Consider the following 115,343-nt stretch of genomic DNA (forward strand, 5'->3'; position numbering starts at 1 on the left):
TCCATGGCTGCCGACGCACGCAGCCATGGATGAGAGCAGGGCATCCACCATGCCGAACGTCAAACGCTGCGGGATGCCCGGCGCGATTCCGCCGACCGGCGCCAAGCGAACAGACCGAGCATGCCTGCGCCGAACAGCCATATCGAGTCCGGCTCCGGCACGCTCGCCGTGACGCCGGCGAACTGGCTGGGGCCTTCCGCATAGCCACCGCCCGCTGCGGCGGTGAACAGGGAAAGCCCGTAGGTCACGCCCGCTTCCCCCGGCGTCCCGGGGCCAAACGCATTCGCCGGCACCAGCCCGTCGCTCCAAAGCCCCAGGACGTCGCCGTTGTCCAGCGCGAACATCACGCCGAAGATGTCCAGGAAGCCGCCGTAGAACGTGTAGGGAGTGGGGCCGACCGGCGGGCATACCAGGGGCGAGCCATTCGCGTAGAACAGGTCGTCGTAGGAATGCGGATTGCCGTCGGCAACCAGCCAGCTGAAGCTTTTCGGGAGCAATTCACCGGGAGGCGCGACGCCCGGACTGGTCGCAATGATCCCGGTGATCGCCACATCGCCCCCGCCGCTGGAGAACATGCCGCTGGCTCCGGTGATGTGCTGGGCGCCCGCGGGATCGTAAGGGGAAAGCGGCGGGGAGATGTTGCTGGCCGCGTCGCTTTCGCTGTACGTCGGCTGATAGTTGCTGCTGGCGTCGGGATCGGGCGCCAACGTCAGGTCGACATAACCGCTGCCGAACGCCGCGCTGAAGTTGATTCTTACCGGGCTGGCGTTGGCATGCGAGCCAAACGCAAGCATCACCAGCATCGCACCGCTCGTCAAAATGCCTGTTTTCATCGTGATTCCTCTTATCGCGTTCAAACGCGGCGGTCTGCGTGTACGGCGTGCGCAAGGCGCATTGCAGACCCGTTCTTTTCGGAATCCCCCGACGGAGGCGAAGCATTGGATATGCCAGTCGTGCAGGCGGTTGTTTTTGCTGCAATCGGTTTTGGCAAGCCGTCTTCGATCGGCCGTTTTTTGTAAGAGGCTTCGACACTTTCCCCAAGCACCGCCGGTGCCTCGGCGCGGCGGGCTCTGATCCCCTTCTACGGCAGCGTGCTTCGCGCCTCGGCCCGCTTGAGGCTGTCATCGACGATTTGCGCGGTGACGATGTCGCTGCCCACGTTCACCGTGGTGCGCGCCATGTCCAGGAGGCGGTCCACGCCGATGATGATGCCGATGCCTTCCGGCGGTATCCCGAACGTGGCCAGCAAGCCCGCGATCATCGGCAACGAACCGCCCGGGATGCCGGAGACGGCCACGGCGCTGAGCACCGCCAGCAACAGCATGATGACCTGGGTGGCCAGGCTCATCTCGACGCCGAACACCTGCGCGACGAACAGCACCACGCAACCCTCGAACAGCGCCGTGCCGCTCATGTTCATGGTCGCGCCCAGGGGCAGCACGAAGCCCGAGGTGGTGGGGCGCAGCTTGAGTTCTTCCTGGGCGATGGCCAGCGAGGTGGGCAAGGTGGCATTGCTGGAGCTGGTACTGAAAGCGGTGACCAGCACCGGGCGGATGTTGCCGAAGAATGCCCACGGCGATTTGCGCGCCAGCAAGGCGATCCACAACGACATGGTGCCGAACAGGTGCAGCGCCATGGCCAGCAGGCAGCCGACCACGAACACGGACAGCGCCCACACCACGTCCAGCCCCACTTTCACGATCACGCTGTAGATCATTGCCGGCACGGCATACGGCGCCAGCCGCAGCGCAAAGTCGACGATCTTCGTCATCAGTTCGCTGATGAGATCCAGGCCATCCTGCAGGCGCTGGCGCTTGTCGGGCGCAAGCTGCGTGCCCGCGGCGCCGACCAGGATGGCAAACAGGATCAGCGGCAGCACGTCGCCGATCACCCCGCGGTTGTTGCCCACTACCGCGCCGAACAGGTTGCGCGGCATGAACATCTCCACCAGCAGCCCAAGGCTGAGGCCGGGTTGCTCGGCGTGCGTACGCACGCTTTGCGCGGCCGAGCCGCCGTACTCGGCCATGAGTTTCCTGGCGGTGAGCGGATCGATGTGGTGGCCCGGCTGCAGCAGGTTCATCAGAACCAGGCCAATGGCCACGCCGATCACCATGTTGGCCACGAACAAGGCGAAGGTGCGTCCGGCCAGCGGACCGAGCCTGTTCAGCTGCCCCAGCTGCACGATGCCCGAGGCCAGCGACGCGAATACCAGCGGGATGACCACGAAAAAAAGCATCCGCAGGAACACCTGCCCGAACGGGTCGAACACCGCCGAGGACACACGTTGCATGAAGGCCAGCGTCGGCGCGTGCCACTGGCCGATGCCCAGTGTCGCCAGCGCGGCCACGATGCCGATGACCAGACCCCAGAGAATGCGTGTCGCCAGCGATGTCTTGTGATTTGCCATGCGGCAACGGTACGCGATGGGGTTGCCGGCGTCACCTTGAAGCGAAAAAGCGCGACGAGCCGGTCGCGAGGGCCGGCTTGTTCGGGCTCGTGGGTCTGTCTGCGGCGGCATGCCCACCGCAGGTGTGGCGCAAGCGGCGACCCTGCCAATCTGCACTGGACCTGATCGGCCTATGGCCCCAGACTCGTCGAACGTCCGCCTTGGGCCGTGCCTGCTCCATCGCAATCGAATGCAGGCCGCGCGCAGCATTGCGAAAGACCAGGGCGTTGAATCCTGCTGCCTTCGATGCAGCCTGCAAGGTGGCAAAGCGTTGATGGACCTTTTTTGTGTGGCCTATACCAGCACGGCGCGTCCCGGGCTGAACGCGGAAGACGTCGACCAGTTGTTGGCGTCGGCACGCTCGACCAACTCCCTGCTCGGGGTCACCGGGGTGCTGCTGTACGGGGCAGGTCGCTTCTTCCAGTATTTCGAGGGGCCGAAGGAAGGCGTCGATGAAGTCTACGCGCGGATACTTCGCTCCCAGCGCCACACCGACGTGGTGGAACTCGAATTCCAGCCCATACCGCGGCGCCGGTTCAACCGCTGGTTCATGGGTTTTCGCGAGGCGCCGGCCAGCGTGTTGCAGGGCCTGGCGCAACAGCAGTGGGCCCGCGAATTGCCATGGATCGAGGGCGACCACCCGGACTCGCCGGGCATGCGTCATCTGCTTGGCCTGGTTTCACCGAACTCGTCGGAACACGGCGTGCTGGCGCCGGCCTGAGGACGCGCCGGACGGCACGTTCTTCAGCGACCACGCCTACGGGTTGGGATACGGCAGCGTTCGCGGCACCACCTTCAGCGAGAAGTCGACGTAGCGATGCTCGGCCGGCAGCGAGTTGTGGCCGATCCATTCGCCGTTGCGCGTCCACACCGATTCGTCCGCGCTGATCGTCATGCCCTGGGCGGGCAAGTCCTGCGGTATGGGATCGGGCCGGTTGCGCGGGCCATCGCAGAGCGTCAGCGAGTTGTTGATGAACTCGGACTCGCCCTCGGCGTATGTTCGCACGGCGAAGGCCGAATAGGTGCCTTCCTGCAGCGAGTCCGGTGGCGACTCCTCGTGCTTGTGGTTGCCATCGGTGCTCGTGACGTCGAGCACATGACGGCCGGACATGGGGGCGTCGAACGCGACCTGGATGCACGTGCCGTTCCCGAGGGTTTCGTCGCGGGTGGGAATCGACAAGGTGAGCCCGCGGAGCTTGCCGTTGGCCTGCACGGTTTCCTTCGAGCTGATGGTTTCGCCGTGCACCAGGGCGCGCCCGGTCCTCTCGCCGGTCAGGCTCGCGCTGCCGGAGGCGGTATTGGGAAAGGGCGGCAGCTCGTCTTCGCTCGCGGGGTGGAACATGTACTGCTTGCGGCCGAACTCCTCCCATGTGCAGGCAAGCAGGTCGGCGGTACCCTCGACCAGCGCGTGCATTTCCGTCCGGTCGCTGGCGCTGCCGTCATCGGCGTTGAACTCATGCAGGTAATCGGTGCGGTAGCGCAATTCCATATGCAGCTGGATCAGGCGCGCAAAGGGAACCAGTTCACCGGTCTCGGCGTCGACGGAGCTGCAGGCCTGCGACAGCTTCTGGCCATGGGCGGATTTTGCCGATGGCGCGTCCTCCGCCTCCGGAGCCGGGCTGCATCCGGCGAGTGAAAAGGCGAGCAGGCTTGCCAGCGTGCCGAGCGTGGTGCGTTTCATCAGGACTCCATGCGTGTCGTGTCGAACGCCGGGTAGCGGCGCGCCACCCGGATGTGCGGGAAGGTTTCAGTAGTGGTTTGTCGCGGCGCGGCCTGCGCCCCAGCCGCCTGCCGTTTTTCGGGGAGGATCATACGGGAGTAAGCCGCTTCCGCGATCCACTACCCGGCAACTGGCTGCGGGAGCGGCGGTTGATTCACTGCCCCGCGCCGCCATCGAGGAACGCCAATGCGCGTTCGAAGTCATCCGCGCCGGGATACTGGTGCGCGAAATGCGGCAGGTCGAGCAGCAAGGTCTGTGCTACGCCCCGCTCCTGATAACGCCGGTGGACACGCCGCATTTCGCGCCGATTGAAATCCCTGTCACCGGTCAGGAACACGTAGCGATTCGCGGCGATGGCGGCGAGCCGCGCCGGCTCGGCCTTGCCGAAATCGTCGGCGCCCACGATGTAAAGCGCTCCGTCGAACCGGTGCGGAAACGTCGAGATCGCCGTGCTGGCCACGCGTCCGCCGCCCGACATGCCGCCGATGTAGCGGCGCGCACCGGCGCCCAGGTAATCGCGTTGTGCCAGCGCCAGCCCCATCAGCGCGGCCAGCACGCGCTGATTGCTCGGCGCGCGGTTGCCGAAGTCGCGGGCGGCGATCCACACCACCGCATGCCGATCCAGCACCGCAGCCCAGCCGGGTGGCGGATCGGCACTGGCGTCGGGGCTGACGAAGACCAGCACGCTGCGCGGCGTGGTCGACGGCAGGCGCAAGGTCCAGGTCACTCGCTCGTCGGCCGGCAACACCGACCGCAGCGCCCGCGCCTGGTCCACCGGAAACAGCTCCGCCGCCGTGGCCGAACGCTCGATCGACAGCGGCTCGCCAGCGCCGGCGCACGCCGTTGCGCACAGCCACACCAACAGCGCCGCGGTTGCATGTCGCAGAGTCATGCGGAAAGCGTAACAAGCCGCGGCGAGTGAAATAGCCGCTTCGATGCGGATGTTGCTGGCGTGCCGAACACAACCGTAAACGGCTCGTGGTCGAGTCGGCTCCCGATTGGCGCAAGCGGGATCAGGCCATCCCGGACGCCCCATCGTCCAGCCGCTGCGGCGAGCGGTGAAGCACCGTGACAAGCGCCGTCACCCGCGCGGCGGGGGCGAGTGCGGCCAGCGCCAGCGATGCAGGCGACCTGGCCGATGCCGAAGGCGACGGTCAGCACGCCGATCAGGCGGGTCGGGTGGCGCCAGGCGACGCGGTTGGCCTCGCGCTGGGCGGTGCCAGCGCGCATCACCCGATCATGGCCGGCCTGCTCGCGTGGCAGATGTCACGCGACGCGGCGCTGGCGCGGGGACATCCGCCCGCCCGGTCAGGCGCTGACCGGCACGGGAAACGCCCAGACTTTCTGCCGGTCGGCTACGACGCCAGCTTCGCGGCCGCCTTGCGCTGCCGCAACATCACCAGCGAGATCAGCCCCAGGCCCAGCAGGAACACGTCGGCGGTCTCGGGTTCCGGAACGGTCACCGGGTCCAGCCCTTCGATGACGTCGTTGCCGCAATACATCGTCCAGTGGAAGCCGAAGCTGTTGGGGTTCAGATCCAGGTCGGACGTATCGAAGCTGAAGCTCAGGAACCCGTTGCCGACGGTCCAGGTGCCGGTGGTGTTGGTGGCGACGGCGCGCGATGTATCCACGGCGACTTCCTGGCCGTTGCGATAGACGCAGCGACCGGCGCAGTTCATGAAGTGATCCGAGAGCAGGGCGTCGGGATTGTGGTTGCCGGCGCTGCCGGCGCCCAGCGCGTAGATGGTGCCGACGCCGCCGGTGGTGCTGAAGGCGTCGTCCAGTGTGAAGGCGTACGTCCAGTGGTTGCCGTTGGCCGCATTGTCCGTGGCGTAGACGCCCGAACCGTGCGGGTTCCAGTCCGAGGAGAGGAACAGGTCGCCGTAGCCGATGCCGGTGCCGTTCCTCGTCCACTGCGACTCGGTGCCCGCGTTGCCGGCGAAATTCGTGTAGATGGTGACCGTGAGCACGCTGCCCGACCGGCTCGCGTCCATGCCGTGCACGTCGTAGATGTGTACCCCGGCGCCAGCGATGACATCGCCGTAGCCGTGCGCGTCGCCGCCATGGTAGGTGTCGGTCAGCGCCGTGGCTGACGCATTCGAGAATGCGGCCATCAGGCCGAGCATTGCGACACACATCGGAAATTTGATCTTCATGGCGTTCCCCTGTCGACGGCACGATGTCCGGAGCACGTCTGTTCCGATGTCGCCTGCGCGGCCGATCGGCAAAACGCCTCCTGATGCGATGCGACTGCACCAACCTGCTTGTGCAGCCGCCCACCCGCTCGTGAGCAAGCTCCGTGCCGATGGGGAATTGCCTTTTGATTCAGTGATCTGCCGGTGGCGCCCTCGGCAGCACGAGGTCTTTCTGTAAACCCTGCCGACGGTTGCGGCTGAACCCGAGCGGTTCGTGCGGGATGGACAACGCCGCACACCGGCTGGTTTTCGGCGATCCGATCCCGGATTTTGCGCTACAGCTGAGGTATGCCCAGGCTGGCCAGCAAGCCGAACGCCGGGTCGTAATAGCCGGGCTTGCGGCTTGGGTCATCGATGCTGCCTTCCGGAACCACGATGACCATTCCCTGTCTTGCGCGCGTAAGCAGCACCCGATAGGCGTTGAGCAGGTAGCGTTGTCGAATGCCGCTGCGAACGTGTTCCCAGCGTTTTCCCTTGAAGCTGAAGTGGTCCCATTGGTTGGCGTTCAGGCGCAGGTCGCCGTCCCACACCACGCATGTCCAGTCGAGCTCGAGCCCTTGCACCTGGAACTCCGTCGCCACGTCTTCGAGGTAATAGGACGACCGCACATCCTGCCTGTTCTCCAGGAACCAGCGGACGGGATCGACCTTGACGCGAACGTCGATCGCGTGCGGCTTGAGCCGCTGGGCCTGGGAGGACACGACGATGCCGTATCGCTCGCTGCCACGGGCCTGCTGGCGCAACCATGTTTTCGCGCGGTCGAGGCTGCGGGTCAGGCGAATGGGAAAATGGGGCAGGACTTGCGCGAGGACGTTGCGTGCAGGTTCCGTTTCCAGCGCCAGCAACAGATTGACGAACTCGGACACGCGCGCGGCGCGGAAGGATCGCATGGACGTTGCCAGGTGCAATGCATCGTCCCAATGCGCCTGGCGACGGGTTTGCAGCGCTTCCAGCTCATCGCGGGCGTGGTATTCGATTTCGTGCAACCGCGGTGACAGGTAAACCTGCCAACGGTCGAAGCGCCGACGAAGCGCGGCAAGCCATTCGCTGATGCCGGCTTCGCCGGTGTTGATTTCCTGCCCGCTGCCGACGAGGCAAACCATGACAGCCCAGTCGTCGTGACGATCCAGGCAGGAGATCAGGAATTCGGGTTCGGACTGGTCGAAGCCCTCGACGCCCTTCTTGCGGCTCATGAAACTTGCGGTCTGGTTCAGGTCCCACGCGCGCTGCGCCTCATCGAACAGCGCAATGTGTTCGATGGGCGCGTCGCCACTGGCCAGGCAGTCATCGCGGAAATGGTGCACGTTCTGGATGAACTGCTTGACTGCGCTTCGGGCCTCGCCAATGCGCAGGGCATTGCCCGATCGCTTTGCGCGCTGCACCTGGTCGCGAGCCAGCGCTTCATGCAGCACGCTTACCAGCGGGCCATTGCCGGACAGGTACACGCTGTAGAGGCTGTCTCCCCTGTCCGTGTGCCGATTGGCGATATCCAGCCCGACCAGCGTCTTGCCTGCGCCCGGGACACCGGTAACGAAGAATATCGCCTTGTCGCCACGTTGCCTCACGCCGGCAATCAGTTCGGCCAGACGGTTCGCCGTCACGTTTAGGTTCCCGGCGTCGGCCCCGCGGCGGGAAATCTCCTCCACCGTATGGCCTGCGTAAAGGGCGCGGGCGGCCTCCACGATGGTTGGGGTGGGATGGTAGCGGCCGCGCTGCCAGAGTTCCGGTTCGATGCGCCCCGGCGGAAAGTGACCCAGGCCAAGTTGAATGGCATCTGCCAGAGTCGTCGCGTTGCAATGCAATGGCCGCGGGACGCCATCGCCATGTTGCCCGGTCTCGATCTGAAGCTTTGTCGCGCCGGCCTTGGTGGCGACGACTATCGGGATGATGGGCGCATCGTGGCTGGCATCGTGGAAGTTCTTCAGGTCGAGGGCGTAATCCCAGACCTGATCGTCGGCATCGCGTGCATGGTCGCTGGCGCCCACCTTGAATTCGAGCACGAACAGGACGTGCTCGAGCACGACCACCGTATCGATGCGCGAGCCGAGGCGTGGGATGTCGTACTCGAAAAACACGGCGCCGGTGGAGGTGGCCCACGAGTGAAGCAGGTTCTTGAGGATGGCAATCTGTTCGAGCCACGCCACCTTCTGCGACAGGTCCACGGCAAAGCTGTGCCAGGTGGTCAATGCGCCGATGACGGCCTGCGGGTCCTGCGCAAGGAACCCGGCGATGGGTGCGCCGTAGCCCCAGCGCTGCCGCCGTGGTTCGATGGTATGGCTTGCCTGCGTCCCCATGATGACCAGGTTACTCGATGCGGCAGGCGCGGTGGCAAGCCACGGCGGCTCGATCGGGCTGCCCCGTCAACCGCCAACAACGGCCTGGGAAGTCGCGCTGACGTCACGCGTTTGGCCATTTAAACGGCTCATTAATGCAGCGCTTGAAACCGTTATCGGCGGCCCTACATGGAAGACGCCAGCCTGTCTGGCTGGCGCGCCGGGCCACTTGGCCGGCGGATCGTCCCATGTTGCTTGAATGAGGATATGGCCATGCGCAACAGCCTTTTTGATCTTGCCCCGCTGCATCGGTCGAGCGTTGGTTTCGATCGGATCTTCGACCTGCTGGAAAACGCCACCCGCGCCCAGGCCGTCGACAGCTGGCCGCCGTACGACACGGTTAAGCTCAGCGATGACCGTTACCGCATCACCATGGCGGTAGCCGGCTTCAATCGCGAGGAACTGGATATCTCCGTGCAGCCGAACCTGCTGGTGGTATCCGGCGAGCGCAAGAGCGCCGAGCAGGAAGGCGAGTTCCTGTATCGCGGTATCGCCAGCCGCGCGTTCACGCGACGCTTCGAGCTTGCCGACCACGTCAAGGTGACGGGCGCCAACCTGGCCGACGGCCTGCTGACCATCGAGCTGCAGCGGGAGGTGCCCGAATCGCTGCGGCCGCGCCGCATCGCGATCACCTCGACGCCGGCGGGCGTCACGCTGGAACAGAGCTCGCAGCGGCAGATCGAGAACCAGGCGGCGTAAGGCCGCATGCCGGCGATGCCGGCGTTTGACGACTACGGTAGTGCCTTGCGGCCCGCCCCACGGCGGGCCGCTTTCTTTGGGCTGCACGGACGAAATCGATCTCGCTGCGAACGTGGCGCCAGCGGTGGAGCTGGCCAGCGCGGCTGCGGTACCACGGCGAGAGCACGAAATCGGACGGGAACGGTTCGATAGGCACCGAAGCGATGCCGGAACGACGCGATGCATGATGGGCCCGCCACGATCCGCGGCATCGCCGTGCAGGGCTACCGCGACGAGGATCACGGCTGCGCAGGCGCGCCACCGACAATCACCAAGGAGCTTCCATGAAGGACGTGAGCATTCGCCTGGACCACCAGCCCGGCGCATTGGCCAGCCTGGGTCAAGCGCTTGGCCATGCCGGCGTCAGTGTGGAGGGCGGCGGCGCCTGGGTCGTGGGCGGATCGGGTCACGCGCATTTTCTGGTGCATGACGCTGACGCGCCTCGGGCCGAAGCAGCGTTGGCGAAGGCGGGTATCCGGGTAGCGGCGGTGAGCGACGTCGTGGTGCAGCGCCTGCGCCAGGATGTGCCCGGCCAGTTGGGCGCGCTTTGCGAGCGCATGGCGGCCGCTGGCGTGAACATCGAAGTGCTCTACAGCGACCACCAGCATCAGTTGATCCTGGTGGTGGACGACGTGACCCGCGGTCGCGAGGTGTCCGCTGCATGGACGCGCGACAACCGCGGCGACGTCAGCCGGGGGTCACCAGCCAGATGATGGCCTGGGCTGCGATGACGGATTCGCCGTTGAACGTGATCGACGGCGAGCCCTGCAGCGCGTAGCCCAGGGCCAGGCCTTCGGACACGCGCTTGCAGAACGCGGCATCGTCAGGCCCGTGAGCAAACGATAGATCGGCAGGTTGCCGGGTGGCGGTGCAGGCAAGCGATGCTCGTTTCGGCGGCAATCGACGGGCTTCAACGAGCTTTGGCGGCGGGTTTGTTGATCGCCCATTGATCGGCGAAGGCCCGCTGGTAGGCAGGCCGGGCTTCACCACGGGCGACGTAGGCCGCGAGATTGGGGAACTCGTCGAGCAGGCCCGAAAGGCGCAACCTGAGCAGCACGTGCACCATCATCAGGTCGCCCGCACTGAATGACCCGTCGAGCCAATCGGCATCACCCAGGCGGGTGGAGAGCTGGCGCAACCGGTTGCGGATGCGATCGTGCACCAGGGGCAGGCGCTCCTTGCTCCATGGTTTGTCGCCTTCGAATATCCTGGCCGTCACCAGCTCGAGAATCGGCGGCTCCACCGTATTGACGGCGGCGAACATCCAAGTGATCGCGCGCGCCCGGGCATGGGCATCGTTCGGCAACAAGCCCGCATGGTGTTCCGCGATATGCAGGATGATCGCGCCGGTCTCGAACAGCACAAGATCGCCTTCCTGGTAGGTCGGAATCTGGCCGAAAGGCTGCATGCCCAGATGCGCACGCTGTTTCATGGCGCGAAAGGAAACCAGGCGCACCTCGTAAGGCAGGCCCGCTTCTTCAAGCGCCCAACGGACACGCGTGTCGCGCGCCAGCCCCATGCCTTGGTCGGGCGATTTGCTGAAGGCGGTGATGGTGATGGTCATGGTGAGGTCCGTCGGTCTTGTTGTGCCGGCGCATCTGCGCATGGTGAGTCACTTTGCGGGCGTCCGTATGGACGTCCATTTCATGCGCCGTTGCCCGCGGCCGGACGGTTGCAGTTGACCATCCACCTGGCGCCGAAACGGTCGGTGAGCATGCCGAAACGCAAGGCCCATGATGTTTCGGCGATCGGCATGGTCACCTGGCCGCCTTCGCCGAGGGCCTGGAAAACGCGCTCCGCTTCGCCCGGATCGTCCACGCCAAGCGACACCGCGCTTCCATGGATGCCCGGATACGGCTCGGGCGTCGGGCCGCACCAGTCCGAGCCCATCAACACGGCGTCACCGACTTCCAGCCGTACGTGAGCGATCAGGTGGCGGGCTTCGGCGGGCAGTGCCTCGGTGCCGGGCATGTCGCCCATGGTCATCTTCATCGTGACCTTGCCGCCAAGGGCGCGGGCGTAGAAATCGAACGCCTCCGCGGCGGCGTCCTTGAAGAACAGATAGCTGACGATATTCATGGCATGTCCTCTTGCAAGGGAATGGGCGCAGCGGTCGCTGCGAAGGGTATCGATAGCCGCGGTCAGGCAGCGACGGCGATATCGGGAAACGGCTCGCGCCACGCATCGATTTCGCACAACGTCTGGTGCCAGCGCCGGACAGCCGGAAACTCCTTGAGCGGAATGTGTGCGACGTCGGCGTAGGGCAGGGTAATGGCGACCGCGAAATCCGCCACCGTGAGCGTCTTGCCCACCAGCCAGCGACGGTCCCGCAGATGGCTTTCGAGGATGGCCGCCTGCCGTCGGAAGCCATCCTGCGCGCGCGCCGCCGCCTCGGCATCGGGCTCGCCGATGCTGAAGCGCGGCTTGATGACGTATTGGAAGTAGAGCTGGCTGGCGACCGGATTGAATTCCTGGCCGGCCCAGCTCAGCCAACGCAGGGCATCGATCTGGCGATCGTCCTGTGGCCACAGGTCCGAGTCCGAACGCGCCGCCAGGTGGCACGTGATCGCGTCGGCTTCCCACAGTACGCGCGCGCCGTCGACCAGCGTCGGCACCTTGCCGTTGGGGTTGAGCGCCAGGTAATCGGGCGTCTTGTGTTCGCCGCGGGCCAGGTCGACATACGCGTAATCGACCGGGGACTGCAGGTATTTCGCGACCGCGCAGACCTTGCGCGGGCAAAGCACATCGGACCAGTAGAGCTTCATGGGACGTCTCCTTGGAGTGCGGCGGAAGGGGGTTCCGGATTTCCGACAAGGCGTGGGCATGGCGGGTGCTGCGGTGCTTCGACTTTCTCCTTCGTCATCCCGCCGTTCACCGGGATGGCGGCTTGTTCGTCTCTTCCATGGGTGGCAACGGCATGACACACGGGCCGCCTGCGAGGCGATGCAGGCTGGCCGCGGCGGATTCGCCCACGTCCTGCAGCAGTCGCTGCTGGGTGGCGTTCCAGCTGGGCATCGCCGCCAGAAGCGTGCGCGAGCCCTTGGCCGTGATGGCCGCCAGGCGCGAACGCGCGTCGGCCGGATCGCTGCGCAGGCTCACCCAGCCGCGTTGTTCGGCAACGGCGAGGTTGCGCGTCAGCGTGGTGCGGTCGGCGGAAAGCATCTCGGCCAGCTCTCCAATGGACTTCGAACCGGCCAGGTGCAGCGCCGCCAGCAAGGTGAACTGCGTGGCACGCAGGCCATGCGGGCGCAAGGCCTGGTCGAACTCGCGCGTGATCGTGCGCGCCGCGCGCCGCGCCGCGAGGCACAGGCAGCGGGTGGTGGCGAACACGGAAAGATCGGGTGTCATGGGATATATGTGTATATGCACGTAAATGGTCTGTCAAGCGTGGACAGCTGAAACCGGCGGTTGTTGGCATGGTTCCGAGGCCTGGCTTTCGACCCGGCGCGGGGCGTTGGATCGACGGCGTGCCAGGCTTGAAGCTCGCTTGATCGCTGCAGCTGGATCTATAGCGGTTGACCGATACCACTTTTACGAGTAATTGATCGTCTTGCGATCACGCTCGATTCGAACAATTTGATCGCGAGTCCTCTGTCATCCCGCTTTTTGGCTTTCGGTTTAGTCGAAATTTTTTTGAAACAGGTTCGGCCATGCGGAAGCATGTTTTCCACCATTGAACTCTCGCCGTACACGGAGGCAATCGATGAAAGTCTCAATCTCCAAAACCACCCTCGTTGCGATAGGCGTCCTCGGTCTTGCGGCAACCACGATGGCATCGGCAATGGATGATGTTGCGGCCCCGAGTTCCGCGGTGGCGCAACCTGCATTCAGCAGCTTGGACGTGAACCGCGATGGCGTGCTCGTACGCTCGGAAATCCCCAAGCAATTGCGAGCCTTGCGGGCGCATTTCAATCAATACGATGTGGCGGGCGATCATCGGCTCACGGAGGCCGAATACGCCAGTTATCTGGATCGATCCAACGCCCAAAGAGCAGGATGTGTGGATGGCCGCACCGTCAACTCGGCCCCTTGCATTGAGGCACTGTCGCGGGCGGGGCAGCTGAGCACCGGATGGAGCCAGTCATATTCCACCAAAGGTAGGTGATGCAAAAAATAGCGCGCCGCGCGGCGTTCAACGACTATGGCGATGACCGGTCGCATGGATACAGGACGAAGAGGTCCTCCGAGGTATCCGTGTCGGCGCGCAGATGGATGCCCATGCAGGAACGAACGCTTATCACCTTTCCGATCAGAGCCTGGTTCTTGAAGATGTCGATAACGCGCATGTCATGAGCCTGCGACGCCTTCGCCGACATCATCGTTCCGATCTGTGCTGCAACGGCCAGATCCCGATATTTCACGCTTGTTCTCTCGTGAACGAACGTGCGAGTTGTCGTTGGCGATAGGCGATCGGTAGGCCGACACCGTGGTTTTGGGAAAGACGCAGCTCGCGGCTTTTCATTCTTTTGGTTTGTCGGCGACAGCCGATGCAAGGCACTCCGCTGTCTGAAATCGAATCGCTTCGGCACGCGATCCTTCCGATGGCAAAGTGATGCCGCGCACTAGGTACGGGCACGTTTCGCGCACGTCGCCGTCACTTTCGTTTAACGAGTATTCGTCGCACCCGATCATCGAGGAAGGCAGCGATGAATACGACTTTCCATGTGCTGAAGAAGGGCCTGTTGGCGAGCCTGATCGCCGGCTCGGTCGCCACGTTGGCTGCTGGCCCGGGCGTGGTGTGGGCACAAAGCGCCAACGCCACCCTGCGCGGCACCGGCCCGGCCAATACCGAGGTCACCGCGCGCAACGTGGCGACGGGTGCGACGCGGCGCACCCGCACCGGCGCGGATGGCAGCTATGCCTTGCCGGGCCTGCCGCCGGGCACTTACCAGGTGGATGCGGGGCCGGGCACGGAGCGCACCGTCACCCTGACGGTGGCGTCCACCGCCACGTTGGATCTGCAGCCAACGGCGGCTGCCGCGGCGCCGTCCACCGCCAGCGCCACCACGCTGGGCGGCGTGTCGGTGAGCGCGACCACGCTGACCGAGGTGAAGACGCCGGAAGTGGGCAACACGATTTCGCTGCGGCAGATCCAGACCATCCCGCAGATCTCGCGCAACTTCCTGGAGTTTGCCGATACGGTGCCGGGCATGGTGTTCAGCGTCGACGCCAACGGCAACACCTCGTTGCGCGGTGGTGCGATGAACAACAGTTCGGTGAACGTCTACATCGATGGCGTGGGCCAGAAGAGCTATGTCAAGGAAGGTGGCATCAGCGGCCAGAGCGGCAGCCAGGGCAACCCGTTCCCGCAGCTGGCGATCGGCGAGTACAAGGTCATCACCTCCAACTACAAGGCCGAGTACGACCAGATTTCCTCGGCCGCGGTGACGGCGCAGACCAAGTCCGGCACCAACGAATTCCACGGGGAGACGTATTACCGCTACACCAACGACGCATTCCGCGAACGAACGCCTTCGGAAAGGGAAGACCACAGCAAGACCCCGTCGAAGGAGAAGGAATACGGCTTCGCGCTGGGTGGCCCGATCATCCAGGACAAGATGCATTTCTTCGTGACGTACGAGGCCAAGCGCTTCGACACGCCCAGGACGGTGGTACCCAGCGCGGACGCCATCCCTGGCGTGGCATACCTGCCGGCCACCGTCGCCGACGAGTTCGGGCCGGCGAACCTGCCATTCGAGGAAGACCTGTATTTCGGCAAGATCGACTGGGAGCCGACCGACCGCGACCGCTTCGAGGCCAGCGCGCAAATCCGCAAGGAGAACCAGTACGGCGGCATCGGCGACCAGAACGCGCCCAGCGCCGGCTACTCCACCAGGAACGACGACAAGCGCTATACGTTGCGCTGGCAGCACAGCGGCGATGCCTATCTCAACGAGCTGCTCTTTACCTACGAGGACGCGCGCAACGCACCCACCGCGTTGAACTACGGCAACGGTTACATCTACACATGGCAACGCGCCACCGACGACCCGGCGCTCATCAACACCGGGGCGGCCTCGCCGCTGGCCACGCAGAACAAGGGCCAGAAGGGGCCCGCGCTGCAGGACGACCTGACCTTCTACGACCTGGACTGGCACGGCAACCACGTGATCAAGATGGGCTTCAAGAAGAAGATGGTGACGCTGCGCGCGGCCGATGCAGCCGACGTCAACCCGCAGTTCACCTACAGCGTGACGCCCGACGGCGCCGCCGCCACTCCCTACAAGGCGTTCTTCACCAAGCCGGTCAGCGGGCTGGGCCTGGCGCCTACGGTGTCCACCAGGAGCCATCAGTTCGGCGCCTACATCCAGGACGATTGGGACATCACCGACAAGTTCACGCTGAACCTGGGCGTGCGCTGGGATTACGAGCGCACGCCCTCGTACACCGATTTCGTCACGCCGGCGAACGTGGTGGCGGCGCTCAACGGGCCCAATCCCGATCCCGAGGCACCGGCGGGCCAGACCTACGCCCAGGCGCTGGCGCTGGGCGGCATCGACGTCAACGACTACATCAGCACCGGCCGCAACCGCTCGGCCTATCGCGGCGAATGGCAGCCACGGCTGGGCTTCTCGTACGACCTGTTCGGTGACGAGGCGCACGTGATCTTCGGCGGCGCCGGTCGCGCCTACGATCGCGACCTGTACGACTACCTGCAACTGGAGACGACCAAGTCCGCGCTGCCGCAGTACACGATCTATTTCCGCGACCCGGCCACCGGCTTGTGCCACCGTGACAACACGCCGTGCTACGACTGGGACCCGGCCTACCTCAACGGCCTGGGCAACCTGCAGGCGCTGCTCGGGCCCAGCAGCAACACGGGCACCGAGGTCGACCTGCTCAACAACCATCTGAAGGCGCCGTACTCCGACCAGTTCAGCTTAGGCATGCGCAACGCGATCGGCGAGTGGAACACCAGCGCCACCGTGTCGCGCATCCTCAGCCACGATGGCTTCGCCTTCACCCTGGGCAACCGCCGCCCGGACGGCTCGTTCTGGCGCGACAACGGCCAGCCGTGGGGCAACGGCGTGCCGGGTTTCGGCAGCCTGATCGTGGGCAACAACGGCATCGAGACGCGCACCACGCAACTGCTGCTGTCGGCGGAGAAGCCGTATACCAGGGAGTCCCACTGGGGCGCGACCCTTGCCTACACCTACACGCACGCCAAGCAGAACCGCGACATCAACGAGCACTACGCGTTCGACGAGGCGACCATCGGCGACTACCCGTTCATCACCTCGAACGCGGCAGCCAAGCACCGCTTCGTGGCCACCGGCAACATGGACGGCCCGTGGGGCATCACGCTGTCGGCCAAGCTGACCCTGGCCACGCCGCTGCCGTTCAACGGCATCGGCACGTTTCCGGGCATGGTGTTTACGGGTGGACATGACAGCAGGCCGGTCGCCGGCGTGCCGTCGGGCTCGAAGTTCCTGGTGGGCGGCAAGATCTGGGGTTACCGCGACATCGATTTCCAGGCCACCAAGAACTTCGACCTGGGCCATGGCGTGACGCTGTTCGGGCGTTTCGACGTACTCAACGTGTTCAACTGGGACAACTACGTCAACTACATCCCCGTCTATGCGGACGGCGGCGTCAACGTCAGCTACAACCGCACCGGCAACATCACCTTCGTGCCGCGCACGTTCAAGTTCGAGGTGGGTTTGAACTTCTGAGCCTGGCAGGGAACGGGGCGCATTCCGCGCTCCGCTTCCGCGCGCCATGCGGTCACGGCTGGCCGGACGGTGGAGCTGATTGTCCATCCAGGGATGTTCCGACCCGTCTTTGCCGTCATTCCAGCGAACGCTGGAATCCAGTGCCTTCATGCGGCAATCGAGGCGCTGGATCCCGGCGTTCGCCGGGATGACGGCTGATTCGGGCCAGCCGGCTGTTCATCGCTCGATCGGCGTCCATCCTTAGAGAGGTTGTTATCGCTCATGAAAAACCGAGCTTTCCGCACCATCGCGTCAGCGTTCTTGCTGGCGCTTACGCTGGTTGCACCGGCGATTCCCGCCACTGCACCGACGAACCCTATCGCGACGTCCGATCGCCAGGCGTTCGTCAACGACCTGGAGCGGCGCACCTTCGACTGGTTCTGGGACAGCGCGAACCCGGTCACCGGCCTGGTGCCGGATCACTATCCGGGCGAGTCCTTTTCCAGCATCGCCACGGTGGGTTTCGCCTTGACCGCCTACGGCGTGGGCGCGGAGCGCGGCTATATCACGCGTGCGCAGGCGGCCGAACGCACGCTGGCCACGCTGCGTTTCTTCGACCGCGCGCCGCAGAACGCCAGCGAGGACGACGCGGCGGGCTACCACGGCTTTTTCTACCATTTCCTCGACATGAAGACGGGCAAGCGCTTCGACCGCGCGATCGAGCTGTCCAGTGTCGACACCACGCTGCTGCTGGGCGGCGTGCTGTTTGCGCAGACCTATTACGACGGCAACACCCCGGCCGAGCGCGAGATCCGCGTACTGGCCGACCGCATCTACCGGCGCGTGGACTGGCCGTGGATGCAGGTGCGCGCGCCGCTGATCAGCATGGGCTGGACGCCGGGCGGCAAATTCATCCCCAGCGACTGGAAGGGTTACGACGAGGGCATGCTGGTCTACATTCTGGCGCTGGGTTCACCGACCCATCCGGTGAAGCCGGACGCGTGGCAGGCATGGCTGTCGACCAACGACAGGACCTGGGGCACGTTCCACGGGCAGACGTTCCTGAATTTCGCGCCGCTGTTCGGGCACCAGTACAGCCACGTGTGGGTGGATTTCCGCAGCATCCGCGACGACTGGAACCGCCGGCACGGCCTGGACTATTTCGAGAACAGCCGCCGCGCCGCCTACAGCCAGCGCAACTATGCCATTGCCAATCCCGGCCGCTGGACCGGCTACGGCGCCGACGTGTGGGGACTGACCGCCAGCAACGGGCCCGGCGACATCGTCGTGGAGCAAGGCGACAGGAGACTGAAGTTCAACGGCTACACGGCGCGCGGCGCCGGCCTGGACTACATCGCCGACGATGGCACCATCGCGCCTACGGCCGCCGGCGGCTCCATCGCGTTCGCCCCGGAGATCGTGATTCCGGCGCTTGCGGCGATGAAGCTGCGCTACGGCAAGTGGATCTACAACCGCTACGGCTTCGTCGATGCGTTCAACCCGAGCTTCCATGCCCGCACCGCGCTGCGCACCGGGCGACTGGTGCCGGAGCTGGGCTGGGTCGACACCGTGCAACTGGGCATCGACCAGGGCCCGATCGTGCTGATGATCGAAAACTGGCGCAGCGACTTCGTGTGGAAGGTGATGCGGCGCAATCCGTATATCCGCAAGGGTTTGGAGAAAGCTGGCTTCACTGGCGGCTGGCTGGAGGGCTCGGTGCCTCATGCACGCAAGCGATCGCTGTGTGCCTGCCCCTGAGGTCCTGGGAATGACTCCCTCCCCTGCTCGCAGGGGAGGGGCGGGGAGGGGGCTCTTCGCTCCGTACGAACAACCCCCTCCCAACCTCCCCCTGCAAGCAGGGGGAGGAGTGGTGATGTCGGAGGGAAGCTCTGAATCTTTTCACACCTGCCGGTGTACACCTCGTCACTTGCAAGCGGGCGCTCCGCTCGCATTCGGTACCGCCATGAAACGATCAACGACTTCGATCTTGCACTCCGCCATGTGGCTGTTCGCCGCTGCGCTTCTCGTAGGCGCCCAAGCTCATGCGCAGGTCGTCCGCGCGCTGCCGCACGCCACGGCGCCGTCGAACGCGCAACTGGCGTCGCCCGATATCGAACGCCGGGTCGACGCGCTGCTCAAGCGGATGACGCTGGAGGAGAAGATCGGCCAGCTCGTGCAGTACAACGACCAGGGCTTCAGCGCGCCGACCACCGCCAACGGCGACAAGGTGCTGGCCGCCAACCCGGAGACCAGGACCCAGGTCGACGCCATGGCGCTGGCCAGGCAGGGCCGGCTGGGCTCGATGCTCAACGTGATCGGCGCGGAAAAGACGCGCGCCTTCCAGCAGGCCGCGATGAACAGCCGCCTGCACATCCCGATCCTGTTCGGCGCCGACGTGATCCACGGCTATCGCACGATCTATCCGGTGCCGCTGGGCCTGGCCGCGTCGTGGGATACCGCACTGGTGCAGCAGCTTTCCCACATGGCCGCCACCGAAGCCACCACCGCCGGCGTGAAGTGGTTCTACTCGCCGATGGTGGATATCTCGCGCGATGCGCGCTGGGGTCGCTCCACCGAAGGGGCGGGCGAGGACCCGTACCTGGGCTCGGCGATGGCGCGCGCCTATGTGCGCGGCTACCAGGGTAGCGACCTGTCGCAACCCGACAGTGTCGCCGCCTCGGTCAAGCACTTCGCCGCCTATGGCGCCGCCGAGGCCGGCCGCGAGTACAACACCACCGACATGTCCGACATCCGGTTGCGCCAGGTCTACCTGCCACCCTACAAGGCGGCGGTGGAGGCGGGCGCGGCCACGATGATGAGCTCGTTCAACGCGCTCAACGGCGTGCCCGCCACGGCCGATCCGTACCTGATGGACGAGATCCTGCGCAAGGAATGGGGCTTCGACGGCTTCGTGGTCAGCGACTACACGGCGGTGATGGAACTGACCCATCACGGCATCGCGCTGGACGCCGCCACGGCAACGAAAAAAGCGCTGGAAGCGGGCGTGGACGTGGACATGATGTCCCACTTCTACGACACCCAGATCCCCCGGCTGCTGGCCGAACACAAGTTGTCGATGGCGACCGTGGACGAGGCCGTGCGCCGGGTGCTGCGGGTGAAGTTCGCGCTGGGGCTGTTCGAGCATCCCTACGCGCAGGGTGCGGAGGTGACGCACGCGGTGGACGCGCATCGCCCGCTGGTGCGCCGCGCCGCGGAGGAATCGTTCGTGTTGCTGCGCAATGCCCCGGTCGCAGGGCAACCGGTGTTGCCGCTGGGCGACAAGGTGCGGTCGGTGGCGCTGATCGGCCCGCTGGCCGATGCCGCCAACGAGATGCAGGGCGCCTGGGGTGGTGCCACGCAGGCGTCCGACGTGGTGACGCTGCGCCAGGCCTTGGAGCGGCGGATGCAGCAGCGCGGCGGTCGCCTGCTGTTCGCGCACGGCACCGACGTCCTGAGCGATTCCAGCGCGGGCTTCGACGCCGCCGTGCAGGCGGTGCGTCAGGCCGACGTGGTGGTGATGGCGCTGGGCGAGTCGGCGGAAATGAGCGGCGAGGCCGGCTCGCGCGCCCACCTCGACCTGCCGGGCAATCAGCAGCAACTGCTGCAGAACGTGGTGGCGACGGGCAAGCCGGTGGTGCTGCTGGTGTTCTCCGGCCGGCCGCTGGTGCTGGACTGGGCCGCGCAGCATGTGCCGGCGATCATGGCGGTGTGGTTTCCCGGCACCGAGGCGGGCAACGCGCTGGCCAACGTGCTGTTCGGCGATGTGGCGCCCAGCGGCAAGCTGCCGATGAGCTTTCCGCGCGCGGTGGGGCAGGAGCCGCTGTATTACGCGCAGTTCCCCACCGGTCGTCCGGCCGGCGACGCCGACCTGAGCAAGCCGCCCGGCGGCGCCACGCGCTTCATCTCGCGCTACATCGACGTGCCCAACGACGCGCTGTTCCCGTTCGGCTACGGGCTGAGCTACACGGACTTCGCGTATTCCAACGTACGCGTATCGCGTCGCACGCTGCCGCTGGCCGAGGCCAACCGGCCGGAGGCGAGGTCGCTGCTGACGGTCACCGCCACGCTGACCAACACCGGCACGTGTGAAGGCACGGAAGTCGCGCAGCTCTACGTGCGCAACCTCGGTGCAAGCGTCGAGCAACCGGTGCGCCGCTTGAAGGGTTTCCAACGCGTCACCTTGAAGCCGGGCGAGTCACGGCAGCTACGCTTCGAGCTGGGTTTTCCGGAACTTTCTTTCTACAACGTGCACAGCCGCCAGGTTGTGGAGCCCACGCATTACACGGCATGGGTGGGCGGCAGCTCGCAGGCGACAGCGCAGGCGGCATTCGACATTGAGCCATGAGGTGGCAGCGGTCCGCCGTGCGGGGTCACGCCGCACGGACTTGCCGGCCGGCCCTCCTGCCCGAGACTGTCACCTTTCCTGCGCGGTGCGCGTGCCAGGCTGATCGATATCCACCACCGGAGTCGCCATGAATTCAGCACTACGTCGATTCATCACCGATGCCCGCGGCCGCGTCGTCGTGGCACAGCCACCCAACGGGTCGATACTCGCGTGGAGTGCGCTGGCCGTGGCGGCGCGCACCTCGGCAGGGCCGGCGAAACCTTTCCTGCGCACGGCGCGCAACGCGGCGCTGGCCTGGTGGGCCGGTCGGGAATTGCTGGACGGTGACAGCCCGTTCCGGCGCGTGCTGGGTGGCGCTGCCTTGCTGGCGATGGCGGCAACCGGGCGGCACCGTGCGCACGCGCGCCATCGGTAACCTGCGTTGTCCGCTGGTGGAACGGGCGACGGCCCGCGCGGTGCTGGCTGCCGATGCGCGGTCCAGGGCCCATGACGGCATGAGCGCCGTGGTGCCGACATGAGTGGCGCCATGGATTCGCAGCCGCGTCGACCACGCATCGTGCTGGCCACCTTCGGCACCCATGGCGATCTCCATCCCTTCCTGGCGCTGGCGCTGGCGCTGCGCCAGCGCGGCGCCGATCCGGTGCTGGCGGCCGGCGAGGGGTTTCGTGACAAGGTCGTGGCCGAGGGCATCGACTTTTTCCCCATGCGGCCCGATGTGGAGGCCGTGGCCGGGCGGTTGGCGTTGGCGCCGCAGCAGCTGGCGCGCGCTGTGGCGGCGCGGCCACAGTTCCTCCTTCAGCGCATCATCCTGCCCTCGCTGCACGAGGCCTATGACGACGCGCTGATGGCCCTTGCCGGCGCCGATCTGGTGGTCACCCATTCCGTTGCCTACGGCGCGCGGCTGGCGGCGGAAAAATGCGGCTTGCCGCAGGTCGGCATCGTGTTGCAACCGATGCTGTTCGCCTCCGTTTACGACCCGCCCGTCGTGGCGGACATGCCGCGGTTGTCGCGCTGGATCTATCGTCGAGGGCCGGCGTGGACGCGCGCGTTCGTGCGGCTGGGCCGGCGCGTCGCGCGTCGCTGGGCACGGCCAATCGACCGCTTCCGCCGGCAGGTCGGCCTGCCGCCGGCCAGCGCGCACCCCTTGTTCGAAGGCCAGTTCGGCAGCGCCGGTGCGATCGGCCTGTACTCGCCGCTGCTGGGACCGGCGCAGGCGGATCATCCGCCGCATACCACCATCGCGGGCTTCGCCTTCTACGACAGTGAAAAGGGTGGGCCGCCAACGCTGTCGTCCGCCCTGCAGGCCTTCCTCGACGCCGGCGCGCCGCCGGTGGTGTTCATGCAGGGAACGTCGGCCATCCACGATGCCGACGATTTCATCCGCGAGAGCCTTGCCGCCATCGACCTGCTTGGCCTGCGCGCGGTGCTGGTGCTGGACGATGAAAGGGCACGGCGCTGGTCATCGCGTGGCTCGGGCACGATCCACGTGACGGGTTATGCGCCGTATTCGGTGCTGTTCCCGCGCGCGTCCGTCATCGTCCACCACGGAGGTATCGGCACCACCGCCCAGGCGCTGCGCGCCGGCCGCCCGCAACTGGTCACGCCCTACTTGGTCGACCAGCCCGACAATGCCGCGCGGGTGGTGCGGCTTGGCGTGGGGCGGGAGTTGCCCCGGCGGCGCTGGCGCCGCGCAGGTATCGCGGCCGAGCTGCGCGCGCTGCTGCACGCGCCCGGCTACGCGTCGGCGGCGGCACGCGTCGGGCGGCAGATAGCGAGGGAGGACGGCGCCGCGGTCGCGGCCGATACGATCGTGTCCGCGCTGGCGCAACGCCGCGCTTGAAGCGGTGCCGCGGGCACCGCGACACACCTTGCCGATGGATAGCCGTTCTTGCGTGACCGCATCGGACCGGCGTGAGCCAGTGTGGGCAGCAGCAGCTGCCGCCGATCAGTTCAGGCTGGCAAGCAGCGCCTGGAAGCGGGGCTTGTCGCGCAACGAGGCCAGGTCGCTGTCGTTCGCCATCCAGGCGCGGTCGCCCCAGCCCAGTTGCACCGCGCGTTCGAGCAGGTCGACCGCGCGGTCGTGTTCGTCCAGCACCGCGAACGTGCACGCCGCGTTGTAGTACACCATCGGCTCGTCCGCGCTCGATCGCAGCGCCAGGTTCGCCCACTCGATCGCCTTGGCCTTTTCGCCCATCGCCGCGAAATTCGCGGCGCCCATGTAGCGGGCGCGGGCGTCGTGCGGGTTCACGCCGAGCGCGCGCTCGATCAGCTCGATCGCGCGATGGCGGCTCTTGCGTTCGTCCTCCTTGCGGCCCATCTCGCTGTACGCCTGGCTCAGGTAGACCAGCGGCAGGTAGTCGGCGGGGCTGACTTCGGCGGCGCGCAAATACAGCCAGGCCGCCTTCTGGAAATTGCCCAGCGAGCTGCAGATCATGCCGTACAGGAAATAGGCTTCGAGCAGGTTGGGGTTGAGCATCATCGCCGTCTCGAACTCGCGCTCGGCCTGCTCGAACTGCTTGCTGATGTACAGCGCCAGGCCGCGCGAGGCATGCGCCTCGGCCGAGTCGGGGTCCATTTGCAAGGCACGCTCGCTGGCCTCCATCGCATGGGCGATGTGCTCGGGGTTGCGGTCGAGGAAGCGATGCCGCATCACGTACGCATCCGACAGGCCTGCCCACGCGGCGGCATATTTCGGGTCGCGTGCGATGGCACGCTCGTACATGGCGATGGCGTGCAGCGAGTCGCGCCGGTTCCATGCGTAGAAGTACCTGCGGCCGCGCAGGTAATCGTCGTAGGCCTGCACGTCGGCCGTGGCCACGTACTGGATCGCGCGGCGCTCCTTCGGCGACAGCGTGACTTTCAGCGCATCGACGATGCTCTGGGCAATGTCGTCCTGGATGGCGAACACGTCGCGCAATTCGCGGTCGTACGTCTCTCCCCACAGGGTGGAGTCGGATGCCACGTCGATCAGCTGCGCGGTGATGCGCACGCGGTTGCCGGCGCGGCGCACGCTGCCCTCGAGCACGGTGCCCACGCCGAGCTTGGCGGCGATCATCTGCAGGTCGGCCTCCTTGCCCTTGAAGAAGAACGAGGAGGTTCGCGAGGACACTTTCAGCTGCGGCAGCTTGGTCAGCAGGCTGAGGATTTCCTCGGCGATGCCGTCGCTGAAGTATTCGTTTTCCATCTCGCCGCTCATGTTGACGAACGGCAGCACGGCGATGGCGTGGCGGTCTGCGTCGCGATGGTTCGATGGCGGCGGCGGGGTGTCGATCCTGGCGGGCGCAACATCCGCGGGGTCGCTCGCGGTGACCGGTGCAATCAATCGGTAGCCCAGGCCATGCACGGTCTGGATGTAGCGCGGCTCGGCCGCATCGTCGCCCAGCTTCTGGCGCAGCTGCGAGATGACCCGGCTCAGCGTGGCGGCGGTGACGAACTTGTGTCCCCACACGCGTTCCAGCAGGTCGTCATGCTTGACCAGTTCGCCCGGATGGCTCACGAACTGCAGCAACACCGCGTGGGCCTTGGGTTCCAGTTCGAGCTCGTGGCCATCGCGCGACACGCGGTGGGCCATCGGCTCGACGGTGATGTCGCCGAACGCGTAGATGGTCCGCGGACTGTTCGGTGCCATGGCCACGGGGACGGCAATATCACAGCGGCGGGAGAGAGGCAATCGAACCTCCGGGAGCTTCGCGCAAGGGCGAGAGTGCAGGGTGCGGGGGCGGGTTGGTCATGGCGAAATCACCGCTTCATGAGCCACGCCGCGCGGGCGGTATCGCCGCGTGCGCGGGAGCGGCGATGCGTTCATCGCGCAGGTGGGATGGTCGCGTCTGGAAGGACATGGCCGTGCCTGTTGTTCGCTTGCCCTGCCGTTGGAGTGTGTGCCCGACGGTCGCAGGGGACACCTGCCAGACGTAACGCCTGCCGCGTGTGGCCATGGCAGCGGCGGTGCTGTCATGGGGATCGACTGAAGATCCTCAGACAACCCACGCGATTTGCGCGGGAATTCCTCAAGCAAGGGCGCTGGCCCGCGCCGAGAATCTCTCCACGGACATCGGTGTCCGTCGGGAGGAACCCCATGAAACCGCTTATCGCCACCACCGCGCTCGCTCTAATCCTCGCCAGCGGCGCCAGCATCGCCCAGACCCAGTCCCCGCCCACCGAAATGCAGAATGTCACGGTCAGCGGCGTACCCGTTGCCTATGAAACCTATGCGGCTGACTTGCCGGCGGGCTTCACCCTGCAGGCGCTGGTCGGCAACGCGCACACGCACTACATGCAGGCGAGGCGCGCGGCAGAGCAGGCCGAAGCCCGCAGGAAGCAGGGTTTCGCGTCGCAGCCGATCGTCTCCGTGGCGATCGACAATTCGGCCGGCGTCGGCGTCGCCAAGCAGATCCAGCTCGTCGACGCGGCGCGGCAAACCATCGCCATCGTGAACATGTACTGCAAGCGCTCGGTGCCGTCCGGCGGGCCGCGCTGCAAGCTGGTGCCCCGGCAAATGGGGGGCGACATGGATGGCCAGCGCCTGGCGTCCATACGGAACGGAACGCTGAATATCGCGCAAGTGCAGCTGCGTGATTAGGCAGGCGTGCAGAGGATTGCCAGGCCGCGCGGATCATCCCGCAAGGAGGATCGCGAGGCCTGGCGCGTTTCGGTCAGGGTCGCCAGTCACGCATCAGGCCAACCCGGAAACGATCCGGCCGGTAGCCTCAGTGCGACGTGCCGCGCGAGTCCACCGCGATCACCGGCAGCCGCGTGATCGGCTCGACCGTGATGCGGCGGAAGAAGGTCTCCGCGCCCTCGGACTGGAGCTGGATATGCCCGTGCGTCAGCGGCTGGCACGCGCCTGCCGCGTCCGGTTCGCAGATGTCGCGCACTTCCATCACGGGCACGCCGTTGACGACGTGGATGGCATGGTTGCCGACCACGTACAGGTCCAGCACGTTCCATTCGCCATCGGGTGCATCGGCGTTGTAGTTGTTTTCCACGTTCCACGTGGCGGTGTTGCCGATGGCGCTGGCGGCCACGCCGCCGACCATGAAGCGCAGCTTCGGATCGATGATGGAGGCATCGTGCGCGGCGGTGGTCGTCACGCGCAGGCCATCGCCCACCGGCACCACCATGCCGACGCTGCCGGACATGATCTCGAACTCGACCGAGCGCGCCCATGTGCCCCACACCGCGCCCGGTGCGCCGTGCGTGTGGTAGAGCAGGCCGTTGTTCGGCGGCATCGTCTGCCGCGGCGCGTAGCGCGCCTTGCCCCACTTGTATTCCAGCCGCAGGTGGTAGTTGGCGTAATCGCCGCGATGGACCAGGCTGCCCCACGTGGGGCCGTTGACGTGGATCGCCGGTTCGCCGTCCTCGCTGGTCACGGTGAAGATGCTGCCCTTGCCGCCCACGCCGACGGGAGTGTCGTGCTTGGCCAGGTACGTCTGGCCGGGGTCGGCATAGCCCAGCCAGGCATCCCACTGGTCCAGGTTGCTGCCGTTGAACAGTGCAATCGCCGGCCCTGCGGCGGCCGGAATGTCTTTCAGCACCAGCTTCTGTGGCGCGAATGCGGGCATGTCAGCCGACACGGCCGGTGAAACGACGAACGCCAGCGCGATGGCTGCAAGGATTCTCATGCTCGACCTTTCTTCAGGTGGGTGGAGGTTGGCGCTTGCCCATCATCGGTCGACGATGGGGCAGCAATGCGCACTTCGCGGCAGACGCCGAAATTCGTCTCGTTGTGGTCGCTGGTGGTCAGCGCCAGCTTCACGACGTAGGTTTCGCGGTCGAGCAGCGGCAGGCTGACCGGGCCGGCATGGGTTATCGGGCCGATCAACTGGCCATTCAGATAGAGATGGATATGCCCCGTGCCCGGCACCGCCGCGCCGCCATACTGCTTCGGCGCAAACCGGAGATTGGTCTGCGGCGTGAGGGTCCACGCGTTCGCGCTTCGGGCGACGGTGGCGTCGAGCCAGTAACCGCCGGCTTCCGCCCGTCCATCCTGCGCGCAAGCCGAGGCGGCCGGGTCATGCTGCGCGTTCGCGAACACCGCGGGTGCCGCGTACAGGTTCAGCAGAAGCACTGCGGCCGCAAGCGTCTTGAATGCCATTTCTTCCCCTCGTTCCAAGGCGAAGGGAAAGCATATAGGAGGTGGCCTGGGGTGTCGTGCATCGGGGACTTTCGCCGCGCAACGTGCCGCGGGAAAGCGGCGGCCCTGGCGCATAATCACCGGACAGACCGGAGGTGGGCATGCGCAGCGTCGAAGGCAAGATCGTTCTCATCACCGGGGCCGCCATGGGCATGGGGCGCCTGTATGCCGAGCGCGCGGTGGCCGAACGCGCCGCCGCCGTGGTGTTGTGGGACAGGGACGCCGCGGCATTGCAGGCGACCTGCACCGAACTCTCCGCCGACGGTGCCAGGGTGCTGGCCCATGTGGTGGACGTGTCGTCGGCGCAGGAGGTCGCAGACATGGCGGTGCGGGTAACGGCCGAAGCCGGCACGCCGGACATCGTGATCAACAACGCCGGCGTGGTTCGCGGCAAACCGTTCTCGGAGCACGATCCGATCACCGACACCGAGTTCGTCATCGGCGTCAACGTGCTGGGGCCCATGCACGTCACCCGGGCTTTCCTGCCCGCCATGATCGCCGCCGGCAACGACGCGCGGGTGTTGAACGTGGCGTCCGCGTCGGGACTGGTATCCGTGCCGCGGATGACCGTGTACACCGCATCGAAATGGGCGCTGATCGGCTGGAGCGATTCGCTGCGGCTGGAGCTCAAGCGCGAGGGCCATGGCCATGTGCGCGTCACCACGCTGATCCCCAGCTACATCAAGACCGGCATGTTCGCCGGCGCCCGCGCCCCGCTGCTGACGCCGCTGCTCGAGCCGGCGCATGTTGTCGACAAGGCCTGGGCCGCGATGAAGGCCGGCAAGCCGCGGTTGATGATGCCGTGGACCGTCACGCTGAGCGCCGTGTTGCGCGGGCTGCTGCCATTGCCCCTGTGGGACTGGCTCGCCGGCAGCGTGTTCAAGGTGTATTCGTCGATGGACGCGTTCACCGGGCGCAAGCCGGGTTGATCGCGACGGCGTCTGCGCCTGCTTCACGCACGGCGGTATCGACCGTACCGGTGCAGGCGGCTAGATGTTCCTGCGCAGCACGAGCGCGCCGTCCTTTTCGGTTTTCTGGCGGCAGGCCCAGTTCACCTTCCGGCGTATGCCCTTCACTTCGATTTCCGCGTACATCCTCAGGCCTTCGAGCGACGTCCCCTTGGGCAGGTTGAACAGGGCCTGGCGAATCTTTCCCGGTAGCGGGTAGCCGGGGTCCAGGCTTCCCTCGCTCAGGGTCTGGCCGCGTTCGCTCCGGATCACAATGCGCAAGGCGCCCGGCACGCCGGCAACGCCGTCGTTTGCCAGGCCCAGCACGAGGCCGGGGTAGCCATCCTTTTCGAAGGCCCATATCCACGAGGGGCGCACGCGATAGCCGATGCGCCTGCCCAACCCGTCGATGGCGTCGGGATAGCGGTCGTAGTAGCTCATCAGCCGCTCGGCCTGGATCTTGTGCCAGTTCCACAACGAGAAATAGTTCGGGCCGACGTCGCGGGCATGCGCGATGATGTTGTCGTTGCGGGTGACGCCTTCGGATATTTTCAGGTTTTCTGGGGAGCCGTCCGACAGCGCGTTCTCGACAAACCCCGCTACCCATGGCGGCCGGTTGCTCAGGCTCTCGATCTGCATGTTCTCGATGAAGATGGTGTCGGTGCGCAACCAGTTGTGCGAGCGGATGGTCCTGTCGACGAGCTCGGCGTTGCCCACGCGGTTGTAGTCGGGCTGCGTGTTCGTGGCCAGTGGCGTCCTGCGCCAATGCGCCGACTGCATGTCGAAGATGCTGTTGAAGGTGGCGGCGGCCGTGGCGTAATCGGGGAAGGGGTTGCGGTCCTCGAACGGCCAGGTATGTCCCTCGCCCCAAAAGCCGTACATGTAGGTGTCCATGAACTCCACCTGGGCCGAGCCATCATGGGCATCGGCCAGCAGGCCGTCCATCTCCTTCAACGCCGCCATGAACGCCGGGTGGTTGTATTGCGGCGCGTAATGCACCTTGCCGGGAAGGTTCTCGCCGACTTCGCTGGTGGTGCCCAGCGCGTAGAGCGGAACCTTGCCCAGCAGAAAATCGGGCATCGACTGCGGCTTGATCACCGGGCTCATCAGCTGGATGCGAAAGCCGATGCGCTTGCCGTATTGCCTGGCCAGGTCGAAGGCGATTTTCCAGTGCTCGCAGGGATCGAGCCTCCCCGGCCGGCTCTGCATGTCACGCCAGTCCAGGCGCACATAAAGGACGTCGGTGAGTGGCAGCGCGACGAGTTTTTCGAGCGACTTTTCCAGCGATTCGTTTTTCCTGTACGCCGGACCCGCTTCGTCGCAAAGGTAGGTGGCCAGGCCCATGCCGTAGTTCGGCACCCGCTCTCGCGAAGGCGTCGTCGCCATGATGACGTCCGCGCCCGGCACCACCTGTTCCGGCTTGTAGGTGGGGAAAGGCCCCTGGTTCAGGCGGTCGGTGATCGCCGGGCCGCTGCCGAAGTTGTAGCCGTCCCAGTTGTGGGCCGGGACAAACGCCTGCGCCCTGCCGAGGTTGGCCGACCCTGCCGCGGCGGCGACCGAGGCCAGCAGGCTTTTCTGGATGAAGTCTCTCCGGTCCATGTGGGTCCCGTGCCCGTGCGACGGATTCGATACTAGAGCATCCCGTCGCGCGGACCGGGTGGTCCTGCTCCGCGCCGGGCGTCAGCTATCGTCGGAACAGCGAACCGCGGTCAGCGGCAGAGCGCATCCAGGTCGAGACCGGGACCGGGTGCCGGAGGCAGCGGCAGCCCGCGCGCGGTCATCGCCGCTTCCAGCGAATCGGGTGACGAGGGCAGGCCCGGGTCGATAGCGTTCCTGTAGAAGGGCGCGCTCTCGGCCTCCTCCAGCGTGACGAAACGGAAGCCGCGTTCGCGATAGAGCGCCAGCAGGCGCGGCAGCATGCGGGCATCGAAAGCGCCGACGTGCATCAGCAGCACATAGGGAATGTCGTGGCCGTAGAGCGCTTTCGACAGGGAGCGGCTGTAGACGATCGCGGCATCGGCGGCAGCGAAGTAACTGCTTTCCAGCCTGGCAATGGCGGCGCTGTCCTTTTTCGCGACGCAGCGCGCGTACGGCTCGTTGTAGAGGTAGTCGCCAAAACCCATGGTGACAGTGGCGACCTTGTAGCCGCGGCCGGCCAGGAAGCGGCGCCCGGCCGCGCGCGTCGCCGCGGTGTCGCCCTCGGCCAGGTACGGATAGCGCAGCCAGCGCCAATCGGCATCGCCCATGTACTTCTGCAGCATCGCCTCGTTCCGGGTCACGTCCTGCTCCCAGTCCGCGAGCGGGTTCGTGTTGAGGTTCATGTGCGACCAAGTGTGGTTGCCCAGCGGCAATCCGGCGTCGCGCCACAGTTGCAGCACGGGCGTGGAGGCCGGTTCGTTCTGCGTTTGCACGCCGTTGACGAACCCGTAGGCCGGCGGCAGCTTCGCCTGCTGCATGGCGGTGATGATCTTCTGCGCGATCTCCACCCGCGTTTCGCCGGGCGGCAGCGGGCCGTGTGCGGGCAGGTCATCCCAGGTGATCGCCAGTTGCTGCGCGGTGGCGGGCAGGGCGGGCGCGGCAGCCAGGGCAGCGAGGAGGGCAAGGGCAGGGCGTGAATGCAGGATGCTCAAAAGAATCTCCAGGGTCGCTGGGCGGCGGATCGAGGGGCGGGCGACGCCGGCAACCGATGTCGTTTGCGCAAGTCGCGCTGAGCGAGGCGTCGCGGCGGTGCCGTCCATTGTAGGCAGGGCGATCCCGGGCGCCACGGCGTTTCGCCCTGCAACGACGCGGCCGGGATGGCGACGGCCCTACTTCAGCATGCCGGCAAAATGTCGGCCGGCTTTACAAAAGCGACCGCGGCGACTCCGCGTGACGGAACGGTGATGAAGCAAAAACAAGGGCTTGGCCGATGGTACAAAACATGCTTGCCATTCCACGCAATCGGCGGCCGCGAAGGTTCGCCAAGACCACCTGTGCCCGTATAACCGTCTTCATGGAGATCACCAATGAACAGCAAAACCCCAGGCAAGTCGCACGGCCCGCGTTTCCTCCGGTCGCTGCTCGGTGCGGCGGTGCTGACCGCGGGCATGGGCTTGGCGGCCACGACCGCCAGCGCCACGGCCGTCCTTTCCGGTTCGGTCGGCGGCGTGCCCACGGGCGCGGATCATTACGAGACCTTTGACAGCCTCGCGCCGGGCACATCGACCACCACCGTGCTTGGCGGCGGACTCACCGTGAGCTTCTCGCCGGACGGCAAGGCGGTGCAGGGCGCACAAAGCGGCTTGTACGCGGCGCCGGTCCTCTCCGGCGGCAATGGCGCCAACTTCGGTGGCCAGGCCGACGGCATCGACGCCACCACGTATCTCACCAGCGGCGGCCCCAACGGTTCGACCACGTTGACCTTCAACACGCAGCAGAAATACCTGGGCCTGCTGTGGGGCTCGGTGGATGCGTACAACACGCTGGAGTTCTTCAGCGGTGGCGCGTCGGTGGCGACCTTTACCGGCGCCGACGTGGGTGCATCGGCCGGAACGGGCAACTGCATCGGCGGCCTGCAGAACGCGCTGGGCACCTGCTACGTGAACATCAATTTCCTGACCCAGTCATTCGACAAGGTCGTTGCCACCAGCAGCTCCTACGCGTTCGAATTCGACAACGTGGCGTTCAGCACGGCGCCCGTCGGCGTGCCGGAGCCGGAAACCCTTGCCATGTTCGGCCTGGGCCTGCTCCTGGTGGGCTCGGCCTACCGTTTCAAGGCGCGCAAGTCCGCCTGAAGCCGTCCGGCACGATACGAAGAACGCCCCGGTGACGGGGCGTTTTTTTTGGCGCGGACATGATGGATTTGCGCGGTTCTTGCACCGGTGGGGCCGGGCCGGCTGCCGTAGACGCAACCGGTCGCGCCTCGACGCGCTTCACTCGTGGCTGGCGGGATCGCCCATCCCCGTGGCGGCGGTCAGCAACCGTGGCCCTTCCACCACCCGCGTTTTGCCCGGTTCAAGCGTTACCGCCAGGGCTTGGTCGCGGTAGCGAATGCGTACCGATGTGGCGACCTTGCTCGATAGGCGCACTTCGGCGGGAATGCCGTTGCGCCAGGTGATGCCGACCCGCACGCCGCCGCGGGCGCGCAAGCCGTCGACCTCGCCCTCGTGCCAGCGGGCCGGCAGGGCCGGGAGCACGGTGACTTCGCCGATGCGGCTTTGCAGCAGCATCTCCGCGATGGCCGCCGTGCCGCCGAAGTTGCCGTCGATCTGGAACGGTGGATGGTCGTCGAACATGTTGGGCAGCGTGTTCTCGGCGATCAGGTCGTGCAGCAGCGTTGAGGCGTGGTCGCCGTCGCCGAGGCGTGCCCACAGCGCGATCTTCCATGCGCGCGCCCAGCCGGTACCGCCGTCACCGCGCAACTGCAGCGATCGTTTCGCGGCGCTGGCCAGCGCCGGGGTCCTGTCCGGCGAAATCGCGTTGCCCGGATAGAGCGCGTAGAGGTGCGAAACGTGGCGGTGATCCGGCTCGGTTTCGGCGTAGTCCTCGATCCATTCCTGCAGTTGTCCCTTGTGGCCGATCTGCAGCGGGGGCAGGCGTGACTGAGCGGCATCGATGCGCGCTACGAGCGCCGTGTCGACGCCAAGATGCCCGGCGGCGGCGCGCACGTGGTCGAAGAGATCGTTGATCAACTCGATGTCCATCGTGGGGGCGTAGGTGAGGCCAGCCGGTTTGCCGTCGAGCAGGTAGCGGTTTTCCGGCGACGTGGAGGGGTTGGTCACCAGCTTGCCGGCGACCGGAGAACCTTTGGGTGCTTCCACCAGGAAATCCAGCACGAATTGCGCCGCACCCTTCATGGCGGGGTAGGCGCGATCGCGCAGGAAAACCTCGTCGCCGCTGAAGGCGTAGTGGTCCCACATCTGGTTGGACAGCCAGACGCCACCCATGGGCCAAAGGCCCCATGGCCCGTCGACCGGCGTGGTGGCGCGCCACAGGTCGGTGTTGTGATGGAGCACCCAGCCGCGCGCGCCGTAGTAGCGCCGGGCCGTTTTCGCGCCGGCCACCTGCAGGTCGTCGATGAGATCCCACAGCGGTGTCTGGGTTTCCCCCAGGTCGCCCGTTTCGGCGGGCCAGTAGTTCATCTCCAGATTGATGTTGGTAGTCCATTTGCTGCCCCAGGCCGGCAGCAGGTCGGGGTTCCAGATGCCCTGCAGGTTGGCCGGCTGGCCGCCGGCGCGCGACGAGGCGATCAGGAGATAGCGTCCGTACTGGTAATAGAGCGCCACCAGGGACGGATCGTCGTGGGTCTTGAAGTCGCGGATGCGCTGGTCCGTCGCGACGTTGTCGCTGGAAGCGTCGTTGCCGAGCCTCAGATGCACGCGGTCGAAGAGCGCGCGATAGTCGGCCAGGTGGGCGTGCTTCAGCGCGTCGTAGCCTTTTCGCGCGGCCTTGGCCAAGGCCACGCCAGCGGCGGCCACGGCATCGCCGCCGATATCGCGGTACGACCTGAAGCTGGTAGCCCCGCTGAAAACGAGGGTGACGGCATCGGCGCCGCTTATCTCCAGGTGGTCCCCCGCTTTATGGATGCTGCCGCCTTCGGTCTTGATGACGAGCTTTCCCGCATAGCTTATCCCGGGCTGCGACCACGAACCGGTCCACGACGATGCCGGATTGGCGCGCGGCTGGATCTGTCCGCTCAGCTCGATGGTGTTCGCGCCCACCAGCGCGACCTTGGCGCCGGGCTGGGGCGAGGCCAGCGCCACGGTGACGTTCTGCGCGGCCGGTCGGTCGGCGCCGAGGCGCATCACCAGGACGCGGTCCGGATAGGAGATGAAGGCCTCGCGGCGAAAATGCACATCGCCGACGGTGTAGGAGACGGTGCTGATCGCATCGTCCAGGCGCAGTTCCCTTCGGTAGTCGCTGACCTTGCCTTGGTCCGGGAAGTGCAGGCGCAGATCGGCAAACGGCTGGAACGGCATGAGCAACGCCGGGTCGCCCATGAATCCTGCGCTGAGCGCTTCGGCCTGCGCCACCTGGCCCGAGAAAACCAGCTGCTGCATCTGCCGCAAGCGGGTGGCGGCGCCGGGCGCGATATAGTCGTTTGGCGCACCGCCCCACAGCGTGCCCAGATTCAGCTGCAAGCGCTCGTCGGGCACGCCACCGAACACCATCGCGCCCATCAGCCCATTGCCCAGCGGAAGCGCCTCATTCCATTGGCTGGCCGGCTTGTCGTACACGAGGGTGGTGCGGCTGGCATGTGCCGGCGAACCCAGGAGCAGGGCAGCCAGCGCGATGAGCAGGCCCCAGCCCGTGCGACGCGCCGTGTCTTTGTGGTGGGAGGTTTGCGTGGGCTTGGGTGAGGGGTGCAATGCGTCGTTCTCGTCGGAGGCGGGGTAACGGAGGGAATGCCGTGGGCTGGGCGACGCGCAGCTATCGGTGTTCCCGGTGCGCGGTCGGTTTCCGGGCATTCAACCACAGAGCTTCCGGCTGGGCACACGCACGTGCGGATGCACATGCCGTCGTGCCTGTTCGTCCATCAGGCCGGTGCCACACTGTCGATACGAACGGCGATGAGGCAAGCTTGCGCGGTGTGGCCGTTTACCGTTTACGATGGACCCGACCTGGCGCGGTCGCTGTGCTCGATCTGCAGGATGCATCGGTTCGCGTTCGCCACGTGGATGACGGGGACAAGTTCATGGTCGCACTGAAGTCGTTTGTCCGGGCAGGTTCGTCGACGGCGGACACGCTGGCGGAACTGGATCGTGCCATCGACGATTCGGGCATGGCTCCCTCGCTTGTCTACGTGTTTTACGACGGCGTGCACGACGACGAGGCGATCTTCGACTACGTTCGCACCCGCTTTCCCCAGGCGGCGATGCTCGGTGGCACATCCTGCAATGGCGTGATGAGCGAATCCGGCCTGGGCGGCGGAGGTTCGATCGGCATGTTGCTGATCGAGGATGCGGAGGGTGACTACGGAGCGGCGGCCGTGCGTCTGGGCACCGACCCGGCAGCCTGCGCCGAGCAGGCCATACACGCGGCGCTGGCAGCGGCCGACTGCGCCGGCGAGCTGCCGGAGCTGATCTGGATCTACCAGGCGCCGGGCCAGGAGGAGGCCGTCATCGAGGGCCTGCGGCGTGTGGTCGGCGACCGTTGTCCGATCATCGGCGGCAGTTCCGCAGACAACGACGTCCGTGGCGCATGGCGCCAACTGGGACCGGATGGGCCGATGAGCGATGGCCTGGTGGTGGCGGTACTGTTTTCTTCCAGGGGCATCGGGTTTGCCTTCCAGGGCGGCTACGAGCCCAGCGGCCACAGCGGCATCGTGACCCGAGTGGGCTACGACCGGTCGGGCGAAAGCGGCGTGGCCACCAGGGTGAGGGGGCGACAGATCCTGACCATCGACAACGAGCCGGCGGCCGAGGTGTACAACCGCTGGATCGGCGGCGACCTGGCAGAAAAGCTCGATGCGGGCGGCAGCATTCTCGCCAACACCACGATGTATCCCCTGGGCATCGATGCGGGAAAGATCGAGGGTGTCACGTACTACCTGCTCATCCACCCCGACAAGATCCTGGATGGCCGGGCGCTCTCGACGTTTGCATGCATCGAGGAGGGCACCCGCCTGTACAGCATGCGCGGCAAGCGGGAGCGCCTGATCGAGCGTGCCGGCAGGGTTGCCGCCGCGGCGACGGCCAACCTCGCCGGTGGCAGCAAGAGCCTGGCGGGCGGCCTGGTGGTCTACTGCGCCGGTTGCATGCTCGCGGTGGGGGAGCAGATGCCCGAGGTGTCCGACGCCGTTTCCGCGAGCTTCGAGGGCCTGCCTTTCCTTGGCTGTTTCACGGTCGGCGAACAAGGCTCCATGCTGGAGAAAAACGCGCACGGCAACCTGATGATCTCAGCCATCGCTTTCGCGCGTTAGCAGGCATCCGCCATGGAGGGCTCCGAAGAACTGCGCGAAACACTGGTGGCGATGCGGCGGGAGATCAGTGTCCTGCGGGTCGAGGCCACACACGCCAACCTGCTGCTCGACGCGCTGGATGCGATGCTGGACGTGGGCGCCGAGCATGATCCGTTCATCGGCGTGTTCGCGGCGCTGTTGCCGGTGTTCGAGTGTTCCGGTGCCATTGTCCTGATCGAGAATCCGGCCGATCCACGATACCTGGAGTGCATCGCGTCGAACGACCCGGCGCTGGTCGGCTCGTTCCGGGAACGCAACCGCAAGCTGGACAAGGTGCTCGCCGGCCGCACGGTCACGACGGTTTCGACGGCAGCCGGCGACGCGTCGGCACCGGCCACCGAGGACGACGCGCGCCCCGCGCTTTACCTGCCGCTGGGCGTGCGTGACCGGCGCGGGCTCATGATCTTGCTGCGCGATCGCGGGTGCCCCGGCTTTGACCGGCACCACGTGAGGCTGGCCGGAAAATTTTCCGTGCTGGCCTCGCATGCCTTTGCCGTCACGCATGCAAGCCGGACCGAGGCGGAGAGCCAGCGCCTGCAGCAGATGACCTTGCAGTTGAAGGCCAGCCAGGAGGCGCTGACCCATCGGGCGAACCACGACCAGCTCACCGGGCTGCCCAACCGGTTGCATGTCCAGGAGCTGGTTGGCCTGCTCGTCGCGGAGAAGGGCGCCAGCCAGAAGTTTGCCCTGGCCTTTCTTGATATCGACGACTTCAAGCGGGTCAACGATTTCCACGGGCATGCCGCGGGGGACGCGCTCCTGGTCGGCATTGCCGACAGGCTGCGCGCCGAACTGCGCCAGAGCGACATCATCGGCCGGATCAGCGGCGACGAGTTTGTCATCGTCTTCGACGCGTTCGACCAGACCGAGGAGCTCGTGGTTGCGGTGGACCGGATCAGCAGGCGGTTGCATGCGCCGTTCCGGATAGGCGGCCACGACATCACCATTTCGGGCTCGATCGGTGTCGCCCTGTGGCCCGAGCATGGGCACGACTACGAGACCTTGCGCGGCTATGCGGACACGGCGATGTATCGGGCCAAGGCCACCCACAAGGGCGGGGTGACCTTCTTCCATCCGTCGATGGGGCGCGAGATGTCGGAGCGGATGTCGCTGGAGCAGCAGTTGCGCGAAGCACTGGCGAAGCGGGAATTCCAGTGTGCCCTGCAGCAGAAGGTCGATCTTCGCACGCGCCGGGTCGTGGGTTTCGAGGCGCTGGTGCGCTGGGTGGACAGCCACGGCACCATTCACCCGCCTGCCCGGTTCCTCAAGCTGGCCAGCGAACTGGACATGCTCGACGACATCACCGCCATCGTGCTGGACAACCTGTGCGAGGCGCTGCCCTGGCTCGACCGCGGGTTTGGTGCGGACGTCAGCTACAGCATCAACGTATCCCCGGTGCAGGCGACCCGTTCGTCGTTCGTGCGGCAACTGGTGCGGCGCATCGCCGATACGGGGCGCGCTAGGAATTTCCTGCTCGAACTGACCGAGGAAACCTTCCTCGCCACCGACGTGTTCCAGTTGCAATGCCTGCCGCTGATCCGCGCGGCGGGCATCGGCTTGTCGATCGACGATTTCGGCACCGGTTATTCCTCACTGGCCATCCTCGCCGACATCACCGCCGACGAACTCAAGGTGGATCGCTCGCTGGTCGCGTCGATAGGCCAGCGCCCGCGCAACCAGGGCATCCTGCGGGCGATCGAATCGCTGGGTACGAACCTGGGCATGACGGTGGTGGCCGAGGGTATCGAGACCGCCGAGGAAAAGGATTATCTGCTCGGCTCGACCGGCCTGGCCATCGGGCAGGGCTACCTGTTCCATCGGCCGCAGTTGATAAGCGAGATGGTCGGCGGCGTGCCCGAGTAATTGCGCGTCGTCGTCCCTTCCGTTGATGGTTGCCCCGCCTTGGGCTGGGCGTCGTTGCAGTATTCCGGATTCAAGGCGGAAGCGTCGCGATGGGCGGCCCAACGTGTGCCGCTCAGCGTTCCAGCCGATACAACTCGAAGCCGTCGTCGTCCGCGTCCATGATCATCAGCACGATGTCCGGCGCAATGCGCAGCAACCGGCCTGCCGAATGGGTCGGGCCATCCGGGGTCCATCGGCTGCTGCCGGCGCAAGCCGGTGATGCACGGCCAGATGGCCAGACGCTCAAGTGGACAGCGGTGAAACGTCGAGTTTACGGGCGTCGGGTTCCGCCGCCGGGGATGGCGGTCGGGGCTCGCGATGGTCGCGGCTGTCCCCTGCCGTCAGAAACGGTGGCAGCGGGCAGTGCAGGCAGGCGCAGATCAGCCTCAGCAATTCGGATTCCTCAACGGTCACCCGCTGGTCGGCGAGTACCACCGTGGCCAGGCCCTCGACGGCCAGTTCCTTGTCGACCGGACGCAGCGCATCGAGCCGCTGCAGCAGTGCGTCCAGCGAGGACTGCCACGCCGGCGGCACGGTATGGACGAGGCCGTGACCGGGCAGGGTGCTATCCATGGCCTGTTGCCAGATGCGACGTGCGGCATCGCCGTCGACACCGCCTCGACCGGCGAGAATCGCGCACAACGTGGCGAAATCGGCGCGCCGGTCGAACAGTCGGGCCGGACCGGCGAAGCGGGCGCGCGCCGGGTGGGCGGTCTCGGCCAGATGCAGCCGAACCAGCCGAACCAGACAGAACTCGTAAAGGTCGATGCGGCCATCGGCGTGGACCAGTGCCTCCAGCGCCTGCACGAGGGTTTGCCCCTGCGCGCGCGACATGCGGCGCAGGCGCGGCAGGGCCAGCTGCAGCAGGGGCAGGCGCGCCATCGGCGCCAGCCGGGTGCTGGCGTCGAGCAGGGCTTCGACCTGGGTGCGGGTGGCGGTGCCCATATGCTGCTCGATGCCATCGAGCTGGGCGGCGCGCCATCCCCGCTCGATGCCGACGGCGAGGCTCAGTATCAGGGCCTGGGCGCCGGTGGCGGTGGTCGCCGCGTCGAGGAGCCTTGCGGGTACGGATGAAATGAGTCGTTTGGCTGTCTGGACGGCTGTTTCGGTGGCATGCCCGATGCTGGCGATTACTGTTTGTGGCGTTGCCGCACGCGGTGTCTCGACGGTGCGGATGGTGTCGAAGGCGTGTCCGCCCATTGTCGGCGAGGAAGGGACGAGCCCCGCGATCGAGGCGTGGCGGGCGTTCACGTCGGCAGCCGGCACGGTGGTCTTCCATGCGTTGGCGATGCGCGCGATATCCTGCTCCCTGTAGGGCATGCCGAGCGCGCGAATGCGCACGGGGACGGCCGGGTGCGTCGCCAGCAGGCGCGACCAGCGGTCGCCCTCGCCGAACAGCATGTGGGCCACCTCGCTGCTGTCGAAACCATGCAGCGCGGAGCCGGTGCTGAGTGCCTGGATCTTGCGCAGCGCGCCCACGAGGCCCAGCGTCTGGCGGGTGAACTGCACCGCCGCCGCGCCCGCCAGGAACTCGCGCGAACGCGAGACCGCTGCCTGCACCACACGGCCGGCAAGATGGCCAATGGATCCCACGCACAGCAGGATGAGGCCGATGCTGTATTGCCCCAGCATGTAGAACGTCGGGTCCTTTTTTCCGCTGCTGAAATCGCCGTAGATCAGCGATCGCCCCGTGGTCGCCAGGAACATCACCCCGGCCAGCAGGCCGATCAGGCGGATATTGAGCCGCATGTCGCCATGCACGATGTGGCTGAACTCGTGGGCGATCACGCCTTGCAGTTCGTCACGCGTGAGCTTTTCCAGGCAGCCACGGGTGACGCAGATGGCGGCGTCGGTCGTGCCGTGGCCGGCCACAAAGGCATTGATGCCGTGCTCGTGCGCAAGCAGGTAGACGTCGGGCGGTGGGATCGAGCTGGCGATCGCCATTTCCTGCACGATGTTGTTGAGCCGCCGGTGCACCAGGTCGGTGGTATCCGGTGCGATTTCGCGGGCGCCGATCCATTCCATGACGACGGCGCCGCCCTGGCCCAGCTCGCGTATGCGCATCCATGACACCCATGCCATGGCGACGGTGGCGGTGATCGCGATGCCGACCATCGTGGATGTCGCCGGCCATGGCGAATAGCCGGCGTAGGCCAGGCCGAAGTAATGCATGAACGCGTATTTGCCCAGCGCCAGTGCGCCCACCAGCGCGACGAGCACCGACACCACGGCCAGCGCGAACAATACCAGCATGCGTCGCGTAGCACGCCGTGCATCGTCCTGGCGGCCAAAGAAATCGGTGGAAAGACGACCATTGCCAGGCCTTTCGCTTGATTCGCGCATGCCGTATTCCCCTGCGGAAGGCGCTCCGCCCGGTGAGTCTAGCGTGGCCCAAGCGTCGACCGGAGGCGGATAACTTGCTCGCGAAAAATGGGACTGCTGCGGTTGCTTGCCGTGGACCGGATGCGTGGGCTAGTTTCTGGCGTTCAATCACGGCGAGGCCCAAGCGGACCGGCGCCCAGGGGATAGCTGATGAAACACATGCTTTCGATCACCATCGGCCTGCTGGCAATACTGTCGGCGGCGGGCACTGCCGCGGCGCGGGCCGAGCCGCAGCTGAAGCTCAACGACAAGGGTTATTTCGAGGCGCCGGGGCTGAACGTCACGGTGTTTGCCGACATCTATCCCGATGGGCACCAGACCGGCGTGACGGTGATCCAGCACGGCACGCGCGTGGCGGCCAACGGTGACCTGCGGCTGGAGCCGTCGCCGGGACAGTGGTCGCCGATGCCGGCGGGCGACGGCAAGCCGGTGGTCGACGCGGCGACGCAGACGGTCACGCAGACCTTGCACTACCCCGACGAGACGAAGAACCGCAAGGGCTTCAACCCGATCGATTACCCCGACCTGCATTTCAGCTACCGCGTCAGCGTGACGCCGCTGGACGGCGATGCGTTCAAGGTCAGCGTGGACCTGGACAAGCCGCTGCCCGCCGACTGGGAAGGCAAGGTGGGTTTCAACTTCGAGCTGTTTCCCACCGACCTGTTCGGCAAGAGCTGGTTGATGGACGGTACGACGGGCACGTTTCCACGCCAGGCCAACGGCCCGGTCAGTGACGACCACGGCCAGCTCATCACCGCCCCGATGGCCGAAGGCAAGACCCTGGTGGTGGCGCCGGAAAGCAGGCTGCAGCGCATGAAGATCGAGAGCCGCACGGGCCGGCTCGAACTGCTCGACGGACGCGGCAACCAGAACAACGGCTGGTACATCGTGCGCGAGATCACGCGTCCGGGCGCCACGAAGCATGCGGTATCGTGGATCATCACGCCGAACGTCGATCCGGCCTGGCGCGCCGCGCCGGTGGTGCAGGTGTCCCAGGTGGGCTATCGCCCGGGCCAGGCCAAGACCGTGGTGATCGAGCAGGACAAGCGCGACACCCGGGCCGACGCGCTGACGCTGTACCGGATGACGGCGGATGGCCCGAAGCAGGTGGCCGTCTATACGCCCAAACCGTGGGGCCACTTCCTGCGCTACAACTACCTCACCGCCGACCTGGATGCGGTGACCACCCCGGGCATGTACCAGCTGTCCTACCGCGGGCAGAAGACGCACGTGTTCCGCATTGCCGACGATGTCTACGATCGCGGCGTCTGGCAGCCCACGCTGGAATATTTCCTGCCGGTGCAGATGTGCCACATGCTGGTGAAGGAGAACTTCCGCACCTGGCACGGGCTCGACCATCAGGACGATGCGCGCATGGCGCAGGTGGGCGTGCACTTCGACGGCTATGCGCAGGGGCCCGACACGCTGACCCGCTACAAGCCCGGCGACCGCGTGCCGGGCCTCACTTCCGGCGGTTGGCATGATGCCGGCGACTACGACCTGCGCGTCGAGAGCCAGATGGGCACGGTATGGCTGCTGGCCAAGATGGTGGAGGAGTTCGGCCTCGACTACGACGCCACCAGCATCGACGAGACGAACAAGGTGGCGCACATCCACCAGCCCGACGGCATCAACGACGCGATCCAGCAGATGGAGCACGGCCTGCTCAGCGTGCTGGGCGGCTACCAGGCGCTGGGCCGCACCTATCGCGGCATCATCGAGCCGACGCTGGATCAGTACGTGCTGCTGGGCGACGTCTCCACCCAAACCGACGGGCTCGATTACGACAGCGCGCTGAAGCCGGGCCAGAAGACCGCGACCACCTCGTCCATCGCCGACGACCGCTGGGTGTTCACCGAGGACAATCCCGATCGCGAACTGGGCACGGCCGCGCAGCTGGCCACCGCCGCACGGGTGCTGAAGACGGCCAATCCGGCGATGGCCAGGCAATCGCTGGACGCCGCGCTCGACCTCTACCGCCACGCCATCGACCGCGCCGACGACCTTGGTGCCAAGGTGTTCGCGCTGGCGGAGCTGGCGAAGACCACCAACGACGCGGCCTATGTGCAGCGCCTGGTTGCGATGAAGCCGCAGATCGTGGCGCATATCGACAAGACCGGCGCCAAGCTGGCCGAGGCGATGCCGCTGATCCACGACCAGGCGTTCATCGACGAGGTCGGCGCGGCGGTGAAGGCCTACCAGGCCAGGCTTACGGCGGACGCCAGCAAGACACCGTATGGCGTGCCGTACGTGCCGTACATCTGGGGTGCCGGCTGGGACATCCAGAAGTTCGGCGTCGACCAGTACTTCTTCCGCAAGGCATGGCCGCAGTTCACGCCGGACACGCTGCAAATGGAGGCCCTCAACTTCGTGCTCGGCGTGCATCCGGGCGACAACCCCGAGTCGTTCGCCTCCGGCGTGGGGGCGATGTCCGCCACCGTGGCCTACGGCGCCAATCGCGCCGACTGGAGCTACATCCCCGGCGGCGTGATCTCCGGCACGGCGCTGATCCGGCCCGATCTGCCCGAGCTGAAAATCTGGCCGTACTTCTGGCAGCAGCGCGAATACGTGCTGGGCGGTGGCGCCACCAACTTCATGTTCCTGGCGCTGGCGGCACAGCATGAGGGGAGGGCGGCGCCGGGCAGGTAGCCGCCGGGTCGCGTTCGCCGCTCACGCCGATACCACGTTGCCGCCCTGCTTCTTGGCGCGGTAGAGCGCTTCATCCACCCGCTGCAGCAGGGCGTCGGCGGTGTCGCCATCGATCATCCGTGCGATGCCCACCGACGCGCTCACCAGCGATACCGGCTCGATGGACAGTTCGGCGATGGATGTCCGCAGTCGCTCGGCCAAGGCAGGCAGGGCGGTGGCATCGACGTCCGGCACGACGACGAGGAATTCCTCGCCGCCCCAGCGCGCCAGGCATTCGTTCTTGCGCAGCAGCTCCTGGCACCGCTGCGCCACGCGCTGCAGCACGCGATCGCCCACCGGATGGCCGTAGGTGTCGTTGATCGCCTTGAAGCGATCGAGGTCGAACATGATCACGCCCGCGGGAATCTTCCGGGTGAGCAGGTCCTGCAGCACCAGCTGGCAGAAGCGGCGGTTGTAGATGCGGGTCAGCGGATCGCGGTTGACCATCGCCTCCATCTGCACCTGCTCCGAGACCAGGTGCTGGATCCGGGCGGTCAGTTTGCGCTGCACCGGCAGCAGCACCAGGAACAGCACGAAGACCGGTCCATACGTCATCAACAGGTCGGCGCCACGCGGCGTGCGCATTTCCTGGGGGTGGGCAAACAGGTAGACCAGCACCGGCAGGGCCACCAGCAGCCAGCCGGCCACCACGATCGCCACGCCCTCCCGGGTCGGCAGGTAGATCATCGCCGTCACCATCAGGATCAGCAGCAGCGATGCCACCGGCGGGTAGATGTCGACCAGCCGCAGGCCAGGGGTCACGCTGGCCTGCCAGGTGTAGAACCACGCCGGCGCGACCAGCGCTGCCAGCGCAGCGGCCAGCGCCACGCGCATGATGAGCCCGACGCGATGCGGCCAGCGCAGGAGCATGGCCAGCAGGACGAGAAACAGGGCGGTCATCACCGGCGGGATGACCATGTCCAGCGGCCGGTGCACCGGCCCGATCCACGCAAGCACGGTCGCCGAAGCGCCGGCCAGCGACGTCAGCGACAAGGTGATGGTGCTTGCGCCCAGCAGGAGGCGTTCGCGGGATACGGTTGGCGCCATGGGAGGAAACCTTCGGCCAGCGCTGGAGTGTAGCCGAGGGCGGTTGGCGCGCGGGCCGGTGAGGTGCGGCGAAAGTGGAGCGATGCGTGGGTCAATCCACGGCCGCTTCAGCCATGGCATACGGCAGCGTGGCGCGTGTCCGCTGTGCCTGGCGGGCCGTGATGCTGTCGGCGTGGTCGCGGTGATAGACGTAGCTGCGATGCGTCAGCCAGGCGGTTCGCGTGCCCATGATCCGCAGTTGCGTCATCAGCGCGGCGTCCTCGGCGTAGCGGATCTCGGGAAAGCCGCCGGCACGCAGGATCGTCTCGCGCCGCACGGTGAGCATGCCCACGCCGATGCAGCGATCGACGTGGATCATCTCGCCCGGATGCAGGCAGCTGGGCACGAAGGGATTGCCCACGATGTGCATCGGCGACAACCACAGATCCGTGCCCGGTTGCGCGGCGATGGCGGCGCGGCGCAGCGCAAGATGGTCGGGTCGCAGCTCGTCGTCGCTGTCGAGGAAGGTGATCCACTCGCCACGCGCGTGCCCGAGCAGCGCATTGCGGCTCGCGGCGGGGCCGCGGTTGGCATGTCTCCAACAGCGCAGGCGCGGGTCGTGGCGTTTCCAGTCGCACAGCGATGCCCACGTGCCATCCGACGAGCCGTCGTCGGCGATCAGCAACTCCCATGACGGCTCGCGCTGCGCCAGCACCGACGTCAGTGCGCGGTCAAGCGATGCAACGCGGTTCCAGGTGGGCATGACGATGGAAAAGAACGGTGTCGGCATCGAACTCGGCGATTTTTGTGGAAGCGGCTCGCGGGCGAGCCCGCTGGCCACGCGCTTGTCCGCGCGGATGCGCAGCACCGTGGCTGCGAATCGGATGAGGCCGGTGCGCAAAAGGTTCCCGCCGGACCGCGCCACAAGGGGCCGTCATGCCGCCGTGGCGATGCCGCGTGGCGTGGTGCTAGCGCGGGTCGCCACCGACGCGGCTGGCGATCGTTGGCCGGTCCGCCGATCGGCGGCCCGCCGCGCCATGCCATTCCGGGTGCGTTTCCGGCATCGTCAGGAAAGCCGGAAGCACGACCAGGGCCACCACCGCGATCATCGCGCCGGGCACGGCATGCCAACCGGTCTGCCTGAGCAGGAGCTCGGCGAGGAAGGGCGTCAGGCCGCCGAAGATGGCGGTGGCCACGGTGACGCCCAGAGCCAGTCCGCTGAGCCGGCCTTCGCCCGGAAACTGCTCGGCGGTGGCCGGCGCGCCCACGGCACTCACGCCACCGGCGAGGCAGGCCAGCACGATCGCGCCGCCTGCTATCGCAACGTCACCGCCGCCACCCATCAAGCCGAACATCGCCAGCGGCAACAGCATGCTGGCGACGGCGAACCCCACCAGCACCGGCTTTCGTCCCACGCGATCGGACAGCGCGCCGGCCAATGGCGTGACCAGGATGACCGCCACGGCGGCAGCGCTGGACAGCCCCAGCGAACGGCCCTCGGCAACGGTGCCCGACGAGGTCAGGAACGCCGGAACGTAGGTGATGCCCACGTAGTAGGTGATCGAGCCCAGCGCCGAGATGGCGAAGGTGCGCAGCAGGGCGGGCTTGTGGTGGGCGAGCGTGTGGCGCAGCGGCGCGGAGGGCACGGTGCGTTGCCACACCTGGCGCAGGAAATCCGGCGACTCCTGCATGGTCGATCGCGCCAGCCACACACAGGCGGCCAGTGCCGCGCCCACGAAAAAAGGAAGGCGCCAGCCCCAGCTGTCGAGATGGGCGGCACTCATCAGCGCCACCGTCAGCGCGGACAGCGCCACCGCCAGCAATGCGCCGACTTCGCTGGCGGCCGATGCCAGCGAGGTGATCAGGCCGCGGCGATTCGCCGGCGCGCCCTCCAGCAGATAGGCCACCACGCCGGTGTATTCGCCGCCCACCGAGAACGCCATGAGACAACGCAGCCCGATCAGCAGCACGCCTGCCGCCGGCCCGATCGCGGCGTAGTCGGGCAGCAAGGCCGTGGCCAGCATCGCCAGCGTCATCAGCATCATCGACAACAGCAGGGTGTGCCGCCGCCCGAGCCGGTCGCCGATATGGCCGAACACCATCGCGCCCAGCGGCCGCATCGCATAGGAAATGGCAAACCCGCCCAGCGTCGCCAGCAGCGCGTTTTCGCCGCCCCCGAAAAACACCCGCGACAGCACCGTGGCGAAATACAGGTACAGCGTGAAGTCGTACCACTCCACCACCGTCGACAGCGCCGCCACGATCATGGAGCGGCGCGAAACCGGGGATGTGTTGTGCTTTTCGGGCCACGTCATGCGGGTGGGGGCGAACGGCCAGGCAGAAGTCCAATGGCCAGTCTATTGCGCATTGGACGGCGAGACGCGCCCGCAAGCCCATCGCTTCAAGTCGCTTCGGGCATCTTCTGGTGTTCGAGCACCAGCGTCGTCTCCTCGAGGCGCGCGAAGCGCCCGTCCGGATCGCGCGTCGCAAACACGTAGACCTCTTGCCGGATCCGCCCGCCGTCGCGCTGGAGCAGGTCGATGACATGCCGCTCGGCGTAGCGGTCGGCATCACCAAGCTCGTCGAGAACGGTGACCGTGGCGTGTGCGACCACGTCGCGGATATGGTCGATCCGGGCGAGGAACGTGGCGCGGTCGTCCCATGTCCCGTTCGTGCGCTGGCGGAAGTCGGAACTAAAGTGCCGGTCGGCCGCTTCGGCGGCGGTCAGCCGCCGGTTGTTGAGCAGGTCTTCGATGGCCGCTTTGAGGGTGGTCATGACAAGGCTCCATCAGCGGACCGTGAGCACGATCTTTCCCTGGATGTGTCCGTGGGCCGCCCGCTCGTGGGCCTCGCGCGCGTCCGCCAGGGCGAACGTGCTATCGACCGCGACGCGTACCGTTCCGCTATCGAGCAGTTTGCCGAGTTCCGCCAGTTGGGCGCCGCTTGAGCGTACCTGCGTTGCGGACACGGTGACGCCCAGCCTGCCGGCCTCATCCGCACCGGCGAAACCCAGCGGAAAGATCGGGAACAACGCGCCACCACGCTTGAGCGTGCGCAGGAAGCGCGCCGCGCCCGGACCACCCACCGCGTCAACGACCAGATCGATGTCGCGAACCACCTGCTCGGGCGCCGTCTTCGTGTAATCGATGAATTCATCCGCGCCCAGGTCGCGCAGAAACGCCTCGTGCTTGCCGGACGCCACCGCGATCACCCGTGCGCCCTTCCACCTGGCCAGCTGCACGGCGAAATGACCCACGCCGCCGGCTGCGCCGTTGACCAGCACGGTCTTGCCCGCCAGCGGCACCGGCGCGTGCGCGTGTGGCTGGAGCGGGTTGGGGGCGTCGTGGCCCAGTTCGATCATGAACTGCCAGGCGGTAAGCAGGGACATGGGTGCACCGGCGGCGTGCACGTGGTCCATGCCGGCAGGCTTGGTTGCCACTTCCGCCGCGGGCACCGCGACATACTCGGCGTAGGCCTTGCTGTCCCCGGCAAGGCCTTCGGGGAAGCGGGCCATCGAATACACCTCGTCACCGATGGCGAAACCGGCGACGTCATCGGCGACCGCGGCGACCACGCCCGACACATCCGTCCCCGGAATGATGGGCAAGGACATCGGCGGCCGCCATTCCGGCGGCAAGCTGGCGTACCCCTCGCGCAGATACCAGTCCGGTGGATTGACGCCCACCGCGTGCACGCGAATGAGCACTTCGCCGGGTTTCAGTGCGGGCAGCGGCGCGTCTTCGTAACGCAATACGTCGGGGCCGCCGAAGGCGTGCAACCGGATCGCTTTCATCGTGTTTGTCGGCATCAGCCTTGTCCTTCTATAATTAACGGAGCAGTGTTCCGATTATGCGGAGCAATGCTCCGCTTATCAAGAGGCCAGCATGCGATCCGATGCCAGGAAGAACTACGAGGACCTGCTCACCGTGGCGCGCACTGTCGTCGTCGAGCAGGGCGCCGGCGCGTCGCTGCGCGACGTGGCGCGAAGGGCCGGCGTCGGGCTCGGCACGCTTTACCGGCACTTCCCCACGCGCGAGTCGTTGCTCGAGGCCTTGTTGCGCGAAAGCTTCGATGGATTGACAACGGAGGCGATCGAACGCGAAACGTCAGCTTCGCCGGGCGACGCACTGGTGACGTGGCTGCGCGACGTGGTCACGCTGGCGAACGATTACCGCGACGTGGTGGCGTCGATGGTCGCTGCCATCGACGACGAGGACTCGGCACTCCATGCCTCGTGCGTCAGCATGAAGGCCGCCGGCGCAAGACTGCTCACCCGTGCGCAGCAAGCGGGCCTGGCGCGCACCGATATCGATGGCGCCGACCTGTTTGCGCTGGTGGCGGCGCTGGCATGGTTGGGCGACCAGCCGGCGCTGGCGTCGCGCGCCGATCACCTGTTTGGCGTCATTGCCGGATCGTTGCTGGTGAATGGCGCTGGCGCTGATCCAAAGGCGCGGAGCAAGGCGCGGGGCGTGGGCGGCAAGAGCCGCCGCTGAAACCCAGGCCGCAGGACTTGCGCTCTTACATCCGCTCGGCGATCAACCTGCCCAGCGTGGCGATGCCGTGGCGTATGCGCTCTGGCGGCACGGTCACGAACGACAGGCGCAGCGTGTTGGTTTCCGGCGCGTTCGCATAGAACGGGGCGCCGGGCACGAAGGCCACGTTCTCCTGGATCGCCGCTTCCAGCAGCTCCATCGCGACGATGTGCGGCGGCAGGGTGACCCAGATGAACATGCCGCCTTCGGGCCGCGTCCAGCTGGCGCTGGCGGGGAAGTGCTCGGCCATCGCGTCCAGCATCACCTGGCACTGGTTGCCGTACAGCTCGCGGATGGTGGGGATGTGGCGGTCGAGAAAGCCGTCCTTCACCACCTCGTGCACCACCATCTGGGTGAGCTGGGCCGTGTGCAGGTCGGCGGCCTGCTTGGCCCGCTCCAGGCTGCGCACCAGTGGCAGCGGCGCTACCACGTAACCGAGCCGGATGCCGGGCGTGAGCACCTTCGAGAACGAGCCCATGTAGATCACGCCGGCCGGGTTCATCGCCACCATCTTCGGCAGCGGCTCACCCTTGTACGACAGCGCGCCGTAGGGGTCGTCCTCGATCAGCGGCAGGCCCAGGCGGGCGCAGGTTTCCACCAGCTCGATGCGGCGCGCGACGGACAGCGTGCGGCCGGTGGGGTTCTGGAAATTGGGCAGCGCGTAGAGCAGGCGCGCGCCCTCGGCCACGGCGGGGATGGACGAGGGCACCAGGCCGTGCTCGTCCGTCAGCACGGAGGTGAATTCGGGGCGGTACACGGAGAACGCCTGCAAGGCACCCAGATAGCTCGGCGTTTCGACCAGCACACGGCTGCCCTCGTCGATCAGCACCTTGCCCAGCAGATCCAGCGCCTGCTGCGAGCCGGACACCATCAGCACCTGCTCCGGCACGATGGTCGCGCCGTCCTGCGAGAGCCGCTCGGCGATCCACTGGCGCAGCGGCGGATAGCCGTCCGTGGGGCCATACTGCAACGCCGTTCTGCCGGTGCTGGAAAGCACCTTGTCGAATGCCGCCCTCATCGCCTCCACCGGAAACGTGGCCGGCGAGGGCAGGCCGCCGGCAAAGGAGATGATCTGCGGCTGCTGGGTGACCTTCAGGATTTCGCGGATGAACGATCCTTGCAGTTGTCCGGCGCGCTCGGAAAAGCGCCACGCGATGGGGCTGGACGTTTCGCTGTTCATGCAAGGCTCTTCGGCAAGGTGGCGTCGGGCGATTATCCAACAAGCGCGCAACGGCGCGCTCGTGGTCGGGGCCCTTCTTGCCGACCTCCCGCCCGTGCACGCCCACCGATCGCCGCGCGTGTCCCCACATTGGCCACAATCGCCCGTTACTATCCGCACCAGCGCACACGCCCGCCCTGGCGGACGGCGCCTTCTGCTCAACGGGGAAGATCATGGATCTGCTGAAATGGCTGCTGATGCTGCCCTGGCGCGTAGTGCGCTGGCTGACCCGCCTGCTTGGCGCCGGCCTGCGGCCCGTGCTGGGCGACGTGAGCTGGGGCGCGCCGGGCTGGATGCATGTGGTGCGGCGCCATCCGCGCCGTTCCGGCGGCGCCGTGCTCGCCCTCGTCGGGCTGGCGCTGGCGGGCTGGTTTGGCTGGCAGTGGTACCAGCACCGGCCACGTCCGCAGCAGATGACGTTCGAGGTGACGGCACCGGCTGTCACCGACTACAGCCAGGACACGCCGGTCATCCAGCCGCTGGTGGTGACGTTCTCCGGTTCGGCCGCGCCGATCGAGCAGGTCGACAAGGCGGTCACCGAAGGGATCGCCAGCAGTCCCGCGGTGAAGGGGCAATGGAAGTGGACCGACGATCGCAGGCTCGTGTTCACGCCCGCGGCCGACTGGCCGGTGGGGCAGAAGTACACGGTGCGCCTGGACCCGCGCAAGCTGCTGGCGCCCCAGGTGCACCTGGCCGAGGATCATTTCGACTTTGCCACCGAGGCGTTCACCGCCACGCTGGGCGAGGGCGAGTTCTACCAGGACCCGCAGAACGCCAGTGCCAAGCAGGTGATCCAGAAGCTGGATTTCAACTATCCGGTGGACCCGGCACAACTGGAAAAACGCATCAGCCTGTCCAACGCCGATGCCGAGGGCAAGGCCACCACGCCGGTCAAGTTCAGCGTCACCTACGACAAGAACAAGCTGCATGCGTGGATCCACTCGCAGCAGCTGGCGCTGCCGCACGATCCGGGCCTGCTGCTGGTCAACGTGGATGACGGCGTCACCAGTTCGCGCGGCGGCGACGGCACGCGCGATGCGCTGCACGCGCGGGTGCGCATTCCCGGCCTCTACAGCCTCACGGTGGACGACATCAGGCCGACCCTGGTCGATGACGACAGGAACGAACCGCAGCAGGTGCTGGTGCTGAATTTCAACGGCGCGGTGCGCACCGACGAGGTTGCGCCGCTGGTCCATGCGTGGGTGCTGCCCAACCGCAAACCCGGCCAGCCCGATAGCGGTGACGATCGCCCATATCCGTGGAGCGTGTCCCAGGTCGGCGCCGACGTGCTGCGGCAATCGCAGGTGCTGCCGCTCACCGCCACGCCGACCGAGGAGAACTACCAGGCACTGCAGAGTTTCGGTTTCCACGCGCAACCGGGCCAGCGCATCTACGTGCGGATCGACAAGGGGCTGAAATCCTTTGGCGGCTACGTGCAGGGCCAGCCGGTGGCGCGGGTGATCACCGTGCCGGACTACCCGCAATTGCTGCGTTTCGTCGGCTCCGGCTCGCTGCTGTCGATGAGCGGCAGCAAGCGCATTTCGGTGGTGTCGCGCAACCTGCCGGGCATGCGCCTGGTGGTGGGTCGCGTGCTGCCCGAGCAGTTGCAGCATCTGGTCAGCCTGAACCAGGGCGACTACAGCCATCCGGAGTTGATGTACGGCTTCAGCGAGGACCAGATCGTTGAGCGCCAGGTGATCAAGCAGGGCCTGCCCGACGCCAGCCCGGCAAAGGCCAGCTACACCGGCGTGGACCTGGGCAAGTACCTGGCCGACGGCAAGCGCGGCGTGTTCCTGCTGCACCTGGGTGGCTACGATCCAGCGATCGAGCAGCGCGCCACGCGCGATGCGGCGCGCCGCTGCACGGCGGCGAAGCAACGGCTGGCGCCGGCAGCCGGCAGGTCGACGAACACCGCGGCATCCGCGGGCATTCCGGCCTGCGACCCCGTCGATGAAAGCGCCGGCAGCATGGACGACGCGCCCACCGACAGCCGCCTGATCGTGGTCACCGACCTGGGCATGCTGGTGAAGAAGGCCGACGACGGCAGCCAGGATGTGTTCGTGCAATCCATCCACGGCGGCGAGCCGGTGGCCGGTGCCACGGTGGCGGTGGTGGCGGTGAACGGCAAGACCCTGCTGTCGCGCACGACCGGCGCGGACGGCATGGCGAGTTTCCCCAGCCTGTCGGGCTTCGATCACGACCGGCGGCCGGTGATGCACCTGGTCACCCGCGGCGCGGACATGTCGTTCCTGCCGATTGGCGCCAGCGGGCGGGAGCTGGACTACTCGCGCTTCGACGTGGGCGGTGCGGACAACGCGCCGAACCCCGGCCGGCTGTCCGCCCACCTGTTCTCCGACCGCGGCCTGTACCGGCCGGGCGAGTTGATCCATGTCGGCCTGATCGTGCGGGCCGCCAGCTGGACGCGCAGCGTCGCCGGCATGCCGCTGCAGGCCGAGATCGTCGATCCGCGCGGCAACACGGTAAAGCAGTTTCCGCTGACGCTGGACCGCTCCGGTTTCGGCGAACTGGGCTACACCACGGCCGACACCGCGGCCACGGGGGCGTGGACGGTGAATCTCTACATCGTGCGCGATGGCCGCGCCGATACGCAGATCGGCAGCACCACGGTGCAGGTGAAGGAGTTCCTGCCCGATCGCATGAAGGTACGCGCCAGCCTGTCGCAAACCGTCGCCGAAGGCTGGGTGAAGCCGGCGCAGCTGCAGGGTGTGGTGGACGCGCAGAACCTGTTCGGCACGCCGGCGGCCAACCGCCGCGTGGCGGTGTCGATGAGCCTGCAGCCGGCGTTCCCCGCGTTCAAGAGCTGGGCCGGCTGGCACTTCTACGACATCCGCCGCGCCAGGCAGGGTTACCAGCAGGAGCTGCAGGATCAGCAGACGGACGCCCAGGGACACGCCGTGTTTCCGCTGGATCTGTCGCGTTACGAGGACGCCACCTATCAGCTGCACCTGCTGGCCAGGGTCTACGAGGCGGACGGAGGCCGCGCCGTGGCGGCGGCCACCGAATCGATGGTGTCCAACGACGATTGGCTGGTCGGTTACAAAAGTACGGGCAACCTCGACTACATCGACCGCGACGCGGTGCGCCGCGTGCGTCTGGTGGCGATCGACCCGCAGGCCAAGTCGATCGCGCTGCCGGGGCTCACCGCGCAAGTGGTCGAGCGCAAATACGTGTCGGTGCTGACCAAACAGCATTCCGGTGTGTACAAGTACGAGTCGCGGCTCAAGGAAATCCCGCTGCAGAAAAAGCCGCTGACGATTGCCGCCGGCGGCATGGATTACGCGCTGCCGACGGACAAGCCGGGCAATTACGCGCTGCTGATCCTGCGCGCCAGCGACGGCAAGGAGGTCAACCGGGTCGAGTATTCGGTGGCCGGCGCGGCCAACCTGTCGCGCTCGCTGGAGCGCAATGCCGAGCTGCAGCTCACCCTGGACAAGCGCACCTACCAGCCAGGCGACACCATCGAGGTGGCCATCCACGCGCCCTACGTGGGCAGCGGCCTGATCACGCTGGAGCGTGACAAGGTCTACGCGCACAGCTGGTTCCGCACCGACACCAACAGCTCGGTGCAGCACATCACGATCCCCGCGGATTTCGAGGGCAACGGCTACGTCAACGTGCAGTTCGTGCGCGACCCGTCCTCCGACGCGATCTTCATGAGCCCGCTCAGCTACGGCGTGGCACCGTTCCGCCTCAGCCTCGCCGCGCATCGCGACAATCTGGACGTGGATGTGCCGAAGCTGGTCAAGCCCGGCACCACCGCCACGTTCAAGCTGCATGCGGAGCAGCCGGCGAAAGTGGTGCTGTTTGCGGTGAACGAGGGCATCCTGCAGGTGGCGCGCTACGAGCTGGCCGACCCGCTGGAGTACTTCTTCCGCAAGCGCATGCTGGGCGTGTCGACCGCGCAGATCCTCGACCTGATCCTGCCCGACTTCGAGAAATTGATGTCGCTGACAGCGTCCACCGGTGGCGACTCCGACGCGGCGATCGGGCGGCAGCTGAACCCGTTCAGCCGCAAGAAGAAGGCGCCGGTGGCGTACTGGTCCGGCATCGTCGACGTCGATGGCGAGAAGGATTTCCACTACGCCGTACCGGACGATTTCAACGGCACGCTGCGGGTGATGGCCGTGGCGGTGTCGCCCGACCGCATCGGCACTTGGCAGGGCACCACCACCGTGCGTGGCGATTTCGTGTTGTCGCCGAACGTGCCGACCACGCTGGCGCCGGGCGACGAGGCCGAGGTCAGCGTGGGCGTGGCCAACAACCTCACCGACATCGGCAAGCAGGCGGTACCGGTGGCGGTCACGCTGAAGACGGGCGCGGGGCTCACCGTGGTGGGCGCGGCCACGCAGAGCATCGACCTGGCGTCGATGCGCGAAGGCGTGCTGCTGTTCAAGGTCAAGGCCACCGACACGCTGGGATCGGCGGATCTCGCCTTCAGCGCCAGCCACGGTGCGCATTCGGCGCGGCAGACGGTCGACCTGTCGGTGCGGCCGAACGTGCCGTATCGCACCTCGATCTCCACCACCCGGATCAAGCCGGGCAGCCAGGCGGACGATGCCACGCTGCGCGCGATGTATGCGCCGTATGCGCGGCGCGATGCGGTGCTGTCGTCCTCGCCGGTGGTGCTGGCGCGCGGGCTCACCAGCTACCTCATCAACTATCCCAACTACTGCACCGAGCAGATCATCAGCGCGGCCATGCCGCGGTTGATCGTGGCCAACTGGGACGCGGCCCCCGCGTTCGCGCAGGCCTTGCAGCCGGCGTTCGAGGGCAAGCCGGTCAGCAACGCCAGGGCGCTGGCCGATTTCATCGGCACGCTGGAAACGCGCCAGAACGATGCCGGTGGCTTCGGCCTGTGGTCGGCCACGCCGACCTCGCTGCCGTTCGTGTCCGCCTACGCGATGAACTTCCTGCTGGAGGCGCGCGAGCGCGGCGTGGCGGTACCGCAGAACGTGCTGGACAACGGCAACGCCTACCTGCGCGAGCTGGCGGCGGACGACAGCCTCACCTCGCTGGCGCAGCTGCGCGACCGCGCGTATGCGATCTACCTGCTGACCGTGCAGGGCAACGTCACCACCAACCAGATCGCCGCCGTGCAGCAGCGCCTGGAAGCGCTGTACGCGAAACAGTGGCGCAGCGACCTGGTCGCCGCGTGGCTGGCGGCCTCGTACAAGTTGCTGCAGCAGGACGATGAGGCCGGCAAGCTGATTGCCGGGCCGATCAAGGTACTCGAACGCGGCAAGCCGGACAGCGACAGCTTCGACTTCGCCGAGTACTACAGCCCCGCGGTGCGCGATGCCAGCGTGCTGTACATCGTGTCGCGGCAATTCCCGGCGCAGGCCAAGGCACTGCCGCCGCAGGTGTTCGAGAACATCGCCTGGCCGCTGCAGCAGAACGACTACAACACGCTGTCGTCGGCGATGACGATCCTGGCGCTGGACAGCTATGCCGGCATGGAGCCGGGCAACCTGGCCAAGCTTTCCATCGAGGCGGTGGACGCGGGTGGCGCGGCGACGTCCATCGGCAAGGCGCAAGGCCACCTGCTGCAGGCGCAGGCATGGGCTGCGGCGACGGCCAGGCTGCGCTTCGTCAATCAAAGCACGCAAAGTGCATGGGGCGTGCTGACCCAGAGCGGCTACGACCGCCAGGCGTCCGCCAAGGCGATCAAGCAGGGCCTGGAGATCGTGCGCGACTACACCGACGACAAGGGCCGGCCGCTGGACAAGGTCACGGTGGGGCAGGAGATCGACGTGCACGTGAAGGTTCGCGCCATCGGCGACCAGGCGCTGGACAACATCGCGGTGGTGGATCTGCTGCCTGGCGGCTTCGATCCCGTGCTGCGCACGCCGCCACCGGCAACTGCCGACACCTCGGATGACGACGAGTACGCCGATGGCGACGACGACGCCCAGGCGCAATGGACCTCGCCGCTGGGCCTGGACAGTTCCAGCTGGCACGCCGACCACGCCGATGTGCGCGAGGATCGGGTGGTGATCTACGGCTCGGTCTCGTCCGACGTGCGCGAGTTCGTGTACCGGATCCGCGCCACCAATGCGGGCCGTTTCCGCATTCCGCCGGCCTATGCCTCGGCCATGTACCGTCCCGATGTGCAGGCCGAAGCGCCCGCCGCCGGCGTGCTGACCGTGGTGCGACCGAAGTGAGCTGAGGGCGCGTGCGCACGGCGTGGGCAAGCGCGGCGCGCACCGCGGCAGGGCGCTGGGTGCGCCGCTGGCAGAACGTGCTGGCGGCGCTGGGGCTGGTCGCGGTGATCCTGGTCGGCTGCCGGCTGTGGCCGCATCCGTCGTTGCGCGATGCCTTGCCACGATCGACCGCCATCCATGACGATGCCGGCCGCCTGTTGCGCCTCACGCTGGCCAGCGACGAGCAGTATCGGCTGTGGACGCCGCTGGCGGAGATTTCGCCAGCGCTGATCGACGCCACGCTGATGCACGAGGACCAGTGGTACCGCTGGCACCCGGGTTTCAACCCGTGGGGGCTGCTGCGCGGGGCGTGGGTCACCTATGTGCGCCATGGGCATCCGCAAGGCGGTTCCACCCTCACCATGCAGCTGGCGCGGCTGCTGTACCGGCTGGACACGCGCACGCCGCTGGGCAAGCTGCGCCAGGTGGCGCTGGCGGTGCGGCTGGAGTTGTCCTACTCGAAGCACGACATTCTCGAGGCCTACCTCAACAGCGCGCCGTATGGCGGCAATATCCAGGGCGTGGGCGCCGCCAGCCTGGTGTATTTCGGCAAGCCCGCCGCGCGTCTGACCCTGCCCGAGGCGTTGACCCTGGCGGTGATCCCGCAGGACCCCTCGCGCCGGCTCGACAGCCGCCACGGCCCCGACGCCAGCGTGGTGGCGCCGCGCCTTGCCGCCGCGCGCGACCGGCTGTTCCGGCGCTGGCTGCGCAAGCATCCCGAGGATGCCCGATGGCGCGCGGTCTTCCGCATGCCGCTGGCGCTGCGCACCGTGGCGCAACTGCCGTTTGCGGCGCCGCACGCGGTCGACCAGTTGATCGCCGCCGCGAACGCGCGCGGCGATCCGCTGCCGTCGCAGGTGCGCAGCAGCATCGATCTCGGCCTGCAGCAGTTGCTGGAACGGCAGGTGCGCGGTTACGTGCGGCACATGGCCGGCGTGGGCGTGCGCAACGCCAGCGCGATCCTGGTCGATACGCGCGACATGGGCGTCAAGGCGCTGGTCGGTTCGGTCGACTATTTCAACGAGGACATCCACGGCCAGGTCAACGGCACGCTGGCGCCGCGCTCGCCCGGTTCCACCCTGAAACCCTTCATCTACGGGCTGGGGCTGGACCAGGGCGTGCTGGGGCCGCAGACCGTGCTGCGCGACGTGCCCAGTTCGTTCGGGCCGTACACGCCGGAGAATTTCGACGGGCGTTTCCTGGGGCCGGTGACGGCCACCCAGGCGCTGATCCACAGCCGCAACATTCCGGCCGTGTGGGTCGATGCGCAATTGCGCGATCCGGACCTGTACGGCTTTCTGCGCCAGGCCGGCGTGCGGAACCTGGCCAGCAGGCAGCACTACGGCCTGGCGCTGGTGCTGGGTGGCGGCGACGTGACCATGCAGGACCTGGCGCGCCTGTATGCGCTGCTGGCCAATCGCGGCGTGCTGAAACCGCTGCGCCTGCGCCAGGACGCGCCACCGGTGCCGGGCAGGCGGCTGCTGAGCGAGGCGGCCAGCTTCATCGTCACCGATATGCTGGAGCAGAACCCGCGCCCGGGCACCACCTTCGGCAGCCGTCCCAGTACCGCGCCGGTGTTCTGGAAAACCGGCACCTCATGGGCGTTCCACGACGCCTGGACGGCGGGCGGTTTCGGCCCGTACGTGCTGGTGGTCTGGGTGGGCAATTTCGACAGCACGCCCAACCCGGCGTTCGTCGGCATCGACGCGGCCGCGCCGCTGTTCTTCCGCATCCACGACGCGCTGCTGGCCGGCCATCCCGATCTGAAACCGCCATCGCGTCCGTTGCCCGATGGGGTCAAGCGCGTGCGCGTATGCCTGGCCACCGGCATGCTGCCCAGCCGCTGGTGCCCGGCCACGGGCTGGAGCTGGTTCATTCCCGGCGTCTCCCCGATCAAGGCGGGCAACGTGTACCGCCCGCTGGTGATCGACAACGCCAGCGGCCTGCCGGCGTGCCCGCCGTACGCCGCCGGCTCGACCCGCACCGAGGTGTTCCAGTACTGGCCGTCGGATCTTGCCGCCGTGTTCGCCCGCGCCGGCATCCCGATCCGCAAGCCGCCGCACAACCCGGCCTGCGCCGATGCCGGCCGGGCGCAGGGCGATCCGCCGGCGATCACCTCGCCCTTGCGCGGCGCGTCGTACGCGTTGCGGCTGGACCGCCCCGAGGGCAACGCCGTGATGCTTGCCGCCACCAGCGACGCCGACGTGCGCGCGCTGTACTGGTTCGTCAACGATGCCTACGTTGGCCGTGCCACGCCGGGGCAGGCATTGACGTGGCAGCCCGTGCGGGCCGGCACGTATCAACTGCGCGTGGTGGACGATCACGGCCGCAGCGACGCGCGCCGGCTGGACGTCGGCGTGGTGCAGTGAGGGTGGCGGCGAAAGCCTGCCGGTGGTCTACGCCGCCAGGATGTCGTCGATCTTTTGCCGCAGCACGTCCAGCGAGAACGGCTTGGTGAGCAGGTGCATCCCCGGTTCCAGGTGGCCATCGCCCACCACGGACTGCGCGGCGTAGCCCGTCACGAACAGCACTTTCAGATCGGGGCGCGCGGTGCGGGCGGCGTCGGCCATCTGCCGGCCGTTCATGAGGCCGGGCAGGCCGACGTCGGTGACGAGCAGGTCGATGGCCACGGCCGACTGCAGGATGCGCAGGCCGGCGCTGCCGTCGGCGGCGTGCAAGGTGTGGAAGCCCGCCTCCCTCAGCAGCTCGCAGACCAGTTCGCGGATCGACGATTCGTCCTCCACCACCAGGATCGTGCCGCGTTGCCGGGTGGCCTGCGGTATGCGGGCGGGCGGCGTGGCCGGCGTCTCCTGCGGCGCCTCGTGGTGGCGCGGCAGGTAGATGGTGAACACCGAGCCCTTGCCGGGTTCGGAGTGGATCCGCACCTGGCCGCCGGATTGCCGCGCGAAGCCGTAGATCATCGACAGGCCCAGGCCGGTGCCCTGGCCGATCGGCTTGGTGGTGAAGAAGGGATCGAAGGCGCGCGCGATCACGTCGGGGCTCATGCCGCTGCCGGTGTCGGCGACCGACAGCGAGACGTAGCGCCCCGGTTGAAGGTCGAACGCCGCCGCCGCGGCCGCATCGTCGAGCGCGCGGTTGGCCGTCTCGATGGTGAGCTGCCCGCCATCGGGCATCGCGTCGCGCGCGTTGATGCACAGGTTGAGCAGTGCGTTCTCCAGTTGCGGCGGGTCGACCCGGCAAGGCCACAGCGCGTCGGCTTCGATCACCTCCAGTTGCACCGACGGGCCGATGGTGCGGCGGATCAGTTCCTCCATGCCCGCCACCAGCCGGTTGATGTCGGTGGAGCGCGGGTCGAGTGTCTGCCGCCGCGAGAACGCCAGCAGCCGCTGGGTGAGCGAGGCGGCGCGGTTCACCGCGGCTTCGCCCAGCGAGAGCAGGCGCGGCACATCCTCCACCTTGCCTTGCTCCAGCTTCATCCGCGCCACTTCCAATGCGCCCATGATGCCGCCGAGCAGGTTGTTGAAATCGTGCGCGAGCCCGCCGGTGAGCTGGCCGACGGCCTCCATTTTCTGCGCCTGGCGCAGGGCGGCCTCGGTGCGCGCCAGCGATTCGGCGGCTTCCTTGTCGGCGGTGATGTCGCGCGCGCTGCAGTAGATCTTGCCGTCCTCGGGAATCGCCACCCACGACAGCCAGCGGTAGCCGCCCGCGGCATGGCGATAGCGGTTCTCGAAGCTGAGCGCGGGCTCGCCCAGTTCGATGCCGCGGGCGTACGCCAGCCGCGTGCGCTCCAGGTCGTCCGGATGCACGAAGTTGAAGAACGGCGTGGACGCGATGATCTGCTCGGGCCAGCCCAGGACGCGCTGCCAGGCCGGGTTGGACAGCTCGAAGATGCCCTCGGCATTGAGCACGCCCATGATGTCGGTGCTGAGTTGCCAGGTGCGCGCGCGCCCCTGCATGCGCTGCACCACCTGCTGCTCCAGGTCGCTGTTGATCGCGCGCAGCCGGGTTTCGCTGGCGCGCAAGGCCTTCTCCGCCAGCGCCCGTTCGGTGACGTCGGTGCCCTCGACGAAGATGCCGGTGACCTTGCCGGCGTCGTCCCTGATCGGCTGGTAGACGAAATCCAGATAGCGCTGGCGGGCCGGCACCCCCGGCGCCGGCTGCATGGCGAACGGCGTGGCCGAGGCCACGTACGGCTGGCCGCTGGCGTAGACGAGATCGAGCAGGCCCACGAAACCCTGGCTGGCGGCCTCGGGCAGGGCGTCGGCCACCGTGCGCCCGAGCAGCGGACGGCCACCGACCAGCTGCAGGTAGCTGGGGTTGGCCAGCTCGAACACGTGCTCGGGACCGCGCAGCATGGCCATGAACGAGGGCGTCTGCTCGAACAGCTCGGCCAGCCGCTGGCGTTCCTCCATCGCGCGCCGGGACACCAGTACCTGCTCGGTGGTTTCCGTGCACACCACCAGCACGCCGCCGACGCCGCTGGCAACGCTCTCGTCGTCGATCGGGCTGTAGCTGTAGGTCCAGTAGGTGTCTTCGTCGCGACCGTCGCGCTGCATCACCAGATGCTGGTTTTCGTGCCAGGTGGCGCTGCCGCCGCGCATCACCTGCGCGATCTGCGCACCGATGTCGCCCCAGATCTCGGCCCACACCTGCCGCCCCGGCTTGCCCAGCGACGAGGGGTGGCGCTCGGCCGTGAGTGTTTGCCGGTAGGCGTCGTTGTAGAACCAGAACGCCTCGCTGCCCCACAGCACGCACATCTGGTGGCGCGAGTTGAGCATCAGCCGCAGCGAGGTGCGCAAGGTCTGCGGCCAGCTTCCGGGCATGCCCAGCGGGTGCCGCGACCAGTCATGGGCGCGCATCAGCGCACCCATTTCGCCGCCACCCGACAGGAAGGACATGTCCGCCATGAACCCAGCCAGCGCCTGGATCAGCCCAACGAGTACCGATCGTGCCGACTTCCGCCGGCGCTGGCAATGAGGTGGCGGGGGCAGGGCGTGGCGCGCAGCATCACGCTGCCGGCTTGCGCGGCCGCCGTTCCGTCGCCGCGGTGCGCAGCGCGGCAATGAAATTGTCGGCCAGCGGGCTGGCCGCGTTGCGCAGGCGCAGGATGCCCAGCTCGATGAAGGCCGGCTTGCCGCGCAGCGGCCGATAGCGCACGCCCGGACGCTGCAAGTTGCGCACCGACGAGGGCACCAGCGCGATGCCCATGCCGCTGGACACCAGCCCGATCACCGTCTGCATCTGGCGCGCGTGCTGGGTGATCTGCGGCGCGAAGCCGGATGCATGGCAATGGCTGATGGTGAGGTCGTACAGGCCGGAGGCCACCTCGCGCGGGGGCACGATGAAGCTGGCCTTCGACAGGCTGCGCAGGCTGATCGGCCCGTCGCCTTTCGCGGCCGGGTCGCCGGCGGGCGCGGCCAGCACCAGTTCCTCGCGCATCACGCCCTTGAACGCCAGGTCCGGCTCGTCGACCGGCGCCAGCGCGATGCCCAGGTCGAGCCGCGCCGCGCGCAATTCGCGGATCTGCGCATCGGTGGTCAGCTCGTGCAACTGCACCTCGACCCGCGGAAAGCGGGCGCGGAAGCTTTTCAGCGCCGGCGGCAGGATGCCGTAATCGGCGATCGAGACGAAGCCGATCGAGAGCATGCCGATGTCGCCCCGGTCGGTCTGCTGCACCTTCTGCCGGGCGTGCTCCAGCCGCGCCAGCACCGCCTGCGCCTCGTCGTAGAACACGGTGCCGGCCGTGGTCAGCGCCACGCCGCGGTTGCTGCGCTCCAGCAGTTGCACGCCCAGTTCGGTTTCCAGGTTGCGGATCTGGGTGGACAGTGGCGGCTGCGAGACGTGCAGGCGTTCGGCCGCGCGCGAGAAGCCGCCTTCCTCGACGATGGCGGCAAAGTAGCGAAGCTGGCGCAATTCCACTATTCGTACTCCGTATGGCTGGGTCGCAGGTATCGTATTGGACGGTATGGAAAGCGCCAAGCAGAATGGGCGTTCGCCCGCCAACCACCAGGGGAATCCCGCATGCCCGCCTATCGCTCCCGCACCAGCACTGCCGGCCGCAACATGGCCGGTGCCCGCGCGCTCTGGCGTGCCACCGGCATGAAGGATGGCGATTTCCAGAAACCCATCATCGCGGTGGCCAACTCGTTCACCCAGTTCGTGCCCGGCCACGTGCACCTGAAGGACATGGGCCAGCTGGTGATCGAGGAGATCGAGAAGGCCGGCGGCGTGGGCAAGGAGTTCAACACCATCGCGGTGGACGACGGCATCGCCATGGGTCACGACGGCATGCTCTACAGCCTGCCGTCGCGCGACATCATCGCCGACAGCGTGGAGTACATGTGCAACGCGCACACCGCCGACGCGCTGGTGTGCATCTCCAACTGCGACAAGATCACGCCGGGCATGCTGATGGCGGCGCTGCGGCTGAACATCCCGGTGGTGTTCGTGTCCGGCGGTCCGATGGAGGCGGGCAAGACCAGGCTGGCCGGCAAGGAGGTGGCGCTGGACCTGATCGACGCGATGGTGGCCGCGGCCGACGACAACGTCTCCGATGCCGAGGTGCAGTCGATCGAGCGCTCGGCCTGTCCCACCTGCGGTTCGTGCTCGGGCATGTTCACCGCCAACTCGATGAACTGCCTCACCGAGGCGCTGGGCCTGTCGCTGCCGGGCAACGGTTCGCTGGTGGCCACGCATGCCGATCGCGAGCAGTTGTTCCGCAGGGCGGGACGCACCGTGGTCGAGCTGGCCCGGCGCTGGTACGAAGGCGACGATGCGCGGGCGTTGCCGCGCAGCATTGCCAGCAAGGCCGCGTTCGTCAATGCGATGTCGCTGGATATCGCCATGGGCGGCTCCACCAACACCGTGCTGCATCTGCTCGCGGCGGCGCAGGAGGGCGGTGTCGACTTCACCATGGCCGACATCGACCGGCTTTCGCGCAAGGTGCCCAACCTGTGCAAGGTGGCGCCATCGAGCAGCTACCACCTGGAGGACGTGCATCGCGCCGGTGGCGTGATGGCGATCCTGGGCGAGATGGATCGCGCCGGCCTGCTCGATACGTCCGTGCCCACGGTGCACAGCGCCACGTTGGCCGAGGCACTGGATACCTGGGATGTGGCGCGCACGCAGGACGCCGCCGTGCGCGAGTTCTACCGCGCCGGCCCGGCCGGCATCCGCACCCAGACCGCGTTCTCGCAAAGCTGCCGCTACGACACGCTGGACACCGACCGCGAAGCCGGCTGCATCCGCTCGCGCGAATTCGCCTACAGCCAGGACGGCGGCCTGGCCGTGCTCTACGGCAACCTGGCCGAGCGCGGCTGCATCGTGAAAACGGCGGGCGTGGACAAGAGCATCCTCACCTTCAGCGGCCCGGCCGTGGTGCTGGAAAGCCAGGACGCGGCAGTGGCGGCCATCCTCAGCGGCATGGTGAAAGCCGGCGACGTGGTGGTCATCCGCTACGAAGGCCCGCGCGGCGGACCGGGCATGCAGGAGATGCTGTACCCCACCAGCTACCTGAAATCCAAGGGGCTGGGCAAGGCCTGCGCGCTGATCACCGACGGCCGTTTCTCCGGCGGCACCGCCGGGCTGTCGATTGGCCACGCGTCGCCGGAGGCGGCCGAGGGCGGCAACATCGCGCTGGTGCAGACCGGCGACACCATCACCATCGACATCCCCAACCGCGTCGTGCGTTTCGAGGTCAGCGACGAGGAGCTGGAGCGTCGCCGCGTGGCGCAGGCCGCCAAGGGCTGGCGCCCCGCGCTGCCGCGCAAGCGCAAGGTCAGCGCGGCGCTGAAGGCCTACGCCAAGCTGGTGACCAGTGCCGACAAGGGCGCCGTGCGCGATCTGGGTCTGCTGGAGGGTTGAGCGGCGGCCGCAGCTTCCCTTCCCCCGCTTGCGGGGGAAGGTGCCCAGCGGGCGGAAGGGGGGGCGCGGCAAGCCGCGCTGCTGTCGCTTTTTACGCCGACCGAAGAACGCCCCCTTCAGCCCTTCGGGCAGCTTCCCCGTGAACGGGGGAAGCGAAAGCAGGCCATTCGCAGCCTCTGGAACCCGGGCGACACTTCGACTTCGCCTGCTGCGCCGGCTACGCTCAAGGGAATGGCCGCCGGCACTGGGCCATTGCCGACTTTTCAAGCCCGTGCGCCTTGCCGCACTGACTCCAAGGGGAGATCTCCAACATGTCACAAAAACCCGCACGACACTGGCGCCGCTTTACGTTGTCGATCCTGATGACGCTGGGCATGGGGCAGGCCGTGGCCGCCGACGTACCCGTGCACGGCACGCTGGATGCCGGCAAGCCCGGCGCGCTGGTTTCGCGCCACCTGTTCGGCCAGTTCGCCGAACACCTGGGCACCGGCATCTACGGCGGGCTCTGGGTCGGGCCCGATTCCTCCATCCCCAATACGGACGGCTATCGCAACGACGTGGTGGCGGCGCTGAAGGCGCTGCACGTGCCCAACGTGCGCTGGCCCGGCGGTTGTTTCGCCGATGAGTACCACTGGCGCGACGGCGTGGGCCCGAAGGACAAGCGCCCGACCAGCGTCAACACCAACTGGGGTGGCGTGACCGAATCGAACGCATTTGGCACGCACGAGTTCATGAACTTTGTCGAGCTGATCGGCAGCGAGGCCTATGTGGCCGGCAACGTGGGCAACGCGCCGCCGGAGGAAATGGCGCAGTGGGCCGAGTACATGACCGCCACGGGCAAATCCACGCTGGCGCAGGAGCGTGTCGCCAACGGCCGCGAAAAGCCGTGGAAGCTGCCGCTGTTCGGCATCGGCAACGAGTTGTGGGGCTGCGGCGGCAACATGCGCGCGGAGTACGCCGCGGACCTGTATCGCCGCTATCAGACCTTCGTGAAAGTGCCCGCCGGCCAGACCATGCTGAAGATCGCGCCGGGCGCCAACGGCGACGACTACCACTGGACCGAGGTGATGATGCGCGAGGCCGGCAAGCTGATGGACGGCCTGAGCATGCACTTCTACACCGTGGCCGGTGGCTGGCCGCCGAGCCAGTCCTCGACCGATTTCGACAACAAGGGCTGGATCCAGACCTTGTCCGAAGCCCTGCGGATGGATGACCTGATCACCCGCCACAGCGCCGTGATGGACAAGTACGACCCGGAAAAGAAAGTGGCCCTGGTGGTGGACGAGTGGGGCACCTGGTACGCGCCGCTGCCTGGCAGCAACCCCGGCTTCCTGCAGCAGCAGAACACCTTGCGCGATGCACTGGTGGCCTCGCTGACGCTGGACATCTTCACCCGCCACGCCGACCGCGTGCGCATGGCCAACATCGCGCAGATGATCAACGTGCTGCAGGCGATGATCCTCACCGACGGCCCGAAGATGGTGCTGACGCCCACTTACCACGTGTTCGCCATGTACCTGCCGTACCAGGACGCCACCGAACTGCCGTTGCGGCTCGACACGCCGAAGTACACGCTCGACGGTATCTCGGTGCCCGAGGTGCACGGTTCCGCGGTGCGCGCAAAGGACGGCCATGTCTACGTGGCGCTGACCAACCTGGACCCGGCGCGTGCCGCGCAGGTGCAGGTGAAGGTGCAGGGCCTGCAGGCCAGGGGCGTCAGCGGGCAGATCCTCACCGCGCCGAAGGTCACCTCGCGCAACACCTTCGACCAGCCCGATGCGGTGAAGCCGGCGGCGTTCGACGGCGCGCGCGTGCAGGGCGACCAGCTGAAGGTCGCGCTGCCGGCCAAGTCGATCGTGATGCTCAAACTGCGCTGAGGCCTACGACCGGCACGCTGCGAAACCGTGGCAGCCGTTCGACCTGATGCAGGAAAGCCCGGCGTGCTGCGCCGGGCTTTCTTTTTGGGGGCAACGCGACGTCAGTCGCGCGATTTGGCCACCACGCTGCCATCGCTCGGGTCGACCAGCAGGTCGACGGCGGTGCCGTGGCGGGTGGTGGCATCGGCGCTCCACAGGCCGTGTTCGTATTCCACGTCGTGGATCTTCTCGTAGCCCGCGGTGGCCAGCTTGGCCTTCACCTCATCCTCGTTGAGCTTGGACGGCGCATCGCTGACGTAGACCCTGCCGGTTTCCGGCCCCACCGCAATCTTCACCCATTGCTTGTTGCCGCCGCGCGCTTCGCTGCGCCAGACGCCGTCCTTGAATTTCAGGTCCTTCACTTCCTTGTAGCCGGCGTTGGCGATCGCGGTCTTGATCGCCTCCTCGCTCAGCGCGCCTTCGGGCGGCGTGGTGCTCCAGGTCGATGCGGTCGTGGTGGTCTGGGTGGTCGTTGTCTGCGACTGGGTCGTGACAGGTGGATCCTGTGCCAGGGCCACACTGCAAACCGACAGTCCAATCAGCAGGGGAAGCGTGTGCTTGATCATCGATAGCTCCTTTTTCGGGTTGGCACCAAGATGGCGTGCCGGCTCACCGGCATCGCCCAAGCCATGAGGCGCTGCCAGCGCCCGGCAAGGCCCTGATCGAACCATGTCGTGCGCAATGCAGCGTGAAGGCCGTCGCGGCAACGTCGTCGCGGCGTGAAGCCGGAAACCTTCCTGCGCCGGCCTATGGCCGCCTGGTTCCGTTGTTCAGCGCTTCGAGATAGGCGCAGAACATGTCGGACATCGCCCTGGCGTAGGCGTCGATTTCCGCCGGAGTCCGCGGGCTTTCGGAGAAGTCCTTTCCCACCGTGCTGAGCGTCGTGGTAATCAGGCTGCCCGCCAGTGCGCGGGTTTTCCCGGTCGCCCTGGGCAGCGCCTCGACCATGAACGACTGGAACATGCGGCGGCCCGCCGCCTTGGCTTCCTGCGCTTCCGGCACGTCGCGGTAGAGCGGGGCGGCGTCGTTGAGTGCCACGCGCATCGCCGCCTCCTCGCACTCGGAGCGCAGGAAGGCGCGCACCAACCTGCGCAACCGGTCCGCTGGCGGCCGCCGGACATCGCCGAGGATGCTGCCGAGCAGGTCGGTGGTCTGCCGCCATTCGTCGCTCTGCAGGCGGAACAGGATCGCCGCCTTGTTCGGAAAATACTGATACAGCGATCCGATGCTGACGCCGGCGCGCTCGGCCACGCGCGCCGTGGTGAAACGCTGCGCGCCTTCCTTCGCCAAAACCTGAGCCGCCGCCTCCAGGACGACGGCGATCAGCTCGGTCGAGCGTGCCTGCTTGGGCTGTTTTCGCAGGGAAATTCCGGGCTTTCGGCGTTCGGTCATGGGGCGCGGCGCAATGCGAATGGTCAACCTGACGAATTAGTCGCATTCTGATTCCACGTCAAGACCGACGCATTCCCACCCGGAGAAACCTGCATGACCTCGATCACCAAAGCTCCCCTCGCGCCGCTGCTGGATCGCCTTTTCCAGGAGGCCGATGAGGCATCGCCGGCCACGGCGCCGGCCCTGGCCGCGCTTTCGGAAGCAGACCGCGAACGGCTGATGCGCAGCAAGACCGATTACGTCGATCTCTACGCGCAGCTGAAGGACCTGCCGCTGGCCGTCTCGCGCGAAACCGGCACATTGCTCTACATGCTGGCGCGCAGCGGCAAGGCGCGCACGATCGTGGAGTTCGGCACCTCGTTCGGCATCTCCACCCTGTACCTCGCCGCGGCCCTGCGCGACAACGGCGGCGGCCGCATGATCACCAGCGAATTCGAGCCTTCCAAGGTGGCGCGGGCACGGCAAAACCTGACCGCCGGCGGCCTCGTCCACCTGGTGGACATCCGCGAGGGCGACGCGCTGCAGACCTTGCGCAGCGATCTTCCCGACAGCGTCGACCTGTTGCTGCTCGACGGCGCCAAGTCGCTCTACCCGGAGATATTGGGTCTGGTGGAGAGTCGGCTCAGGCCGGGCGCCTTCGTCATTGCGGACAATGCCGACTACAGTCCCGAATACCTGGCGCACGTGCGCTCGCCCGACCACGGCTATTTGTCCACGCCATTCGGCGGCGACGTGGAGTTGTCGATGCGCATCTGCTGAAGGCCGGCGGCGTCCCGCACCCGCGATCCCCGCGGTGCCGGCCGGTAAAATGGCGGTTCCCGTCATCACCCGGCCGCACTGCCATGTACCGCGCCACCCGCCTGCTCGCCGCTGTCCTTTGCCTGATCGCGCTGCCATCGGCCGCGGCCGCGCCGGCGGCTCCCACCATCGGCCAGCAACGCGAGCAGGTGCTGTTCTGGCCGCAGGCACAGCGCGAGGCGCAATTCCGCCAGATGGCCAGGCGGTTTCCCAGCGACCTCGCATCGCGCGGCACGCATGTCCACGAACTGCCGCCAGGCAGGCCTCTGGCGCTCCCATCCATGTCGCTGGCGAACTACATGCAGCAGCACCATCTTGCGGGCGTGATGGTGTTGCAGCGCGGACGCGTTCGCATGGAGCGATATGGCCTGGGCTTCGGGCCGCAACAGCGCTGGGAGTCGTTCTCGGTGGCCAAGTCGGTCACCTCCACCTTGCTGGGGATCGCACTGCAGCGCGGCGACATCCACAGCCTGCACGACACGCTGGGTGCCTATATTCCCGAATTGCGCGACAGCGCCTACGCCGACGTCACCGTGCAGCAGTTGCTGACGATGACCTCCGGCGTGCAGTGGAACGAGGATTACGCCGATCCCAAATCGGATGTGGCGCAGATGTACCTGGGCGCCTGCGTCGACGGTCAGGCGCATGTGCTCTCGTACCTGCGCAAGCAGCCGCGGCAGTGGCCCGCCGGCACGCATTGGAACTACAACACCGCCGAGACCGACCTGCTCGGTATCCTGGTGCAGCGGGCCACGCGCCGCTCGCTGGCGGCGTACCTGTCGCAGACGATCTGGAAGCCGTACGGCATGGCCAGCGACGCCACCTGGATCAGGGACGAATGCGATGGCAGCGACACCGGCGGCAGCGGCCTCTCGGCCACCCTGGGCGATTACGCGCGTCTGGGCCAGTTCATGCTCGATGGCGGCCGCATCGACGGCAAGCCGGTGATCGCGGCGGCCTGGCTGGAAGGCGCGCTGCAACGCCAGGCCAGCGTCGACGCGCCGGACCGTGGCTACGGTTATCTGTGGTGGACCGATACCGACGGCAGCTATGCCGCGATCGGCATCTTCGGCCAGATGATCTACGTCGACCCTGCGCGCCAGTTGGTGATCGCCCAGGTGGGTGCGTGGCCGCAGGCCACCTCCGATGCGTTGGTGGCCGCGCGGCGTGCCTTTGTGGTGGCGGTGAAGCGTGCCGTGGATGCGCAGCCGTTGTGAGTGTGATGATGCGGTGGGGTTTTTTCGTTGGCGGGCGGTGAGCCGCGGCGTGGTCTTTGGCGTGTCGCTCGATTCCGTCATCCCGGCGAAAGCTCGCGGTTGCCCGGAATGATTCATGTCGCCCGACAGGCCCCTCCCCCTGCTTGCAGGGGGAGGTTGGGAGGGGGCACGCGTTGACCGTAAAGTCAAAAGCATCCCACCCCAGCCCTCCCCTGCAAGCAGGGGAGGGAGCCTTGCAACGCCCCGTCGGAGCGGGGCGGGCTGCAGCGAGCCACCACCGCGCGATGCACGCACTCAATCCATCGCCAGCCGCCGCAGGTCGTCGAGCTTGTCGGCATCGCGAATGGCCAGGTCCGTGCGCCAGCGCAGGATGCGCGGGAAGCGCACGGCCACGCCGGACTTGTGGCGCGACGAGCGCTGGATCGCCTCGTACGCCAGCTCGAACACGTGCACCTGCTCCACCGAGCGCACCGGACCGAAGCGCTCCAGCGTGTGGCTGCGTATCCACTGGTCCAGCGTGGCGATCTCGGCGTCGTCCAGCCCCGAATAGGCCTTGGCCACGGGCACCAGGTGGCCGCGATCCCACACGCCGAAGGTGTAATCGGTATACAGGCCGGCGCGGCGGCCGTGGCCGAGCTGGGCGTAGATGAGCACGGCGTCCAGCGTGTACGGCTCCACTTTCCATTTCCACCAGTCGCCGCGCTTGCGGCCCACGCGGTAGGGCGAATCCAGCTTCTTCAGCATCAGGCCTTCGGTCTGTCGCGCCCGCGATTGCTCGCGCTCGTCGGCCAGTGCCGGCCAGTCGGTGGCGGGCAGGGCAGGCGAGAGCATCAGCGCGGGCGACACCTCGCGCAGCAGGTCGGCAAGGCGTTCGCGGCGGGCGTGCAGCGGCTGCTGGCGCAGATCCTCGCCGTCGTGTTCCAGCAGGTCGTAGGCCATGAAGCGTACCGGCGTATCGGCCAGCAGCTTCGCGCCGGGCTTGAGTTTGCCGATGCGTTTCTGCAGCGCGGTGAACGCGCGCGGCAGATGGCCGGCGGCATTCCACGCCAGGATTTCGCCATCCAGCACGCCGTCGAACGGCAGCGCGGCCGCGGCGCTTTCCAGTTCGGGGAAACGGCCGTCCAGACGTTCCTCGCCGCGTGACCACAGCCGCGCTTCGCCGCCGCGACGCATCAGCTGGGCGCGGATGCCATCCCACTTCCATTCCGCCAGCCACTCGGCGCGCTCGCCCAGCGTTTCCACCGCCTGCTCCAGCGGCGAGGCCAGGAAGAACGGGTAGGGGCGGTCGGACAGATGCTCGTCATCGGTGGGCGGTTCGGCCAGCGTGGCCAGCGCCGCGGCATGCGGCTGCCAGTCGCCGCTGAGGCGGTGGGCGACCAGGTCGGTGGGCAATTGCGACCATTGCGCCAGCGCCTGCACCACCAGCCGTCGCGACACGCCCACGCGCAGCGCGCCGGTCAGCAGCTTGTTGAGCAGGAATGTCTGTTCCACCGACAGCGCCTGCCACCACGCCTGCAGCTGCGTCAGCCGCGCTGGCGGATCGAGCTTGCCCAGCGCGGGCAGCCAATCGTCCATCCACACATGCAGTGGCGTGTCGGCCAGGCTGGCGTCGCCGGGCGGCAACAGCAGCGCCACCGCCTCGGCCAGATCGCCCACGTGCTGGTAGCTGGCGTCGATCAGCCAGTCGGCAAAGCCCGTAGCCTGCTGCGCGGCTGTGCGCATCTCGGTGGTCGTGGCCAATCGGCGCAGCTTGCCGCCACCCAGCACGTAGACGGCCCACGCGGCATCGGCGGGCGGCGCGTCATGCAGATAGGTGGCAATGGCCTCGCGCTTGGCCAGCGTGGAAGCGGTGCGGTCGAGTTGCGCATAGAGCGCGGCGAAGCGACGCATCAGGCTTCTCCCAGTGCATCCAGCGCCATCGCATCGTGACCCAGTTCGCGCAGATGGCGAGTCAGCACATCGCCATCGCCATGGGTGACGTAGATGCGCGAAGCGCCGCTGTCCGCCACGCTGCGCAGCAGGCCCGGCCAGTCCGCGTGGTCGGAGACCACGAAGCCGCGATCGAAACCGCGCCGGCGCCGGTTGCCGCGTACCTGCATCCAGCCCGAGGCAAACGCGGTGGACGCCGTGACAAAGCGGCGCATCCAGGGCGAGTTGGCGGCCGAAGGCGGCGCCATGACCAGTTCGCCGGCCATGGCGCCGCCGCCCACCTTCTCCTCCAGCGGTGCGGTGGGCAGCAGGGTGATGCCGGCATCGCGATAGTGCTGCACCGGTTGCAGCAAGGCGCCGTGCAGGTGCGCCACACGGTCGGGGCAACGCAGCGCCAGTTCGGCCAGCAGCCGTTGCGCCTTGCCCAATGCGTAGCAGAACAGCAGCGCCGGCACGCCGCGCCGCGCGCAGTCGTCCCACCACGCCAGCAGGTCGGCGATCACGTCATCCATCGGCGGCCAGCGGTACACCGGCCAGCCAAAGGTGGACTCGGTCACGAACACGTCGCACGGCACCGGCTCGAACGGCTCGCAGGTGGGGTCGGCCTCGCGCTTGTAGTCGCCCGACACCACCACCACGCGACCGTCATGTTCCATGCGGATCTGCGCCGCGCCCAGCATGTGGCCGGACGGATGCATCGACACGCGCACGTCGCCCAGCACGAAGGCGGCGCCGTAATCATGGGTTTCGATGACCGCATCCTCGCCGAGCCGCTGCCGCATCAGGGCCGCGCCAGCCGCAGCGACGTGGTATCCGGCGTTGCCGATGCGTGCGTGATCACCATGCGCGTGGGTCACCACCGCGCGCTCGACCGGCCAGCGCGGGTCGATGAAGAAATCGCCGGCAGGGCAGTAGAGCCCCTCGGAACGCCGTTGCAGCAGGTCGTCGCGCATGGTCGCCCACGCTAGGCTTTGCGGCGTCAAGGCGACGGCAACAGCGCGGCTGCGAGGGCTTGCTCATCCCCGCTTGCGGAAGTGGCGGGCATGGCCTTGGGACGGATCGCCAGCGGCTGTTCCGTCTGCGCTCGCAAGGCCGACGTGGCGATGAACGGGAAGGTGCGGGGCCGGGTGCGCCAAGCGCCGCGGCGGCTCGTCCCCGCGCCTGGCCATTCAATGGCCAGGCGCGGCTTGAGCGGTTTGTGGGTCGTGACGCTTGCCGGGGTCAGAGGCAGGTCTTTTCGGCGCCGGTGTACGAACACAGCATGGTGCTGGGGTGGTTTTTGCCACTGGAGTCCGTTTCGGAGAAGAACTTCTTCTCCTGTCTCTTCTGCTTTATTTTCTGGGCAAACCGCTCGTCCTTTTCGATGCCGGGCGCATCGGGCCGCTTCACCGTGTACTCGGTCTCACCCTCGGACGAAATCTTCAGCCGCGCGGGATACGCCGCATTGGCGCCGCTCGTCCACCTGGCGCTGCAGCCGCTGGCATCGATAAAGCCGGGATTCTTCGGGTCCTTGTAGAGATTGATGGTCACCGGCGTATTGCCTTGCTTGGTCCCGGCGCACACGACCGAGGCCCCTTGCGGCGACGAATCCAGCTTCACTTGATACTTGGGCGAGCAGCCCGCGGTCATGGAGAGCGCGACGAGCATTACCGAGATTTTGGTCTTGGACACGATATAACCCCCGTTATATGGACATGGTCTTGCTATTTCGCAAAGCAAAACGACTGATCTGAGCATCCGTTTTCGTATCAGCAGACAAGACAGACCAGACCGCAACCAGAAGGTTGGCTGGGCGTTCCAACTGTACACGGATGCGGCGCCGGGTGTCGCATCGGGCCCCGCCGGTGCCACATGGACGGAAAAAGCACGCATGGCTCCGCGCGGGAACGCCGATGAAGATGCCGGCGCGAGACGGCGCGATGCCGCGGCAATGACGCGCCTTGCGCCCAGCCTGGACGTCTAACCGCGCCAGTTGGCGTGCACGTTCCAGAACGCCACCGCCCGTCGGTAGGCGTCGCGATCCAGCGGCACGCCCGAGCCGCCTTCGGCCACGCCCAGCGCATTGCGCAACATGGTGATCGGCACCATCGGTATTTCCTCCGGCTCGGTGGTGTAGAGGCAACCGACCACGCCCCAGTCCGCATCGATCGGCGCGCCTTCCTTCGCCAGTTGCTCGCGGCTGTAGAGGATCGGCAGCAGGTAGTTCGCCACCGGCGGATCGATGCCCTCGAACCAGCGCACCAGCACCGGCAGCTCGTCGCTGCTGCGCGCCTCGTAGGCCGAGCGCAGCAGGTGCCGGTTGGCCTCGGTGATGGGCGTGGCGGTGCAGCGCGTGGACGTCCAGTTGCGGTGCACGTGCAGCTTGCAGAACGGCGCATAGCCGTCCAGCACTTTCAGCGGCGCCTCGGTATTGAGGCGCTGCTCGAACGCCTCGGCGCTGCAATCGCGGATGGCGCTGGGGCGGCGGTCGCGGGGAAACAGCCGGGTGCGGGCGAACGTGGTGAGGATGATCGACATGGCGCTGGCAGATGGTGGGTCAGCACACGAGGATATCGCGTGCCGCGTCGGCTGCTGTCACAGGCCGAGGAACCCGCTGGCGATTCGCGCGGCGCAAGTGGCACACTGCGGCGCTTCAGTGCCAACAGGACCGGCCATGTTTCTGCTCGACCATGTCTCCATCACGGTCACGGATCTGGCGCGTTGCTGTCCGTTCTACGACGCCATCATGGGCGCGCTGGGCGCCGCCAAAGTCTACGATCGCGAGGATGCGCTGGGGTTCGGCGTGCGCTGCAGCGCTGCCGAAGATCTGCACACCTGCCTGGCGGTCTACGCCTCGGACAGCGCGGCGAGCGACCCTCGCCGTCACTGGTGCTTCAAGGCGACCAGCCACGCGCAGGTGCACGCCTTCCACGAGGCCGGCCTTCGCCATGGCGGCACGGATGACGGAGCGCCGGGGATTCGTGCGCACTACCACGAGCACTACTTCGGGGCTTTTCTGCTGGACCCGGATGGAAACAGGGTCGAGGCGGTGTGCCATCGGGCCGAGGATCGCTGAAGGCCGTCATTCCCGCGAAACGGGAATCCATTGCGGGCACGCTCACGCCACGAACTGCAACCGCGCCAGCTCCGCATACAAGCCACCTTCGGCCAGCAGGCTCTCGTGCGTGCCCTGCGCCACGATGCGGCCGCCGTCCATCACCACGATGCGGTCGGCGCGCTGCACGGTGGCCAGGCGATGGGCGATGACGAGGGTGGTGCGGTCTTTTTCCAGGCGCTCCAGCGCCTGCTGGATCGCTGCCTCCGATTGCGCGTCCAGTGCGGAGGTGGCTTCGTCCAGCAGCAGCAACGGCGCGTCGCGCAGGATCGCGCGGGCGATGGCCACGCGCTGGCGCTGGCCGCCGGAGAGGCGCACGCCGCGCTCGCCCATCTCGGCGTCGTAGCCGTTGTCCAGCGCGCCGATGAACTCGTGCGCTTCGGCGGCCCTGGCCGCTTCGACGACTTCCGCGTCGCTGGCGTCCTGGCGACCGAAGCGGATATTGTCGGCGGCGCTGCCGCTGAAGATGATGGTTTCCTGCGGCACCAGCGCGATGGCGCCGCGCAGGTCGGGCAGGGCCAGCGCGCGCAGGTCCACGCCGTCGAGCTTCACGGTGCCCGATTGCGGGTCGTAGAAGCGCAGCAGCATGGCGAACACGGTGCTCTTGCCAGCGCCGGAGGGGCCGACCAGGGCGACCGTTTCGCCGGGCTCGACATGCAGCGTGAAATTTTCCAGCGCCGCGGTCGTGGGGCGCGACGGGTAATGGAAGGTGACCTGGTCGAACTGCAGTGCGCCGCGCATGGGCGAGGGCAGCGCCAGCGGCTGGGCTGGCGCGGTGATCCCGGGACGCTCGGCCAGCAGTTCGCCGATGCGCTCCATCGCGCCGGCAGCGCGCAACACGTCGCCCCACACTTCGGACAGGCCGGCCACCGAGCCGGCGGCGAAGATCGCGTACAGCACGAACTGGCCCAGCACGCCCGCGTCCAGCGTACCGGCCAGCACGTGGCGGGCGCCGGCCCACAGCACCAGGGTGATGGCACCGAACACCAGCACGATCACCGACAGCGTCAGCAGCGCACGCATGCCGATGCGTCGCCGCGCCGTGGCCAGCGCGCGATAGATGGCGCTGGAATAGCGGCGGCTCTCGATGGCCTCGCGCGCGTACGCCTTCACCGCGGTGGAGGCATTCAGTGTTTCATTGGCAATGGCCGCGGCGTCGGCGAGGCGGTCCTGGCTGGCCCGCGACAGCTTCTGCACGCGACGACCGAACACCAGGATCGGCAGCATCACCGCGGGAATCACCAGCGCGGTGAGCCCGGCCAGCGACGGCGCCGTCCACACCATCGCCACCGCCGCGCCCACCAGCATCACCGCGCTGCGCAGCGCCACCGACACGCCCGAGCCCACCAGCGCCTGCACCACCTCGGTGTCGGCGCTGAGGCGCGAGGTGAGCTCGCCCACACGACTCTTCTCGAAGAAGCTCACGTCCAGGCGGATCACGTGGGCGTAGAGCGCATCGCGCAACGAGGCCAGCGCGCGCTCGCTGAGCAAGGTGATGCAGAAGTAGCGCGCCGCCGTGGCAAAGGCCAGCACCAGCGCCACGCCGAACATGGCCAGGAAGGTCTCGTTGATCACCGCCAGGCTGGCGTTGCCGAAACCCTGGTCGATGATGTGGCGAAACGCCATCGGCAACACCAGCGAAGCGCCCGAGGACAGCGTCAGGAACAGCAGCCAGCCGAACGCCAGCGCCTTGTGCGGCTTGAGGAAGGGCCACAACTCGCGCAACGCACCGATGCGGCGGCTGGGTTTGGACGTCTGGTCGGTGGCGCTCATGGAATCTCGCAGTGGCTGGAGGAGAGCGTGCGCGGCACGCCGCCATTGAAGTGGGGGGCGTGGTGGGGGATTCAATTGTTGGGGTAGGGATTCGGGAGTCGGGATTCGCATGGACCACGGGCTCCTCCCCCTGCCTGCAGGGGGAGGCCGGGAGGGGGTTGCGTGGGCTGGCCGAAAATCAAGAGCGACCCCTCCGCAGCCCTCCCCTGCGAGCAGGGGAGGGAGCAGCGAGGCCGCTTTCAGTCGATGCGCCTGGCCAAGACGCGGCCACGGCTGATGTCGTTGATGCGTGCCTGCGCCTCGGCGACGCGGCCCTCGGGCAGGCGCAGTTGCAGGGCCACGCCATCGGCGGCGAAGGTTTCCTGTTCGACCTCGGCTTGCAGCTCCTTCAACCGTGCCTTCAGCAACGCCAGTTCGGCGAAATCGCAATGCAGGCCCAGCCGCGCCATCGCCACGATCGGTTCGCGCGGCGCCAGCCGCAGGCATTCGGCCGCGGTACCGCCGTAGGCACGCACCAGGCCGCCCGCACCCAGCTTGATGCCGCCGAACCAGCGCGTGACCACAACCACCACGTTGTCGATGCCTTGCCCCTCGATCGCCTGCAGGATCGGCCGGCCCGCGGTGCCGCCCGGCTCGCCGTCGTCGTTGAAGCGATAGGCCTGCCCGATACGGTAGGCCCAGCAGTTGTGCGTGGCGGTGGGGTCGCTCGCCTCGCGCAGGAAATCCAGTGCCTGCGCGGCCGTGGCGACGGGCGCGGCCTGGGCCAGGAAGCGGCTCTTCCTGATTTCTTCGCTGTGGTGGAAGCGTTCGGTGAGGGCGTGCAGGGCTTCGCTCATCCATGCATTGTCGCGCATGCATCCTGTGTCATGGATGGCGGCCGTGCGCGCGGCTTCCCTGCAATCGCACGTCCGTCGCCTCGCAGCGTGGGGTGCGTTTCAGCGGTCGGCGGGATGGGCCAGCACCCGTTGGCGTTGGCGCCCCAGGCCTTGCACGCCCAGCTCGATCACGTCGCCGGCGCGCAGGTAGGTGGGCGGCTTCAGGCCCAGGCCGACGCCGGCCGGGGTGCCCGAGCTGATCACGTCGCCGGGCATCAAGGTCATGTAGCGGCTGATGTAGCTCACCAGGTGCGCCACGCCAAATATCATGGTGCGCGTGCTGGCGTCCTGGTAGCGATGACCGTTGACCTCCAGCCACAGCGCCAGGTTCTGCGGGTCCGGCACTTCGTCGACGGTGACCAGCCAGGGGCCGATCGGGCCGAAGGTGTCGCAGCTCTTGCCCTTCACCCACTGGCCGCCGTGTTCGAGCTGGAACTCGCGCTCGGACAAGTCGTTGACCACCGTGTAGCCCGCCACGTGTGTCAGCGCGTCGTCGATGGACACGTCGCGGGCCGTGTCGCCGATCACGATGCCCAGCTCCACTTCCCAGTCGGTCTTGACCGAGCCGCGTGGAAGGATCACGTCATCGTTCGGACCGATGATGGCGCTGGTGGCCTTCATGAAAAGCACGGGCTGCTCCGGCACCCTGGCGCCGCTTTCGGCGGCGTGGTCGGCGTAGTTGAGGCCCACGCAAATCATCTTGCCCACCTGCGCCACCGGCGTGCCGTAGCGCGACGATCCGTCCACCAGGGGCAACCGTTCGGGGTCCAGCGCGGCGAGCTGGCGCAGCCCGTGGCGGCTCAGTACGGAGGCATCGATATCGGCCACGGCGGCGGAGAGATCGCGCAGGCGGCCTTCGGCATCCAGCATGCCGGGCTTTTCGCGGCCGGGGTTTCCATAACGCACGAGTTTCATCGGCAATGTCCCATCGGTGGTTCATCGATCATCGTGCATTTGCTGTGTCGTGTATGCATGGGCTCAAGCGAATTCGATGGCCTTTTGGGCGGCCGGATGGTTGGCAGGTCCACGCCGATCCCGGTCGCGGTAGCATGGCGTCCCCGCAAAACCCGACGATTCCATGATCAACAACGACATACTTCGCGCCATCCGCTACATGCTCGACCTCAGCGACGCGAAAGTGGCGCAATTGGTGAACCTGGCCGACCCGGCGGTGGAGCTGGACCGGGAGCAGGTGCAGGCCTACCTGAAGAAAGAGGGCGAACCGGGCCACGAGGCGTGCAGCAACAAGCTGCTGGTGCTGTTCCTGGATGGCCTGGTCGTGGACCGCCGCGGCCGCGACGAAAGCCAGCCGCCGCGCCCGCCGGAAAAGCGCGTCACCAACAACGTGGTGCTGAAGAAACTGCGCGTCGCCTTCGAGCTGAAGGACGTGGACATGCACCAGATTCTCGAGAGCGTCGGCTTTCCGGTTTCCAAGCCGGAGCTGAGTGCCTTGTTCCGCCAACCCGACCACAAGAACTTCAAGCTGTGCGGCGACCAGTTGCTGCGCAATTTCCTGAAGGGCTTGACGATGCGGCTGCGCGGCTGAGGCGCCCCCACAGGCAATGGGCCGTGCGGTGAGGGATCAGTGGTTTGCGGCCTCCGCGGCGTTCACCGTCGCCTTGCGCTCCTGTCGGCCCCAGCCCACCGATGGTCCGCGGATGGCCGTCCATACCGAGCGCACCACCACGTAGTACATCAGCTGGCGGTAGCCGAAGCGTTGCAGTACCAGCCACCACAGCAGGCTCCACTTTTCCTTCTTTTCCATCGCGAAGGCGAGGGCCGAGGCGGCGAGATCCACGGCCATGAAGGCGGCGTAGAACACCAGCATCTTGATCAGGTTGGTGTCGTCGAACTGGCCGCGGTGCTGCAGGTAATCCAGCGTGGTGGCGACGATCTGCCAGACCAGCACCAGGTCGACCAGCGGCGAAACCACCGAGAACAGGATCTGGAACAGCCACACCTGCGGCAGCGCCACCGTGCCCAGCGCGCCGTGGCGCGGGTTGAACGTGGCGTCGCGGTGCTTCCACAGGCATTGCAGTGTGCCGTACGACCAGCGGAAGCGCTGGCGCGCGAGGCCGCGTGCGGTGTCGGGTGCTTCGGTCCAGGCAATGGCGTCGGCGTCGAACAAGGTGGTGAAGCCGGCCTTCTGCACCGCGAGGGTCAGGTCCTGATCTTCGGCCAGGGTGTCGGCGGGGAAGCCGCCAAGCTGTTCCAGCGCCTCGCGACGCCACGCGCCGACCGCGCCGGGTACCACGGTGATCGCGCCCAGTGCGGCCAGCGCGCGGCGCTCCAGGTTCTGCGCGGTGATGTACTCCAGCGCCTGCCACAGGGTGATCAGGTTGATCCGGTTGCCGACCTTGGCGTTGCCGGCCACGGCGCCGACCTTCGGGTCGGCAAACCAGCGCACCAGGTGCGGGATGGTGTCCGGTTCGAACTGGGTGTCCGCATCCAGTGCCACCACCACCGCGCCGCGGGATTCGCGCAAGGCGGTGTTGACCGCGTGCGCCTTGCCGCCGTTGGGGGTGGTGATCAACCGCACGCGCGGCTCGTCGGCGTAGTGCTGGCGCACCACGGCGGAGGTGGCGTCGATCGAGCCGTCGTCGACCACGATCACTTCGAGGTTGGCGTAGTGGCTCTTGAGGATCTGCCGGATCGCGCTGGCGATCACCTTTGCCTCGTTGTAGGCCGGGATCAATACCGACACCAACGGCGGCGCGTCGCCGAGCACCGGCACGATGCGCCGCTTTTCGCGACGGCGGTTGAGCAGGGCGAGACCGCCCAGCACCAGCAGCCGTGCCACGCCGAGCGTGATGGCTACCGTCAGCAGCCAGCGGATGAAGTGGCCGAAAAAGCCCAGCCCCAGGAACACCATGCGGTCGGCCCATTGCGATACCGAGCCAGGCTGGATCGCGGGCATGGTCTGCGCCTGGGTCAGCCCGGCCAGCGCGGAGACGGTGACAAATTGGTAACCCTGCGCGCGCAGACCGTCGATGATGCGCGGCAGCGCGGCCACGGTTTGCGAGCGTTCGCCGCCGCCGTCGTGCAGCAGCACGACCTGGCCCTTGCGATCGACGTTGGTGGTTTCGATGCCGGCGACGACGTTCTTCACGATCGCATCGACGCCGGGCCGTTGCCAGTCTTCGGCGTCCACGTGCAGGCCCACCGAGAGGTAGCCCATTTTCTGCGCGATCTGGATCGGCACCAGCTCGTCGGCGGTGGTCGGTTCGGCATCGCCGAAGTAGGGCGCACGGAACAGGCGCATCGAGTGCCCGGTCAAGGCCTCGAACAATCGCTGGGTGGCGTTGAGCTCCAGCGACACGATGCCGTCGGGGCTTTCGCCCAAGTTGGGGTGGGTGAAGGTGTGGTTGCCCACGTCGTGGCCTTCGGCGACCTCGCGCTGCACCAGCTTCGGCGACATCTCGGCGTTCTCGCCGATGATGAAGAACGTGGCCGGCACATGCCTGGCCTTGAGGATGTCGAGGATCTGCGGCGTCCACTCCGGGTCGGGGCCGTCGTCGAAGGTCAGCGCGATCTTGCGCGGCAGTGTGCCGGCGCGCTGGATCACGTACGAGCCGGGCAGGCTGGTGTAGCTTTCGTCGTCGATGCTGCCGTCGTCCTTGTCGAGCTCGATCGTGCGCGCGCCGGGCGAGGGCTGCGAGGCGACTTCCAGCACTTCGCCCTGGCCTTCGATGTCGATGTCCTCGCCCGCGCCGATCGAGCGCAGCAGGTCGGGCGCCGCGGCGCCGTAGGGGCGGCCGAGCACCGACCACACCGACGGATCTTCCGAACCGAGCCGCCACAGCGCGTAGCCGTAGGGCTTGTACTCGTCGGCGGCGTGGATCTGGTTGTACGCGGTGACGCCGTCGAGAAACCAGACCTGGTGCGTGCTGCCGTCGTCCTCGTCGTAGGAGAAGTGCGGGTTCTGCGTGTCCGGGTCGAAGCTGATATCGGCCTGCGCGTCGGACGCGCGGTCCATCGCATCCTGGAAGGTCAGCGCCTCGGCGTTGTTGCCGTGCGACCAGTCATAACCGTAGCTGCCGATCGCCACGATGGTCTGCGCGGGGTCCAGGTCCTTCATGCGCTTTTCGAGCGTGTCCTCGAACCACGACTGGCCGGCGATGCTGCCCGGGGTCTTGCCGGCCCAGTGTTCGTCGTAGGCCATCAGCACCACGAAATCGACGATGTCGGCGTAGCCGGCGTAATCCCAGTTGGCGTCGTCGAACGGCACCGACAGCACGATGCCCCAGCCGTGCGGGTCGAATGCGGCGTTGAGTTCGCCGAGGAAGTTCTTCAGGTCGCCTTGCGCGGTATCGGGCACCTCCTCGAAATCGACCGTCACGCCCTGGAAATGGTGGGCCGCGATGAACGCCACGATCTGCGCGATGCGCGCCTGCCGCACCGCCGGGTCGGCCAGCATGCGGGCCAGGCCAGGGCCATCCCAGTTGGCGTCCACCGCGTTCTGCAGCAGCGGCAGGATCGGCGTGGACGGTTTCTGTTTGCGGATCAGGTCGATCGCCTTGGCATCGATGCTGGTATGCAGCGCCATGTCCTTGCCGCTCAGGCTCATCCACGAAGGGATCACCCAGTCCAGCTGCGGCAGGCTGCGCTTCAGCGAGGCGTAGCTGCTGTCGTCCCAGTTGACGTAGAAGCCGATCGCCAGCGGCCGGCCGGCGGGCTTGTCCAGCGACAGCGGCGGCACGTGGGTGGCCGGCGCCTTGCTGGCGTGGACGTGCGGCGCATGCAGCTGCTTCTGGCGGGCACGCACTTCGGCGGCCAGCTTCGCGGCGGGCTTGAGCAGTTCCGGCGCGGCCGCCTTGACGTTGGCCAGCGCGTGGCGCGTGCGGGCGTGCTCGCCGATGTGTAGGCCGCCCATGGTAGGCCCCACGAACAGGCTGGCGGCACAGGCCACCACGAACAGCGTGCTGATGACGCCGGCCAGCAGGACCAGCAGCGAAACCCGGCCGGCGCGACGGCCGGTGGGGTCGAAGAAGACGGGTTTCATGGGCATGAGCGTGGTCGGTGTGGCCGCCGGCGGGCCGCGTGCGGAGCACGTCCGGACCGGGCGGAGCGAGCGCGATCATAGGCCACAAACCCCAACGGCAGCTGAGGCTGATCAGCTGATGAGCGGGCCGGGTTCGGGCTTGCGGAAATCGTGCGGCGCAAGGTCCTTCGTCAGGCGGAACACGCCCTCGTGGACGTGCCGCGGCAGCACCACGTCCAGCACCGTGGTCTGGTGCGCGCCCAGCATGTTGAACAGGTCGTCGGCCGGCGCGCTTTGCGCCAGCGCATGGTGCACCAGCCCGGCGAGATCGGCCGGCTGCACGCGTGCCCCGTACGGGCGATGGCTGGGCACGGCCGCGCGCAAGGTCTTGCGGGTGTTGCGCGGGTCGGCCACGCGATCGTCGCCGGCCAGCAGGCTGTGGTTGAGGTAGAGCGATACCGCGCGGCTTTTCGCATTCGCCTGGCGATCCACCAGGAAGCCGTCGGGCATCAGGTCGGGGCTGGCCTGCACCCCCGCGGTCAGCAGGAAGCCGGCCTCGGGCAGCGGCTCGCCCGCCTCGTCGGACAGGCGCACGATCAGCAGGCTGCGCGGGTCGTGGATGTGCACGCGCGGGGCGAACGGGCCGGCCGGTTCCAGCTCCACCTTGTCGGCGTCGCGCGCCGCGATTTCCTGTTCGAACGCGGTGCACAGCGCGGCATACGCGGCGGCGCTGCGCACCTGCAGGCAGCGCAGAATGGCATCCACGGTGGCGGGCGCGGCGCTGGCCATGATCCCGTGGGCGTCGCCGGAGTGCGATGCGCCGGCGATGAGCTTGAACGCGCAACGGGGGCCGCGCTGCAGGTTCAGCGCCAGGGTGTCCACCGTCGCGGCCTTGCCGTCGGACACCAGCACCGCGTGGCGCGCGTTGAGGTTGGCGGCGGCGATGCGCACCACGCCGTCGGAGCCGTCCTCGCCGGTGTAGCTGTTGAGGTGATCGTAGAACGCGCGGTCGGGCCGGTCGCCGGTCAACACGAACAGGTACTGGCCGGCGCTGGTGGGGTCGGCGCCATGGATGTAGTCGAGATTCAGCGACAGCGACGCGTCGCTGCCCAGCGCCAGCCAGTCCAGGATGCGCTGGCCGGGCTCCACCCCGTTCCACCACGACTTCAGCTTGCCCAGCGCGCCTTTGCCCAACTGCGCCAGCGCCGAGCCGTAGTTGGCGGGCGCCAGCATCACCAGATGGCTCAGCTTGATGGTGCTGTGGCTGCCGGGCTTGTCGCGCTGCGCACGCAGCCACTCACGCACCACCGGGCCGCCGGTGGAGTGGGTGATGCAGGCGATGCCCGCGTCCAGCAGGTGCAGGTCGCGCAGCGCGTGGTCGAATGCGCGCACCAGGTCGGCCATCGTCACCGCGTCGTCGAAACTCACGTACTCCGAGAGCCAGATGTCCGCCAGCGTCAACGGCATCCCCGCCGCGGCGGCCTGCTGCTGCAACTGCCGCGGCAGTTGCCCGTAGGTGGAGGTGTTGGTGACGCTCCAGCCGTGGACGAATACAAGCGTGGTCATGGCACCGCTCCGCGAGGAGATGCCGGCGATGATGGCGCAACACGCGGCACGGCGGTACCGGCCGATGGCTGTAGGAAGGGCTGCGGGGACGACTGTAGGGGCGACTGTAGGAGCGACTTCAGTCGCGATGCTCTCCGCGCGCCGTACCAAAAGCGGTCGCGACTGAAGTCGCTCCTACAGGTTGTGCGGGCCCGATCAGCCTTCGCGCATCACCATCAGGCGGATCTCGGTCATGTCCTCGATCGCGTAGCGGATGCCTTCGCGGCCGAAGCCGGACAGCTTGCCGCCGCCGTAGGGCATGCTGTCCACGCGGAAGCTGGGGATGTCGTTGACGATCACGCCGCCCTGGTCCAGCTCGTTCCAGGCGCGCATGGCGTGGTCCAGGCTGTCGGTGAAGATGCCGGCCTGCAGGCCGTAGTCCGAATCGTTGACCAGCGCGATGGCCTCGTCAAAGCTGCTGTAGCGCTGCAGCAGGGCGAACGGGCCGAAGGCTTCCATGCGGTTGGCCTTGGTATCGGCCGGCACGTTTTCCATCAGCGTGGCCTCAAGCATGTTGCCCTCGCGCTTGCCGCCGCACAGCAGCTTGCCCCCGGCCTCGCGCGCTTCCTCGATCCAGCCGTGCAGGCGCTTGGCGGCTGCCTCGTCGATCATCGGGCCGAGGAAGGTGTCGTCTTTTTTCGGGTCGCCGCTTTTGAGTTTTTTCGTGGCCGCCACCAGCCGTTTCTTCAAGGCGTCGTAGATGTCGTCGTGGGCATAGATGCGCTGCACGCCGATGCAGCTCTGGCCGGACTGGTAGAACGCGCCGAAGATCAGCCGATCAACCACGCGCTTCAGGTGCGGGCCCTGGTCAGCGTCGACGATGCACGCGGCATTGCCGCCCAGCTCCAGCACCACTTTCTTGCGGCCGGCGCGCGCTTTCAGGTCCCAGCCGATCTGGCTGCCGGTGAACGAGAGCAGCTTGAAGCGTTCGTCCTCCACCAGCGGCGAGGCGTGCTCGCCGTCGATGGGGAGGATCGAGAACGCGCCCCTGGGCAGATCCGTCTCGGCCAGGATCTCGCCGATGATCAGCGCGCCGATCGGCGTTTTCTCCGCCGGCTTCAGCACGAACGGGCAGCCGGCGGCGATCGCGGGGGCGACCTTGTGCGCCACCAGGTTCAGCGGGAAATTGAATGGCGTGATGAACGACACCGGCCCCAGCGGCACGCGTTTGGTGTAGCCGTGATAGCCGTCCAGACGGCTGGCCAGTTCCAGGTTCAGCGTCTCGCCGTTGATGCGTACGGCTTCCTCGGCGGCGATCTGGAACGTCTCGATCAGCCGCGTCACCTCGCCGGCGGCATCGCGGATCGGCTTGCCCGCCTCGATGCACAGCGCCTCGGCCAGCTCGTCGCGGCGCTCGTCGAAGCGCTGCACGCAATGGCGCAGCACCGCCTGGCGCGCCCAGGGCTTGAAGCTGCGCATCGGCGTGGTGGCTTTCACCGCGGCGACGATGGCTTTCTCCACCGTCTTCGCATCCGGCACGGCGACACGGGTGGCGATGCGGCCGCTGTACTTGTCGCGCACTACGAGGTCGGTGTTCGGCTGCTGTGGCTGGTTGGCGAGGTAGTAGGGATAGCTCTTGTTCAACATGGTGCCTGCCCGCGGTTGCGATCGGGCAAGCATAGGACGTCGTGATGTTCAGTGGCCGTGAGCCTTGCCGACGACCACCGTTCAACGCCGCTCGATCACGACCTCCAGGTATTCGGCCGGCAGCACCATGCTGCCGTCGTCCGCGCGATTGCCGCGGGCGATCAGGGCGAGGATGTCGCGCGTGAGCTCGTCCTGCTTCGTGGCATCAAGCACGGCATAGACCTTGTTCACCGGCCCGTACCAGGCACGAAACGCCTCCACCCAGTGCTCGGGCGAGCGGTAGCGGAAGGTGAAGTGCCGCGGCTCGGCGCGGATCGCCTTCGCCGACCGGCCGAACAGCGCCTCCAGCCGCGCGCGCGTGCCCCACAGCAGCGGCGACGGCAGGCCGGCGACAGGCGGCGCGTAGCGGCCGATGATCCTGAACAGCTGGCCGATGAAGCCCTCCGGCGTCCAGTTCGCCAGGCCGATCCGGCCGCCCGGCCGGCATACCCGCGCAAGCTCGGCGGCCGCCCGTTCCTGGTTCGGGGTGAACATCACGCCGAAGGTGGACAGCACGGCATCGAACGAAGCGTCGGCAAACGGCAGATCCTCCGCGTCGGCTTCCTGGAAGCGGACGGACAGGCCTTCGGCCTGGGCGCGGGCGCGCCCGGCGGCGAGCCACGTGGCGACGTAGTCGGTCGACACCACGTCGCCGAAGCGCCGCGCCGCCGCGAGGGTGGCGTTGCCGTTGCCGGCGGCGACGTCGAGCACGCGGCTGCCCGCGCGCAGGTCGAGGGCTTCGCAGAGGTTCTCGCCCACGATCTGCAGCGTGGTGCCGATGGCGGCGTAATCCCCGCTCGACCACACCGCCTGCTGGCGGGTCTTGATGGCGGCAAGGTCGGGCGCGGGCACGGGGGAAGGTACGGCGGACATGATGAGGACTCCTGGCGGCGGACGATGTGGGGGGAAAACGCGGGAGTAGTATTTGCCGCACCCGCGCCGTCGCGCTTTGCCGATCCGCCGGCTTTCTTGATGGACGCTCTTTCCGACCTGCTGCAGGTGGTCAAGTTGAACGGGGCGCTGTTCCTGGACTCGCGCTTCACGGCGCCGTGGTGCGTGGAATCCCGCCCCGCGCGCGAATCCGGCGGCATCTTCGCCGGCCTCGGCCACATCATCTTTTTCCACGCGATCACCCGCGGCCAATGCCGCGTGCGACTGCGCAGCGGCGGCGACACCTTGCAGGTGCAGGCAGGCGACCTGCTGCTGTTGCCGCACGACGACGCGCATTGCCTGGGCAGCGACCTGCAGCTGGCGGCGGTGATGTCCGACACCCTGGTGCAGCCGGCGCCGCCGGGCGGGCTGATGCGCATCGACCACGGTGGTGGCGGCAAGGAGACGCGCTTCATCTGCGGCTTCCTGGCCTGCGAGCCGCGCCTGTGCCAACCGCTGCTCGATGCCTTGCCGCACATCCTGCGCGTGCCGCTCGCCGGCGCCGCGGGCGGCGGCTGGCTGCTGGACTTGCTCTACCACGCGGCGCATGCGGACAACGCGCCCGGGCCGGGCGCGGCGAGCGTCAAGGCGAAGCTCGCGGAACTGCTGTTCCTGGAGGCCATCCGCCGCCACATCGATGCCTTGCCGGCGCACGAGACCGGCTGGCTGGCCGGCCTGCGCGATCCCTATGTCGGCCGCGCGCTCAATGCGCTGCACGAACGCCCCATGCATGCCTGGAATGTGGAGGAACTGGGCGCGCATGCGGGCCTGTCACGCTCCGCGCTCGCGCAGCGTTTCAACGAACTGATCGGCATGCCGCCGATGCATTACCTCACGCGCTGGCGCCTGCGCCGCGCGGCCGCCGCCCTGCAGGACACCCGGCGTCCCGTCGCCGCGCTGGCCGGCGACTGCGGCTACGAATCCGAAGCTGCGTTCAACCGCGCCTTCAAGCGCGAGTTCGGCATGCCGCCGGCCGCATGGCGGCGCAAGGGGCGACGCCCGGTGGCGGGGCCGTAGCGCCGGAGCCGTTACGCCGTCAGCAAGGCCAGCTCTTCGACGGCGTCGAACAGGTGGGCCGGCTGCAACCGTTGCAGCGAAGCGCGCGTGGCATAGCCCCACGCGACGGCGCCGAAAGCCACGCCGGCGGCGCGGGCCGCCTCGGCATCGGTGATCTGGTCGCCGACGTAGATGGCGCGGGTCGGTTCGATGCCGGTGGCCCGCAGCACGCGCGCGATGCGCCGGCGCTTGCCGAGGATCGACGCGCCGCACTCGACATGCACCAGCCGCTGCCAATGGGCATCGCCGAGGATGCGCCGGCAGTTGTCCGCGGCGTTGGACGACACCAGCGCCAGGGCGGCGCCGCTGCGCTCCAGCTGCTGCAGCATCGGCCCGACGCCCGCGAACAACGGGATGTCCGCCGCGCGCATCAGGCGCACGAAGCTGCGCGCCACCCACGGCAGCTTCCAGCGCGGCAGCCGCACGTGACGCATGACCTCGCGCGCCGAACGGCCGCGCAGCGCGTCGATTTCCGCCGGTGCGATGTGGCGGAAACCATGGCGGTCGGCGAGCTGGTTGTGCACGCTGACGAAGAACGCGAAGGAATCGGCAAGCGTGCCGTCCAGGTCGAAGATGATCAGGTCGTAGGACATGGGAAAGTTCCGGGCGGCGCGCGTGTGACGCGCCGCCCTTGGAATGGCTCGCTCAGGCGTCCGTCCCGCCGCAACGGCAGGGCTGGCCGGTGCCGCAACCGCAGCCGCAACCGGACTGGCTGGCGGGTGCGCCCTGGCAGCCGCAGGTGCAGGTGGCGCCGGCGCAGTCGGAGCAACGGCAGGCGACGGTGTCGATGGTGTTCATGGTGGTGTCCTCGTCAAGTTGGCAAAAGAGAATACGGAGGTTCGCTCCGTGGCGACATTGTCGGCATCGCCTCTTCCGGCGGCTTGAACCAAGGGGCTAACCTTCGCACCTCCTGCCTCGATGCGATGCGCCGTCATGTCTCTGTCCACGCCCGCCGCAGAACCCCGACGCGCCGTCATCGGCATCGGCCGCGTGGCCATGTGGAAGGGCGGCAGCGTGTGGGTCGGGCGCGATACCGGCCAGGCGCGGGCGCACAGTCACCACGCTATCCAGATCACGCTGGCGGCGGCGCAACCGTTCCGCATCCGGGGCGCGGCGGCGGAGGCCTGGCATCAGACCTCGGCCGCCATCGTCATGCCGGACCGGCCGCACCTGTTCGACGGGTGCGGCCACACGGTGGCGCTGGTGTTCGTCGAGCCGGAGACACTGGCCGGTCGCGAACTGGTCGTGCGCCATCGGCAGCACGACGTGGACCTGCTGGGCGACGAAGGGCTGGCGGCGCGCACGGCGGCGCTGCTTTCCGTGTTCGAGACGCGAGGGACCGACGCTGCGCTGGTGCAGGCCGCGCAACGCATCGTCGAGCATCTGTCGGCCCACCCCGCGGGACCGCAGGCCGTCGATCCGCGCATCGCACGCGTGCTGGATCGCATCCGCGAGCATCCCGACGCCGAACTCCCCCTGGCCCAGGCTGCCGCCATCGCCCATCTTTCGCCGAGCCGCTTCCGCCATCTGTTCGTGGCGCAGACAGGGATCTCGTTCCGCGCCTACCTGCTGTGGGCGCGCGTGGGGCTGGCCGTGGCGCGCGGCATGGCGGGCGGCTCGTGGACGGACGCGGCGCAGCAGGCCGGCTTTGCCGACTCGGCGCACCTCAGCCGCACCTGCCGCCGCATGTTCGGCATCGCGCCGACGATGCTGGCGCGAGGGCGGGGCCTGAAGCGGCTGCAAACCGCAGGGCAGGGCTTGCGCTGATATCCCTCGCGTCCGGTCCATGCAGCCGGGGCGTCTACTCGCGTCGTTCGGCCGGGGTGTTCTGCTCCACCCGCAATCCCAGCTCCCCATCCGCCAGTCGTGCGCGCAAAACGCTGCCGGGTGGGGCGGATTGGACCGAGCGCAGCACCTTGCCGTTGCTGTCGAACAGGATGGCGTAGCCGCGATCCAGCGTGGCCAGCGGGCTGATCGCGTGCAGGGCGCGGCCGGCATGGCGCAGGGCGGTTTGCCGGCGTTCGAGCGCTTGCGCGATGGCGCGGCGCAGGCGCTGGTCCTGCTCGGCCAGCCGGCGGGTGAGCAGGGGCAGGCGCACGCGCGGGTGCTGGGCCAGCAGGCCGCTGTGCAGGCGCTGGAGGCGGGCCTTGCGCAGGTGCTGCTGTTCGCGCAGCAACGTGGCGAGGCGCAGACGCAGATGCTGCAGGCGTTCGCGGTCGCGTTGCAGCCGCGCCTGCGGGCGCTGCGCCTGCAAGCGCGCCAGGGCATGGTCGAGCCGTTGCGACCGCGCCTGCAATTGGCGCCGCTGCACGGTGACCAGGCGCTGTTGCAATTGCCGCAGGTGGCGATCGATCGCCACCGCGTCGGGCACCAGCAATTCGGCGGCGGCCGAAGGCGTGGGGGCGCGCAGGTCGGCGACGAAGTCGGCGATGCTGAAATCGATCTCGTGGCCCACGGCCGAAATGACAGGAACCGCGCTGGCATGGATGGCGCGCGCCACGGTTTCCTCGTTGAACGCCCACAGGTCTTCCAGCGAACCACCGCCGCGGGTCAGCAGCAGCACGTCGTAGCGGGTGCAGGCCGAGGCCTTGCCCAGCATCGCCACGATCGCCGGCGGTGCCTCGCGCCCCTGTACCGGCACCGGCAGGATCTCGACGTGCGCCAGCGGCCAGCGTCGTGCCAGCACGCTCAGCACGTCGCGCACCGCCGCGCCGGTGGCCGAGGTGATCACGCCGATGCGCCGCGCATAACGCGGCAAGGCGCGTTTGCGCGAGGCCTCGAACAGCCCTTCGGCGTTGAGCCGGGCCTTCAACTGCTCGAACTCGCGCTGCAGCGCGCCTTCGCCCGAGGGCTCCATGTACTCGGCCACCAGCTGGAACTCGCCGCGCGGCTCGTACAGGCCGACCTTGGCGCGCACCATCACCTGCATGCCATCGACCGGACGGAAGCGCAGCGCGGCAGCCTTCATCCGGAACATCGCGCAGCGCACCTGGGCGCTGCTGTCCTTCAGCGTGAAGTACACATGGCCGGAGGCGGGACGGGCCACGTTGGACAGCTCGCCCTCGATCCACACCTGCGGCAGCGCGTCGCCCAGCAGGTCACGCACCAGGCGATTGAGCGAACTGGGCGTCAGGACGTGGCGGGTGGTGCTGTCGTCGAAGGCGGGCATGGGACGGCGAGCCTAGCACGCGCTGCCGCACCGGGTCCTGCAGAAACATCCGCTTGGCGCCATATGCTCAGAAACTGCATTGACCGGATGGCGGACGATTCACTCGCCGCGCGCGGCCTTGCTGCGCTTGCGCCGCAAGCGCCAGGCGGCGATGCCCAGGTTCAGCGCGAACCACGCCGCCAGCGCGCCCAGCGGCCAGCCGACCCAGGCGGGCCACAGCAGCGACACCGCCGCCAGCACGGTCAGCGCGGCGGTGCCGGCGAACAGCGGGCCGCTGGGCGTGTCGCCCAGCACGCGGCGGTTGCTCAGTACCGCGCCCACGGTGTTGGCGATGCGCAAGGCCCCCACCGCGGCGCGGCTGGAGCTGCCGCCGGCATGGCGCACCCGGCGCGGGCGCTCCTGGCTGCTGCGCACGCGCTCGCTGCCAGGACGGCGGCGCCGCGGCGCCAGCACGATCTCGGTGGCGTTTTCCAGGTCGCGCTCGTACTGGGCGGCCAGCTGGCCGGCGAAGCCGGCGTCCTCCACCGACACGTCGATCTCGCGGTTGCTCAACCAGCTGGCGATATTGAGGTTGGACGAACCCACCCGCGCCCACTGGCCATCGGCCACGGCGGTCTTGGCGTGCAGCATCGAACCGTTCCACTCGAACACGCGAATGCCGGCCTTCAGCAACGGCCGGTAGCCCGAGCGCGACATGCTGGCCACGACCGGAATATCGCTGTTGCCCGGCACCAGCAGGCGCACGTCCACGCCGTCGCGCGAGGCCGCCACCAGCGCCTGCACGTACGGCGCCAAGCCCACGAAGTACGCGTCGGTGAGCCACAGCGTCTTGCGCGCCATCGAGGCGATCAGCTGATCCAAGCGGTACATGCCCGCCGTGGCAGGCTGGGTGGCGATCACCCGCAGCGCGACCGAGCCGGCCGGCTCGGTCGGTTCCGGCGGCGGCGCGAACGGCGGCAGCGGCGTACCGATGCCGCACCAGCTTTGCGCGAACGCCGCTTCCAGCTCGGCCACTGCCGGCCCGCGCAGCGCCACGCCGGTGTCGCGCCACGGCGGCACGTCGCGCGCGGGGTCGCCCAGCCACTTGGCGCTGATGCACACGCCGGAGAGAAAACCCAGCACGCCATCGACCACCAGTACCTTGCGGTGGTCACGGCTGAGCCAGCCGAACGATTGCCCCAGTTGCGGCGGATTGAACACCCGCACCTCGCCGCCGGCCGCGCGCAACGGCGCCCAGAAACCGCGGCGCGACTGGCCCAGACAACCCATCCAGTCCACCACCACGTTCACCCGCACGCCGGCCTGCGCCCGCTCGACCAGGGCGTCGCGGAAGGCGCGGCCCACCTCGTCGTCGCGGATGATGTAGTTCTCCAGCAGCACGCGGTCCTGCGCGCCACGGATCGCCGCCAGCCACGCCTCGTAGTGGGCGGCGGCATCGATCAGCAGTTCGACCGCGTTGCCGCCGAGCAGCGGCGCGCCGGCGGCACGGCTCAGCGCCTGTTCGGCCAGCAGGCGGCTCGGGGTGGTGGGGATGAGCGGTAGCGATGACATGGCCGGAGTGTAAGCGATGGCCTGTTCACGCCGCGCCGTCGCCGCGCGACGCTTCTGGCATGATCGCGGACATGCCGATCCGTCGCCGTTACGCCGATACCGCCGCCTGCGCGCAGCAGGTCGCCGATGCGCTGGGCCCGGACCTGCGCGTGGCCGCGCCGCTGGGCCTGGGCAAGCCGCACGGCCTGCTCAACGCGCTGTATGCGCTCACCGCCGCGGATACCACCCGCTCGATGCGGCTGTACACGGCGCTGTCGCTGACCCGCCCGCGGCCACGGCAGGGGCTGGAAGCGCGTTTCCTGGAGCCCTTCCTGCGGCGGCATTTCGGTGCCGACCAGGTCGATCCGCAATACGCGATCGACCAGGCACGCAATGCCCTGCCGCCCAACGTGGCCGTGCACGAGTTCTACCTGCAGTCCGGTGCGCTGCTGCATTCGGCCAGCGCGCAGCGCAGCTACATCAGCCAGAACTACACCCACGTGGCGCGCGACCTGGTACTGCAGGACATCAACCTGCTGGTGCAACTGGTGGCGAAGCGCGAGGGCCCCGACGGCGTGCACTACAGTCTGTCGAGCAACCCCGACCTCACGCTGGATTTCCTGCGCCAGACACAGGCCGCCGGCAAGCCGCGGCCGCTGTGCGTGGCCGTGGTGCATCCGGACCTGCCCTACATGAGCGGTGCCGCCGAGGTGCCCGAGAACTTTTTCGACGCCGAGCTGCAACCGGAAACCTCGCCGCCATTGTTCGCCCTGCCGCGCCTGCCGCTGGACGTGGCCGAGTACGCGCTGGGCCTGCACGCCAGCGCGCTGGTCAAGGATGGCGGCTGCCTGCAGATCGGCATCGGCGCCTTGTCCGACGCGCTGGTCAAGGCGCTGCTGCTGCGCCAGCAGTCCAACAGCGCCTGGCGCGGCGCACTGGCGGCCCTGGACGTCGGCGGCAACACGCGCACGCTGGCCGGCTATGTGGGCGGCACGGCGCCATTCGACACCGGCCTGTACGGCGCCAGCGAGATGGTGATGGACGGCTTCATGCACCTGCAGCGCGGCGGCATCCTCAAGCGTCGCAGCTGGGACAACCTGGCGCTGGAGCGCGCCTCGGTCGCGGGCCGGCTGAATCCGGCCACGCCGGGTGGCCACTACCTGCGCGGCGCCTTCTTTCTGGGTTCGCGCGAGCTGTACACATGGCTGGGCGAAACCGAGGCGGCCGACCCGGATGCGATCGACATGTGCCCGGTCTCCCGCGTCAACCAGCTGTACGGCGACCATCAGGCGCTGGCCGCGTTGCAGCGGCGCGGCGCGCGCTTCTTCAACACCTGCATGATGGCCACACTGCTGGGCGCGGCGGTATCCGACACGCTGGAAGAGGGCGCGGTGGTCAGCGGCGTGGGCGGCCAGTACAACTTCGTGGCGATGGCGCACGAGCTGGCCGACGGCCGCTCGGTGCTGCTGCTGCGTGCCACCCGCGTGGGCCGCAACGGGCTGGAAAGCAACATCCGCTGGAACTACGGCCAGACCACCATCCCGCGCCACCTGCGTGACATCGTCGTCACCGAATACGGCGTGGCCGACCTGCGCGGCAAGACAGACAGCGAATGCGTCGAGGCGATGCTGTCGATCACCGACGCCGCCTTCATCGACGCGCTATGCGTGGAGGCAAAGGCGCACGGCAAGCTGGCGCCGGATTTCGTGATACCCGCCGCCTGGCGCCGCAACCGCCCCGACTGCCTGCGCCAGTCGCTGGCACCGCTGCAGCGCAAGGGCCTGCTGCCTACGTTCCCGTTCGGCAGCGACTTCGATGAGGTGGAGCAGCGATTGCTGCCCGCATTGAACTGGCTGAAAGGCTGCGCCGCCAGCTGGCGTGGCAAATGGCGCTTGCTGCAGGCCGTGGCCCGGCCCGGCGCACCGGCGGCAGGCGAAGCGGAGGCCTTGCAGCGCATGGGGCTGGCGCCGCCGGTGACGTTGAAGGATCGCTTGCAGCAGCGGATCTTGCTGGCGGCACTGCGCAAAGCCCGGTAGACGACGGCGGTGGCAGCGGCTTCAGTCGCGATGCTCGTTGTCGGGGACCAGCGCAGAGCATCCCGAGGGACGTTTGCTGTGCCGGTCGCGGCAATGCGACCATCCTGCGATGTTCCACACATCTTGGCCGCGGTGCCCACGACGAAACCACATTCCGCCAGAAGTAAGATCGTGCCCAAACGAACAGTGCATCCATCAGGCCGTTAGCAGGTAGCCCAAAGCGCATTTGGACCCAAAGGAGTTCCTGTCCATGACTGACACGCACCACGGAACAGCAACTCAACTCGTGCCCGTTACGCTGCCTGGCCTGGGTTGTACCTATCTCGACCAATCGATGGTTCCAAAGGTCAGCGCTTTCATCGCGAATGCGGAAGCTCACGGTGTCAGCCTCCATTTCAACAGTGCGTTCAGGACCCCAGAACATCAGGAACGTTTGCGTCACGATCCCAACGCGATTACGCCGGCCACGCACAGTCTTCATTCGGCCGGGTTTGCCGTCGATGTAAATTACTCGACCGTCAGCGAGGAACAACGTGAAGTCATCCGAACGGCCGCACGCGACGCAGGGTTGCAATGGGGTGGCAATTTCCACCGGCGCGACCCGCCGCATTTTTATGCGGACCCGCCCATAGACAAAAGCACGGCTATCGCAAATGCAACCCGGCAATACAACGAGCTGACGGGGCACCATCGGCCGCCCGCGTCTGAGCGCAACGCATCAACTCGGCCGCGGGACGCGTTGCGGGCACCACATGCGCATCCGGCATCTACCACATCGGCACAGACCGCACCCCGGCTGGACGAAGCCTCACATCCGGATCACGCGCTATTTCTGCAAGCGTACGCCAGTGTCAGAAAGCTGGATGCAGAGCGAGGGCGCGCGTCCGATCAGTTCAGCGAGAACCTGGCCGGCGCATTGGCTGTCGAGGCAAAGTCGCAGGGTTTGAAGCAAATCGACAGTGTTGTTCTTAGCGACGATGGCTCCAAGGCGTTTGCTGCCGAGCGACCCATGCTTGGCGTGGCAACGAACGTCGCCAGTGTAGATACGGCCAGAGCGATCAATAGGCCGATCGAGCTGAGCACGCGGCAGCTGACGGAGATCAATCAGGTCTTGCAACAGCAGGGCCAGTACAAGGTGCAGCAGATTGCTCAATCGGTAAACCAGCAGGGAATAGGCGCGCCGGATGTTTCGTGCATCGGGTAGAGCCGGGTAGCCGATGATTGACGATTTTTCGGGAGGAAGATGATGAAACGGATGATTTATGTGTGCCTGATGCTGCTTGTTTTCGGTGTCGCCTCGACAGCCGAGGCCGCTGGCAACACCGGGCGACCGAAGCTGACGGGCATGTTTTCGGACATGGCATACAACGACGAAGGGGGCGATCTCCTCGGTACGGAAATTTTCGTCACCTACGCGCGCGACGGCTACTTCGTCGTCTATCAGTCCAGCGAGGGTGAGCCGACAACCCCCGTGGTGGTGCCTGCGGCAATATCCGGTACGTCAATCAAATTTTCGGTACCGGAATCCGTCGATCCGCGAGGAGACTTCATCGGAACGATCGGGCTGCGAGAGCTGACCGGATCGTTCTCGGGAAGCAAAGAAGTGGTTCACCTGAAGCGCAAGGCCAGCTACTGGCAATGAGCCTGGACACGAGGCGGGGCGGGGAACGCTCCCAGTGGGCTCGGGGGATCTGTTCAGTCGGGTGCAGCAACGCAAGGAGTGCAACACGCTGGCGTTGGTAGCGGACTGGATGCCGATGCGGTTCGGGCACAAGGTCGTGCGATGGTCGCGGGGCAGGTGGACGGTGAGGCTGACGCCGCTTCTCGTGCGGGCATTCAGTCTATGGTTTCACAGGCGGCTGATACCCGTGCCCAGCTGGGTGAGCACATGGCGAATCCGAACGAATCGCGCTTGGCGGCTGACGTTAACCAGCGATACCAAGAAGCATTCGACCCCATTGGCGCGGCGGCCGGCAGGGCGCGACAGATTGCTTCCGACCGACAGATGGACAACGGGGCGGGTGGTACTGCCCAGATGTTGACGGACGGATGGCGCGCGGAACGCCCGGAACTCTTCGTCAGAAAATTAAACAATCAGACGGGGCTGGACACATGCATCGTTTCGCTGGCTTCTGGTTCGGAAGGCAGCCAGGGAAGGTCTGATCAATCGGCGTCAAAATCAGAGCTTCCCCCGGGCGCGCCTTTTTCATCTCCGTGCGCCGGCTGGTCATCCATCAGCGGCAGCTCGGCCGGGCTGTCCAGGTCGTCGAATTGCTGGTGGTTGACGGCCCAGAAGAACAGCGCCACGGCCACGCCGATGACGATCAGGGTGACGGGGATCAGGATCAGCAGGATGTTCATGCAGGGGCTTTCGCCGCGGGTGCGGTCGTGCCGACGCGCTGCGCGTTGAGCACGACCACCAGCGAGCTCAGGGTCATGCCGATGCCGGCCAGCCATGGTGGCACCAGCCCGAACGCCGCAAACGGCACCGCACAGAGATTGTAGGCCAGCGCCCAGCGCCGGCTCTGGGCCATCACGCGGCTCACCTCGCGCGCCACGATGCGGGCGCTGGCCAGGCCATCCAGGCGTCCGTCCAGCAGCAACAGATCGGCGTGCGCCTGGGCCAGGCCGGTGCCGCTGTCCAGCGCGGCGGAGACGTCGGCGCCGGCAAGGATGGGGGCATCGTTGGTGCCATCGCCCGCGGCCAGGGTGACATGGCCGCGCGCGCGCGCCGCCTGCAGCACCGCCAGCTTGTCCGCCGGGGCTTGCCGTGCGTGCCATTCATCGATGCCCAGCGCAGCGGCCAGTGGAGCCACGCGTTCGGCCACGTCGCCGCTGGCGATTGCGCAGGCGATGTTGTCGGCGCGAAGAAACGCCACGGTGGCAGCGGCGTCGGGTCGGGCCTGTTCGTGCAGGTGGAACGCGGCGATGGCGCCCTGCGCATCGGCCAGCACGAGCGTACCGGCGGCCAAGGCCGCGGCCTTCTCCCCGCTGGGTGCCAGCGCGAAATCCGCGCGGCCCAGACGCAGGGTGCGGCCATCGAGCTCGCCGCGGATACCGGCGCCGGCGACGACCTGCACGGCCGCGGCGTGCGCCGGCGTGCCGTGCGCGGCGGCTTCCATGGCCAAGGCGCGGGCCAGCGGATGCGAGCTTTCGCGCGCCAGCGCGGCGGCCCATTGCAGGACGCGGGCGGGATCGTCGCCGCGCAACGGTTCCACCGTGGCCAGCGACAGCTGCGGCGTGGCCAGCGTGCCGGTCTTGTCGAACAGGGCAAAGTCGACCCGCGCCAGGGGGGCCAGCGCCGCGCCGTCGGTGACCAGTACGCCGCGCTGCGCCAGCACGCCCAGTGCGCGGGTGAGGGTAGCCGGCACGGTCAGCGCGAACGCGCAGGGGCAGGCCACCACCAGCACCGCCACGGCGGCCTCGAACGCGCGCGAGGGATCGACCAGCAGCCAGCCCAGCGCGGTCAGCACGGTCAACAGCAGGACGCGGCCCACGAAGCGGCTGGCGTCGCGTTCGCTGGCCTGCATCGCGGGTGAGCGCGCCTGCCGTGCCCGCGCCGCCAGCGCGCCCAGCCGCGCGGCAGCGGTGTGCGAACCGCTGGATTCCACCCGCAGTTGCGCCGGCCCGGCCAGCACCACGCTGCCGGCCACCAGCCGTTCGCCGGCATGGCGCGTCACCGGTCGCGATTCGCCGGACAGCAGCGCCTCGTCGACGCGCACCATGGCGCTTTCAAGCACGCCGTCGGCGGGCACCGTGCCGCCTTCGCTGACGTGCACCAGGTCGCCAGGCGCCAGTTCGATCGCGGCCACGGTTTCCCGCTGGCCGTCCGCGCGGCAACGCTCGGCCAGCAGCGGCGTGGCGTCGATAACCGCGTCGCCCAGTGCGCCGCTGCGATGGCGCGCGCGCAGTTCCAGGTAGCGTCCGCCCAGCAGCAGGAAGACAAACATGCTCACCGAGTCGAAATAGATCTCGCCATGCCCGCGCAGCGTGTTGATGGCGCTGGCCAGGAACACCAGTGCCACCGCCAGCGCCACCGGCAGGTTGATCCCCAGCCGTCGCTGGCGCAGTTCGGCGCGCGCGCCGGCAAAGAACGGTTGCGCGCAATAGAACACCACCGGAATCGTGGACAGCAGGCTGAGCCAGCGGAACAGCCCGCGCGTGGTGAAGTCCACGAAATCGACCGCGCCGATGTACATCACGAAGGCATAGGTCATCACCTGCATCGCGAACATGCCGCCGACCAGCAGGCGTTTCAGCGCCGCATGCATCTCGATGGCGCGGGCGTCGTCGATGCTGTCGTTGCGCAGCGGCTGCGCCGTGCAGTGCGCGCTGGCGAAGCTGGCGAGCAGGCGCGGCAACGGTGTGCGCTGCGCATCCCACACCACGCGCACGCGCCCGGCCGGCGCGTCGATCGCCACGCGCTGCACGCCGGGCAGGGCGCGGATCAGCTGCTCCAGCGTCAGGATCTGGCGGGCGCCATGCAGGCCTTCGACGCGCAGCGCGATTTCGCTGCGGCCGTCGCGGCGCGGCCGCATGACCTGTGCGGCGAGCTGCGGATGCGCCCAGGCCGCGTGCGCGTTCATTGCGGCGTGGCGGGTGGCGGGCCGTGGCTGCTGTGCGCCGCGGACGGCACGCCGAACAGGCCGCTGCCGGCGTGTTCCACCGGCACATCGGGGTGGTGCGCGGCCACCACGATGATCCACACGCATCCGGCCAGCGAGGCCACGAACAGCGTCACGCCCAGCCACACGATCGGCTGGCGATACCAGGCCGTGCGGGCGGACAGGCGCGGTGCGTCAGCGCCCGGCATGGCCTTGCCCCGCGGCGGCGTCGCCCTGGTGCGCGAGGTGGTAGACGTAGGCGGCGAGCACGCGGATCTGGTCGTTGGTCAACCGCTTGCTCCACGCCGGCATGGCACCCTGGCGGCCGCCGCCGATCGAGCGCTCGATGTCCTCCAGCCGACCGCCGTGCAGCCAGATGTGGTCGGTGAGGTTGGGCGCGCCCAGCGCGGGGTTGCCCTTGCCGTCGGCGCCGTGGCAGGCCGCGCAAGTGGTGAACAGCGGCTTGCCCGCGGCGGCCTTGGCCGCGTCGTGCGGCGAGCCGGACAGGCTCAACACGTACTGGGCCAGGTTCTTGACGTTGTCCTCGCCCAGGCTGGCCCACGGCGGCATCAGGCCGCTGCGGCCGTCGTGGATGCTGGCCAGGATGTCCGCACCGGTGCCGCCGTAGAGCCAGTCGTCGTCGATCAGGCTGGGCGCGCCCACCTTGACGTTGCCGTAGCCGCCGCGGCCGTGGCAGGCGGCGCAGTTGTCCACGAACAGGCGTCCGCCCATCTGCAGGGCGGCCGGGTCGTTGGCCAGTTGCTCCACCGGATACTCGCGAAAGCGCTCCAGCAGCACGTCCAGCTTGGCATCGTTGATGGCCTCGGCCTTGGCCAGTTCGCCGTGCGAGGTCCAGCCCAGGATGCCCTTGTGGCTGCCGAAACCCGGGTAGAGCACCAGGTAGACGAAGCCGGCCAGGAACATCGCGGCGGAAAACAGCAGCCACCACAACGGCAGGTTGCGCACGCCCTCGCGCACGGTGCCGTGCGCCCAGACGTGGCCGCTGGTCTGGTCGGGCAGGGTGGGGATCTTGGCCCGCGGCGCCCACAGGAACAGGAAGAAGGTGATGCCCAGATTGAGCGTCACCAGAAACATCACCCACAGCGACAGTCCTGTGCTCACGGCTGCTCGCCTCCCTCGTTGTCGGCGGCGTCTTTCCTGGCGATCTCGGCCGGGTCGGGCAGCGGGCCCTCGGGCTTGTCTTCCATCGGGATCTCCGACATGCGCTTGAAGGTGGAGCGGTGGCGCTTGCGCCATGCCCACACCCAGATGCCGATGAAGATCAGCATCAGCACCACGGTCACCACGCCGGTGATATGGCCCCAGATCGGATTCATCATGGCTTGTCTCCGTGCCCGACCGGCACCGGCACCGCGGAGACCGGCTCGTTCTTGATGCCCAGGCCCTGCAGGTAGGCGATCAGCGCATCCATCTCGGTCTTGCCGGCCAGCGACTCGCTGGCCTTGGCGATGTCGTCGTCGGTGTACGGGTCACCCAGCCGGCGCAGCGTGCGCATGCGCGCCTGCACGTCGGCGATGTCCAGCTTGTTGTCATTCAGCCATGGATACGCCGGCATGTTGGACTCGGGCTCCACCTGGCGCGGGTCCTCCAGGTGCAGGCGCTGCCAGTGGTCGGAGTACTTGCCGCCCACGCGCGCCAGGTCCGGCCCGGTGCGCTTGGAGCCCCACTGGAACGGGCGGTCGTAGACCGACTCCTCGGCGGTGGAGAAGTGGCCGTAGCGCTGCGTCTCCGCGCGCAGCGCACGGATCATCTGCGAATGGCACAGGTAGCAGCCTTCGCGCACGTACACGTCGCGGCCGGCCAGGCGCAACGCGTCGTAGGGCTTCACCCCCGGCGGCGCCGTCACCGAATGGGCCTGCACGAACAGCGGCGTGATCTCGGCCAGGCCGCCGATGGACACCATGATCGCGATCAGCACGCCGAGCAGGCCGGCGTGCTTCTCGATGACTTCGAAATGTTTGTAGGCCATGAGGTGAGCTCTACTTCAAGACGGCGGTCATGCATGGCCGCCTTTGGATTTGCAGGGCCGGGTTGCGCCCTTGAAACGGCAAGTCGATCGCCACGGCACCCGCGGGCGAGCGCATCAGCCGGCGCTCGCGGGCAGGGGTTCGGGCACCTGGTGCGGATAGGGTTCGGGAATCGGCACGGGAATCGGCTTGATCAGATGGGCGCGTGCATCGGCCGCGGTATGCCACAGGTTCCAGGCCATGATCACCATGCCGCTGAGCACGAACACGCCACCCAGCCAGCGGATCCAGTACATCGGCTTGATCGCGATCAGGCTGTCGATGAAGGCATACGCCAGCGAGCCGTCGGGCAGGGTCTTGCGCCACATCAGGCCTTCGGTGACGCCGGCCGTCCACATCGAACCCACGTACAGCAGCAGGCCCATGGTGTGGATCCAGAAATGCCACTCCATGCCCTTTTGCGAATACATCTTCGGCTGGCCCAGCGCGCGCGGCGCCATCGCGTACAGCGAGCCGATGGTGATCATCGCCACCCAGCCCAGCGAGCCCGAATGCACGTGGGCGATGGTCCAGTCGGTGTAGTGCGACAGCGAGTTCACCGTCTTGATCGCCATCATCGAGCCTTCGAAGGTCGAGGCGGCGTAGAACACCAGCGACAGCACCATGAACTTGGCCGCCGGGTCCATCTTCAGCTTGTGCCACGAGCCGTTGAAGGTGAGCAGGCCGTTCGCCGCCGAACCCAGGCTGGGCATCAGCAGCACCAGCGAGAACGCCATGCCGACGGACTGCACCCAGTCGGGCAGGGCCGTGTACATCAGGTGGTGCGCGCCGGCCCACATGTAGACCGAGATCAGCGCCCAGAAATTGACGATCGAGAAGCGGTAGCTCCACAGCGGCTGCTGCGCCTGCCGCGGCACGAAGTAATACATCATGCCCAGGAAGCCGGCGGTGAGGAAAAACGCCACCGCGTTGTGGCCGTACCACCACTGCACCATCGCATCGACCACGCCGGCGTAGACCGGGTACGACTTGAACAGCGAGGCCGGCAGGGCCAGGTTGTTGACGATGTGCAGCAGGCCCACCGCGATGATGAACGCGCCGTAGTACCAGTTGGCCACGTAGATGTGCTTGATCCGCCGCCGCGTCAGGCTGCCGAAGAACACCACGCCGAAGCTCACCCACACGATCGCGATCAGGATGTCGATGAACCACTCCGGCTCGGCGTACTCCTTGCTCTGGGTGATGCCCAGCGGCATCGTCACCATCGCCAGCACGCAGACCAGTTGCCAGCCCCAGAAGGTGAAGGCCGCCAACTTGCCGAAGGCGAGCCGTGCGTGGCCGGTGCGCTGCACCACGTAATAGCAGGTGCCCATCAGCGCCGAACCGCCGAAGGCGAAGATCACGCCGAAGGTGTGGTCGGGGCGGATGCGGCTGAAGGTGAGCCATGAGGTGTCGAAGTTCAACGCGGGCCAGGCCAGCTCGGCGGCGGCGTAGACGCCCACCGACATGCCGATGATCCCCCACACGGCAGCTGCCAGCAGGAACTGGCGCACCACTTTGTCGTTGTAATACTCAGTGTTCGGCATGCGGATTCCCAACGGTTAACTGCGCCATTCTGCGTAAAGCGTGACGCGATGCCATGACGTCAATCAAGTCGCTGCGACAATGCGTACCAGCCCGCACTGATCCGAGGGTGGCGCCGGCGGCTTGCAGTTTTCGTGAACGGCCCTGCGGAGGATGCGCGACGGCTGCCGCCGACCGGCGCGCGCCGCGCCGGGGCGCCGGTCTGGCGCGGGTCGGCGGCCGTGATCGGGTATCCTTGACGGTATTTCTTCGGATGGGAAGCATCAGCGAGATGGCTACACAAACGCGCCTGGCGGCGGGCCCGGCCCCGCGCCGGCAGAGTGTCGGCGTGCAGGTGGGCAAGGTCCGCGTCGGTGGCAATGCGCCGATCGTGGTGCAGTCGATGACCAATACCGACACCGAGGACGCCGCCAGCACCGCCAGGCAGGTCGCCGAGCTGGCCCGCGCCGGGTCCGAGCTGGTGCGGATCACGGTCAACACGCCCGCCGCCGCCGCCGCGGTGCCGCGCATTGCCGAGCGACTGGCGATGATGGGCGTGGACGTGCCGCTGGTGGGCGATTTCCACTACAACGGCCACCAGTTGCTGGAACGCGAGCCGGCCTGCGCCGAGGCGCTGGCCAAGTACCGCATCAACCCCGGCAACGTGGGTTTCGGCGCCAAGCGCGACACCCAGTTCGCCTCGATCATCGAGATGGCCCTGCGCTACGCCAAGCCGGTGCGCATCGGCGTCAACTGGGGTTCGCTGGACCAGAGCATGCTGGCCGCGCTGATGGACGAGAACGCGCAGCGGGCCGAACCGTGGGACGCGTCGCAGGTGGCGCGCGAGGCGCTGATCCGCTCCGCGCTGGAATCGGCCGCCAAGGCGGAAGAACTCGGCCTGGGGCGCGACCGCATCATCCTGTCGTGCAAGGTCTCCGGCGTGCAGGAGCTGATTGCGGTCTATCGCGACCTGGCCGCGCGCTGCGATTACGCCTTGCACCTGGGCCTCACCGAGGCCGGCATGGGCTCCAAGGGCATCACCGCATCCAGCGCCGCGCTGGCGGTGCTGCTGCAGGAAGGCATCGGCGACACCATCCGCATCTCGCTGACGCCCGAACCCGGCGCGCCGCGCACCGGCGAGGTGATCGTGGCGCAGGAGCTGCTGCAGACCATGGGGCTGCGCTCGTTCACCCCGCTGGTCACCGCCTGCCCGGGCTGTGGCCGCACCACCAGCGAGTTCTTCCAGGTGCTGGCCAAGACCGTGCAGGAACATGTGCGCGAGCAGATGCCGCTGTGGCGGGTGAAGTACGACGGCGTGGAGAACCTCACCCTGGCGGTGATGGGCTGCATCGTCAACGGGCCTGGCGAATCCAAGCACGCCAACATCGGCATCTCGCTGCCGGGCAACGGCGAGGCGCCGGCCGCGCCGGTATTCATCGACGGCGAAAAGGCGATGACCCTGCGCGGCGACAATATCGCCAGCGAATTCGTGGGCATTCTGGACGATTACGTGGAGCGCAAGTACACCGCTCGCACGAGCTGACGGATACGTCACAATGCGCGGGCATGGTCTTGCCCACACTGCGTTGCCAGCCTTGCGCAGGCCACGCTCACGATCCCAAGGACGCCATTACGTGACGAAACATCCACAGCTGCGCACGGTCGTCATCTACGTGTCGGTTTCCGCATTGTGGATAGGGTTTTCCGACCTCGCGTTGAACGCGCTGGTCGCCACCCGATCCGAACTGGCGTTCCTGCAAAGCATCAAGGGCTGGCTGTTCGTGCTGGGCACCGGCGCGCTGCTTTACTGGGTGCTGGGCTGCGAGATGCGCCAGTTGCGGCGCGCCAACGAGATGCTGCTGGAAGGCCAGCAGCAGGCCCTGCGCGTGCTGGTGTCGGCGATCGACATCCGGCACAAGGAAACCGGCGACCATTCCGACCGTGTCATGCGCATGGCCACCGGGCTGGCGCGCGTGGCGGGGGTGCGTGGCGACGCGCTGCGCAACCTGTCCTTCGGCGCGCTGCTGCACGACATCGGCAAGCTGGCCGTGCCCGACGCCATCCTGGTCAAGCCCGGCAAGCTGGACGAGGGCGAGATCGCGGTGATGCGCCAGCACGCGCGCTTCGGCGGCGACATGCTGCAAAAGGTGGATTTCCTGCGCGATGCCAGCGACATCCCGTACAGCCACCACGAACGCTGGGACGGCGCCGGCTACCCGGCCGGCCTGCGCGGCGAGGCCATTCCGCTGGCGGCACGCATCTTCAGCGTGGTGGACATCTGGGATGCGCTCATTTCCCCGCGCGTCTACAAGCCCGCCTGGCCCGAGGCCGACGTCATCGCCTACCTGCAGAAAGTGGCCGGCAGCCAGCTCGATCCCCACCTGGTCGCGCTGTTCATCGAACACTACGACGAGCTCAAGGCGCTGGGCGAGCCGCCGGATGGGAGCGAACCGTCGGGGCGTTCCGCACACCTGTAGGAGCGACTTCAGTCGCGACGCTCTTGCTCCGGCTTTCCGATAAAAGCAGGCGCGTCGCGGCTGAAGCCGCTCCTACAAGGGGGCGCAAGGCTGGATCAGGGCGTCGGTGAACGGCGCCCAGTTGCCGGGCTGGCCGGGCAGGCGGCGCAATGTGGCCACGTCCTGCAGGTATTGCGCGCGCGGTATCTCGACCGCGCCGAGGCTCAAGGTGTGCGCATTGGCCACCTGGGTATCGATCAGCGGAAAACCCCAGTCGTGCAGCAGCCGGGCCAGGGCCACCAGCGCCAGTTTCGACGCGCCGCTCTGGCGGCTGAACATCGACTCGCCGCAGAACAGCTGCCCCAGCGCGATGCCGTAGATGCCGCCGATCAGTTGCCCGCCCTCCCACACCTCCAGGCTGTGGGCGTGGCCCAGGTGGTAGAGGCGGTTGTAGGCATCGATCATCGCCGGCACGATCCAGGTGCCCGAGGCGTCGCGGCGCGGCGCGGCACAGCCACGGACCACCGCGTCGAATGCGTGGTCGAGCGTGAGATGCCAGTGCTTGCCCGCCAGCTGCCGGCGCAGACTGCGGCCGATATGCAGGTCCTGCGTGCGCAATACGCAGCGCGGGTCGGGCGACCACCACAGGATCGGCTCGCCATCGCTGAACCAGGGGAAGATGCCCTTGCCATAGGCGGCCAGCAGCCGCGCGGGCGAAAGGTCGCCGCCGAACGCCAGCAGGCCGTTGGGTTCGGTCAACGCCTGCCCGGGATCGGGGAACGACGTCGGCGCGTCCGGATCGAGCAGGGGCAGCCGGATCACGGCGACAGGTCGCGCGGTGGGCCGGGTTCGTTGCCCTCGCGCGCCGCCTCGCGGCTCCTCGCATACGGGCTGTGCGCCAGCAGTTCGGCCGCGTAGCCGTCGACGGCCTCCGCCTCGTGGGTCAGCGCGTCGGCCACGGCGGCGCGGAAACCGGGGTTGACCAGGAAATGCCGCGAATGCGTGCGCACCGGCAAAAAGCCGCGCGCCAGCTTGTGCTCGCCTTGCGCACCAGGCTCGAAACGCTTCAACCCTTGCGCGATGGCGTAGTCGATGCCGCGGTAGTAGCACAGCTCGAAATGCAGGCCGGGCACGTCCACCGACGCGCCCCAGTAACGCCCGTACAGCACGCCGCCGCCCTGGATGAACAGCGCCATCGCCACGATCGTGTCGCCATCGCGCGCCAGCGCCAGCTGCGCGGTCTGGCCCAGGTCGCCCAGGTGGCTGAAGAACGCGGCGGTGAGCGCGGCGTGGTTGCCCTTGGCGTCGAAGGTGGCCTCGTACAACGCATGCACGCGGCGCCATTCGAGCAGACTGAGGCTGTTGCCGCCGCGCCATTCGATCGCCAGGCCGCTGGCCGCCACCTGCTCACGCTCGCGCAGGATGTTCTTGCGCTTCTTGTGGTTGAGCGTGGCCAGGAACGCCGGGAAGTGGCGGTAGCCATGGTTGTGCCAATGGAACTGCACGTCCGAGCGCGCCAGCCAGTCCTCGTCGAACGCCTCGGCTTCGGCCGCCTCCAGAAAATTGGCATGCACCGAGGAAAGCCCCAGCTCCTCGGCCTCGCCGCGCATCGCCTCGGCCAGCGCCCGCTGCAGCAGGGCGGTCTGGCCATCGCGGCCGGCCAGCAGCCGTGGCCCGGTCACCGGCGAGTAGGGCACGCCGTTGAGCAGTTTCGGGTAGTACTCGCCGCCGGCCTGCTGCCAGGCGCGGGCCCAGCCGAAATCGAACACGAACTCGCCGTGTGAGTTGCCCTTGAAATACAGCGGCGCAGCGGCGATCAGCCGGTCGCGCTCGTAGATGCCAACGTGGTGCGGTTGCCAGCCCCAGTCCGCACGGATGCAGCCGGAGCGCTCCAGCGTGGCCAGGAACGCATGCGACACGAACGGGTTGTCCTCGCCACGCAACGCATCCCACGCCGCGGCGGGCAGCTCGGCGATGGCGTCATGGAAGCGGGTGGTGAGCATCAGCGGGTTGTGGATACCTTTGTCCCGGATTCGGGATTCGGACTCGCTGCCGCTTTCGCGGGGTCGAGGTTGCAAGGCGACGTTTCATGTTCCTGCAGTCACGTGCCTGCGACGCGCCTGCAAATCCCGAATCCCGAATCCCGGCCCTCAGGCCACCGGCGTCTGCTGATCCAGCCAGCGCTCGGCATCCAGCGCGGCCATGCAGCCGAAGCCGGCCGAGGTGATCGCCTGGCGGTAGACATGGTCGGCCACGTCGCCGGCGGCGAACACGCCCTCGACCGAGGTCATCGTGGCCATGCCCTGCTGGCCGCTGTGGATCTTGATGTAGCCATCGTGCATCTCCAGCTGGCCCTGGAAGATGCCGGTGTTGGGCGTGTGGCCGATCGCCACGAAGAAGCCGGTGGCCTCGATGTCGCGGGTGGCGCCGGAGTTGACGTCCTTCACGCGCACGCCGGTGACGCCGGAGTCGTCGCCCAGCACCTCGTCCACGCTGTGGTTCCACACCAGCTCGATCTTGCCGGCGGCGGCCTTCTCGAACAGCTTGTCCTGCATGATCTTCTCGGCGCGCAGCTTGTCGCGCCGGTGCACCAGGTAGACCTTGCTGGCGATGTTGGACAGGTACAGCGCCTCTTCCACGGCGGTGTTGCCGCCGCCGATCACCACCACCACCTGCTCGCGGAAGAAGAAGCCGTCGCAGGTGGCGCAGGCCGACACGCCCTTGCCCTTGAACTTCTCCTCCGAGGCGATGCCCAGGTATTTCGCGGTGGCGCCGGTGGTGATGATCAGCGCGTCGGCGGTGTAGTCGCCCGAATCGCCGCGCAGCCGGAACGGGCGCTGCTTCAGGTCCACCGTGTGGATGTGGTCGAACACCATCTCGGTATGGAAACGCTCGGCGTGCTCGGCCATGCGCTGCATCAGCGCCGGCCCCTGCAGCCCCTCGACGTCGCCGGGCCAGTTGTCCACGTCGGTGGTGGTCATCAGCTGGCCGCCCTGCTGCAGGCCGGTGATCATGGTCGGCTTGAGGTTGGCGCGTGCGGCATACACCGCCGCTGTATAGCCGGCGGGGCCGGAGCCGAGGATCAGCAAGCGGCTGTGCTTGGGAACGGTGTTCATTTTTACCAGTTACTCCGCGGAGTTCTGCGACGGTGGCGGGAGGTGCGCGAGGGGCCAACGGTTCCAGGTCGGTCGAGACCCTGCAGGCCGCTGGCCAGCGGCGCATCGAGGTGATCCGTGGCTGCCAATGGCCTGGCGCGGTCGCGTTTCCGCGAGGGTTTGCGCATGGCCGGCGACAGCGGCGGTTCAGTCCGCAAGGATGGGGAATCCGGTGCGCCGATTCAAGGCGAGCGGCGGGCTCGACGCCGCCGCGCCGATGGCGCGATCACTTCGCCGACATCATTGCCCCGCGGATGCCGCCCGGCGGCGCGTTGCTGTTCCCCACGCCCGAATCGGCCCGCCCGCGGCGGTACGCTGGCAGATCCGGCGTTGCAAGGTATGCTCTGACGTTGGTCAACAGGAAGAGGTCGTCCATGGCGACACGCAGCACGAACGCCAGGCAACCGGCCCGGGAAGGCCTCAGCGAAGAGTTGAAACGGCGCCTGCGCGAAGCCGGTGCGCTGCTGTTGCTGCCGCTGGCGCTGTACCTGCTGGTCTGCCTGTTCAGCTACAACCCGATGGACCCCAGCTGGTCGCACGTAGGCAGCGCCGATCACGCGCGCAACTTCGGCGGCATGCTGGGCGCCTACGTGGCCGATCTGCTGCGCTACCTGTTCGGCATGGTGGCGTATGCGTTTCCCCTGTTGCTGGTGCTGCTGGGCGTGAACGTGCTGCGGCACGGCGCCCAACCCAGCGCCAGCCGCTGGGAGCCGTCGCTGCGGCTGATCGGCTCGGTGTTCTTCTTCATCACCGCGCCGGGCCTGTGCTGGCTCAATTTTCCCGACAGCGGCATGGCGCCCCAGGGCGCCGGCGGCATGATCGGCGAGGCGGTGGGCAAGGGCCTGCAATACGTCTTCGGCTACAAGGGCGCGCCGCTGCTGCTGCTGGCGGTGTTCCTGGTGGCGGTGACGCTGGCCACCGGGCTGTCGTGGTTCAAGGTGATGGACTGGACCGGACGCACGGTGCTGCGGCTGACCGAACTGGTTCGCGAGCGCCTGCGCCAGGCGCCGCAGGAACGCGCCGCGCGGCTGGCGCGCACCGAGCGCGCGGCGGTGAAGAAAGACGACGCGGTGAAACAGGCGAAGCGCGAGCCGGTACGGATCGAGCCGGCGCCCGCGCCGGTGACCAAAAGCGAGCGCGCCCGGCTGGAAACGCAGATCCCGCTGTTCGTGGGCGCTTCGGTGCCGGGGGAACTGCCGCCGCTGTCGCTGCTGGACGAGGCGCCGGAGCAGGGCCCGGGCTATTCGGAAGAAACCCTGGAAGTGCTGTCGCGCCAGGTGGAGCTGAAGCTCAAGGATTTCCGCATCGAGGCCAAGGTGGTGGGCGTGTATCCCGGCCCGGTGATCACCCGCTTCGAGCTGGAGCCCGCCGCCGGCGTGCGCGGCTCGCAGGTATCGAGCCTGGACAAGGACATCGCCCGCGGCCTGTCGGTGGTGAGCGTGCGCGTGGTCGACGTGATCCCGGGCAAGAACGTGATCGGGCTGGAGATCCCCAACACCCGCAAGCAGATCGTCTACCTCTCCGAGATCCTGCGCTCGGACAAGTACGACCAGCAGAAATCGCCGCTGGCGCTGGCGCTGGGCAAGGACATCGGTGGCAAACCCGTCGTGGTGGACCTGGCCAAGATGCCGCACCTGCTGGTGGCCGGCACCACCGGTTCGGGCAAGTCGGTGGCGGTCAACGCGATGGTGCTGAGCCTGCTGTACAAGGCCAGCCCCAAAGACGTGCGCATGATCATGATCGACCCGAAGATGCTGGAGCTCTCGGTGTACGAGGGCATCCCGCACCTGCTGGCGCCGGTGGTCACCGACATGAAGGAGGCGGCCAACGCCCTGCGCTGGTGCGTGGCCGAGATGGAGCGCCGCTACAAACTGATGGCCGCCGTGGGCGTGCGCAACCTGGCCGGCTTCAACAAGAAGGTGGCCGAGGCGGACAAGGCCGGCCAGCCGCTGCTCGATCCCCTGTTCCGGCCCAACCCGGAAATGCCGAACCTGGCCGCCGAGCCGCTGGAGCCGCTGCCGAACATCGTGGTGATCATCGACGAGTTCGCCGACATGATGATGATCGTCGGCAAGAAGGTGGAAGAGCTCATTGCCCGCCTGGCGCAGAAGGCGCGCGCCGCCGGCGTGCACCTGATCCTGGCCACCCAGCGCCCGTCGGTGGACGTGATCACCGGCCTGATCAAGGCCAACATCCCCACCCGCATCGCGTTCCAGGTGTCCTCCAAGATCGACTCGCGCACGATTCTTGACCAGTCCGGCGCCGAGGCGCTGCTGGGCCACGGCGACATGCTCTACCTGCCGCCGGGCACCGCCACGCCCGAGCGCGTGCACGGCGCCTTCGTCGACGACCACGAGGTGCATGGCGTGGTGAACTGGCTGAAATCCCAGGGCGAGCCCAATTACATCGAGGGCGTGCTGGAGGAAGTGCAGGCCACCAGCGACGGCAAGTTCATCAACGACTCGGGCATCCCGCAGGATGGCGAGGAGGGCGGCGACGCCGACGCCCAGCTCTACGACAAGGCGGTGGCCGTGGTCACCCAGACCCGACGCGCCTCGATATCGGGGGTGCAGAGGCATTTGCGCATCGGCTACAACCGCGCCGCCCGCCTGGTCGAGCAGATGGAGCAGGACGGCGTGGTCAGCCCGCCCCAGCACAACGGCAACCGCGAAGTGCTGGCGCCGCCGCCACCGCGGGATTGAGCCTGACACCTGTAGGAGCGGCTTCAGCCGCGACCGCCTTTGCCAGGCCATGCATCTGCAAAGGGCGGTCGCGGCTGAAGCCGCTCCTACAGGTGCGTTAAGCCAATACGCCCCACAATCCGCACCGCCATCGCTTTGGGAAATCCGATGAAACGCTTCACCTTTGCCACCGCCCTCCTGCTGCTGTCGTTCGTGACACAGGCCGCCACCGGGCCGGCCCGCGCACGGCTGGATGCGTTCGCGCAGAACCTGCACTCGCTGACCGGGCAGTTCAGCCAGACCCTGATCGACATCAACGGGCAGGGCAGCAAGACCAGTTCGGGCACGCTGGCACTGCAGGCGCCGCGGCAGTTCCGCTGGGAGACACTGACGCCGTACAAGCAGACCATCGTGGCCGACGGCAGCCGGGTGTGGATGTACGACCCGGAGCTGGACCAGGTCACCGTGCGCATCCAGAGCGCCGAAGAGGCGCACAGCCCGCTCACCGTGCTCACCGACGTGTCGCAACTGGACCGCAATTTCAAGGTGGCCGAACGCGGCGAGCGTGACGGCCTGCAATGGCTGCGGCTCACCTCCACCGCGAAAGACCCGCAATTCGACTACGCCGACCTGGGCTTCGACGCGAACGGCCTGGCGCGCATGACTTTCCGCGACCAGCTCGGCTCCACCACGGACATCCGCTTTTCCAACTGGCAGCGCAATGTGGCGATCCCGCCTGCCATGTTCAACTTCGTGCCGCCGCCCGGCGCCGACGTGATCGGCGATGCGCCGGTGATCGACGTGCAGCCGCTGAAGAACTGACCCGCCCGCATGCCGGTACTGCGCCAATTGCCACGCTGGGCCTGGTTTGGTGGCGGCGTGCTCGCGTTCATCGCCGGCATCGTCAATGCGGCCGGCTACATGGGATTCCGGCACCAGTCGATCACCAACCTGACCGGTTCCACCAGCCTGCTGGGCGTGGCGCTGGGTACCGGCGACGGCGGCGAGGCGTGGCATTGGGCGCTCTCCATCGGCGCCTTCGTGCTCGGTGCCATGCTCAGTGGCATGATCGTGCAGCAGAGCACGCTGAAGCTGGGGCGTCGCTACGGGGTGACCCTGGTGCTGGAATCCATCCTGCTGTTCGCCGCCGTGCCGTTGCTGCATCAGAACGATTCATTGGGGCTTTACCTGGCCGCGATGGGCGCCGGTCTTCAGAACGGCATGGCCAGCACGTACAGCGGCATGGTGTTCCGCACCACCCATGTCTCGGGCATGTTCACCGACCTGGGCATCTACATCGGCCAGCGCCTGCGTGGTCTCACTGTGGATACCTTGCGCGTGCGGGTCTGCGTGCTGGTCATCGTCACGTTCACCCTGGGCAGCGCAGTGGGCGCACGGCTTTTCACCGTCTTGCATGAGCGCACCCTGCTGGTGCCGGCCGTGCTGACAGGGCTGTGCGGCCTCGGCTATACGCTGTATCGCCGCCGCGCGCCGACCGGCGCCTGACCGAACGCGGCGCCCACAAACGGCGGGTTATCATCCGCCCATGCCTCGCAACCCTTCCCCGTCCGCCGACCTGTTCGCCACCGACACCGACGCGCTGAAGCCGCTGGCCGAGCGCATGCGCCCGCGCAGCCTCGACGAAATCGTGGGCCAGCAACGACTGGTGGGGCCGGACAAGGCGCTGCGCCGCGCACTGGAGGCGGGCAAGATCCATTCGATGGTGCTGTGGGGGCCGCCCGGTTGCGGCAAGACCACGCTGGCGCTGCTGATCGCGCGGTACGCCGAAGCGGATTTCCGCGCGATTTCCGCCGTGCTTTCCGGCCTGCCGGACGTGCGCAAGGCGTTGGCCGAGGCCGAGATGAACTTTGCCCAGGGCCGGCGCACCGTGCTGTTCGTGGACGAGGTGCATCGCTTCAACAAGACCCAGCAGGACGCCTTCCTGCCGCATATCGAACGCGGCGTGATCATCTTCATTGGCGCCACCACCGAGAACCCCTCATTCGAGCTGAATTCCGCGCTGCTGTCGCGCTGCCGCGTGCACGTGCTGGAACCGGTTTCCCGCGACGACATCATCGCTGCGCTGAAACGCGCGCTGGCCGACAGCGAGCGCGGGCTGGGCGCACTGCAGTTGCAGGTCGACGATGAGGCGGTGGACTCCATCGCCCAGGCCGCCGACGGCGACGTGCGCCGTGCGCTGACCCTGCTGGAAATCGCCGCCGAGCTGGCCGAGGACCGGCGCATCGACCAGACCACGCTGAGCCAGGTGCTGGCCGACCGCACCCGCCGCTTCGACAAGCAGGGCGAGCAGTTCTACGACCAGATCTCGGCGCTGCACAAGTCGGTGCGCTCGTCCGATCCCGACGCCGCCGTGTACTGGCTGTGCCGCATGCTCGATGGCGGCGTCGACCCGTTGTATCTCGCGCGCCGCATGACCCGCATGGCGGTCGAAGACGTGGGCCTGGCCGAGCCACGCGCGTGGCGCATGGCGCTGGATGCATGGGATACCTACGAGCGGCTGGGCAGCCCCGAGGGCGAGCTTGGGCTGGCGCAACTGGCCATCTGGCTGGCCATCGCCCCCAAGAGCAACGCCGCCTACATGGCCTACAACAAGGCCCGCGCCGCCGTACGCGAAGGCGGCACGCTGGAGGTGCCCATGCACCTGCGCAACGCGCCCACCAAGCTGATGAAAGGCATGGGCTACGGCAAGGGCTACCAGTACGACCACGACGCCGAAGGCGGCATCGCGCTGGATCAGCAATGCCTGCCCGATGCGCTGGTCGGTACCGTGTTCTACGAGCCGGTCGAGCGCGGCCTGGAACTGCAACTGCGCGAGAAGCTGCTGGACCTGCGCAAGCGTCGTCGCGACGCGCAAGGGTCGTGACTGCGCTGGCCGGCATCCCCATAAACGCCGTGGCGTGGCGCATTTCGATCTTCGCGTTGCTGCTGGTGTTGCTGGTGCTGGCCGAATGGCGCTGGCCGCGCCACCAGGGCGACCCCGACCGTCGGCATCGCTGGCCGGTGAACCTGGGTTTCGGCCTGGTCGGCGCGCTCTGCCTGCGCCTGTTGCTGCCGTGGCTGGCCATCGATGCCGCGTCATGGGCGCAGCAACATCGCTTCGGCCTGCTGCACCTGTGGGCCGTGCCATCGTGGCTGGCGTTCGCGCTGACCCTGCTGGCGCTGGACCTGTTGATCTACGCCCAGCACCGGCTGATGCACGGCGTGGGCTGGCTGTGGCGGCTGCACCGCCTGCACCACAGCGACCTGGCGCTGGATGCCAGCTCCGGCGTGCGTTTCCATCCGCTGGAAATCCTGTTTTCGATGGGCCTGAAAATCGGCGCGGTGCTGGCGCTGGGCGCCGCGCCCGCCGCCGTGCTGGCGTTCGAGATCCTGCTCAACGGCTTTGCGATGTTCACCCACGCCAACCTGGCCTTGCCGCCACGTCTCGATCGCGCGCTGCGCTGGCTGGTGGTCACGCCGGACATGCACCGCATCCACCACTCGGTGCGGCGCGACGAGCACGACAGCAATTTTGGCTTCAACGTGTCGTGGTGGGACCGCCTGTTCCGCAGCTATCGCGACGCCCCGCGCCAGCCGCAGGCCACGCTGCAGCTGGGGCTGGACCGGTTTCGCGAACCTCGCGAGCAGCGTTTCGGCGCGCTGATGCTGCAACCGTTCCATCGGCGGTGAACCTGTAGGAGCGACTTCAGTCGCGATGCTGTTCCACGTCACTCAAACGCATCGCGCACAGGGTGCGCTCCTACAGCAGCTTGTGCGTCAGTGGGCGCCCACCGCCTCGCGCAGCTTGCGGCTGTAGGCGCGGATGCGCGCGGCGTTGGCGCCGACGTCGCTGCCGCCCACGCGCGATTCGGAACGGATGTCCACCCGCGTACCGCCGGCCTCGGGGCGCAGGCGTATCACCACGTCATCCTTGAAGCCGAACCAGAACGTGGTGGCGGTGGCCTCGATGCGTCCCTCATCCGGCACCTGCGCCGCGATCACCCAGCCCATTGATTTGGCGCTGTCCAACGCCGCCTTGAAGACGGTCGCCGGCGGCGCGTCGAACTGCAGCGGCTGGATGTCCGGATACGCCGCGTGCTGCTTGGCCGCCACCTCGGCGCCACCGTAGACGGCCGAATTCGGCGCGTCCGCGCGGGCGGCCAGCAGGGTCTGGAACGGCGGCGGGTTGGTGGTATCCGTGGTGATGTCGTGGATCGCCGGCACCGACCCCGCCTTGTGCTTGAACAGCATCGGCGGCACGAACGCGATCACGCCCAGCACGATCGCGACCAGCGCCCGCGCCAGGTAGCGCCGCGGTTGGCCGAACAGCGCCAGCAGCAGCGCCACCACGCCGAACAGCGCCGCCAGCAGGCCCATCCAGTAGCCGAAGAACACGCTCGAAAAGGCGGCGCCCAGGCCGATCAACCCGGCGCGATAAAGCGGCCCCGACAGCATGGCCAGCAGCGCGACGACGCCGGCCAGCATGCCGAGCGTGGCGATGCGGCGGGTCCAGGGGCGGTTGGTGACGGTGGGTGGTTGGGTATTCATGCGATGGCTCCAGGCAGGTTGGTGTACGGATGTTCGGGCGTGGCATTGCGCTTCACGCTTCCTTCCTCCGCAACGCGGGGGAAGGTGCCGAAGGCGGATGGGGGCGCTCTTGATCTTGTGTCGCATGACCAAAAGCCCCCCTCAGCCCTTCGGGCAGCTCCCCCCGCTGCGCAGGGGGA

At 67.6% G+C, this 115,343-nt stretch carries 92 protein-coding genes (1 of these 92 running past the window's edge); 36 read left to right on the forward strand and 56 right to left on the reverse strand.

Annotation, left to right across the window (positions count from 1 at the left end):
* Nucleotides 1–59: 59 nt before the first annotated feature.
* Both ABD017_RS02965 and ABD017_RS02970 read right to left on the reverse strand, forming a co-directional pair.
* On the reverse strand, nt 60–833 hold the full coding sequence (locus tag ABD017_RS02965; protein ID WP_343879965.1) for a PEP-CTERM sorting domain-containing protein: 774 nt from the start codon (nt 831–833) through the stop codon (nt 60–62).
* A gap of 248 nt (nt 834–1,081) precedes the next feature.
* The gene (locus ABD017_RS02970; protein WP_343879967.1) at nt 1,082–2,407 is read right to left on the reverse strand and encodes a dicarboxylate/amino acid:cation symporter; all 1,326 of its coding nucleotides are present in this window, start codon (nt 2,405–2,407) and stop codon (nt 1,082–1,084) included.
* 313 nt (nt 2,408–2,720) lie between these two features.
* Here ABD017_RS02970 and ABD017_RS02975 point away from each other — a divergent pair, with 313 nt between their 5' ends.
* Entirely contained in the window at nt 2,721–3,167 is a 447-nt protein-coding gene (locus ABD017_RS02975) for a BLUF domain-containing protein (RefSeq protein ID WP_343879969.1), read from the forward strand.
* Nucleotides 3,168–3,203: 36 nt separating this feature from the next.
* Here ABD017_RS02975 and ABD017_RS02980 read toward each other — a convergent pair whose 3' ends face one another.
* From ABD017_RS02980 to ABD017_RS02995, 4 genes are all read right to left on the reverse strand, one after another.
* Nucleotides 3,204–4,127, reverse strand: coding sequence for a hypothetical protein (locus ABD017_RS02980; protein ID WP_343879971.1), 924 nt, complete (start codon nt 4,125–4,127; stop codon nt 3,204–3,206).
* Nucleotides 4,128–4,320: 193 nt separating this feature from the next.
* Nucleotides 4,321–5,058, reverse strand: coding sequence for a hypothetical protein (locus tag ABD017_RS02985; protein WP_343879973.1), 738 nt, complete (start codon nt 5,056–5,058; stop codon nt 4,321–4,323).
* A gap of 463 nt (nt 5,059–5,521) precedes the next feature.
* On the reverse strand, nt 5,522–6,322 hold the full coding sequence (locus tag ABD017_RS02990; RefSeq protein ID WP_343879975.1) for a PEP-CTERM sorting domain-containing protein: 801 nt from the start codon (nt 6,320–6,322) through the stop codon (nt 5,522–5,524).
* A gap of 314 nt (nt 6,323–6,636) precedes the next feature.
* Nucleotides 6,637–8,655, reverse strand: a complete 2,019-nt coding sequence (locus ABD017_RS02995; RefSeq protein WP_343879977.1) for a DUF2075 domain-containing protein — start codon at nt 8,653–8,655, stop codon at nt 6,637–6,639.
* A 252-nt stretch (nt 8,656–8,907) separates the two neighbouring features.
* Here ABD017_RS02995 and ABD017_RS03000 point away from each other — a divergent pair, with 252 nt between their 5' ends.
* Entirely contained in the window at nt 8,908–9,393 is a 486-nt protein-coding gene (locus ABD017_RS03000; protein ID WP_343879979.1) for an Hsp20 family protein, read from the forward strand.
* 323 nt (nt 9,394–9,716) lie between these two features.
* The gene (locus ABD017_RS03005) at nt 9,717–10,145 is read left to right on the forward strand and encodes a hypothetical protein (RefSeq protein ID WP_343879981.1); all 429 of its coding nucleotides are present in this window, start codon (nt 9,717–9,719) and stop codon (nt 10,143–10,145) included.
* Here ABD017_RS03005 and ABD017_RS03010 read toward each other — a convergent pair.
* From ABD017_RS03010 to ABD017_RS03030, 5 genes are all read right to left on the reverse strand, one after another.
* Nucleotides 10,120–10,233 (reverse strand): DUF1737 domain-containing protein, encoded by a 114-nt coding sequence (locus ABD017_RS03010; protein ID WP_343879983.1) that lies wholly within the window; start codon nt 10,231–10,233, stop codon nt 10,120–10,122. The genes ABD017_RS03005 and ABD017_RS03010 overlap by 26 nt on opposite strands.
* A 109-nt stretch (nt 10,234–10,342) precedes the next feature.
* Nucleotides 10,343–10,996 (reverse strand): glutathione S-transferase family protein, encoded by a 654-nt coding sequence (locus ABD017_RS03015; RefSeq protein WP_343879985.1) that lies wholly within the window; start codon nt 10,994–10,996, stop codon nt 10,343–10,345.
* 80 nt (nt 10,997–11,076) lie between these two features.
* The gene (locus ABD017_RS03020; protein ID WP_343879987.1) at nt 11,077–11,511 is read right to left on the reverse strand and encodes a VOC family protein; all 435 of its coding nucleotides are present in this window, start codon (nt 11,509–11,511) and stop codon (nt 11,077–11,079) included.
* 62 nt (nt 11,512–11,573) lie between these two features.
* Nucleotides 11,574–12,197 carry a glutathione S-transferase family protein gene (locus ABD017_RS03025; RefSeq protein ID WP_343879989.1) on the reverse strand — a complete coding sequence of 208 codons (624 nt, stop codon included), beginning with the start codon at nt 12,195–12,197 and terminating at the stop codon, nt 11,574–11,576.
* Nucleotides 12,198–12,303: 106 nt separating this feature from the next.
* The gene (locus tag ABD017_RS03030) at nt 12,304–12,780 is read right to left on the reverse strand and encodes a MarR family winged helix-turn-helix transcriptional regulator (RefSeq protein WP_343879991.1); all 477 of its coding nucleotides are present in this window, start codon (nt 12,778–12,780) and stop codon (nt 12,304–12,306) included.
* Between the two features lie 355 nt (nt 12,781–13,135).
* On the opposite strand from ABD017_RS03030, the gene ABD017_RS03035 reads away from it, so the two are divergent.
* Nucleotides 13,136–13,537, forward strand: coding sequence for an EF-hand domain-containing protein (locus ABD017_RS03035; RefSeq protein ID WP_343879993.1), 402 nt, complete (start codon nt 13,136–13,138; stop codon nt 13,535–13,537).
* Nucleotides 13,538–13,571: 34 nt separating this feature from the next.
* On the opposite strand, the gene ABD017_RS03040 is transcribed toward ABD017_RS03035, so the two are convergent.
* A complete protein-coding gene (locus ABD017_RS03040) occupies nt 13,572–13,793 on the reverse strand; it encodes a hypothetical protein (protein WP_343879995.1) in 222 nt (73 codons plus the stop codon).
* 285 nt (nt 13,794–14,078) lie between these two features.
* Here ABD017_RS03040 and ABD017_RS03045 point away from each other — a divergent pair, with 285 nt between their 5' ends.
* From ABD017_RS03045 to ABD017_RS03065, 5 genes are all read left to right on the forward strand, one after another.
* Nucleotides 14,079–17,105 (forward strand): TonB-dependent receptor, encoded by a 3,027-nt coding sequence (locus tag ABD017_RS03045; RefSeq protein ID WP_343879997.1) that lies wholly within the window; start codon nt 14,079–14,081, stop codon nt 17,103–17,105.
* A 261-nt stretch (nt 17,106–17,366) separates the two neighbouring features.
* Complete coding sequence (locus ABD017_RS03050) at nt 17,367–18,842, forward strand: glucoamylase family protein (protein ID WP_343879999.1); 1,476 nt, start codon at nt 17,367–17,369, stop codon at nt 18,840–18,842.
* A gap of 205 nt (nt 18,843–19,047) precedes the next feature.
* Nucleotides 19,048–21,429, forward strand: coding sequence for a glycoside hydrolase family 3 N-terminal domain-containing protein (locus ABD017_RS03055; protein WP_343880001.1), 2,382 nt, complete (start codon nt 19,048–19,050; stop codon nt 21,427–21,429).
* Nucleotides 21,430–21,556: 127 nt separating this feature from the next.
* Complete coding sequence (locus ABD017_RS03060) at nt 21,557–21,844, forward strand: hypothetical protein (RefSeq protein ID WP_343880003.1); 288 nt, start codon at nt 21,557–21,559, stop codon at nt 21,842–21,844.
* Between the two features lie 111 nt (nt 21,845–21,955).
* Nucleotides 21,956–23,269, forward strand: coding sequence for a glycosyltransferase (locus ABD017_RS03065; RefSeq protein WP_343880005.1), 1,314 nt, complete (start codon nt 21,956–21,958; stop codon nt 23,267–23,269).
* A 105-nt stretch (nt 23,270–23,374) separates the two neighbouring features.
* Here the strand turns inward: ABD017_RS03065 and ABD017_RS03070 are convergent, their stop codons facing one another.
* Nucleotides 23,375–25,057: a winged helix-turn-helix domain-containing protein gene (locus ABD017_RS03070; RefSeq protein ID WP_343880007.1), complete on the reverse strand. Its 1,683-nt coding sequence runs from the start codon at nt 25,055–25,057 to the stop codon at nt 23,375–23,377.
* A 447-nt stretch (nt 25,058–25,504) separates the two neighbouring features.
* Here ABD017_RS03070 and ABD017_RS03075 point away from each other — a divergent pair, with 447 nt between their 5' ends.
* Nucleotides 25,505–26,008 (forward strand): hypothetical protein, encoded by a 504-nt coding sequence (locus ABD017_RS03075; protein ID WP_343880009.1) that lies wholly within the window; start codon nt 25,505–25,507, stop codon nt 26,006–26,008.
* A gap of 127 nt (nt 26,009–26,135) precedes the next feature.
* Here ABD017_RS03075 and ABD017_RS03080 read toward each other — a convergent pair whose 3' ends face one another.
* Entirely contained in the window at nt 26,136–27,050 is a 915-nt protein-coding gene (locus ABD017_RS03080; protein ID WP_343880011.1) for a 3-keto-disaccharide hydrolase, read from the reverse strand.
* Entirely contained in the window at nt 27,047–27,523 is a 477-nt protein-coding gene (locus tag ABD017_RS03085; RefSeq protein WP_343880013.1) for a hypothetical protein, read from the reverse strand. The genes ABD017_RS03080 and ABD017_RS03085 overlap by 4 nt, the downstream gene beginning before the upstream one ends.
* Nucleotides 27,524–27,663: 140 nt before the next feature.
* Here ABD017_RS03085 and ABD017_RS03090 point away from each other — a divergent pair, with 140 nt between their 5' ends.
* Nucleotides 27,664–28,491: an SDR family NAD(P)-dependent oxidoreductase gene (locus ABD017_RS03090; RefSeq protein WP_343880015.1), complete on the forward strand. Its 828-nt coding sequence runs from the start codon at nt 27,664–27,666 to the stop codon at nt 28,489–28,491.
* A 60-nt stretch (nt 28,492–28,551) separates the two neighbouring features.
* Here the strand turns inward: ABD017_RS03090 and ABD017_RS03095 are convergent, their stop codons facing one another.
* Nucleotides 28,552–30,108 carry a hypothetical protein gene (locus ABD017_RS03095; RefSeq protein WP_343880017.1) on the reverse strand — a complete coding sequence of 519 codons (1,557 nt, stop codon included), beginning with the start codon at nt 30,106–30,108 and terminating at the stop codon, nt 28,552–28,554.
* A gap of 110 nt (nt 30,109–30,218) precedes the next feature.
* Entirely contained in the window at nt 30,219–31,247 is a 1,029-nt protein-coding gene (locus ABD017_RS03100; RefSeq protein ID WP_343880020.1) for a polysaccharide deacetylase family protein, read from the reverse strand.
* A 267-nt stretch (nt 31,248–31,514) separates the two neighbouring features.
* On the opposite strand from ABD017_RS03100, the gene ABD017_RS03105 reads away from it, so the two are divergent.
* On the forward strand, nt 31,515–32,282 hold the full coding sequence (locus ABD017_RS03105) for an Npun_F0296 family exosortase-dependent surface protein (RefSeq protein ID WP_343880022.1): 768 nt from the start codon (nt 31,515–31,517) through the stop codon (nt 32,280–32,282).
* A gap of 138 nt (nt 32,283–32,420) precedes the next feature.
* Here the strand turns inward: ABD017_RS03105 and ABD017_RS03110 are convergent, their stop codons facing one another.
* Nucleotides 32,421–34,856, reverse strand: a complete 2,436-nt coding sequence (locus ABD017_RS03110; protein ID WP_343880024.1) for a glycoside hydrolase family 95 protein — start codon at nt 34,854–34,856, stop codon at nt 32,421–32,423.
* A 266-nt stretch (nt 34,857–35,122) separates the two neighbouring features.
* Between ABD017_RS03110 and ABD017_RS03115 the strand changes: the two genes are divergently transcribed.
* Together ABD017_RS03115 and ABD017_RS03120 are read left to right on the forward strand one after the other, a co-directional pair.
* Entirely contained in the window at nt 35,123–36,409 is a 1,287-nt protein-coding gene (locus ABD017_RS03115; protein WP_343880026.1) for an FIST signal transduction protein, read from the forward strand.
* Nucleotides 36,410–36,421: 12 nt separating this feature from the next.
* Entirely contained in the window at nt 36,422–38,311 is a 1,890-nt protein-coding gene (locus ABD017_RS03120; RefSeq protein WP_343880028.1) for a putative bifunctional diguanylate cyclase/phosphodiesterase, read from the forward strand.
* A 282-nt stretch (nt 38,312–38,593) separates the two neighbouring features.
* On the opposite strand, the gene ABD017_RS03125 is transcribed toward ABD017_RS03120, so the two are convergent.
* Nucleotides 38,594–40,693, reverse strand: coding sequence for a M48 family metalloprotease (locus ABD017_RS03125; protein ID WP_343880030.1), 2,100 nt, complete (start codon nt 40,691–40,693; stop codon nt 38,594–38,596).
* A 189-nt stretch (nt 40,694–40,882) separates the two neighbouring features.
* Here ABD017_RS03125 and ABD017_RS03130 point away from each other — a divergent pair, with 189 nt between their 5' ends.
* Complete coding sequence (locus ABD017_RS03130) at nt 40,883–43,381, forward strand: glycoside hydrolase family 9 protein (protein ID WP_343880032.1); 2,499 nt, start codon at nt 40,883–40,885, stop codon at nt 43,379–43,381.
* A 21-nt stretch (nt 43,382–43,402) separates the two neighbouring features.
* Here ABD017_RS03130 and ABD017_RS03135 read toward each other — a convergent pair whose 3' ends face one another.
* From ABD017_RS03135 to ABD017_RS03155, 5 genes are all read right to left on the reverse strand, one after another.
* A complete protein-coding gene (locus ABD017_RS03135; RefSeq protein WP_343880034.1) occupies nt 43,403–44,467 on the reverse strand; it encodes a GGDEF domain-containing protein in 1,065 nt (354 codons plus the stop codon).
* 91 nt (nt 44,468–44,558) lie between these two features.
* Nucleotides 44,559–45,236, reverse strand: a complete 678-nt coding sequence (locus tag ABD017_RS03140; protein WP_343880037.1) for a glycosyltransferase family 2 protein — start codon at nt 45,234–45,236, stop codon at nt 44,559–44,561.
* Nucleotides 45,237–45,414: 178 nt separating this feature from the next.
* Nucleotides 45,415–46,761 (reverse strand): MFS transporter, encoded by a 1,347-nt coding sequence (locus tag ABD017_RS03145; protein ID WP_343880039.1) that lies wholly within the window; start codon nt 46,759–46,761, stop codon nt 45,415–45,417.
* Between the two features lie 86 nt (nt 46,762–46,847).
* On the reverse strand, nt 46,848–47,222 hold the full coding sequence (locus ABD017_RS03150; RefSeq protein WP_343880041.1) for a nuclear transport factor 2 family protein: 375 nt from the start codon (nt 47,220–47,222) through the stop codon (nt 46,848–46,850).
* A gap of 12 nt (nt 47,223–47,234) precedes the next feature.
* Nucleotides 47,235–48,254, reverse strand: coding sequence for an NADP-dependent oxidoreductase (locus ABD017_RS03155; protein WP_343880043.1), 1,020 nt, complete (start codon nt 48,252–48,254; stop codon nt 47,235–47,237).
* Between the two features lie 76 nt (nt 48,255–48,330).
* Here ABD017_RS03155 and ABD017_RS03160 point away from each other — a divergent pair, with 76 nt between their 5' ends.
* The gene (locus tag ABD017_RS03160; protein ID WP_343880045.1) at nt 48,331–48,939 is read left to right on the forward strand and encodes a TetR/AcrR family transcriptional regulator; all 609 of its coding nucleotides are present in this window, start codon (nt 48,331–48,333) and stop codon (nt 48,937–48,939) included.
* A 25-nt stretch (nt 48,940–48,964) separates the two neighbouring features.
* Here the strand turns inward: ABD017_RS03160 and ABD017_RS03165 are convergent, their stop codons facing one another.
* Nucleotides 48,965–50,158, reverse strand: a complete 1,194-nt coding sequence (locus ABD017_RS03165; RefSeq protein WP_343880047.1) for an aminotransferase-like domain-containing protein — start codon at nt 50,156–50,158, stop codon at nt 48,965–48,967.
* A gap of 212 nt (nt 50,159–50,370) precedes the next feature.
* On the opposite strand from ABD017_RS03165, the gene ABD017_RS03170 reads away from it, so the two are divergent.
* Both ABD017_RS03170 and pbpC read left to right on the forward strand, forming a co-directional pair.
* Entirely contained in the window at nt 50,371–56,379 is a 6,009-nt protein-coding gene (locus ABD017_RS03170) for an MG2 domain-containing protein (RefSeq protein WP_343880049.1), read from the forward strand.
* An 11-nt stretch (nt 56,380–56,390) separates the two neighbouring features.
* Entirely contained in the window at nt 56,391–58,787 is a 2,397-nt protein-coding gene (gene pbpC / locus ABD017_RS03175) for a penicillin-binding protein 1C (RefSeq protein ID WP_343880051.1), read from the forward strand.
* Nucleotides 58,788–58,814: 27 nt separating this feature from the next.
* On the opposite strand, the gene ABD017_RS03180 is transcribed toward pbpC, so the two are convergent.
* Complete coding sequence (locus ABD017_RS03180) at nt 58,815–61,286, reverse strand: PAS domain-containing protein (protein WP_343880053.1); 2,472 nt, start codon at nt 61,284–61,286, stop codon at nt 58,815–58,817.
* 100 nt (nt 61,287–61,386) lie between these two features.
* The gene (locus ABD017_RS03185) at nt 61,387–62,298 is read right to left on the reverse strand and encodes a LysR family transcriptional regulator (RefSeq protein ID WP_343880055.1); all 912 of its coding nucleotides are present in this window, start codon (nt 62,296–62,298) and stop codon (nt 61,387–61,389) included.
* 102 nt (nt 62,299–62,400) lie between these two features.
* Between ABD017_RS03185 and ilvD the strand changes: the two genes are divergently transcribed.
* Both ilvD and ABD017_RS03195 read left to right on the forward strand, forming a co-directional pair.
* Nucleotides 62,401–64,242: a dihydroxy-acid dehydratase gene (gene ilvD, locus ABD017_RS03190; RefSeq protein WP_343880057.1), complete on the forward strand. Its 1,842-nt coding sequence runs from the start codon at nt 62,401–62,403 to the stop codon at nt 64,240–64,242.
* A 362-nt stretch (nt 64,243–64,604) separates the two neighbouring features.
* The gene (locus ABD017_RS03195; protein WP_425543664.1) at nt 64,605–66,119 is read left to right on the forward strand and encodes an alpha-N-arabinofuranosidase; all 1,515 of its coding nucleotides are present in this window, start codon (nt 64,605–64,607) and stop codon (nt 66,117–66,119) included.
* Nucleotides 66,120–66,220: 101 nt separating this feature from the next.
* Here the strand turns inward: ABD017_RS03195 and ABD017_RS03200 are convergent, their stop codons facing one another.
* Together ABD017_RS03200 and ABD017_RS03205 are read right to left on the reverse strand one after the other, a co-directional pair.
* Nucleotides 66,221–66,724 (reverse strand): PepSY domain-containing protein, encoded by a 504-nt coding sequence (locus ABD017_RS03200; protein ID WP_343880059.1) that lies wholly within the window; start codon nt 66,722–66,724, stop codon nt 66,221–66,223.
* A 181-nt stretch (nt 66,725–66,905) separates the two neighbouring features.
* The gene (locus tag ABD017_RS03205; protein WP_343880061.1) at nt 66,906–67,550 is read right to left on the reverse strand and encodes a TetR/AcrR family transcriptional regulator; all 645 of its coding nucleotides are present in this window, start codon (nt 67,548–67,550) and stop codon (nt 66,906–66,908) included.
* A gap of 93 nt (nt 67,551–67,643) precedes the next feature.
* Between ABD017_RS03205 and ABD017_RS03210 the strand changes: the two genes are divergently transcribed.
* Complete coding sequence (locus tag ABD017_RS03210) at nt 67,644–68,309, forward strand: O-methyltransferase (protein WP_343880063.1); 666 nt, start codon at nt 67,644–67,646, stop codon at nt 68,307–68,309.
* Between the two features lie 83 nt (nt 68,310–68,392).
* Nucleotides 68,393–69,565: a serine hydrolase domain-containing protein gene (locus tag ABD017_RS03215; protein WP_343880065.1), complete on the forward strand. Its 1,173-nt coding sequence runs from the start codon at nt 68,393–68,395 to the stop codon at nt 69,563–69,565.
* Between the two features lie 294 nt (nt 69,566–69,859).
* Here the strand turns inward: ABD017_RS03215 and ABD017_RS03220 are convergent, their stop codons facing one another.
* The 4 genes from ABD017_RS03220 to ABD017_RS03235 all read right to left on the reverse strand — a co-directional run bounded on the left by ABD017_RS03220 (nt 69,860) and on the right by ABD017_RS03235 (nt 74,011).
* Nucleotides 69,860–71,455, reverse strand: coding sequence for an ATP-dependent DNA ligase (locus tag ABD017_RS03220; RefSeq protein ID WP_343880067.1), 1,596 nt, complete (start codon nt 71,453–71,455; stop codon nt 69,860–69,862).
* The gene (locus ABD017_RS03225; RefSeq protein WP_343880069.1) at nt 71,455–72,447 is read right to left on the reverse strand and encodes a ligase-associated DNA damage response exonuclease; all 993 of its coding nucleotides are present in this window, start codon (nt 72,445–72,447) and stop codon (nt 71,455–71,457) included. Before ABD017_RS03225 ends, ABD017_RS03220 begins: the two co-directional genes overlap by 1 nt.
* 268 nt (nt 72,448–72,715) lie before the next feature.
* Nucleotides 72,716–73,165 (reverse strand): hypothetical protein, encoded by a 450-nt coding sequence (locus ABD017_RS03230; RefSeq protein WP_343880071.1) that lies wholly within the window; start codon nt 73,163–73,165, stop codon nt 72,716–72,718.
* 288 nt (nt 73,166–73,453) lie between these two features.
* Nucleotides 73,454–74,011, reverse strand: coding sequence for a DUF3228 family protein (locus ABD017_RS03235; RefSeq protein ID WP_343880073.1), 558 nt, complete (start codon nt 74,009–74,011; stop codon nt 73,454–73,456).
* Nucleotides 74,012–74,147: 136 nt separating this feature from the next.
* Between ABD017_RS03235 and ABD017_RS03240 the strand changes: the two genes are divergently transcribed.
* A complete protein-coding gene (locus ABD017_RS03240; RefSeq protein WP_343880075.1) occupies nt 74,148–74,549 on the forward strand; it encodes a VOC family protein in 402 nt (133 codons plus the stop codon).
* Between the two features lie 42 nt (nt 74,550–74,591).
* Here ABD017_RS03240 and ABD017_RS03245 read toward each other — a convergent pair whose 3' ends face one another.
* The 3 genes from ABD017_RS03245 to ABD017_RS03255 all read right to left on the reverse strand — a co-directional run bounded on the left by ABD017_RS03245 (nt 74,592) and on the right by ABD017_RS03255 (nt 78,151).
* Nucleotides 74,592–76,361, reverse strand: coding sequence for an ABC transporter transmembrane domain-containing protein (locus ABD017_RS03245; protein WP_343880077.1), 1,770 nt, complete (start codon nt 76,359–76,361; stop codon nt 74,592–74,594).
* A gap of 239 nt (nt 76,362–76,600) precedes the next feature.
* The gene (locus ABD017_RS03250) at nt 76,601–77,197 is read right to left on the reverse strand and encodes an IMPACT family protein (protein WP_343880079.1); all 597 of its coding nucleotides are present in this window, start codon (nt 77,195–77,197) and stop codon (nt 76,601–76,603) included.
* A gap of 99 nt (nt 77,198–77,296) precedes the next feature.
* On the reverse strand, nt 77,297–78,151 hold the full coding sequence (locus ABD017_RS03255) for a fumarylacetoacetate hydrolase family protein (protein WP_343880081.1): 855 nt from the start codon (nt 78,149–78,151) through the stop codon (nt 77,297–77,299).
* Nucleotides 78,152–78,314: 163 nt separating this feature from the next.
* On the opposite strand from ABD017_RS03255, the gene ABD017_RS03260 reads away from it, so the two are divergent.
* The gene (locus ABD017_RS03260; RefSeq protein WP_343880083.1) at nt 78,315–78,782 is read left to right on the forward strand and encodes a YehS family protein; all 468 of its coding nucleotides are present in this window, start codon (nt 78,315–78,317) and stop codon (nt 78,780–78,782) included.
* Nucleotides 78,783–78,818: 36 nt separating this feature from the next.
* Here the strand turns inward: ABD017_RS03260 and ABD017_RS03265 are convergent, their stop codons facing one another.
* The 4 genes from ABD017_RS03265 to ABD017_RS03280 form a co-directional block, all read right to left on the reverse strand.
* A complete protein-coding gene (locus ABD017_RS03265) occupies nt 78,819–82,244 on the reverse strand; it encodes a trifunctional glycoside hydrolase family 18/polysaccharide deacetylase/glycosyltransferase family 2 protein (RefSeq protein WP_343880085.1) in 3,426 nt (1,141 codons plus the stop codon).
* Nucleotides 82,245–82,349: 105 nt separating this feature from the next.
* Entirely contained in the window at nt 82,350–83,783 is a 1,434-nt protein-coding gene (locus ABD017_RS03270; RefSeq protein ID WP_343880087.1) for a lipase family protein, read from the reverse strand.
* A gap of 195 nt (nt 83,784–83,978) precedes the next feature.
* The gene (locus tag ABD017_RS03275) at nt 83,979–85,409 is read right to left on the reverse strand and encodes an aldehyde dehydrogenase family protein (RefSeq protein WP_343880089.1); all 1,431 of its coding nucleotides are present in this window, start codon (nt 85,407–85,409) and stop codon (nt 83,979–83,981) included.
* Between the two features lie 81 nt (nt 85,410–85,490).
* The gene (locus tag ABD017_RS03280) at nt 85,491–86,321 is read right to left on the reverse strand and encodes a class I SAM-dependent methyltransferase (RefSeq protein WP_343880091.1); all 831 of its coding nucleotides are present in this window, start codon (nt 86,319–86,321) and stop codon (nt 85,491–85,493) included.
* A 99-nt stretch (nt 86,322–86,420) separates the two neighbouring features.
* Between ABD017_RS03280 and ABD017_RS03285 the strand changes: the two genes are divergently transcribed.
* Nucleotides 86,421–87,395: an AraC family transcriptional regulator gene (locus tag ABD017_RS03285; RefSeq protein WP_343880093.1), complete on the forward strand. Its 975-nt coding sequence runs from the start codon at nt 86,421–86,423 to the stop codon at nt 87,393–87,395.
* Nucleotides 87,396–87,406: 11 nt separating this feature from the next.
* Here the strand turns inward: ABD017_RS03285 and ABD017_RS03290 are convergent, their stop codons facing one another.
* Entirely contained in the window at nt 87,407–88,027 is a 621-nt protein-coding gene (locus ABD017_RS03290) for an HAD hydrolase-like protein (protein WP_343880096.1), read from the reverse strand.
* 52 nt (nt 88,028–88,079) lie between these two features.
* Nucleotides 88,080–88,232, reverse strand: coding sequence for a hypothetical protein (locus ABD017_RS03295; protein WP_343880098.1), 153 nt, complete (start codon nt 88,230–88,232; stop codon nt 88,080–88,082).
* A 135-nt stretch (nt 88,233–88,367) separates the two neighbouring features.
* On the opposite strand from ABD017_RS03295, the gene ABD017_RS03300 reads away from it, so the two are divergent.
* On the forward strand, nt 88,368–89,201 hold the full coding sequence (locus ABD017_RS03300; RefSeq protein ID WP_343880100.1) for a helix-turn-helix domain-containing protein: 834 nt from the start codon (nt 88,368–88,370) through the stop codon (nt 89,199–89,201).
* Between the two features lie 34 nt (nt 89,202–89,235).
* Here ABD017_RS03300 and xseA read toward each other — a convergent pair whose 3' ends face one another.
* Both xseA and ABD017_RS03310 read right to left on the reverse strand, forming a co-directional pair.
* Nucleotides 89,236–90,603: an exodeoxyribonuclease VII large subunit gene (xseA, locus tag ABD017_RS03305; RefSeq protein ID WP_343880102.1), complete on the reverse strand. Its 1,368-nt coding sequence runs from the start codon at nt 90,601–90,603 to the stop codon at nt 89,236–89,238.
* 99 nt (nt 90,604–90,702) lie between these two features.
* Nucleotides 90,703–92,154, reverse strand: coding sequence for a phospholipase D-like domain-containing protein (locus ABD017_RS03310; RefSeq protein ID WP_343880104.1), 1,452 nt, complete (start codon nt 92,152–92,154; stop codon nt 90,703–90,705).
* Nucleotides 92,155–92,213: 59 nt separating this feature from the next.
* On the opposite strand from ABD017_RS03310, the gene ABD017_RS03315 reads away from it, so the two are divergent.
* The 3 genes from ABD017_RS03315 to ABD017_RS03325 all read left to right on the forward strand — a co-directional run bounded on the left by ABD017_RS03315 (nt 92,214) and on the right by ABD017_RS03325 (nt 95,811).
* The gene (locus ABD017_RS03315) at nt 92,214–94,169 is read left to right on the forward strand and encodes an acetyl-CoA hydrolase/transferase C-terminal domain-containing protein (protein WP_425543649.1); all 1,956 of its coding nucleotides are present in this window, start codon (nt 92,214–92,216) and stop codon (nt 94,167–94,169) included.
* A gap of 250 nt (nt 94,170–94,419) precedes the next feature.
* Entirely contained in the window at nt 94,420–95,373 is a 954-nt protein-coding gene (locus tag ABD017_RS03320; RefSeq protein WP_343880108.1) for an XVIPCD domain-containing protein, read from the forward strand.
* A gap of 42 nt (nt 95,374–95,415) precedes the next feature.
* Complete coding sequence (locus ABD017_RS03325; protein ID WP_343880110.1) at nt 95,416–95,811, forward strand: hypothetical protein; 396 nt, start codon at nt 95,416–95,418, stop codon at nt 95,809–95,811.
* A gap of 521 nt (nt 95,812–96,332) precedes the next feature.
* On the opposite strand, the gene ccoS is transcribed toward ABD017_RS03325, so the two are convergent.
* The 7 genes from ccoS to ccoN all read right to left on the reverse strand — a co-directional run bounded on the left by ccoS (nt 96,333) and on the right by ccoN (nt 102,347).
* A complete protein-coding gene (gene ccoS, locus ABD017_RS03330; protein ID WP_343880112.1) occupies nt 96,333–96,530 on the reverse strand; it encodes a cbb3-type cytochrome oxidase assembly protein CcoS in 198 nt (65 codons plus the stop codon).
* Nucleotides 96,527–98,755 (reverse strand): heavy metal translocating P-type ATPase, encoded by a 2,229-nt coding sequence (locus tag ABD017_RS03335; protein WP_343880114.1) that lies wholly within the window; start codon nt 98,753–98,755, stop codon nt 96,527–96,529. The genes ccoS and ABD017_RS03335 overlap by 4 nt, the downstream gene beginning before the upstream one ends.
* Complete coding sequence (locus ABD017_RS03340) at nt 98,752–98,982, reverse strand: hypothetical protein (RefSeq protein WP_343880116.1); 231 nt, start codon at nt 98,980–98,982, stop codon at nt 98,752–98,754. The genes ABD017_RS03335 and ABD017_RS03340 overlap by 4 nt, the downstream gene beginning before the upstream one ends.
* Nucleotides 98,969–99,895 (reverse strand): cytochrome-c oxidase, cbb3-type subunit III, encoded by a 927-nt coding sequence (ccoP, locus tag ABD017_RS03345; protein WP_343880118.1) that lies wholly within the window; start codon nt 99,893–99,895, stop codon nt 98,969–98,971. Before ccoP ends, ABD017_RS03340 begins: the two co-directional genes overlap by 14 nt.
* A complete protein-coding gene (locus ABD017_RS03350; protein ID WP_343880120.1) occupies nt 99,892–100,113 on the reverse strand; it encodes a cbb3-type cytochrome oxidase subunit 3 in 222 nt (73 codons plus the stop codon). Before ABD017_RS03350 ends, ccoP begins: the two co-directional genes overlap by 4 nt.
* The gene (gene ccoO, locus ABD017_RS03355) at nt 100,110–100,763 is read right to left on the reverse strand and encodes a cytochrome-c oxidase, cbb3-type subunit II (RefSeq protein ID WP_343880122.1); all 654 of its coding nucleotides are present in this window, start codon (nt 100,761–100,763) and stop codon (nt 100,110–100,112) included. The genes ABD017_RS03350 and ccoO overlap by 4 nt, the downstream gene beginning before the upstream one ends.
* A gap of 114 nt (nt 100,764–100,877) precedes the next feature.
* Nucleotides 100,878–102,347, reverse strand: coding sequence for a cytochrome-c oxidase, cbb3-type subunit I (gene ccoN, locus ABD017_RS03360; RefSeq protein ID WP_343880124.1), 1,470 nt, complete (start codon nt 102,345–102,347; stop codon nt 100,878–100,880).
* Between the two features lie 269 nt (nt 102,348–102,616).
* Between ccoN and ispG the strand changes: the two genes are divergently transcribed.
* Both ispG and ABD017_RS03370 read left to right on the forward strand, forming a co-directional pair.
* Nucleotides 102,617–103,867: a flavodoxin-dependent (E)-4-hydroxy-3-methylbut-2-enyl-diphosphate synthase gene (gene ispG / locus ABD017_RS03365; protein ID WP_343880126.1), complete on the forward strand. Its 1,251-nt coding sequence runs from the start codon at nt 102,617–102,619 to the stop codon at nt 103,865–103,867.
* Between the two features lie 91 nt (nt 103,868–103,958).
* Nucleotides 103,959–104,801 carry an HD-GYP domain-containing protein gene (locus tag ABD017_RS03370; RefSeq protein WP_343880128.1) on the forward strand — a complete coding sequence of 281 codons (843 nt, stop codon included), beginning with the start codon at nt 103,959–103,961 and terminating at the stop codon, nt 104,799–104,801.
* 72 nt (nt 104,802–104,873) lie between these two features.
* Here the strand turns inward: ABD017_RS03370 and aat are convergent, their stop codons facing one another.
* The 3 genes from aat to trxB form a co-directional block, all read right to left on the reverse strand.
* Nucleotides 104,874–105,602: a leucyl/phenylalanyl-tRNA--protein transferase gene (gene aat / locus ABD017_RS03375; protein WP_343880130.1), complete on the reverse strand. Its 729-nt coding sequence runs from the start codon at nt 105,600–105,602 to the stop codon at nt 104,874–104,876.
* Nucleotides 105,599–106,783, reverse strand: coding sequence for a GNAT family N-acetyltransferase (locus ABD017_RS03380; protein WP_343880648.1), 1,185 nt, complete (start codon nt 106,781–106,783; stop codon nt 105,599–105,601). The genes aat and ABD017_RS03380 overlap by 4 nt, the downstream gene beginning before the upstream one ends.
* A 147-nt stretch (nt 106,784–106,930) precedes the next feature.
* The gene (gene trxB / locus ABD017_RS03385; protein ID WP_343880132.1) at nt 106,931–107,896 is read right to left on the reverse strand and encodes a thioredoxin-disulfide reductase; all 966 of its coding nucleotides are present in this window, start codon (nt 107,894–107,896) and stop codon (nt 106,931–106,933) included.
* A gap of 413 nt (nt 107,897–108,309) precedes the next feature.
* On the opposite strand from trxB, the gene ABD017_RS03390 reads away from it, so the two are divergent.
* The 5 genes from ABD017_RS03390 to ABD017_RS03410 all read left to right on the forward strand — a co-directional run bounded on the left by ABD017_RS03390 (nt 108,310) and on the right by ABD017_RS03410 (nt 114,306).
* Nucleotides 108,310–110,637 carry a DNA translocase FtsK gene (locus ABD017_RS03390; protein WP_343880134.1) on the forward strand — a complete coding sequence of 776 codons (2,328 nt, stop codon included), beginning with the start codon at nt 108,310–108,312 and terminating at the stop codon, nt 110,635–110,637.
* A gap of 147 nt (nt 110,638–110,784) precedes the next feature.
* Nucleotides 110,785–111,438 carry an outer membrane lipoprotein periplasmic chaperone LolA gene (gene lolA / locus ABD017_RS03395; protein ID WP_343880136.1) on the forward strand — a complete coding sequence of 218 codons (654 nt, stop codon included), beginning with the start codon at nt 110,785–110,787 and terminating at the stop codon, nt 111,436–111,438.
* A 9-nt stretch (nt 111,439–111,447) separates the two neighbouring features.
* Nucleotides 111,448–112,122 carry a YoaK family protein gene (locus ABD017_RS03400; protein ID WP_343880138.1) on the forward strand — a complete coding sequence of 225 codons (675 nt, stop codon included), beginning with the start codon at nt 111,448–111,450 and terminating at the stop codon, nt 112,120–112,122.
* 40 nt (nt 112,123–112,162) lie between these two features.
* Nucleotides 112,163–113,500 carry a replication-associated recombination protein A gene (locus ABD017_RS03405; protein ID WP_343880140.1) on the forward strand — a complete coding sequence of 446 codons (1,338 nt, stop codon included), beginning with the start codon at nt 112,163–112,165 and terminating at the stop codon, nt 113,498–113,500.
* Entirely contained in the window at nt 113,497–114,306 is an 810-nt protein-coding gene (locus tag ABD017_RS03410) for a sterol desaturase family protein (RefSeq protein ID WP_343880142.1), read from the forward strand. The genes ABD017_RS03405 and ABD017_RS03410 overlap by 4 nt, the downstream gene beginning before the upstream one ends.
* 87 nt (nt 114,307–114,393) lie before the next feature.
* Here the strand turns inward: ABD017_RS03410 and ABD017_RS03415 are convergent, their stop codons facing one another.
* Entirely contained in the window at nt 114,394–115,164 is a 771-nt protein-coding gene (locus ABD017_RS03415; RefSeq protein ID WP_343880144.1) for a DUF1499 domain-containing protein, read from the reverse strand.
* A gap of 141 nt (nt 115,165–115,305) precedes the next feature.
* On the reverse strand, nt 115,306–115,343 hold the 3' end of the coding sequence (locus ABD017_RS03420) for a DUF2064 domain-containing protein (RefSeq protein ID WP_343880146.1). The gene runs 643 nt beyond the window's last position; only the last 38 of its 681 coding nucleotides appear in the window; the start codon falls outside the window, past its right edge — the gene reads right to left on this strand; it ends in the stop codon at nt 115,306–115,308.

This window comes from Rhodanobacter caeni (assembly GCF_039523575.1).
GTDB classification, from domain to species: Bacteria; Pseudomonadota; Gammaproteobacteria; order Xanthomonadales; family Rhodanobacteraceae; genus Rhodanobacter; species Rhodanobacter caeni.

Bases quoted from the DNA above. Each gene is read 5' to 3' on its own strand.
- ABD017_RS03025 (WP_343879989.1), bottom strand. From the start codon at position 12,197: ATGAAGCTCTACTGGTCCGATGTGCTTTGCCCGCGCAAGGTCTGCGCG.
- ABD017_RS03390 (WP_343880134.1), top strand. From the start codon at position 108,310: ATGGCGACACGCAGCACGAACGCCAGGCAACCGGCCCGGGAAGGCCTC.
- ABD017_RS03245 (WP_343880077.1), bottom strand. From the start codon at position 76,361: ATGAGCGCCACCGACCAGACGTCCAAACCCAGCCGCCGCATCGGTGCG.
- ABD017_RS03275 (WP_343880089.1), bottom strand. From the start codon at position 85,409: ATGTTGAACAAGAGCTATCCCTACTACCTCGCCAACCAGCCACAGCAG.
- ccoO (WP_343880122.1), bottom strand. From the start codon at position 100,763: ATGGCCTACAAACATTTCGAAGTCATCGAGAAGCACGCCGGCCTGCTC.
- ABD017_RS03050 (WP_343879999.1), top strand. From the start codon at position 17,367: ATGAAAAACCGAGCTTTCCGCACCATCGCGTCAGCGTTCTTGCTGGCG.
- ABD017_RS03210 (WP_343880063.1), top strand. From the start codon at position 67,644: ATGACCTCGATCACCAAAGCTCCCCTCGCGCCGCTGCTGGATCGCCTT.
- ABD017_RS03285 (WP_343880093.1), top strand. From the start codon at position 86,421: ATGGACGCTCTTTCCGACCTGCTGCAGGTGGTCAAGTTGAACGGGGCG.
- ABD017_RS03215 (WP_343880065.1), top strand. From the start codon at position 68,393: ATGTACCGCGCCACCCGCCTGCTCGCCGCTGTCCTTTGCCTGATCGCG.
- ABD017_RS03030 (WP_343879991.1), bottom strand. From the start codon at position 12,780: ATGACACCCGATCTTTCCGTGTTCGCCACCACCCGCTGCCTGTGCCTC.
- lolA (WP_343880136.1), top strand. From the start codon at position 110,785: ATGAAACGCTTCACCTTTGCCACCGCCCTCCTGCTGCTGTCGTTCGTG.
- ABD017_RS03195 (WP_425543664.1), top strand. From the start codon at position 64,605: ATGACGCTGGGCATGGGGCAGGCCGTGGCCGCCGACGTACCCGTGCAC.
- trxB (WP_343880132.1), bottom strand. From the start codon at position 107,896: ATGAACACCGTTCCCAAGCACAGCCGCTTGCTGATCCTCGGCTCCGGC.
- ABD017_RS02995 (WP_343879977.1), bottom strand. From the start codon at position 8,655: ATGGGGACGCAGGCAAGCCATACCATCGAACCACGGCGGCAGCGCTGG.
- ABD017_RS03315 (WP_425543649.1), top strand. From the start codon at position 92,214: ATGATCGCGGACATGCCGATCCGTCGCCGTTACGCCGATACCGCCGCC.
- ABD017_RS03130 (WP_343880032.1), top strand. From the start codon at position 40,883: ATGAAACACATGCTTTCGATCACCATCGGCCTGCTGGCAATACTGTCG.
- ABD017_RS03335 (WP_343880114.1), bottom strand. From the start codon at position 98,755: ATGAACGCGCACGCGGCCTGGGCGCATCCGCAGCTCGCCGCACAGGTC.
- ABD017_RS03180 (WP_343880053.1), bottom strand. From the start codon at position 61,286: ATGGCGGACATGTCCTTCCTGTCGGGTGGCGGCGAAATGGGTGCGCTG.
- ABD017_RS02990 (WP_343879975.1), bottom strand. From the start codon at position 6,322: ATGAAGATCAAATTTCCGATGTGTGTCGCAATGCTCGGCCTGATGGCC.
- ABD017_RS03070 (WP_343880007.1), bottom strand. From the start codon at position 25,057: ATGGCACCGAACAGTCCGCGGACCATCTACGCGTTCGGCGACATCACC.
- ABD017_RS03255 (WP_343880081.1), bottom strand. From the start codon at position 78,151: ATGAAACTCGTGCGTTATGGAAACCCCGGCCGCGAAAAGCCCGGCATG.
- ABD017_RS03000 (WP_343879979.1), top strand. From the start codon at position 8,908: ATGCGCAACAGCCTTTTTGATCTTGCCCCGCTGCATCGGTCGAGCGTT.
- ABD017_RS03090 (WP_343880015.1), top strand. From the start codon at position 27,664: ATGCGCAGCGTCGAAGGCAAGATCGTTCTCATCACCGGGGCCGCCATG.
- ABD017_RS03220 (WP_343880067.1), bottom strand. From the start codon at position 71,455: ATGCGTCGCTTCGCCGCGCTCTATGCGCAACTCGACCGCACCGCTTCC.
- ABD017_RS03250 (WP_343880079.1), bottom strand. From the start codon at position 77,197: ATGAGCGAAGCCCTGCACGCCCTCACCGAACGCTTCCACCACAGCGAA.
- ABD017_RS03035 (WP_343879993.1), top strand. From the start codon at position 13,136: ATGAAAGTCTCAATCTCCAAAACCACCCTCGTTGCGATAGGCGTCCTC.
- ccoN (WP_343880124.1), bottom strand. From the start codon at position 102,347: ATGCCGAACACTGAGTATTACAACGACAAAGTGGTGCGCCAGTTCCTG.
- ABD017_RS03140 (WP_343880037.1), bottom strand. From the start codon at position 45,236: ATGCCGACACCGTTCTTTTCCATCGTCATGCCCACCTGGAACCGCGTT.
- ABD017_RS03120 (WP_343880028.1), top strand. From the start codon at position 36,422: ATGGAGGGCTCCGAAGAACTGCGCGAAACACTGGTGGCGATGCGGCGG.
- ABD017_RS03325 (WP_343880110.1), top strand. From the start codon at position 95,416: ATGAAACGGATGATTTATGTGTGCCTGATGCTGCTTGTTTTCGGTGTC.
- ABD017_RS02985 (WP_343879973.1), bottom strand. From the start codon at position 5,058: ATGACTCTGCGACATGCAACCGCGGCGCTGTTGGTGTGGCTGTGCGCA.
- ABD017_RS03290 (WP_343880096.1), bottom strand. From the start codon at position 88,027: ATGTCCTACGACCTGATCATCTTCGACCTGGACGGCACGCTTGCCGAT.
- ABD017_RS03155 (WP_343880043.1), bottom strand. From the start codon at position 48,254: ATGCCGACAAACACGATGAAAGCGATCCGGTTGCACGCCTTCGGCGGC.
- ABD017_RS03085 (WP_343880013.1), bottom strand. From the start codon at position 27,523: ATGGCATTCAAGACGCTTGCGGCCGCAGTGCTTCTGCTGAACCTGTAC.
- ABD017_RS03300 (WP_343880100.1), top strand. From the start codon at position 88,368: ATGTCTCTGTCCACGCCCGCCGCAGAACCCCGACGCGCCGTCATCGGC.
- ABD017_RS03165 (WP_343880047.1), bottom strand. From the start codon at position 50,158: ATGAACAGCGAAACGTCCAGCCCCATCGCGTGGCGCTTTTCCGAGCGC.
- ispG (WP_343880126.1), top strand. From the start codon at position 102,617: ATGGCTACACAAACGCGCCTGGCGGCGGGCCCGGCCCCGCGCCGGCAG.
- ABD017_RS03125 (WP_343880030.1), bottom strand. From the start codon at position 40,693: ATGCGCGAATCAAGCGAAAGGCCTGGCAATGGTCGTCTTTCCACCGAT.
- ABD017_RS02970 (WP_343879967.1), bottom strand. From the start codon at position 2,407: ATGGCAAATCACAAGACATCGCTGGCGACACGCATTCTCTGGGGTCTG.
- ABD017_RS03100 (WP_343880020.1), bottom strand. From the start codon at position 31,247: ATGGACGGCACCGCCGCGACGCCTCGCTCAGCGCGACTTGCGCAAACG.
- ccoS (WP_343880112.1), bottom strand. From the start codon at position 96,530: ATGAACATCCTGCTGATCCTGATCCCCGTCACCCTGATCGTCATCGGC.
- ABD017_RS03105 (WP_343880022.1), top strand. From the start codon at position 31,515: ATGAACAGCAAAACCCCAGGCAAGTCGCACGGCCCGCGTTTCCTCCGG.
- ABD017_RS03400 (WP_343880138.1), top strand. From the start codon at position 111,448: ATGCCGGTACTGCGCCAATTGCCACGCTGGGCCTGGTTTGGTGGCGGC.
- ABD017_RS03340 (WP_343880116.1), bottom strand. From the start codon at position 98,982: ATGCCGGGCGCTGACGCACCGCGCCTGTCCGCCCGCACGGCCTGGTAT.
- ABD017_RS03020 (WP_343879987.1), bottom strand. From the start codon at position 11,511: ATGAATATCGTCAGCTATCTGTTCTTCAAGGACGCCGCCGCGGAGGCG.
- ABD017_RS03415 (WP_343880144.1), bottom strand. From the start codon at position 115,164: ATGAATACCCAACCACCCACCGTCACCAACCGCCCCTGGACCCGCCGC.
- ABD017_RS03135 (WP_343880034.1), bottom strand. From the start codon at position 44,467: ATGGCGCCAACCGTATCCCGCGAACGCCTCCTGCTGGGCGCAAGCACC.
- ABD017_RS03150 (WP_343880041.1), bottom strand. From the start codon at position 47,222: ATGACCACCCTCAAAGCGGCCATCGAAGACCTGCTCAACAACCGGCGG.
- ABD017_RS03055 (WP_343880001.1), top strand. From the start codon at position 19,048: ATGAAACGATCAACGACTTCGATCTTGCACTCCGCCATGTGGCTGTTC.
- ABD017_RS02980 (WP_343879971.1), bottom strand. From the start codon at position 4,127: ATGAAACGCACCACGCTCGGCACGCTGGCAAGCCTGCTCGCCTTTTCA.
- ABD017_RS03280 (WP_343880091.1), bottom strand. From the start codon at position 86,321: ATGTCCGCCGTACCTTCCCCCGTGCCCGCGCCCGACCTTGCCGCCATC.
- ABD017_RS03310 (WP_343880104.1), bottom strand. From the start codon at position 92,154: ATGTCATCGCTACCGCTCATCCCCACCACCCCGAGCCGCCTGCTGGCC.
- ABD017_RS03205 (WP_343880061.1), bottom strand. From the start codon at position 67,550: ATGACCGAACGCCGAAAGCCCGGAATTTCCCTGCGAAAACAGCCCAAG.
- ABD017_RS03145 (WP_343880039.1), bottom strand. From the start codon at position 46,761: ATGACGTGGCCCGAAAAGCACAACACATCCCCGGTTTCGCGCCGCTCC.
- ABD017_RS03240 (WP_343880075.1), top strand. From the start codon at position 74,148: ATGTTTCTGCTCGACCATGTCTCCATCACGGTCACGGATCTGGCGCGT.
- ABD017_RS03095 (WP_343880017.1), bottom strand. From the start codon at position 30,108: ATGGACCGGAGAGACTTCATCCAGAAAAGCCTGCTGGCCTCGGTCGCC.
- ABD017_RS03405 (WP_343880140.1), top strand. From the start codon at position 112,163: ATGCCTCGCAACCCTTCCCCGTCCGCCGACCTGTTCGCCACCGACACC.
- ABD017_RS03295 (WP_343880098.1), bottom strand. From the start codon at position 88,232: ATGAACACCATCGACACCGTCGCCTGCCGTTGCTCCGACTGCGCCGGC.
- ABD017_RS03160 (WP_343880045.1), top strand. From the start codon at position 48,331: ATGCGATCCGATGCCAGGAAGAACTACGAGGACCTGCTCACCGTGGCG.
- ABD017_RS03060 (WP_343880003.1), top strand. From the start codon at position 21,557: ATGAATTCAGCACTACGTCGATTCATCACCGATGCCCGCGGCCGCGTC.
- ABD017_RS03225 (WP_343880069.1), bottom strand. From the start codon at position 72,447: ATGCGCGACGACCTGCTGCAACGGCGTTCCGAGGGGCTCTACTGCCCT.
- ABD017_RS02965 (WP_343879965.1), bottom strand. From the start codon at position 833: ATGAAAACAGGCATTTTGACGAGCGGTGCGATGCTGGTGATGCTTGCG.
- xseA (WP_343880102.1), bottom strand. From the start codon at position 90,603: ATGCCCGCCTTCGACGACAGCACCACCCGCCACGTCCTGACGCCCAGT.
- ABD017_RS03075 (WP_343880009.1), top strand. From the start codon at position 25,505: ATGAAACCGCTTATCGCCACCACCGCGCTCGCTCTAATCCTCGCCAGC.
- ABD017_RS03045 (WP_343879997.1), top strand. From the start codon at position 14,079: ATGAATACGACTTTCCATGTGCTGAAGAAGGGCCTGTTGGCGAGCCTG.
- ABD017_RS03065 (WP_343880005.1), top strand. From the start codon at position 21,956: ATGGATTCGCAGCCGCGTCGACCACGCATCGTGCTGGCCACCTTCGGC.
- ABD017_RS03380 (WP_343880648.1), bottom strand. From the start codon at position 106,783: ATGCTCACCACCCGCTTCCATGACGCCATCGCCGAGCTGCCCGCCGCG.
- ABD017_RS03005 (WP_343879981.1), top strand. From the start codon at position 9,717: ATGAAGGACGTGAGCATTCGCCTGGACCACCAGCCCGGCGCATTGGCC.
- ABD017_RS03200 (WP_343880059.1), bottom strand. From the start codon at position 66,724: ATGATCAAGCACACGCTTCCCCTGCTGATTGGACTGTCGGTTTGCAGT.
- ABD017_RS02975 (WP_343879969.1), top strand. From the start codon at position 2,721: ATGGACCTTTTTTGTGTGGCCTATACCAGCACGGCGCGTCCCGGGCTG.
- ABD017_RS03350 (WP_343880120.1), bottom strand. From the start codon at position 100,113: ATGATGAATCCGATCTGGGGCCATATCACCGGCGTGGTGACCGTGGTG.
- ABD017_RS03015 (WP_343879985.1), bottom strand. From the start codon at position 10,996: ATGACCATCACCATCACCGCCTTCAGCAAATCGCCCGACCAAGGCATG.
- ABD017_RS03235 (WP_343880073.1), bottom strand. From the start codon at position 74,011: ATGTCGATCATCCTCACCACGTTCGCCCGCACCCGGCTGTTTCCCCGC.
- ABD017_RS03260 (WP_343880083.1), top strand. From the start codon at position 78,315: ATGATCAACAACGACATACTTCGCGCCATCCGCTACATGCTCGACCTC.
- ABD017_RS03270 (WP_343880087.1), bottom strand. From the start codon at position 83,783: ATGACCACGCTTGTATTCGTCCACGGCTGGAGCGTCACCAACACCTCC.
- ABD017_RS03170 (WP_343880049.1), top strand. From the start codon at position 50,371: ATGGATCTGCTGAAATGGCTGCTGATGCTGCCCTGGCGCGTAGTGCGC.
- ilvD (WP_343880057.1), top strand. From the start codon at position 62,401: ATGCCCGCCTATCGCTCCCGCACCAGCACTGCCGGCCGCAACATGGCC.
- ABD017_RS03320 (WP_343880108.1), top strand. From the start codon at position 94,420: ATGACTGACACGCACCACGGAACAGCAACTCAACTCGTGCCCGTTACG.
- ABD017_RS03265 (WP_343880085.1), bottom strand. From the start codon at position 82,244: ATGCCCATGAAACCCGTCTTCTTCGACCCCACCGGCCGTCGCGCCGGC.
- ABD017_RS03080 (WP_343880011.1), bottom strand. From the start codon at position 27,050: ATGAGAATCCTTGCAGCCATCGCGCTGGCGTTCGTCGTTTCACCGGCC.